This is a genomic window from Planctomyces sp. SH-PL14 (assembly GCF_001610835.1).
Lineage (GTDB): Bacteria > Planctomycetota > Planctomycetia > Planctomycetales > Planctomycetaceae > Planctomyces_A.
On record NZ_CP011270.1, the window covers coordinates 5,904,241 to 6,019,583 of the forward strand.

Consider the following 115,343-nt stretch of genomic DNA (forward strand, 5'->3'; position numbering starts at 1 on the left):
TGTCGGTTCGCGGAGGTTCCGGAGGAGCAGGAAGCCGGAGACGGCCACCATCGCCAGGCACGCCAGCGTGAGCCAGCGGACGGCGAGCGTCCGCTGGATCCGGCCGTCGACCACGGGGGGAAACGGGGACTTGTTCATGAACATCCGCGAGACGGGACAGGGAGAGTTCGGCCTGCCCAATCTATCGCAAACGGAAAAACGGCCGAGCCGGCTCACTCCGTCGTGGCCTGAGCCTTTCTGCGGGCCGGCACGCCATCGTCGCGGTGCCGGACACCCACGCTCCAACGGACGGGTGGTCTCGCCGGCGGCTTAACAGATCGTGAACAATTTCCAGGATCCGCGACCCGTTTCGCCTCTACGCGACATTAAAGACCTGTGGCTCACGTCCGCGCTCCCGGACACCCGAGGCAGCGATCCTTCAAAGGTCTTTGATGAAACCCATCGTCTTCGCCGGTCTGGTCTTCAGCGGACTGGCCCTGGAAGTCGCCTATCGCAACTCCCGCGATGCCCAGGCTCAGACGCCCGATGAGCGGCCGCCCGGCGCCGGTTCGGCCAGCGGCTTTGACCGGCTCCCCCAGGGCGATCGGCGCGGCGGGGGCCGCGGTCGGCAGGCGGATGGCCCCGGCGGTCCCGAAGGTCCCGGTGGACCGGGCGGATTCGGCGGCCCCGGAATGGGGCCTGGCGGACCGGGCGGTCCCGGAGGCTTCGGCGGCGGGACGCGCGAGCTGGTCTCTCAGTTCGATCAGGACGGAAACGGGTGGCTGAACAAGGACGAGCGTCAGGCGGCGCGAAAAACAGCACAGCAGGGGGGCCGCGGCGGACGGGGGGGACCCCGGTTTGGCGGTCGGCCCGACCCGGGCGAGTTCCTCGCCGGTCCGGCTCTTGAGGCGCTCGACACGGACGGGAACGGCAGTGTCGCGGCGGATGAACTCTCTGCCGGAATCGGCAAGCTCTTCCAGCGGGCGGCCGGCGACAGCCGACAGATCACGCCGGCGGAACTCGGGCAGGCTCTCGATGCGATCGTGCCCCGGCCGGACTTCGGCCCGGGCGGGGGCGGGCCGGGAGGTGGAGGTCCGGGAGGATTCGGGCGTCCGCCGGGACCGGATGGTGCGGAAGGACCGCGCGGGCCGGCCGGGGCACCCGGGGAACCGGAGCGACGGGGACGGGGTGACGAGCCGATGGGGGGACGCGGTCCGGGGCGCGGCTTCGGTCCGGGGTTCGCCCTCGCCGGGGCGATCGCGCGGGAGGCGGACCGCAATCAGGACGAGTCTCTGACGCTCGATGAGCTCCAGAAGGCGGGACGGGACCTGTTTCAGAAGGGGGACGCGGATCATGACGGGGAGTGCACCGCCGTGGAGCTGAAGACGGCGATCGGCTCGCTGATGGCCTCCGCTCCCTTCGGCGGTCCCGGCGGCGGCCCTGGGGGTGGACCCGGCGGCCCGGGAGGACGGTCGCGGGAGGCGGGGCGGCCCGGGCCGAAGGTGGAGTCTTCGCAGGTCCGCAATTACGGCGACGAGCCCCTGTTTGCTTCCGACGTGCTGCGGACGCTGTTCCTGACCTTCGAGAACGACGACTGGGAGAAGGAGCTCGAAGACTTTCACGGGACCGACGTCGATGTCCCGGCGACGCTGAAGGTCGATGGCCAGAGCTACTCCAACGTCGGCGTCCACTTCCGCGGGATGTCCTCCTACGGCGGTGTCCCGACGGGATCGAAGCGGTCGCTGAACGTGGCGATCGATCTGGCGGACGGCAAGCAGCGGCTGATGGGGCAGAAGACCCTGAACCTGTTGAACGCCCACGAGGACAGCTCGTTCCTGAGCTCCATTCTCTACTCGCACATCGCCCGCAAGCACATCCCGGCTCCGAAGGCGAACCTCGTCAAGGTGGTCATCAACGGCGAGAGCTGGGGGCTGTACGTGAACGTGCAGCAGTTCAACAAGGACTTCGTGACGGAGAACTTCGGCGGCGACGGCGGCGGGGCGCGGTGGAAGGTGAGCGGCAGCCCCGGCGGCGGAGGGGGGCTCGAGTACCTCGGGGATCACGTCGACGACTACCGGCGGCGGTACGAGATCAAGTCGTCGGACAGCAACAAGTCGTGGAAGAAGCTCATCGAGTTCTGCCGCGTCCTGAACGAGACTCCGGCCGACCAGCTCGAAGCGGCGATCACGCCGCTCCTTGATGTCGAGGGGGCGCTCTGGTTTCTGGCGCTCGACGTGGCGCTCGTCAACAACGACGGCTACTGGGTCCGGGCGAGCGACTACAGCCTGTATCTCGATGGAGCGGGGAAGCTGCACCTCATTCCGCACGACATGAACGAGGCCTTCCATCCCGCGATGATGATGGGGATGGGGGGCCCGGGTGGGCCGGGAATGGGCGGCCCGGGCGGCTTCGGAGGCCCCGGTGGGCCGGGTGGACCGGGTCCTGGCGGTCCCGGATTTGGCGGCCGTGGTTTCGGTCCGGGAGGGGGAGGGGGAGGCCGCGGCGGTAACAACGCCGGCGGAAACGAAGAGGGCCGCGGACGGCGGCCGATGGGTGAAGGGGACGAGCCGCGCGGACCGCGGGGGAATGCCCAGGGAGGCCGCGGGCTCGAACTCGATCCGCTCGTCGCTCTCGACGATCCCCGCAAGCCGATGCGGAGCAAGCTCCTCGCCGTGCCGAAGTTCCGCGAGCGGTACCTCGAGATGGTGCGGACGATCGCCCGGGAGGACATGAACTGGGAGGTGATCGGTCCTGTCGTCGCGCAGTACCGGGCGCTGATGTCCGCCGACGTTCAGGCCGATACCCGGAAGCTCAGTTCCTTCGAGGCGTTCGAGGCGGCGGTCGCGTCCCGCCCCTCCGGCGGTGCGGCGCCGACCGAAGGTCGCGGCCGGGAGATCAGCCTGCAGTCGTTCTTCGAAGGCCGCCGGGCGTTCCTGCTCCGCTGAGTGCGGGCCGTCCGTTGAAGGATCGCCTCGCCCGTCGTTTGTCCTGTCTCCGTTCTCCCCCGTCCGCGGCTGCGGACACCGTATGATGAGCGCCGTCCGACTCCGGCTCGGCGGCGCCTGCCGAGGAGTCCTGCCTTGCCCGAGTGGCTTTATCCCATGGTGGAAGCTCCGCATCTTCCGATGAGTGCCCTCCTAGCGCGGCTGATCTTTGCCATCGTCGGCGGGACGCTGGTGGCGGGGATCTATCAGCGGACCCGTCGTGCCAGCAGCATCGCGCCGACCTTTCCCGCGACGCTCGTCCTGCTGTCGGTGCTGATCGCCGTGGTGACGCAGGTGATCGGAGACAATGTGGCGCGGGCCTTCAGTCTGGTGGGGGCGCTTTCGATCGTCCGTTTCCGGACGGTGGTTCAGGACACGAAGGACACGGCCTTCGTGATCTTTGCGGTGGTGGTGGGGATGTCGATCGGGGCGAACCAGCCGGTGGTTGCGGCCGGGGGGATCGTGGCGGTGGGGCTGACGGCGTGGCTGTTCCGGGACCGCCCGGCGCAGGCGTTGTCGATTGACCGTCAGATCGTGCTGGAGGTGAAGCTGGGGTGGGTCGATGATGTCGAGGTGGTGGTCCGGAGTGCTGTTGCGGCGCACATCCTCGATATTGAGCCGCTGGCGTTGTCGACGTTGAAGAACGGGGCGGGGTTGGAGGCGCGGTTCCGGATGCGGTTGTTGCCTTCGGTGCGGCTGACGGAGCTGGTAGCGGATCTGAACCGGATCAACGGTGTGCAGAGCGTGGAGTTGCGGACGGAATGAACCGGGTCCAGGGGCACCCTGGTCAGCGAGTGCCGAGGGGAGAATCCCCTTTGCCCGCCGGAGGCTTTGGCCCGTCGAGAGATGTCTGAAGAGCCCGTGTCCCAGCGCGGACACCGTGCCGTATGCCCCCTCACAACACGCTGGGAGTCCAGCGCGAGCGAGGGGTTCTCAACGCCGGTTCCACAAAGGGTGTGTCCGTCGTTTACCACGGTTCCTCATGGAAGCGCCTCCGGCGGCAAGGGGTGCCCCCTTGACCCCGGCTGCCGTAGCACGTTGGGTTTGAGCAAGCACAGCCGTGCCGGCGAGGACGGTGGTTGAACGGTCGGTTCCGCCTACACTACAGCCTGACCTGAATATCAACCGTTGCCCCCGCGCTCCGCATCGGACGTCCGCTTCAACCACCAGCGTGCCATGCAGCCCCAACCCGCCTCGCGGCGTTCCTTCCTCAAAACCTCCCTCGCCCTCGCGGCGTCCGCCTCCGCCCTCTCGCACGGCGAACAACTCCTTGCCGCCGACGGCGACGCCCCCCTCATCGCCTACATCGGCACCTTCAGCTCCCCTTTGAGCGACGTCCTCCCGACACAGGTGGACCTCCCCCCCGGCAACGGCCGCGGCATCCACATCTTCCGCGTCGATCGCCAGACCGGAGCGATGACTCCCGCCGGCGTCCATGAACTGGGGACGAGCCCGAGCTGCCTGGCACTCAACAAGGCCGGAACGCGGCTCTATTCCGCGAATGAGACCGACCGAGTTGGCGAGACGAAGGAAGGGACCGTCAGCGCCTTCTCGATCGACCGCAAGACCGGCCAGCTCACGCTGCTCAACACCGTCCGCTCCGGCGGCGCGGGACCGACCTACGTCAGCCTCCATCCGAGCGGCCGGTTCCTGCTTGTGGCGAACTACTTCGGCGGATCGGTCGCGGTCCTGCCGGTCCAGACCGACGGCCGGCTCGGCGAGCCGACCGACGTCCAGAACGACGCCGGGCCGATCGGCCCGGCCCGCGCCAAGAACGCCCCTCCGGGAAGTTTTGCGTTCAGCGGACATGACCGGACGCACGCCCACATGATCCAGGCCGATCCGTCGGGGAAGTTCGTCCTGCACGTCGATCTCGGGCTCGACCGGATCTATGTCTGGAAGTTCGACGACCAGAACGGAAAACTCGTCGCCAATGACCCCGCCTGGGTGGAGCTGCCACCCGGGGACGGGCCGCGGCACTTCCACTTCCATCCCAACGGACGGTGGTTCTATTCGATCCAGGAAGAGGGCTCGACGATCGTCCTCTTCGACTACGACGCGAAGGCGGGGCGGCTCACCGCGCGGCAGACGGTCTCGACGCTTCCGACGGGGTTCGGGGGGAGTAACTTCTGCTCGGAGCTCCTGGTTTCCGAGGATGGGAAGTTCGTCTACGCCGGGAACCGGCTGCACGACAGCATCGGGATCTTTGCGATCGGAGCGGACGGGACGCTGACGCACGTGGCGGACGAATGGACGCGGGGGAACTATCCGCGGAGCTTCACCTTCGATCCGACGGGGCGGTTCCTGTATTGCGGGAACCAGCGGGGGGATAACGTGGCGGTCTTCGCCGTCGATCGCGCGACCGGCCTGCTGAAGTTCACCGGGCAGTACGTGCCGGTGGGGAACCCGTCGCACATCGTGTTCTTGGAGGGGGACTCGCGATAGAGGGGAGTGATCGCGCCTCCGGCCGGCAGGAGGCTGGCCCCTGCACCCCCGCCAGGGCCAGCCCTGGACCCGACAGGAGAGACTGTCCGCCGCGTCGTTCGAGTCACTCTCGACACATCCTCGACGAGAACTGTCATTCGCGAACGGGCAATCCGGAGAAGTTCGGGCCATGAGATCGGTCTTTGCCTTCCTGCGGGACGTGACGGAGGAGCAGGTCGCCGAGGAACTGGAGCGGCTCTATCCGTGGCCCGACCGGCCAGTCGGGCGGAAGAAGGATTCCTGGGGCCTTCTGGAAGAGGAGCAGTGCTATCTGTGGATCTACTTCGCTGACAACTTTGACCGCGAGTTTGACCCGGAGGAATGGGCTCAACTCGTTCATCAGCTTGGAGCGGAACCCACCGTCGTCGTCATGGCGGACGTGACCAGCCGTCATCCCGGCCATCGGCAAGTCCTGGGGTTCCTGACAAGCCTCCTCCAGGCATTCACCGGGGCGGCCATGGACGACTACACGCTTCACCTGTGGTCGCTGGAGGAGCTGCAAAGCGGCCATTACGTCGAAGGTCACCCGTTCTTCGACTCTCGAGGGTGGTCGGCTGAGATAGACAGCCGATTGGACGACCCGCGTTGAGAACGCCCCGTCTGTTTACGTTCTCCAGGGATTTTATTTGATCGCCTGCTAATGATCGAAGACCATGTAAAACTTCGGTCGTCTGTCCGTTCACTTCCTGACGACGACTGCCGCCGCTTCCTCAGTGCTCGGAGAAGGCCATGCTCAGAGCCGTGATTCTTGGTGCCGTCCTCGGGCCTCTGGCCTCCGAGGCACTGGTCTCCGCTGGTCCCCCCAAGGCAACGAATGCCACCCGGGCGACCGTTTCCGCAAATCCCGGAACGATCGCCGGGGAGACCGTCACCATCGCGCTCGAAAAAGAGCTGGCGGGCGATAACGCCGCGCGCCTGTCTCTGTTGCGCGAACGCCTGTCTGGATCGCCGGACGATGCGGCGGCCCACTGGCACCTGGGTGAGGTCCAGGTCGGAGAAGAATGGGTTCCCTACGAGCGGGTTGCCGATCACGGCAACCGCTGGCGGGAGCTGTACCGGTATCGGGAGGAGCGGTCCAGAAAGGGAGCGACCGTCGACGATCAGCTCTTCCTGGCGGACGGCGCCCGTGCTCACCACCTGTTCGATGAAGAACGGGCGCACCTCTCCCAGGTCGTCGCGCTCAACGCATTTCATCAGGAGGCGAACGAGCGGCTCGGAAACGTTCTGGTCAATTCCCAATGGATCTCGCGCGAATCCGTTGAGCGCTCAATGAGCGCGCAGTCGCGATGGAATCGAACGCTGGCGACGTACGGCCCGGAGGCGGCGCGACGCGTCCAGGCGTGGCGAAAGCTGTCGGAGAAGAAGTTTGCGCAGATCGCCGATCCCTTTGCGGACTGGGGCGACCCCGAGCGGCTGTTCGCGCTGGAGCAGGCGGTCGGTGACTCGGGGGACGTGGTTCACCGGGCGTACCTGAAATGGCTCGGCACGCTCGACTGCTACGAAGCCACGATCGCCATTGCCCGCCAGGCTATTTTTTCGGAGGAGGCCGAGGTCCGCCTGGAGGCGATGCACGCGCTGAAGAGCCGCTCTCCGGAGGACTACCTGCAGCAGCTCGTCGGCAGCATCCGGAAGTATCAGGCCGCGGAGACCAAGGGGCCGTCGTCTTCCCAGGGCGGGCACACCGCCGCGTTTCAATGGGAAGACATGGATACGGTCTGGAGCGCGCATTTGACACTGCGTCAGCCCGTACAGGTCATCGATTTCCTGCCCGCCCGCAGACGAGGTCGGAGAGGCGTCACAAGGGTGGTGATGCCCCAGAACAACTACCTTGAGTCCAGGCTGGCGCTGGCGGTGGACTTCTGTCGTCTGGAGGCGGAGCATCTGGCGGCGACGGCCGAGTTCCGGAACAGCCGCGTCTTCCGCACGCTCTCTGTCGCCTTCGACCGAACGATTGACGAGCCGCAGGAGGCCTGGGACCTGTGGCGGGAGGTTGCCGACACCGGTCTGATGCGGCAGCGGCTCTCGTGGAACTATGAGGAGGGATGGTATGTGGACCAGCGGCAGCGGATTCGACGCGGCCCCGCGACGCCCGTGGTTTATTCGAGGGTCACGATCGGCGCTGGATCGTGCCTCGTGGCGGGCACGCCGATCGTCACGGAAACCGGGCCGCAGGCCGTGGAGTCGATCATGCCGGGAGACCGGGTTCTGACTCAGGATCCCGAGACCGGGGAGCTGGTCTTTCAACCCGTGCTGGCCCGGACGCAGCGGGAGAAGGCGAAGCTGTTCCGTCTCAAGACGGCGGACAATGAGATCACCTGTTCCCAGGGGCATCCGTTCTGGGTCAACGGACTGGGCTGGGTCCAGGCCCGAGCCCTCGAGGTCGGGATGCCGCTCCACACCGTCCTGGGCTCGACGGAGGTGACGTCGATCGAGTCCGCGGGCGAGGGGACTGTTCACAACCTGGTCGTGGCGGACGCGCACACCTACTTCATCGGGAAGACGAACGCTTACCTGAGCCATGACGTGACGCGCCGTCAGCCGACCAATGCGCTGATCCCCGGGCTTCAGCCGACCTGGCAGTCGCCAGACTCGGAGGAGGAGCGTCCGATCACGGCGCGTTGAACGCGACGCGGAGCCGCATCACGCCTTGGGCCACATCGCTCCAAAGAGGCTGGCGACGATGACGGCGTAGAGGACCGACTCGACGATGTGTCCGACGATCCGGCAGCGGAACCAGATGGCGTGCTGGACGAGGGCGGCCAGGAACGTCATGAGCGAGGCGGTCGAGACGAATCGGAAGACCGTCAGGAAGTCGGCGCCCGCGGGGATCGCCAGCCGCGCGAGGTAGGCGAGGCCGATGCAGACCACAAAGAAGTAGAGGAGCGTGAGGGCGAGGTTCCGGCCCATCGTCATGCCGGGGAAGAGCGTCAGGACCCCCATGGGTCCCCGCTGCATCTTGGTCATGTATTCCTCGCTCTGCTTCGTCCCGGGGTCCATGCCGGGGACCATGTAGTTGCCGGGCTGGGCTCCGACTTGCCTTAGGGCGTCGAGGACCGGGTCTTCGTCCGGGAGCTTCTTCCAGTCCTGTGCGTGGAGGCCGAGGACCATCCAGGAGAGGAAGCTGGTGAAGAACAGGGCGACGGTCGCGAGGACGATCGGGAGAAACAGCGGCTGGATCAGCATGGTGGTGTCCTCTGGAAGCCCGGACGAGAAGGTGGCGGAGGGCGTGACGACCGCGATGCCCGTCAGGCTAGTTCGAGGGGGAACCCGCGGGAAGCGTCCGTTGGCGGGTGAGTGGTCTCGTCAGCTTTAGCCACTGCTTCGTACACTGGCGTGCGGTGAGGAATCGATCTTTCGAATCGCTTGGAGGCCAGCGAAACATGCGCGTCACCCTGCTGCTGATCGTCAGCTTTGCCGTCGCCGGGTGTCAGAGAGGCGGGACGCCGCCGAAGGGGGAGGCGGCCGCCCCGCCGAAGCGGCCGGACAATGAGGTCCGTACGGTCTTCCGTTCAGACGATGCGACCTACGTCGTCGCACCGGACCGGACGGGCGGACTGGAGATCACCCCGCACGACTGGATCGGCGGGCAACTCGTGGCGCGTCCCCGTGCGGAGGTGATTCCGTTTCCGCGGAAGGAGACACTGGGAAAGATCGGGGCGATCCGCTGCGATGAACAGTTCGGCTCGATCGTCTGTGTCGCGGTGTATGGCAAGGGGCCGTCGAATCCCGATGCGCCGCGGTGGTTGTGGCACTGGTTCAACGGAGAGCGGTGGCGGACGGGAAAGATCGACGCCCCCGCCCAGAGCTTTTGCTCGGCGGTGTTCTCTCACGGGCGGGACAATATGCGGGCCGTGTTTGAGGTCTTTCGGGAAGACGGGAAAGAGCAGCGGCACGGAGCGCTGATCTACGACAACCCCTGCATGAGCAGCGCCAGCGATGAAGGGGACGGGGGCTGGTTTCACCCCGCGGCGGACCTGCTCGACCCCAAGGCGCTGAAGTCGTCGCCTCTGGCGATGCCGGAGGCTCCTCGGGGGACGTGAGTCAGCGAGCGGCGCGGCTTTTTGAGGGACGGCGATCGTGCTCCGATCGGAGTCAACGCAATCGAGGCTCGTTCCCCTTCCAACTACGCGGGGCCGGCTCCGGCGTCGGTGATGGTCGGGATCATGATCGACGAGCCGTCCGGGTATCGGAGGTGGATCGAGTCGTAGGTGCCGCCGGTGTACGGGGCCTTCGTGTACTGGGCCGGGATCGGCGTCAGCAGCAGGGCCCAGATGCCGGGGAGTGTTTTGATCTTCACGTCGAGGATCAGGATCCTGGGATTGATCCCCTGCGGAGCGGCGGGGGTCACGATCGCTACGACTCCCAGTCCCCCCTCGCCGTAGACCCCTTCGACGACGAGCTTCGTCTCCGTCCCCTCGGTCACCGCCCAGGCCCGCCAGCGGTCTTTCGGAGGCTCGGGGCGCTCCGGACGGAGGGCGGGGTCCTGGGCGGCGACTGTTCCCGCGAGAGCGGCCAGGCTGGCGGTGGCGGCCAGTTTCAACGAATCGCGGCGCGTGACGTCGGTCATGGCTTGGGTCCTGCGGGCCAGGGGACAGGGTTCTCCTGAGGCGAACGGAGAGACCCGAAGTGTCGCAAGCCGGCGGCGGACGGATCAAGTCCCTCGGGAGGCATTGAGACCACCGGTGCCGACGGCCATCCAGCCAGACCTGTCGTACTCTGTCAGTCGACTCGCACTCGGGTGGCCTCTTTGGCCATCCGGCTGCCGAGCCAGGCGCCCGCCAGTCCTCCGATCAGGAAGTACCCTTCCTGCTGATGCTGAAACAGCCGGAGCTCAAAGTAGATCCGGGTCGCCTCTTCCCAGCTGACGAGCTCTTGAAACTGCTTCTCGACCAGCGTCCGCGTTCCCCAGATGTTGCCGGCCAGCACCGCCGCGACGGTGGCGGCGGCGGTCAGCATTCTCAGCAGGAAGGACGTTCCTCCGGCAAAACTGACCACCGCAACGGAAAACATGATCGCCGCGAAGAACGGCCCGACCAGCAGCAGCTTGGCCGGTATGGCGATCTGCTGCATCCCTCCCCAGAGGAGCGTATAGAGGCTCGCTCCGACCAGAAGGGCGGGAACGGCGTAAGTCCATTGCACGGGAGCGGTGTCCTGCAGTTCGCCGACCGCCGCTTCATCCCGAACCCGCGCCAGGCAGTTCTCACAGGCCGGAACGTAGTGGTTATCGATCATCATCAGCGTGTTCGGCACGGCCGTGCCGCACACTCCGCAGTGCGGGATCGTCGGCTCGGCCCCGAACGCGCGGAAGTCCTGAATGAGGTTCGTCGGGAGATCGAAGAACTGCTTCTCCGTGAGGCGTTCCAGCCGCTGCGGCGTCAGCTCCATCTCCACCTGATTGGGATGGTTTCCGGTCTCGCCCCGGACACCGCGGATCCAGGTGGTCGGCACTCCCGAATTTTTCACGTGGGTGAAGCCTGAAAAGTCTTCCAGGATCTGCGAGTTGATCACCGCCGCGGGGGCGATGGCGTTGAGTTGGATGCACTGCTGGAAGAGGGCGACGTCGAAGCAGACCCCTTCGTAGATTCCCACGTATCGTCGCGTCCGTTCCGTGTAACGGAGTCCGCACCGTGAGACGAGATCCTCAAACGCCGCCTTGGCTTCTGCTGCAGTCATGTTTTCTGGCCCTGGTCTTGAACGCGGGTCCGCCCTTAGCCGATTGCCCGAAGTCGCCCGCCCCTCGTCGCCCGCACACGCTAGTCCCGCTCCCGTGTGAAGTCAAATTTCGCATCCCGGGGCGGCGCGCGGGGGGCGGGGCGCGCTACGGTCGCGCACGAACGGCACTCATGATCGTCCGCGACCGCGGCTCGCTGATCGCCCGTGCGACGGCGGTTTGCAGACGTTCCAGGTCGGCGGGCGTTGGCACCTCGCCGGTGAGGTACGCACCACCGCCCGAGTACTCCTCGAGCCGGACGTCTGCAAAGGCCGGGTCCTCGGTCAGGAGCGGCGCGATCTCCTGCCGCTCTTCCCGGTATCGTCTTTGATAAGCCTGGCGCTCGCCGGCCAGGAACCCTGCGAGGAGCGCGGCGGCGGTGCAGACCGCGAGGATCGCGATCGCAGCGAAGGTCCGCAGTCCGCGGCGAAGGATTGCTCCTTCGGGAACGTCGCCGGTCCCGGCCGATCTCCTCGCTCCCGCGTCCCGCCAGCAGAGCAGTCCAACCAGGCCGAGACCAACGGCCGCGCCACCGATCGCTCCCTGGGTCAGGCCGAGGCCGACTCCCACGGAGACCGGATCGAAGCCCGGTTCCCGGCCGCTTGGCAATACGGTCCGGTAGTACTCGGGAGCGAAGACGCCGAGCAGTCCACCGATCGCGAGCCCGATCGCCGCCAGTAGCAACGTACAGGCGACAATCGTCGTGACGGCCCCTCGCGCGGTCATCGGTCTCTCTCCCGTTGCGGACTTTGATCTCCGCCCATGTTGGCACCTTCGCCCCGGCTCCTCGGGCAGCATGGCCCGACGGCACTGTGCCGGTCAACGATCCGAACGCCGCGGGGATCGAATGAGGGACCGGATGCACTCTGACTTCCTGCGATGTCCGTTTCGGCTTGGCTCGTTCGCAGAGGGATGACACCGCGTCACGCGAGCGTCCGTTGCTTCGAGCTGAGCGGCAGATGATATTGGCTCCTGTTTGACAGGCCCCTCCCCCGCCCCCCGCCCCCTGTCACCCGCGGACAAGCCTTTTCAGCGTCAGTCGTCATGCGCGATCGTTGGCAGGATCTTCGAGTTGGCGACCGCGTCCGGCTTTTGCGTGTTCCTGAGTCCGACCTCCGCCAGCGCGAGCATGAGCTCCGTGTCGGTACGGAGATGCCGGGTTGGACGGCCGATACGCTGGAGCGGATTCTCGCCATCGATCCGGTCGTGACCATCGATCGCATCGACGAATACGGAGCCCCCTGGTTCAGCTACGAGTTGATCGGGGCGGATGGCGAACCGGAGCACCACTACCTGGCCATCACGGAAGATGAGTCGTGGGAACTGGTGGAGGATCCGGGCGTCCCTTAGTGGAGGGATCGAATGGATGAACCAGGATCGCCCGCCACGTCGCCACCCTCCGCTGCGGCCCGTGCGGCTATCAGGTCCTCGATCAGCTCCGATCGCCGCTGCTCACCCTCTTCCGGCGTCATGGCACGCAGGATCGACGATGGATGCCACGAGACGAGCGTTCGCTCGCAGTGACGGGTGGAGAGAACGACGCCCCGCTGGCGGCCGAGGCGCGTGTCGCGGCCGACGATCACCTGGGCGGCGGTCGCTCCCAGGCAGACAACGACCGTCGGCCGGATCGCCGCCAGTTCCGCTTCCAGCCACGGAAAGCAGGCCGCCATCGCCCGGGCCGGCGGCTTCTTGTGCAGGCGGCGGGTCCCCGTCTCCTCCCAGTGAAAGTGCTTGACGGCGTTCGTGAGATACACCTCCTGCCGCGCGATCCCCGCTTCCCGCAGGGCCTCATTGAGGACTTCCCCAGCGGGGCCGACGAACGGCTCGCCGGTGAGGTCCTCCTGGTCGCCGGGCTGCTCGCCGATGAGAACGATCCGGGCGTCACCCGGGCCGCGGCCGAAGACCGTCTGTGTCGCGCGGGCGTGGAGGTCGCACCCCTGGCAGCAGGCGGCCGCCGCGGCCAGCGAGGCCAAGTCGCGGGCGGCCGGGAGAAAGGCTGCCGCGGACTCGACGGGGCGAGTCGTCTGGCGGGCCATCGTCTCCAGCCGCCGCGGGGCGTCGGCAAGGAGGTCGGGAATGATCCGGGTCTCGGGGAGCGTCTCCCAGTGCCGGACCGGCATCTCCCGTTTCATCGCCCGCAGCTTGATCCGGGCCGGGTTGAAGATCGAGCCGTAGTACGTCTTCCACAGCTCTTCGAGAGCGTCCCCCTGCGGCGCGGCGCTGGCCGGGACCCCTTCGCCGAAGTGGAGCGACTCTCCGTCCCACAGGACCGAGGCGTCGGGCGTGAGGATCGACCACGCCATTTCAGGGAACCGTCGGGAGAAGAACGGCGCGACGAGCGGGAGGATCAGGTGGTCGGGGCGGTGCCAGGCGACGTACTGCTCCATCGCCCCTTCGGCGATCCGGCGGAACCGGACGAACGCCTTGGCCTTGTGGGCGTCCCGCGAGACCGCCTTTTCCATCCGCGTCAGGCGGATGACGTCGTCGTCCGTGATCACCTCCAGCAGCTCCGGCTCGTCGTGCGTGAGACGCCAGAGGGTCCGGTACAGCAGGTCCCAGCGGCCGGCGTCGCGGTGGCAGCCTACGGTCCGGGCGAGTTCGAGGAAGGCCCGTGGGACGGTGGTTGCGGCGGCCGGGGCGACGGTGCTTCGCGGCGTGTCATCGAAGGTGAGTCCGAGCGTCGGTCGCTCGGCGCTGTGCGCGCGGAACATCACCGCCTCCGGACCTTGGCCGAGAGCGAGCAGGTCGCGGGCGGCCTGGCGCCAGTCGTCGAAGGTGGTGACAGTGATCGTGTGCATCGGGAGTTACCGTCACTGCTGAGCCACAGATTGAGGCGTGGTCTGTCTCTAGCGGGGGATTCCGTGGACGCAAACTGCGTCCTTGCCGGCACGACTCGGCTCGCTCAAACCCAACGTGCGACGGCAGCCTGGGGTCAAGGGGGCCACGCCCCCTTGCCGCCGGAGGCATTTTCGTCGCGGAACCGTGGTACACAACGGACGTCTCCTTTGTGGTACCCGCGTTGAGGACTCCCTCACATCACACCGCTGGCTTTGCAATCCCCGCGGGTTGGTGAGGGGGCATACGGCACGTCGTCCGCGCTTGGACACTCGCTCCTTCAGAGAGATCGAGACGAGACGGGCCTCCGGCGGGCAAAGGGGCGTTGCCCCTCTGCACTCCCCACCAGGGGTACCCCCTGGACCCGGTGATTGGATCGGTGATGTTGGGGTGCGCGTCTGCACCCCTCGCTGGGCTCTCCATGTCCTTGTGGTTCGCGCAATGCTCAGCCTTCGGGCTCGTGTTTCCACTCAAATCTCTGTTGTCAGGGTCGTCGCGAATCCGGAGGTCGCCGGCGCGCGGTCTTCGCCAAAGAGGAGCAGCTGCCGCGGGGCAGGGGGGCGGAGGGTTCGGTCCAGGAGCTCGGTCTCGAGGACCCGCGCATCTGGATGGTGGTCCGGGGTCTCAACGAAGTGCTTCACCCGCGACCACGGGATGCGGAGCTTCCGCAGGTCCTCCGCGCGAAGCATGCGGTGCTTCCGCGCCAGGAGCACGCGGTCGACCGTCCGGACGCCGAGACCCGGAATCCGGAGGAGGAGTTCCCGCGGGGCGGTGTTGACGTTCATCGGGAACTGCTCGCGGTGCGCGAGGGCCCAGGCGAGCTTGGGGTCGATGTCGAGAGCGAGGTTGGGGCGGTCGGGGCTCACGAGTTCGGGCAGCTCGAATCCGTAGAACCGCAGGAGCCAGTCCGCCTGGTAGAGGCGATGCTCGCGGACGAGCGGAGGGGAGGCGGCGGGGAGACGCGTGTCGGCGTGCTGGATGGGGCTGAAGGCGGAGTAGTAGACGCGGCGGAGCTTGTGGGTTTCGTAAAGGTGCGTGGCGGTTTCGAGGATCGCGGCGTCGGGGGCGGGGGTCGCGCCGACGATCATCTGCGTGCTCTGGCCGGCGGGGGCGAAGGGGGTTGTCTTGAAGCCGGCGGCGCGGTTCTCCCGCTGGTCGTCGATCCGGACCTTGATATCGGTCATGGCGGTTTCGATGTCGTCCCGCCGCTTCTCCGGTGCGAGCTGGACGAGGTCGGGTTCGGTCGGGAGTTCGACGTTGACGCTGATCCGGTCGGCCCAGCGGCCTGCTTCCGCGATCAGGCGCTCGTCGGCGCGGGGAATCGTTTTGAGGTGGATGTAGCCGCCGTAGCGGTGGTCGACCCGCAGGGTGCGGGCGACGGCGACGATCTGCTCCATGGTGTAGTCCGGGTTCTGGATGATCCCGGAGCTGAGGAAGAGACCTTCGATGTAGTTGCGGCGGTAGAACTCGAGGGTGAGGCGGACGACTTCCTCGACGGTAAAGCGGGCCCGGGGGACGTCGCTGGTGACGCGGCTGACGCAGTACTTGCAGTCGTAGATGCAGTAGTTGGTGAGGAGGATTTTGAGGAGGGAGACGCAGCGGCCGTCGGGTGTGTAGCTGTGGCAGATCCCCATGCCTTCGGTGGAGCCGATGGCGGTTCCGGGTCGTTTGGTGGTGGGACCGCTGCTGGCGCAGGAGGCGTCGTACTTGGCGGCGTCGGCCAGGATGGCGAGTTTCTCCTGTGTGTTCATGGACGATCCTCGTCTGGGCTTCGATGGTGTATTGTAGCGGTTACTGAACAAACGACCACATGGCTGTTTTATGCGACCACATCGCTTGAGCAGGAATCAGGCCAATCGCCGCTCATCGAGAGCCGGGTCCAGGGCGGATGCCCTGGTGGCGTGCAGGGGCCACCCCCTGCCCGCCGGAGGCTTTGGCCGTCGAGAGATGTCTGAAAGAGCGTGTGTCCAAACGCGGAAAACGTGCCGGATGCCCCCCCACCAACCCGCTGTGAGCACGAACCGAGCCCGCAGTTGACTCGCCGCGCTCCCGTAGGCAGACTCGCGAAAACGACTCTTCGCTTCTCTGTGAGTTGGGCCTATGGACACGCGGGTCAGCGATGTGCTTCGACGAATCGAGGCGATCCTTATCGAAACGATTCCGGCGGCGATCCAGGCGGCCCGGCTCAGTGAGCCGGTCTACTGCCTGCGGATCTGGTACAACGGCACCGACAGCGATTCCGACGCCATTCCCTGGCTGATGCCGGTCAAAGAGGTCACGCGGCAGGCGATCCTCAAGAAGGCGAAAGGACGGTTTCCAGAAGGAATCTGGCTGGCGGACGAACTGACGAACGTGGGGCAGGCGTTCAATGTCGACATCAAGAATGCCGAACTGACAGAGCAGTACGGTCTCTGGTACGAGCATCTCGCCGAGCAGGACGATGAGGAGGATCTCCAGCTGTTCCGCGAGATGGTGCAGCGGGTCTCCGCGGCGCTGAACCGTCTCGACTGGTCAGCGCTCGCTCCGGTCACGGACGATTTTGTCGTCTTTCCGGCGGACGGTTCGCACACCTTCGGCGACGACCTGGAGGATCTTCGCGCGAGTGTTCCTGCCGATCGGCTGCAGTTGCTCAAGTCGCGCAAGCTCTGGAAGTGACGACAGGGTGCCGGGGGGCTCCGACGACTCCCGGCCCGGGCACTGCAATCATGGCGGATTGGTGAGGGGGCATACGGCACGTCGTCCGCGCTTGGACACGGGATCCTTCAGACGTCTCTCGACGGACGGGCCTCCGGCGGGCAAAGGGGCGTTGCCCCTCTGCACTCCCCACCAGGGGTTCCCCCTGGACCCCGGTTCTTAGGCCGTGGGACCGTCGGGGCCTTCCACCGCGACCTCGAACACGTGCGCTGTCCACGGCGGAACATCCAGATAAAGACCGTGATCCCGCAGGTCCGCACCCGCACGCCAGTACACATCGCTCCCGAGCCGGTCGCTCAAGCGGATCGTGTGCGCCGCCAGCTCCCCCCACGGCCAGCGGACATACCCCTGCGCCGGACCCGCCGAATTGTTCACCGCCACCAGCAGCCGCGCATTCCCCTTCGTCCACGACATCGTGATGAACGACGCCGCACTCCCGTTCCCCTCCCACGCCGGATAACACTCCAGCAGCATCCAGTCCCCGTTCCGGACCACATCGCTCGCCACAATCGGCCGCAGCCGCTCGTAATACGCCGCCAGCCCCCCGTTCACCGGCTCCTCCGGACCGCGGACCAGGTGCGGCGAGACCCGCACCTTCCGACCTTCGAACTGCCCCTCCTGAAAGAACCGCATCCCGGGACTGAGATACGTGATCGCCGCCGCCGCAGGATGGACGTTGTCCGCAAAAGCGGTCGCCCCCCGGGCCTCGTCGTGGTTCTCGATGAACCGGGCCAGCCGGTCCTGAAAGGCAAGCGCCCCCCGCAGATGACCCCGCACGCTCGCTGCCGGCTCGTGGCGCAGCCGGTCATAGAGCCGCTTGTCGTACGTCCAGTCGAACCCCTGCTGCTGCAGCTCCCACTCCAGGTCCCAGTACACTTCCGCCAGGAACCGGAACCCCGGATGCGACGCCTTGGCCGCCTCGATCGTCCCCGGCCAGAACGGCTCCATCGCGATCCCCCAGGTCTTCTGGAAGACATCGGGAAGAACCAGCATCGCCATGTCGCAGCGGACGCCGTCGCAGCGCTGGGCAATCGACAGGAGCTCCTCCCGCATCGCCTCCCGCAGACCGGGGTCGCCGTAGTTGAGCTGGAGCGCGTCGGGCCAGCCGGGGAAGAAGGGATCGCGGCCGAACGCAAGATACTCCGGGCCGTCGGGGAGCGCCGCGCGGAAGTAGTTGTGCGGCTCCCGCGCCGCCTGCTCCGCCGTCCCGGCGACGTAGAACTCCGGATGCTCGTCGAGAAAGCGGTGGTCGAGCCCGGTGTGGTTCGGGACGAAGTCGAGCATCAGCCGCAGGCCCCGCGCCGCCATCCGGCTCCGCAGCCGGGCCAGGGCCGCGTCACCGCCGAGAGCCGGGCTCGCCGCGTACTCGCGGATCGCGAAGCCCGAGCCGCCGATGTCTTCATCGGAGAGGTCGGAGAGCGTCGCCTCAAAATCCTTCCGCCAGTCGGGGTTCGTCCGCGAGACCTGCCGTGAGCGGGGGCTGGTGGACCAGACGCTGAGCCACCAGATCCAGTCGAAGCCCATCCCCCGGATCCGGTCGAGCTCCGCGTCCGGGATGTCGTCGAGCGTCGCCGGGCGGCCGAGGCGGCGGCTCAGGTCGGTGAGGTAGACCCGCGTGTTGATCTGGTAGAGGGCCGGATACCGCGCCGCCGGCGGGAGCGGCGTGTTCCGCGTCGCCGCGGGGGCCGGCGCGGAGACGGTCTTGGCAGCCGCCGGTTTGGAGGCGGTCGCGGCGGCAGACGTGGTCGCGGCGCCGGAGGTCGTGGCAGCCGAGGCCGGAGCGGAGGACAGGGGTGTGTTCATAGCGAGCGTCCTGGGGTCTGAGGAAAGTCTCGCGGAATTCCGTCGCTCCGGCGATGGTGGCGCGGCCGGAAAAGCTCCGGGCCGCTCACCGGTCAACGGAGGACGGTCGTCGGTGTCGCCATGGACGGTGCGGGCGGGGGGGAGGCCGTCTCCGGGGGAGGGGAGGCGGCCGCCGGCGGGGATACCTCCGGCGGGGAGGAGGCGTTTCGCGAGAAGATCTGGCGGCCTTCCTTCAGGAAGTCCTCCGCCGAGATCGTCGCGAAGATCCGCATCAGTCGGCTGACGATCGCGGTCCAGCCGGTCTGATGGCTCGCCCCCAGCCCCGCGCCGTTGTCGCCGTGGAAGTACTCATAAAACAGGATGCAGTCCTTCCAGTGCGGGTCGTTCTGGAAGGTCTCGGTCCCGCCGAAGACCGGCCGGCGCCCGTGGGCGTCGCGGACGAAAATCCGCTCCAGCCGGCCCGTGATCTCCCTCGCGACTTCGAACAGGTTCATCATCCGTCCGGAGCCGGTCGGGAACTCGACCTGGAAGCTGTCGCCGTAGTACTGGTAGTACAGCAGCAGCCCCCGGACGATGAGGGCGTTCATCGGCATCCAGATCGGGCCCCGCCAGTTCGAGTTGCCGCCGAACATTCCCGAGTCCGACTCCGCCGGCAGGTAGTTGACGCGGTACTCCGCGCCGCCGACCGGCAGGACGTAGGGGTGCTGGTCGTGATACCGCGAGAGGGAGCGGATCCCGAACTCGCCGAGGAACTCCCCCTCGTCAAGCAGGTGGGCCAGGACCCTGCGCAGGCGGGCCTCGTTGAGGATTGAGGTCATCTTGCGGCCGGCGACCCCGGTGGTCCTGAGGTCATGGATCTCCGCCACGAGTTCCGGCCGGTTGCGGAGGAAGGCGTCGAACCGCTCCGCCGCTTCGGCGGAGACGTCCCGCAGGCTGCCGTCGTAGACGCAGACCGCGCACAGCGGCAGCAGGCCGACGATCGAGCGGACCTTGAGCCGGTGCGATGTGCCGTCCGGAAGCCGCAGGACGTCGTAGAAGAAGCCGTCCTCCTCGTCCCACATGCCGTGCCCTTCGTCCGTCCCTTCCAGCATGGCCGAGGAGATCCACAGGAAGTGCTGGAGGAACTTGAGGGCCATCTCGCTGTAGACGGGGTCGTGCCGCGAGAGCTCCCCGGCGATGTCGAGCATGTTCTGGCAGAAGAGGGCCATCCAGGCGGTCCCGTCCGCCTGCTCCAGGCAGCCTCCGGTCGGGAGCGGGGCGCTGCGGTCGAAGACCCCGATGTTGTCGAGCCCCAGGAAGCCTCCTTCGAAGACGTTGCGGCCGGTGCGGTCCTTGCGGTTGACCCACCAGGTGAAGTTGAGGAGCAGCTTCTGGAAGGCGTGCTCCAGCCAGCGGACGTCCCCCTGGCCGCGGTGTCCCTGCTCCAGCCGGTAGGTGAACATGGTGGCCCAGGCGTGGACCGGCGGGTTGACATCCCCGAAGTTCCACTCATAGGCCGGGATCTGGCCGTTCGGATGGAGGTACCGCTCGAGGAGCATGAGGTTGAGCTGCTCTTTGGCGAAGTCGGTGTCGACGAGGCTCAGCGTGACGACATGGAAGGCGAGGTCCCACGCGGCATACCAGGGGTACTCCCACTTGTCCGGCATCGAGATGACGTCGGCGTTGTACATGTGGTGCCAGCCGTCGTTCCGGGAGCCGGGATGGGCCGCGCAGCCCTCCCCCGTCCCCCGCTCGTCGAGCCAGCGGTTGACGTCATAGATGTAGACCTGCTTCCCCCACAGCATCCCCGCCAGCGACTGCCGCATCACGAGGGCCTGATCGTCCGAGAGGTTCGCCGGGATGACGGTGCCGTAGAACTCGTCCGCTTCGCTCCGCCGCGCGTCGACGAGACCGTCGAATTCCGGACCGAACGCGACCGGGAGGGAAGCTCCCTCGGGACGCGGGCGGAGCCGGACGCGGATCACCTCTTCGCCGCCGGCCGCGACGGTGCGGCGGTAGAGGGCGGCGCACTTGGTCCCCCGCCGCTCCGGATTGACCGCTTCGGCCCGGCCGTGAATGAGGGCTTCGTGGAAGGCGTCCTTCACGTACGGCGAGGGGTTGTCCGTGCCGAAGATCCGCCGGCAGTTCGTTTCGTTTTCGGTGAACAGGAGGTCGTCGGTCCGCTCGCATTCGAAGACGAAGCGGCCGAGCTTGGGGGAGGCGACCGCCACCGAGGCGGCCTGCGGTGGCCCGCTGCCGTCGGAGGCCGAGGCGCTGGCCGGGGTTTCAAACTCGAGGGTGGGGCGGGTGACGGCGTCCCCCCAGGACCAGGTGTTGCGGAACCAGAGGGTCGGGAGGACGTGGATGTCGGCCGCTTCGGGGCCTCGGTTCCTGACCGTGATCTTGACCAGAACATCTTCCGGGGCCGACTTGGCGAACTCCACGTCGACGTCGAAGTAGCGGTTGTCGCGGAAGATGCCGGTGTCGAGGAGTTCGAACTCCTGGTCGTGGCGGCCGCGGGCGCGGTTGGTGTCGACGAGTTGGGAGTAGGGGTAGGCCTGATGCGGGTACTTGTAGCGGTACCGCATGTAGCTGTGGGTGGGGGTGCTGTCGAGGTAGAAGTAATACTCCTTGACGTCTTCCCCGTGGTTCCCTTCGCTGTTGGTGAGGCCGAAGAGCCGTTCCTTGAGGATCGGGTCGCGGCCATTCCAGAAAGTGACGGCGAAGCAGAGGGATTGCCGGTCGTCGGAGAAACCGGCGATGCCGTCTTCGCCCCAGCGATAAGCCCGCGACCGGGACTGGTCATGCGAAAAGTAGTCCCAGGCGTTGCCGGAGTTGCTGTAGTCTTCGCGGACGGTTCCCCACTGCCGCTCGCTCAGGTAGGGACCCCACTTTTTCCAGGGGGCCTGGCCGGTCCGTGCCGCCTCGAGTCGCGACTGCTCTGCGTTCATGATGACGCCCGAAATCGGCGCAGCGGTGCGCCGCCCTGAAACGTGGAAAGCACCAGCCAGATGGGTCACTGCACAGCAGGTTTCATTATCAACCTGCTGTTTCCGAACCGCAATTGGATAATTCGCGGGAAGAGAGCCGGTCGGAGGGGGGGGGAGGCGGGAGGTGGGGTTGTGCGGTGGGGGCGGGCTGGGAAAGATCATGTCGCGAGCGATGGACGAGGCTCTCCGTCGGCGGACGGATGTCCGAGATGTCACCCAGCGTCGATCGCCCAGCGGGTCCAGGGGAGACCCTTGCGGGGGCGAATCGAAGTTCGAGCCCCGGCTGGTTCTCGATGGTCGGCGGGTGTAGGCTCATTCGACACCTCTTCACTAGCCTCGCGCCCGGCTATGAGCTCTTCACATCCCGCTCGGCGGAAGAAACGGCCTTCGTCCTCCTCAACGTCCAAGGCCACCCGCCGGAAGAAGACTTCGGGAGTTCCCTGGGGTTCCATCGGCGGAGTCGTGCTGGGCGTGGCCGCGCTGGCGCTGCTCGTGCAGCAGGTCTGGGCGCGGGTCATCGGGCCGAAGCAGGCGGAGGCCGCGCTGCGGATCGTCCGGCAGGAGTTCGAGGCGGCGGCCCCCGATCCCGCTCCGCCCGACTGGAAGTGGTCGCTCTACCACAATCGGGGCGGGCTCAATGTCCTGCTGCCGGCGAACACGCGGCTGCAGCCGATCGCACAGGACGTCAATACGCCGGACGCGAGCTTCATCACCCCCGACTACATCATCACGACCTGGAAGGGGACGCATGAGGGGCACAAGGTCCTGCTGACCGAGGTCCAGAAGGGCTTCGGCCGCAGCGGCGGGCTGCCGATCATCGAGAACGTCGACGCCAGCGGGAGCGGGGAGAAGGGGTATCAGCTCGTGTCGAACCGGTTCGTCGAGGGCTGGCCGGTGCGGTGCCGCGAGGTGGTCTTCAAGAAGGATGGCAAAGATGGCAAGCGGCGGATGTTCGAGCTGGAACGGATGGTGACCGACGTGGCGGTCACGGGGGACGCGGCATCGCCGGTGTTTCAGCGGGTGTTCGATTCGATCCGGTTCGAGCCGCCCGCAGAGCCCGGCCCGTCGGCGACGGTCGGCGCGGAGCCGCTGGACCTCTTCCCCGTGCTGGACGTGAAGGCGCGGGGATGGTCCGGCCGGTGGCTGAAGAAGGAGCACCAGATCCTGACCGCTCCCGAGTGGGGGGACGCGATGCTGCAGCTGCCGTTTCAGCCCCCGGAGTCCTACGAGCTGACGATCGAGGTGGAGCGGGTGGGTAGCGGGACCGGGATGTTCGGGATCGGGGTCGTGGTGGAGGGCTCGCAGACGCTGGTGGCGCTCGATGGGAACCGGGGGCGGATCTCGACGATCAATGCAAAGGACCCCGACGCTCCGGACGAGGCCGCGCTAGGCCGGGGCTATCGGGGGCAGGTGCTGGGAGCAGGGCGTCACCTGGTCCGCGTGGAGGTCAAGCCGGGTGCGATCCGCGCCGATGTCGACGGCGCGACGGTCCTGACGTGGAGTGGGAAGCGGGGTGAGCTGGGGGTGCCGACCCTGTGGAGCAAACCACAGCCGCTCGGGTTTCTGGCGACGAACGGGTCGGAGTTCGTGGTGTCGCGGCTGGAAGTGCGGAGGTTGTAGGACGCGGTCCGGAAGCCGAGGGCTTGTCTGCCGGTGAGGCCAGGGCCGTTGGCCCTGGCTGGAGGAACGGATGGCCCTGTGGGCCGGCATGCGCGACGGCGATCGCGTCCGATTAGTAGGCCATTGGACCGGGTAGACCGCTCCCACCGAGCCGCGGACGAGCATTGCATCCCCGCCAGGGATGCGTTGACATGTCGCTTTGAAGAGGACGTGTTCCATTCCATCGGGGGGCCGGGCCATTTCTGCCAAATCGCTGCACACCGTGTCCGCCGTGATCGAGCTGGGGGCGGGGCTGGGGCTGCTCTGTTTTCCGGCGCTGAGCGTGATGCTGCTGGCGGGGGAACCGCTCGCAGGGGCGGCGGCCGTGATGGTGACGCGGATCGGCGGGGCGGGGCTCACGACGCTGGGGATCGCGTGCTGGATGGCTCGCGGCGATGCGGGGAGTCCCGCGGCGCGGGGGCTGGTGGCGGCGATGCTGTTCTACAACGTCGCCGCGGCGGGACTCCTGGCGTATGGCGGGCTGGCGTACGGCGGGATGGGAGCCGGGCTGCGGGGATGGGGGCTGTGGCCGGGGGCGATGCTCCATGCCGTGATGACCGTATGGTGCATCGCGAGCTTTCGGCGGCAGAGTTCCAGCCCGTTGGGTGGTTGAGCCACCGGGGCATCCGCTATCACTGCGTCACTTCTTCTGGCCTGTTGTCCGCCTGCACGACACGGAACCTCGCGATGAGTCTTTCACGTCTGACGCGGAGAGAGTCTTTGCATCTCCTGGCGGCCGCTTCGGGGCTCTCGCTGGGGGCGGTCCCGCGGCCGGTTGTCGCCGCGACTCCGCTCGAGGAGGCGTTCGACAAGCTCGTGCGGGCCGAAGGCTTCACGGACGATGCGCCCGGACTGGCCGTGATGGCCCGCCGGGGGGATGCCGCGCCGTTCTTTCGCTGCGTCGGACTGGCGCGGATCAAGGACCGTCGGCCGGTGACGCCGCAGACGATGTTCGAGCTGGCGTCGGTCTCCAAGACCATGACCGCCTCGGCGATCCTGCTGCTGCACGACCGCAAGACGCTGTCGGTCACGGACGACGTTCGTAAGCACCTGCCGGAACTCCCTCCGACGGAGAAGAACGCGCCGATCCGCATCCGCGACCTGCTCCAGCACACCTCGGGACTGGCGTCCTACATGGATCTCGCCGATGTCCCCGCGCGGAACAAGGATTACTGGATCAACGACGACTATGTGGGGGAGTTCGCGCGGCAGAAGGTCCCGGCCCTCTTCGCCGCGGGGGCCCGGCACGAGTACAACAACACGAACTACCTGCTGCTGGCGGTCATCGTGGCCCGGGCGACCAGGAAGCGGTTCGGCGAGTTCCTCCGCGAGGCGATCTTCGACCCCGCGGGGATGAAGACCGCCTTCGTCTCCGAGGGGCCGGGGAGCGTCCCCGCGCGGGCCGGTCGCGTCGACGCCATCGGGTACTCGAAGGAGGAGGGGGCCTGGGAAGAGCAGTGGGCTCTGCCGCCGGATCGGACCGAGACGTTACTCACCTGCGGCGACGGCGCGATCTGGTGCAGTGCCGAAGACATGGCGGCCTGGGACGCGTTCCTGCATTCCGGCCGGTTGCTCAAGCCCGCGACGGTCCAGATGGCCCTCACCCCGGCCAAGACCCGCGACGGCAAGTTCCATTCGTACGGCCTGGGCTGGGGGCTGTACTTCGAGGGGAGCCGCAAGGCGACTGGCTACGGGCACAGCGGCGGCTGGGGTGGGTTCGGGACCTACTACTGGCACGACCTGCTGACGAAGCGGACGATCGTGATGCTCGGCAACGGGCGGCCGCTCGACATGGACAAGTTCTGGGAGTCGCTGACGGATCTCTTCAACAAGCACGGCGACGCGTAGCCGGACCGTAGCCAGGGCCGGGGGGGCGATCCCATCCGAGGGCCGCGCTCATGGCGGTCCGGGTTGTCCTCAGAAAATAAAAAAACCCGGCAACAACGAATCCACCGGGGGGCTGGGGACTCAAGCTGTTAGCCGGGGGCGATGGGCGGGTTGTAACGGTCCCTGTCCGGTGATCCTAGACCAGTTGTCATCCCGCCTCGTCGTACCCGCAGGTTCTGCCGGTTTGCGTTTCCGGCCACCTTTCCCGCATGCCCCGTCAGGCCGATGTCGCCCATGAGAACCAGTCGCCGATCCAGTCCAGGGAGTTGGGGGAGAACCGTTCCTGGAACTCCAGCGGGACGCGGGTGCCATCGGGGCGAATCGCTTCGGCGGTGATGGTGACATCCACCGGGGCGTGGCGGGGGAGGGCGTCCAGGATGTGCACGAAGACTTCCTGGCCGTCGTGTCCCTCTTCGAACCGCTCGACCGTCTGGCGCGGTGTGATGGTGCGTTCCGGTTGCGTCTCATACCGGATCCGGACCTCCCGGACCTCGAGCGCCTCGAACTGCCGCTGCGCGTCTTCGACCCGCAGCGTGAGATCTTAGGGGGGCCGCTGGTACTCCAGGTGTAGGAGAAACGGCACGTCGACAGGCTCGCTCTGCAGGAATCGGGACGGACCGGTTGAGATCGTCCCCTTGAGGCCCTCGTCCGTCGACGCCGCTTGGGCTCCGCCTGCGAGCGATCTCGTCGAGATGGCCGCGCATCCGCCTGAGATCATGCTCGCCATCGCTGCCAGAACAACCGCGAATCGAGGCATGACCCTGGTGCCGGAGACTGTGTTGCGGATGGGATGCCCGATCCCATACCAGATCGACCGCCGTTGCCGAAGGGGATGGACTGTTTGTGCGACCAACCCCTTCGGTGCCGGCCAATGCTGCCGAAGAAAGGCCCAAGGACCCGGAGGCACTTCCATGAGGAACCGTGGTACGCAACGGACGTCCCCTTTGTGATGCCGGCGCTGGGGAATCCACGCTCGGTGCGGATTCCCCGCGGGTTGGTGTGGGGGCATACGGCACCGTGTCCGCGCTTGGATACGGTCTCCTTCAGACATCCCTCGACGAGAGGGCCTCCGGCGGGCAAGGGGGCGTTGCCCCCTTGCATCCCCCACCAGGGGTACCCCCTGGACCCCGGTAATTTGGGCGAGCGGGCGGCCTTTGGGAGGCTCGCCTTTCTCCGGGTGCGGCACCGGGAATTCTCTGGCTGTTCGAACGACCGGCGAACGACATCCTTCCTTCAGGCATCCGCCAGGCACATGCCCCCGCCAGCCCCGGCGGTCAATGTGCCACCGATTCAGTACGATCGCCTCCGCACCCACTTCATCGCCCGAGAGACGTGCAGGACTCCCCGCACGATCCATTCCGGAACCCTTCCATGCCGACCCCCGGCGACCACCTCCGCCCCCTCAACGGGGGACTGACCGCACTGCTTCGCGGTCAGCGGGAAGCGCTCGAAACGGCGATGAACGGCCAGCCCCTCCCGGCGTCGCTCGGCATCCTGGTCCGCACCACCGTCGAGCAGCTCGGGCCGGAGACCCGCGCGGCGTTCTACCTCGCGAACGAAGACGGGACCGCGCTCCATCACGCCGTCGGGATGCCGGACGATTACGCCGCGGTCGTGGACGGGTTCAGGATCGGTCCCGAGTCGCTGGCCTGCGGGCTCGCGACCGCGACCGGCGAACCGGTCCTCACCACCGACGTCATGACCGACCCCCGCTGGGAACCGTGGCGCGAGGTCGCCCAGCGGTTCGACTATCGCGGCTGCTGGAGCTTTCCGATCCGCACGACGACGGGAAACGTCGTCGGCACCCTGGCGATCTACTCCCGCCAGCCGCGTGAGGCGACCGAGCAGGACCGGGAGCTGGCCTCCCTCATCACCCACACCGCCTCCGTCATCCTCTCCCGGCACAAGGAAGCCGAAGCCCGCCGGCAGGCCGAACACGCCCTCCGCCAGAGCGAGGAAAAGTATCGCAGCCTGTTCGACTCGCTCGATGAAGGGTTCTGCCTGATCGAGGTTCTGTTGGACGCAGCGGGAAGGGCCTCCGACTACCGCTTTCTCGAAACGAACCCGGCGTTCGCACGGCACACCGGTCTGAAGGACGCCGTCGGAAGGACCATCCGGGAGCTCGTGCCCGATCACGACGCCCATTGGTTCGAGATCTACGGAGAGATTGCGCGGACGGGCGAGCCGCGGCGGTTCGAGATGCCCGCCGAGGCTCTCGGGCGGTTCTACGACGTGTATGCGTTTCGCGTGGGGCCGCCGCACGAGCGGCGCGTCGCGGTCCTGTTCAACGACATCAACGACCGGAGGCGGGCCGACATCGCTCTCCGGGAAAGCGAGGAGAAGTACCGGTTGCTGTTCGAATCGATCAACGAGGGGTTCGCGATCCTCGAGACGATTCGGGACGATCGGGGGCGGCTCGTCGATCTGGTCTATCGCGAAGTCAACCCGGTCTTTGCCCGCCTGACCGGCTTTCAGGTCCAGCCCGGGCAGCGGGTCCTCGAGGTCCTGCCGGACATCGAGGACCACTGGCTCGCCTACTACGACCGCGTGTCGTCGACCGGCGTGCCGGAGGTGGTCGAGGACTACAACCGCGATTCCGACCGCTGGTATCGGACGAACGCCAATCGCGTCGGCGGCGCGGGGAGCCCGCTCATCTCCGTCGTGTTCGAGGACATCTCCGTGCGGAAGCGGGCGGAAGCGGTCCTGCGGGGGACCCAGGAGCGGCAGGCCTTTCTCCTGCGGCTCAGCGACGCGATCCGACCGTTGAACGACGCCGTGGAGATGCAGAGGGAGGCGATGCGGCTCCTGGCCGAGCACTTGAAGGTCGCGGTTGCTTCATACTTTGAGCTGGACTCCGACGAGGACGGATTCGTCCAGGCGGCCGGGTACGAAGACGGCAGCATCCGGCTCCCCGACCGGATGCGGATGTCCGACTACGGTGCCGATATCGTGGCGAACTACCGCGCGGGGCGGACCATCGTGGTGGTGGACACGGAAGCCGACCCGCGGTTCGAGTCGCAGCGGGAGGCCTACCGGACGATCGGCGTGCGGGCGTGGGTTGGTGTGCCGCTGGTCAAGGAGGGGCGGCTCCTTGTCGTCCTGGGAGTGCTGGAGCGAACGCCCCGGGACTGGAGCGGCGCGGAGGTGCAGCTGTTCGAAGAAGTCGCCGAACGGACCTGGGCCGCGGCCGAGCGGGCCCGGACAGAGACGGCGCTGCGGGAGAGCGAGTCGCGGCTGCGGCTGGCCCTCGCCGCCGCCCGGATGGGGATCTGGTCGTGGGAGGTCTCCGGCGATGATCACGTCCGGGACGCCAATCTGAATCGTCTGCTCGGACTGGAGCCGGTGCAGACGACCCGGCCTCTCTCGGAGTTCCTGAGTCACATCCATCCCGAGGACCGGACGCGGGTGGCGGATGCGTTCCAGAACTCCGTGCGGCAGGGGGGGAGTCTCGATGTCGAGTTCCGCGTCGTCTGGCCGGACGGGACGGTCCGCTGGCTGCGGGATCAGGGGGACGTCTTCGGCACCGCCGGGGAGCAGGCGACCCACATGGCGGGGGCCTGCGTGGATGTCACCGAGCGGCGGGAGGCGGTGGATCGTCTTCGCGAACTCAATACGACGCTGGAGTCGCGCGTCGAAGAGCGGACGGAGTCGCTCCGGGCCCTGGCGGTCGAACTGGCCCGGACGGAGCATCGGGAGCGGCGGCGGCTTTCGCACGTCCTGCACGACCATGTGCAGCAACTCCTGGTGGCGGCCAACCTTCACGTGGGGCTGGCGGCGATGGACGCGCGGTCGCCGGATGCGAAGCAGTCGTTCGACCGGGCGCTGGCGGTGATCCAGGAGGCGATTCAGGCGAGCCGAAGCCTGGCGGTCGAGCTCATTCCTCCGCTGCTCGACGACGGAGGGCTGGCGGCGGGGCTGGAGTGGCTGGCGAAGCGGTCGCGCGACAACCTGGGTCTGAAGGTCCAGTTCACCTCGGACGGCACGACGGACGTCGAGGACGCGGACCTGCGGGCGCTGCTGTTCCAGGCGACACAGGAGCTGCTCCTCAACGTGGTGAAGCACGCGAAGGCGACCGAGGCGAGCATCCGGCTCACGCGTCCCGCGGCGGACCAGGTCCGGATCGAGGTGGCGGACCGGGGAGCCGGGTTCCGCAGCCGTCCGACCGAGATCCATCGCGGTTCGCCGGAGTCGTTCGGCCTGTTCAGCATCCGGGAGCGGGTCCGGCATCTCGGGGGCGGGGTGGAGATTGAGACCGCTCCGGAACGCGGTTCGCGGATTCGCGTGACCGTTCCCGTCAAGTTGCCGGAGCCGCCGCCGCCGGTGACGCCCGCAGCGAGGGGGCCGCATGGGCCGGAGACGCCGGAGGAGAATGTGATCCGCATCCTGGTGGTCGACGATCACAAGATCCTTCGCGAGGGGCTCATCTTTGTGTTGAACCGGGAGCCCGGTTTCAAAGTGATCGGAGAGGCGGCGGATGGGCCGCGGGCGATCGAGCTGGCGGGGGAACTCGCTCCCGACGTGGTGCTGATGGATGTCAGTCTGCCGGGGATGACGGGGGTGGCGGCGACGCAGCGGGTGATGGCGGCGTCGCCGGAGGTGCGGGTGATCGGGCTGTCGGCGCACGACGATCCGTCGGTACGGCAGGCGATGCGGGAGGCAGGGGCGGTGGAGTATTTCACGAAGGGTGGCCCGTCAGCGCAGTTGATCGCGTCGATCCGGTCGGTCGTGAGTCAGAGCTGAGCTCCGGATTCAAAGCGAGCGAAAGAGCCCCGCGTCCAGGGCGGGAAGCGCTGGCCGCCGGAGGCGTTTCCCTGTCGAACAGTGCCGGCGAAAGAGGGCGTCCGAGTCGAAGGAGGTCACCCGAGGCGGTGATCCGCAGACGTCACGCGTCCGTTCACTTGGAGTCGTCCACAAACCCGGTGGACGGTGTGGTCGTGGAGCTCTTCGCGTTCTTCTTCGACGCCGATTGTCGAAAGCGCACGAAGTAAAGCGTGGCCTTGGATCGCCTCTCCTCGGGTGGCTTTTTAGAGAATCGGACTCTTCATCCAGTCAACAGTTGAAGGTCATTGACTGTTCACATGGAGAAGAGGTAATGTCACGCCAACCGCCTCAGCGGGCATCTCCGGGCGGCATTTCTTCAGATCCTTTCGCATCGTTCGTTCCAACTTCCAGCCAGAATTTCGGGCGAGGCCGTCATGAACTTGCAACCCAGGCGGCTGCGCCGTTCGTCGTATCTGTTGTTTGTATCTGTGATCGTTCTCGGGGCCTGCAGTCGGGCACCCGAGCCCCCCCTGACGCCGCCGGGCAAATCGGTCGAAGACGCGGCAAACTCCATGTCCACCGCTGAAAAGAAACCGGGCTCCGCCGCGAAGAAGTGATCTCGCGCTCAGCCCGCCAGGCTTTTGTCACGTTTCGGTTCGCTTTTCTTTGGTTCGCTGGCCCGTCGCATGTTGCGGCCCGCCCGGATCGAAAAGGGTCTCTGCGCGCGGAGCTGAATTATGAAAGTGCCATCGAGTCGGTCGAAGGGATTCACGCTGATTGAACTGCTGGTTGTCATCGCGATCATTGCCGTCCTGGTTGCCATTCTGCTGCCCGCCGTGCAGCAGGCCCGCGAAGCGGCCCGGGCTAGTCAGTGTAAGAACAATCTCAAGCAGCTCGGAGTGGCGCTGCACAACTACCACGAGTCTCATGGAGTCTTTCCCCCGGGGCAGATCCGGGGATGGAACGGCACGCACGAGAAAGGGAACGGGTTCAGCTGGGGAGCGATGATCCTGCCGCATATGGATCAGGCGGCTCTCTACAACAAGCTCGAACCGACGGTTCCCATTTTTGAAGGGACGAACAAGACGACGATTCTGGCCAGCCCGGGGATTGCCGGCGTGATCTGCCCCAGCGACGTCAACCGCACGAAGGTCCGGAACATCCACGCCACGGCGGACGTGAACTACATGGGCTCCTTCCCCGGGACGAGTTACTTCGGAAACTCGGGAGCGTTCAACAACTGGAGCGACAGCACGAGCATGAACCTGTCGGGAGGCTTCTTCACGATCGATCCCGCGCCGGTCTCCAACCTGTCCAAGTTCCCGGACGGATCTTCGAACGTGGTGGCCGTGGTCGAAAAATCGGCCCGTGTCTGGAGCGGCGGAGCGTGGCTCGGAGCGCAGAGCGCCACGCAGGGGACCCCCGCGCCGGGAACCGATCAGGCCTGCTGTCAGGACTGGTGGCTGAATTTCGCCATGTACGCGCCGGTCAACGACCTTCGCCGGTTCAGTGCGCCGACCCACACCAATATCCGGGTCTCGAGCGACCATGCCGGGGGCGTCAACACCCTCATGGCGGATGGCGCCGTCCGCTTCATCAGCGAGCAGATCGAGCACATCCTGGACACCACCAACGGCGACGCGAACTACCCGCCGGCGCAGGGGGCCGGGTGCATCTGGCGCGACATGGGATGCAACGACAACACGGCTGGCGGCGGGGCGTACCTGAACAAGACGCTCCTGGCGACCCGCATGGGGCTCTGGCAGCGGATCAACCACAAGTCGGACGGCTTGCCGGTCGGAGATTTCTGATCGAGCGTTCGACCGCCTGATTGGCTCGATGCGTCGTCCGGTCTCGACCGGACGGAGAGCAACCGAAGTTTCCGCCCCCTGTCCGCAATCGCGGACAGGGGGCGTTGTTGTTCTGGGCCTCACCCCTTCGGGGGGGCGTTTCTCGCTTCGTCATCCCGGGGTGCCGCTTTCGCTTTCGCGGTGGGCCTGCTCAGGTGGATGGCGGAGCAGGGGGCTGGGGCGGGCGGAGGTGGCCTCCCGTGCGGCCCGTCAGCGATGCCGTCACCGCCGTCAGTTCGTGCGGATCGACCGGCTTCGTCAGGTGCACCTGAAAGCCGGCCAGCAGCGCCCGTCGGCGGTCCTCCAGCCGCGCGAACGCCGTCAGCGCGATCGCCGGGAGCGACTGGTACGTCACGCCGCGGCGGCGGATGTCCCGGATCAGATCGAGACCGTCGCGACCCGGCATTCCGAGGTCGCTGATCAGGATGTGCGGGCGGAACGGCTCGATCGCCTCGAGCGCGGCGTTGACGCTCGCCACCTCCCGCACCTCGGCGCCCCGGCCCGTGAGCACCCGCTTCACCATCGCCCGCGAGTCGTCATCGTCCTCGACCAGGAGGACCCGGATCCCCGACAGGTCGACCCGCCAGCCCGCTCCGACCGTCGGCGCCTCCGGAGCGGCGGGACTGTCGGCTGCCGCCGGTTCTCCGGCGGCGGACTCCTCGTGCGGCTGCGACAGGCGGACCGAGCTGACCGGGACCCGGACGATGAACGTCGCCCCCTTGCCGTCCCCTTCGCTCTCCGCCTCGATCGTCCCGCCGTGCATCTCGACGATCTGACGGGCGATCGCCAGTCCCAGCCCCAGTCCGCCGTGTTCGCGGGTGCTGGTCCCGTCCCCCTGCCGGAACCGCTCGAAGACCAGCGGCAGGAGCGTCTTCTCGATCCCGCGTCCGTTGTCCGCGACCCGGATCTCGACGTGCGAATTGACCCGCCGGACCGAGACCTGCACGCGTCCGCCGCGGGGGGTGAACTTGACCGCGTTGTTGACGAGGTTCCACAGCACCTGCTGCAGCCGCGAGGGGTCGCCGAGGATCGGGCCGGCGGCGGCCGAGAGGGTCTGGATCAGCCGGATCTCCTTGGCGTCCGCGGCGGGGCGGACCGCCGACAGCGCCGCTTCCACGAACGCCGCGGGATCGATCGCCTCGACGTCGAGGCGGATCTTTCCGCTCGTGATCCGCGAGATGTCGAGGAGGTCGGCGATCATCTGCGACTGCGCGTGCGAGTTCCGCTCGATCGCCTCCAGCCCTTCGTTCAGCTCCGCCGGAGTGGAGCTTCCCATCCGCAGGAGCTGCGACCAGCCGACGATCGCGTTCAGCGGCGTCCGCAGCTCGTGCGAGAGAGTCGCCAGGAAGTCGTCCTTGAGGCGGTTGGCCCGTTCGGCCTCGCCCCGCGCGGCCCGCTCGCTCGCCAGCAGCTCCTCGCGCTCCTGCTCGTGCCGGAGGCGGTCGGTGACGTCGTTGACGATCGCCAGCCGCAGGCCGGGTTCGTGATACTGCGACAGGCTGCACTCGAGGTAGACCGGCGTGCCGTCGGACCGCCGCAGCGGGAGCGTCCCCCGCCAGGCGAGGTTCTCGCTCAGCTCGTGCCGGATCGCGGCGATCTCCCCCTGCCGCTCCTCGGCGACGAAGTCGGTCACGACCCGGCCGATGAGCGCCTCCCGATCCACGAGCAGCAGACCGCAGAGGGCCGGGTTGGCGTCGCGGCAGACGAGCCTGTCGTCGAGGATCGCCACGCCGTTGAGGGCGTTCTCGAAGATCGCCCGGAACCGCTCGTCGCTCGCCCGCCGCTCCGACTCCGCCCGGCGGGCGCGGAGGAAGGCGTTGACCGTGGCGACGAGGACCGGGGGCTCGATCGGATGGGTCAGGTAGCCGTCCGCTCCCGACTCCAGGCCGGTCACCTTGTGGCTGGTCGTGACGAACGTGGCCGAGAGATGCACGATCGGCAGATGGGCCGTCGTGGGGTTCTCTCGGAGCATGCGGCAGACGGTGAAGCCGTCGATGTCCGGCAGGTTGACGTCGAGGACGACGAGGTCGACCCCTTCGAGCGCCCGGCGGTAGGCGTCCTGTCCGGTCTCCGCCTCTGTCACGGCGAAGCCCGCCCCCCGCAGGATGCGGGTGGTGGAATAGAGGGTGGCCGGGTTGTCGTCCACCACCAGGATCCGCGGTGTGTCACTCCCCATGAGCGCCTCCTTCGCCGGCCGGCGCGCCGCCGCCGTCGGGACCGTCGGCCGATGCCCCGTCCCCGTCCCCGTCCCCTTCGCCCCCGCCTCCCTTGAAGCGGATCGGGATCGTCAGCGAGAAGGTGGACCCGACCCCCGGCTGGCTCGTCATGGCGACCTGCCCGCCGAGGAGCTCGGCCATCTTCCGGCTCAGCGAGAGTCCCAGGCCCGTCCCGCGCCACTTCCGCTGGAGGGGGGAGTCGATCTGGACGAAGTCGTTGAACACCGCGCCATGATACTCCGGCGCGATCCCGATGCCCGTGTCCGCCACGGAGAACGTGACGCGATCGGGTCCCTCGCTGCGGGCGGTGACCCGGACCTCGCCGCGGGGGGTGAACTTGAGGGCGTTGGAGATGAAGTTCCTCAGGATCTGCGAGACCTTGGTGTCGTCCGTGTAGAGCCGCGGGATTCCGACCGGCTCTTCCAGGATCAGGGAGACCGCCTCGGAGGTCAGGAGCGGCTTGAACATCCCGCGGATGGCGTGGAACAGGTCCACCATCTCGAACCAGGCGGGGGAGATGCTGATCCGCCCCGCCTCGATCTTGGCGAGGTCGAGGAGGTCATTGACCATCTCGCTCAGTTCGACGGCGGAGGTCTGGATGAAGCTGACCTGCTTCCGCTGCTCGGCGGTGAGGTGGCCGTCCATCTCGTCGAGAAGGATCCGGACGATGCTGCGGATGGAGCCGAGCGGCGTGCGGAACTCGTGGCTCATGTAGGAGAGGAACCGGCTCTTGAGCTCGGAAGCCTCCTGGAGCTGGGCCGCCTTGTCGTCCAGCTCCGAGTAGAGGGCGACGACCCCCTGGTTGGTCTCGGTCAGTTCCTCGTCGAGCTGCTGGATCCGCTGGTCGCGGTCGGCGAGCTGCAGCCGCAGTCCCTGGATCTCCCGCTCCAGCCGCACGAGCCGCTCGGCGGCGGTGTCGGCGATGGTCGGCATGTCGGGGATGGTGGTCTCCGTGAACGAAACGGTGTCGGTGGCGGCGACCGTCTCGGCGCTGGCCCCGGTGTCCGGGCTGGCCGCGGCGACGGGAGACGACCCGGCGACCGCGGGTCCGGAGCCGGTCGCGGACGCGGAGCGGTCCGTTGCCGCCGCGGTGTCGGCCGGAGAGGAGAGATCGCGTCGATCGCGGTCCGGATCAGCCGGCGGCATCGCTCCTCCCTTCTGCTCCGCGGCGAATGACCGCCACAGTCAGGTCGTCGCGGCCGCGGTCGAAGTCCCGCGCCAGGACGCCAGCGATGACCCCCGGATGCCGCTGCGCCAGGCCGGGGTAGGCGTCGAGCGACCAGCGGCTCTGCAGGCCGTCCGAATGCAGGATCAGCAGGGCGTTGTGGGGGTACTCGTAGTCGAAGGTCTGGACCTTGCGGACCTGGACGCCGACCGTGCCGTTGTGGGAGAAGAGTCCGCGGCTCGTGCCGTCGGCCGCGCTGCGGAGGCTGCCGGCGATGTTCCCGACGGCGGCGAAGTTCAGGCTCCCCCGCCGGGCGTCCGCCTGGGCGTAGGCGACCGCCCCGCCGCGGCTCCCCCGCATGGTCTCATGGGCATCGGTCAGGAGCCCGCTCACCGCCCCGAACGGGTCGCGGTCGAAGACGTCTCCCGCCAGCTCGGCGGCGGCGTTCGCCTCGGGACCGTGTCCCAGGCCGTCGGCGACCATCACGGCGAGCAGCCCCTCCCGTTCCTCGATCCGCCACGTGTCTCCCGAGACGGTTTCCCGGGGCATGGGGCGGTTCACGACTCCCCAGCTGAAGCCGGGCTGGTCCCGCGCGGCGGCGGCAGCGGAGCGGTCGACCGGCCGGTCGATCCGGGCGTAGATCACGGTCCCGCCGGGGACGGACGAATGGAGGTCGAAGACGGTCGAGAGCCGCCGCATCGCGCCGAAGCCGTTGCCGGGGGTCCCGCCGGTCGAGTAGCCGTCGGTCAGGCAGGCCCCCAGGTTCTCCATCCCCGGTCCGCGGTCGTCGCTGAGGAGGATCAGGGAGGTCCGGGCGGCGGTCGATTCGGTCTGGATCAGGAGCCGGCCCTCGACGGCATAGCGGACGAGATTGGTGGCGAGCTCGGCCGCCACGATCGCCGCGTTTCCCGCCTCGACGGCGCCGAAGCCCGCGAGTTCCGCCAGCCGGTTCGCTTCCCGGCGGGCTTCCCCGACCTGACTCCGCTCGGTGACGGCGATGACTGATTGATGTCCGCGCATACTGTTGAGTTCCGGCTCAGGCGCCCCTGCCTGGTGCCGGCCGCCGGTCGGCGGGATTTCCGCCGGGTGGGGTTATTTCCACCGAGTGATGGTGACGCGGGTTCCTTTTCCCGGTTCGCTTTCAATATCGAACTCGTTCACGAGGCGCCTGGAACCGGTAAGTCCCATCCCCATTCCCGATCCGCTGGTCCAGCCGTCGGTCAGCGCCAGCTTCATGTCCGGAATTCCCGGTCCCTCGTCGCTGAACGTGAGCCGCAGGCCGGCCCGGTCTCCGTCCCTTAGCACTTCCCACACCATTCGCCCGCCGCCGCCGTAAATGACGGTATTCCGCGCCAGCTCGCTGGCCGCCGTGACCATTTTGGTCTGGTCGACGAGGCTGAACCGCAGCTCCTGCGTCAGCTTCCGGACCGCCTGCCGTGCCATGACGATCTCGGGCTCGGTCTGGACCGGCTGTTCACCACTGCTCAGAACCGGCATGTCCAGACCCCTTTCCCGTCGAGGGGCCGCGGTTTCCGGGGGCCGGTTCGTCGTCGTCCGGCTCGGCGTCGGCGTCGGGGGCATCCTCCGCATAGAGGGAGCGGAGGTAATTCATCCCCCGCTCGACGTCGAGCGCCATCTTGACCCCCGGCAGCGAGAGCCCGAGCTCGACGAGCGTGATCGCCACGGCGGGCTGCATCCCGACCACGACCGTCTGGGCGTCCAGGATGCGGGACATGCCGGAGATGTTGGCGATCATCCGGCCGATGAACGAGTCGACCATCTCCAGCGCGGAGATGTCGATCAGGACCCCTTTGGCGCCCGTCTTCTCGATCTTGGACGTGAGGTCATCCTGCAGCCGCAGGGCCATCTGGTCCTGCATGTCGACTTGAATGGTGACGAGCAGAAACTCGCCCATTCGGAGAATCGGGATCCGGTCCATGAGCAGCGGCCTTGAGGGGAATCAGCTTTTGCGGGAGACGACGAGGTTCAGCCGCTTCAGCGCCAGCCCCAGCGCGTCGGCGAGGTTCGCCTTGGTGGTGACTCCCTGCAGGTCGACTCCCAGGTGGACGATGGTCTGGGCGATCTGCGGCCGCACGCCGGAGATGATGCAGTCCGCCCCCATCAGCCGGATCGCCGTGACGGTCTTCAGCAGATGCTGGGCCACGAGCGTGTCGACGGTCGGAACGCCGGTGATGTCGATGATCGCGATCTCCGATCCGGTCTCGACGATCCGCTGCAGCAGCGACTCCATGACGATCTGCGTCCGCTCGCTGTCGAGCGTTCCGATCATCGGGAGGGCCAGGATCCCGTTCCAGAGCTTGACCACCGGCGTCGAAAGCTCCAGGAGCTCCTGCTGCTGCCGGCGGATGACGTCTTCCCGCGTCTTCTGGAAGGCGCGGATCGTCAGCATCCCCATCTTGTCCAGCAGTTCCGTGGCCCGCCACGTCTCGTCGGCCAGGGCTTCGGCGTCTTTGCCGAACTCCGTCTTCAGGCGGGCGAAGAGGGGTTGCTTGAACGAGAAGACGAACCGCGCGGTTTCATCCGCGGAGAAGCCCTGAAGGACGCGGCTGCGGGAGACTTCCGAGAGAAAGTCTTCGATCGCCCTCCATTCGGGGCGGCTCGTGCTGGCGATATCGCCGGTCTGGGCCGCCTGCTGGAGGTGGGAGACGAACTCGGTCGTCTGGGTCTTGAGCTCGGCCTCGTTGATGCGGTTATCGCGGCCGGAGCCCCCTTCGCGGAGAAGCCGCATCCATTCGGAGACGAGGTCTCCTTCATGCTTCTTGAGTACGTCCGCGATGCGGGTGGAGGCCTTGGCCATGAATGGTCGTTCTGTGGGCGACGGGAACGGCGAAACGGGATCGACGATCATAGGAGCGGCCCGTATCAATTCGCCACACTGTGTCGGGCAAAAAGAATGGACTCTGGACAAGGGGAACGGCCCGGCCGAGCAGAACGCTTCCGGCGCGGCGTTCTGAAGGCTCCATGCGCCCGACCGTGTCGGCTGCGAGCGAACGGCTTCATGACCGGCACGGGCGGCCCAGCCAGCAGACTGGCCCAAAGAGGATCCTGCCCGGACAATGTTCCCTGGAACCGGGGCGGCGAACTCCCGTCGCACGGATCAGAGTCACCCGGGCGCTGGTCACACGGTCCCGCGTCTCAGCCGATGTCGCTTCCATGTCGTTTGGATACGAACCCGTCTGGCTTGTGGCCGAACTCAGAAGAGCCGCCGTCCAGAAGCAGCTGCGGCTGTGGGGGAGCTGGCCTTTCGTCCCTATCGATTTCCGCCGGCGCAGGAACTTGTCGATCTGGCGCTGGCGGAAGTGGCGCGGTGGGCTGCGATTCCCTCCGATGAGGTGGATCGCAACCGGACGTGGGCGCTCGGCGGGATGCGGGCCCTGTTCGACACCGCGTTGTGCGAGAAGCCGGCGCTCGGACCACGGATCGCGGAGAGCCTGGCCCCTTTCTGCGCGGCGCAGAACTTGGACGTCTCGGCGCACATGATCCGGTTCTTTGAGGAGCACGCCGCGCTGGGGGGGGGCCGCCGTACCATTCTTGAGGCAGGTCGCCCTCGGCGAAGTGCGTCGGCCTCCCGCGTCGGAGTTGGGCCTCCGGGGACTGGCGTTCAAGGTTCTCGTCGATGTGGCCCCCGAAGCGGCCCGCGACCTTGACGAGGCCCGAGCCACCGCGGTGGCGGAGTATCTCCAGATCGCGCTCGCGAGGCTTCAGCAGCGTGGGCCGCACAGCTACGAGGACCTGTGCATGATCGCGAACCGACTGATGTGGACGTAGTTCGCGGGGGCATGCAGGAAGCTCGCCCGGCAGGCCCGGGGGGCCGATCAGCAGCCGTGCAGGTCCATGGAGAGAATGGCAAAGCCGCACAGGATCGTCCCGATGAGGGGGAGGCCGAACGCGAGCAGGACGTGCTTGAACACGGGATACGCCGGGTCCTTTTGCCGGCTTACAGGGATCAGCAGGCAGGCGGCTACGCCCAGGGCCAGGTTAAAGATGGGGCCGATGAACAAGGCCAAACCGAGCGCTCCCCAGCTGCGATCGTTGGACGCGAGAAAGGCGATGAGGCCGTTGAGCGCCAGGACGATGGGGGGAAAGCGGCTGGCGAAGACCTCGTAGGGGGAGCGGGGCGGATCAGGCTGCGGTTCGTCCGAGGAGAGTTGATCCGAGTGCTGCGACTCCATGAGTTCACTCCCGCCGGCCCGGTGGATCCCTGTGGGGCAATTTCTCTTGTCAGAAGTCTCCGAGTCAAGGACAGAGAAAAGAGCCCCGGGTCCAGGGCTGGAAGCCCTGGCCGCCGGAGGCGCTCGCGTGAGGAACCGTTGTAGGCCACGGACGTCCCCTTTGTGGGGCCAGCATTGAGGACTCCTTCAACCGATGCCGCTGGGTTTGCAATCCCCGCGGGTTGGTGAGGGGGCATACGGCACGGCGTCCGCGTTTGGAGACGAGATCCTTCAGACATCTCTCCACAAGAGGGCCTCCGGCGGGCAAGGGGGCCAGAAAAACAACACAGGCCCCCTTGCATCCCCTGACCAGGGTGCCCCTGGACCCGGCTCTTTCTCGCCGCGCGAGACAGCGATGATCTTGATTGGGCAGGTCCCACAGCTGTCCCGTCCAGCGGGACGCTCGCTCGACAGGAGTTCGCGGAGCGGGGAAGATGGCCCCCCACAAGCGGCAATTTTGACACGTTCCCCCCTCCCCCCCGTGGCCGGGGTCAGTGGCATGAGCGGGCAGCACCCTATCGATCCTGATGACGAGACGGCTCCCCGCGAGGCTCCGTCGGTGGGAACACGGTCCGCATCGGGAGCGGCATCCGCGGACTCGCTATCGCCGCCGCCCTCTCTGGCTCCCGCGATGTCCGACCCATCGAGCCCCCCGCCCAGCCAGGGGGAGCCCCTCCAGCCGACCGTGGACGGCAACGCCGCCTGGGAGGGGCGGACCACCACCGTCGGGCCTCCCCGCGAGCGGGACCGGAGCTTCGAAGGGACCGACCTGCTGCGGCGGATCGTCGACCCCGGACAGCGCCCCGGGTCGATCGGACGGATCGACCACTACGAGGTTCTCTCCGAAATCGGACACGGAGCGATGGGGATCGTCGTCCGCAGCTTCGACACCGCCCTCGAGCGGATCGTCGCCATGAAGCTCATGGCCCCCTCGCTCCTTCCCAGCGAGACCGCCAAGCAGCGGTTCTTCCGCGAGGCCAAGGTGGCGGCCGGCATCAGCCACCCGAACGTCGTCACCATCCATGCCGTCGGCCAGTTCAAGAACGTCCCGTACCTCGTGATGGAGTATGTCGACGGCAAGCCTCTGAGCGACCGGATCCGCGAGGGAACGATCCCGGTCGTCGACGTGATCCGGATCTCCCGGCAGATTGCAGAGGGGCTCGCCGCCGCGCATCGGCACGGTCTCATCCATCGCGACATCAAGCCGGCCAACATCCTCCTCGAGGACAGCATCGAGCGGGTCCGGATCGCGGACTTCGGCCTGGCCCGCGTCGCCCTGGAGAGCTCGGACCTTACGTCGCAGGGGGACATCGTCGGGACCCCCTCCTACATGTCTCCCGAGCAGGTGGAAGGGGAGCCCCTCGATCCCCGGACCGACCTCTTCAGCGCCGGCTGCGTCATGTACGCCATGCTGACGGGGGCGTCGCCGTTCCAGGCGGCCAACGCCCTCGCGGCGACGCGGCGGATCGCAACGGCCGAGCCCCGGCCCCTCGCCGATTGCCGTCCCGAGACTCCCCGGCCGCTGAGGGAACTCGTGCACGCCCTCCTCCGGAAGCGGCGGGAGGACCGGATTCCCTCGGCCGCCGATCTGGCCACGGCCCTCCGCCGGCTCCAGGTCGACTGGGAATCGAACCTGAACCTGCCGACCGTCTCCGTCAGCCGGCCCCCTCGCCCTTGGGGCCGCTGGGCGGCGCTCGGCCTGGTCCCGGTCCTGCTCCTGGCGGCGCTCTACGGAGCCCGGACGAAACTGTGGCCCCCAGCCCCGAGCGAGGGGACGGCCGTTTCCCGTCCGGCAGGAACCTCCCCTCCATGGGTCAACTCTCCCTCCGGCGCGGACCTTCCGGTTCCCGCGGCGGTCGATCCGCCGCAGGCGGGCGCAGGTGGGGCGGTGCGCGGTGTCGTCGGCGGGGGCGAGAAGCGAGCGCGGCTGTGGGTCAGCTCGGACGGGAAGGCGCCGTTCGTCCGGATTGCCGATGCCCTGGCGGCCGCGAAGCCGGGGGAGACGATCGAGGTCGACGGGGGGACCTACCGCGAGGCGATCGCGCTTGGGGACCCGATCCGGCACGCGGGGATCCGCATCCGCGGGCCGGGGGCGGGCGCCGCGGCCGTGCTGAGCTCGGAGACAGGGGAAGCCGTGATCCGCGTGGACGGCGTTCCGGATGTCGAGATCGCCGGGCTGACGATCAACGCCCAGGCCGGTCAGCGGGCGGTTCTCGTCGCCGGCTCCTGCCCGGGGCTGACGGTGTCGCGATGCCGGCTGCAGGCGATCCACGAGAACGCCTATGCCGGGAGCCTGCTGCACCTGATCCCCGGGACGACCGGGACCGAGGACCGGCCGATCCGCGTCGACGAGGTCACCTTCCGGTTCGCGGCGGTCGGTCTCGTCTGCGGGGATGCCAACGGACCGGGGCCGGTCCGCTTTGTCCGGGTGACGCGGTGCCGGTTCACCGGACCCCGGAAGGGGGTAGGGCTGCCGGTGATCCTGCTGGGAGAGGTCGAGAACGTCTTTGTGGCGGGGAACCGGATGGATTGGGGGCAGTCGCCGCTGAGCCTGTCGTTCGCCACGCCGCGTCGCGCCAACGAGGTCCGCTTCGAGTTCAATTCGATCGCCGGGTTCGAGGTCCCGCTGAGCGTCAACGACAGCCCCCCGAACCAGGGGATCCGCTATGACCGGAACCTGCTGGTCGACGTCGACGGCGTCCCGCAGGAGCGGATGCGGATCGAGGAGATCGCGATGTGGTTCGCGGGGAATGTCTGGGAGCACCCGGCCGACGAGCAGAAGGAGAAGATCGGGCTCCTGGCGGAGCGGGTGGACCTGGTCCCGTTGCAGAGCCGGGACGGGGGGGCTCCGGCGTTCCTGGTTCCCGGTTCGGACGAGTTAAAGGCGGGACACAGCCGCTTCGCGCCGTGAGCCGCGGTCGGCCGATGTCACGGCGAGCGGAGTCACGGCCCGCGGAACCGGACCGCGCCCGGCGCTGAATCCGCTGCCGACCCCCGGTTTCGGTTGACAGCGAACGAGCTTCGTTGCCAAATGCCGGAAGGTTTTCCCGTCGGGCCGGGCAGAGGGACATGTCGTTGGAATACCCGTATGAGGCCGCGCGCCGGCCGATCCGTTCCATCATCGACACCGGTCTTGCGGAGGGGGGCGATCCGTACCGCGCGGCCGCGGAACAGGCGGGAGGCACCAGCCCGCTGTCGGCGACCTCTCGCTCGCTCCACGACGCCGCGCAGGAGCCGTATTGCGGGCCCGATGCCCGCAGCTTTTCCGCGGAGCCGTATGCCGGGTCCGATGCTCGCAGCTTCGCCGCAGAGCCGTATGCCGGGCTCAATGTTCGCAGCTTCGCCGCGGAACCGTATGCCGGGCTCGGCACGGCGCGGGGCGCCGCTTCGGCCGCTCGCGATTCCGCGGAACCGACTCCGGGGCAGGGGACTCGGGGGGGCCGGCCGATCCGGGTCGCGTTCGTCTGCTCCTTCCTCTACGGGGCGGGGATCGAGAACTGGATGGTAGGGCTGCGGCAGTATTCCGATCCCGCCGCCGTGCAGTTCGTCCGGTGCGTCGTGACGACGTCGCTCGTCGATGAGCGGATCGTCCGGCGGCTGGGGATTCCGGTGACCGTGGGGCAGGCGGAGGCGGTCCGGGCCGCGGCGGTCGACGCCGACGTTCTGATCGTCTCGGGACCCGCTCAGGTCGGCGATTGGCTAGCGGACCGGCCTCGCTGCAGGGTCGTCTTCGTAGCGCACGGCGACGGGCACTGGACCCGCGATATCCTGAACTGCTGCCGCGGGGTGGTCGACGAGGTGGTGGCGGTCAGCCGCCGGGTGCAGGAGGCGGTCGGCTCGGGGTTCCGGACGACGGTCATCCACAACGGGATCGATCCGGCGCACCTCGTTGTCACCGAGGATCCCGCTCTTGTCCGGAGGCGGCTGGGGTTTGGTCCCGACGACTTCGTGCTCGGCTATGTCGGGCGGTTCTCGCCGGAGAAGAACGTCGGGGCGCTCGTCGACGCCGTCGAGCGGCTTCCGGAGGGCTTCAAGCTGTTGCTTGTCGGGTTCGGGCCGGAGCGGGCGGAGCTGATGGACCGGGCGAACCGGCGGATCCCCGGGCGGTATACGTTCACCGAGGCGCACCAGGACCTCGGGGCGCTTTATCACGCGATGGACGCCTTCGGCCTGCCCTCCCTCTCGGAGGGGTACGGCTTGGTCCTGATGGAGGCGATGTTCTGCGGACGGCCGGTCATCAGCGGCCCGGTCGGGTTCGCTCCGGAGGCGCTGCAGGACCGGGTGAACGGGATGGTGGTCGATGGAACGCCGGAGGGCTTTGCCGGCGCGGCCCGGCTTCTGCGGGACCATCCGGAGTGGCGGAAGGGGGTCGGGCAGGAGGCGCGGGCCTTTGCACTGCGGTACGGGCTGGCGGCCCGGATGGCGGAGAAGTACCGGCGGTTCCTGTCCACCGTGGTCCGCTGAGTCGGGGGGGCGGGGCGGGGCGGGTGCGACACGGCGCGGGCCAGCGAGGGAGACTGTGATGCCGATCGGAAGCTTTGAAGCGGTCCCCACGATTGTCAGCCGGCTGCTAGAGCGGCGTCCGCAGCGCGTCCTCGACGCGGGGCTGGGTTTCGGCTTCTGGGGCTCGGCGGTCCGGACCTGGCTCGACCTGGGGGTGCGTCCGTGGAAGACGTACCTGGTCGGCGTTGAAGGGTGGAGCGGGTATCGGAACCCGGCTTGGGACCTTTACGACCTGATCTTCGAGCAGCCGCTCGAGACCTTTCTGGGCGAGCATGCCGCGACGTACGACTTTGTGATCGCGGGGGACATCCTGGAGCACTTCACCAGGGAGGCGGGCTGCGGGCTGCTGGCGGGACTGCGGCGGCGGGTTGCTCCGGGGGGGACGCTTATGATCTCGACGCCGGGGATCTTCTTTGAGCAGGGGGCGGTGTATGGGAACGCTTACGAGGTCCACCGTTCGTTCTGGAGTCCGGACGAGCTGCGCAGCGAGGGGTATGACGTGACGTTTACGGATTGTCGGACGGCGCGGGGAATGCCGACGACTGTGGCGGAGTGGCGGAATGAGGTGCGCGGGTGAGTCGTCGGAGGGTGGGCTTGGCGAGGGAGACGCGCGGCGTGCTGGCCGGCACGGCTATGCCACCTCAAACCCATTGTGCGACGGCAGCCGGGGTCAAGGGGGTCACCCCTTGCCGCCGGAGGCGCTTCGATGAGGAACCGTGGGACACAACGGACGTCCGCTTTGTGGGACCGGCGGCGAGGACTCCTCCACATCACACAGCTTGCTTTGCAATCCCTGCGGGCTGGTGAGGGGGCATCCGGCACGGTGTCCGCGCTTGGATACGCCCTCCTTCAGACATCTCTCGACGAGAGGGCCTCCGGCGGGCAAAGGGGCGTTGCCCCTCTGCACTCCCCACCAGGGGGACCCCCTGGACCCCGGTGAGGGTGGCGATGCTGGCAATCGCCGCTCTCGTCGGCACAATGGGCCTACGCACAATCCTTGTGGAATGGGGGGCTCGACCATGTCCGCTGCGGGACCGAAAGGCAACGTCCGGCTGGCCATCCTGGGCGCACTGCTACTGTCACTCCTGAGCGGCTACCTGCTTCAGCTCCGGCTGGCCGCCGCAGCCCGCCAGCAGGAACAGGCGGAACGCCAGGTCCGCCTGCTCAAAACCGAACAGCAGGAGGTCCGAGGCGGCCACGTCCCGGACTCCCTCCTCGACCGGCTCTCACAAACCCGACGGGACGCGTTTCCCGACGCGGAAGACCAGGCCCGGGAGCTCCGCGGCGAACGCCTTGCCGCGGACGCCAAAGACGAGGACCGTCTCGTCCTCGAGCCGGCTGTCACCGACGCCGTCGTCTCCGCCGAGTATCTCCAGTTCCGGTTCCGCGAACGCGACGCCTACCGCCGCCTTACAAAAGATGTCGGACCGGCGCGCGAAGCCGGGGAGGCGTTCCTGACCGCCTACATCTCGCAATACGGAGCGCGGAACAACAATCGCATCAACAACGACGAGCTCCGCCTCCTCGGAGAGAAGGCGATCGAGGCGGGGAGCCGCGACCCGCTCGTCCGGACCCATCTCGCCAACGTCCAGGCCCTCTCGACCGGTGAGACCGAGGGCCCGCGGTCGATGCTGGAAGAGGCGGTCCGCGAACTCCCCTTGACCGGATATCCGCGGATCGTGAAGTCGTACGCGCTCGTGTACCTCCTCGATTTCGACGCGCGGGAGGACTGGGCGACGCAGGAGAAGCGGCTCGAAGCGGCCGTCACGGGACTCGTCGAGTGGCTGGCGGAGGAAAAGAGCCATCCCAAGTGGACCCGGAGCGCCTACGAGCGGACCTACCGCCTCTGGCGGGCGTGGACGACGAGGTACCGCGACCGACTCCTCGCGGCGCTGCTGGAGTCCGAGACCGCCGATCCGTACGTGACCCACACCCTGGCCGGGGAGTACTACGTCGACCGCGCCTGGACGAGCCGCGGCGGCGGGTGGGCCGTCGAAGTCCTGCCGGAGCAGTGGGAGGGGTTCGCGAAATACCTCGAGATCGCGACTGGTCATCTGCAGCTCGCCTGGAGCCTGCGGCCCGACCTCCCCTACGCCCCTGAGAGGATGATCCCCATCGCGATGGCGGGGCACGGGACGGGGAACAGCGAACGGTTCTGGTTCCGGCGGACCCTGGAGGGACAGTGCGATCTCTACAAGGCCTACAACAGCTATCTGTACTCCCTCACAAGTCGCTGGGGAGGGAGTACGAACCGGATTCTGGCCGTCGGCCGGATGTGCCTGGAAACGGACCGCTTCGACACCTTGATTCCGTATCAGGCGCTCGAGGCAGTGGAGAAGGTTCGGGACCTGGAGCTCGACAAGGGGGAAACGCTGACCAGCGTCCCCTCCGCCGCCGAGCTCCTTAAGGACTTTCTGGTGCGGCGACGCGCCTACATCGATCGGAACCGGCTCGGGGACCTCTACGAGGCGAACGGGGCCTACCGCAGCCGCATGATCCAGCTCCTGGAGGCCTGCGGCCTCGTCGTGGAGACGGGCCCGATCTACCGCGATGCCGGAGCAGACCTGAACTGGACCGAGCTCCGCAAGGGGGGGCGTCCCGGCCGCTACTTCGCCGCGCGGCGCGTGGCGGAGAGCGATGGGAACTCGTCCCTCATCGCCGCGCTCGACGAGCGGCTCCGGCGGCCGATCGGTCCCGAGGCCCGCGGGACAGGGCTCGACCAGATCGAGGCGGAATGGAAACTCCTGCGGGGCCAGGCCGCTCCGGCGGTCGGTCCGCATGACTTCTTCCGTCACACCGAGGTGATGATCGGGCAGCTCCGGACGTTCCTGAAGGGGGAGTGGGTGGGGCTCGATCCGCAGGGGGACCTGTGGGGCTGGGAGCCGTATGCGGACCGCTGGGACGTGGAGAACGGCGTCGGCGTCACGCTGCACCGCCGCCACGGCGGCGAGCGGCAGCCCTGTCTGCGGCCGCTCATCAACCCGCAGCCCCCGCTCGAGGTCGAAGTGCTCGTGGAAGTCCTCGATCCCGCTCCGTATCCGGAAGAGATCGGGATCGGCTGGACGCGGGAGAACCGCACGGACCTGATGGACCGGGAGCGGGAGTTTCCGCTCGCCGCGATCGAAGTCGAGGAGCAGGTCGAGGGGAACCCGCCAAACCGATTCCGGCTGGCTACGGCCCGCGTCGCCTTTGCCACCAGAGCCTTCTCCCGCGTCCCCCTGAGAGGAGCGGGGCCGCATCGGCTGAAGGTCAAGCTCTGGCCCGGCAATGTGGAGTACCAGGCGGATGATGCCTGGTTCTCGCACGACCTCCCGCAGCCGGTCGCTCCGGACGGGTTCCTGGCGTTCGGCGCGACCTGGCCTCCCGCGGAGGGGCACGACGGACGGCTGGGGTCGTTCCGGCTGAGCGGGGTCCGCTACCGCCGGCTGACGGTCGGACCGCCCCCCGTCTACAACGCTCCGCGGGAGGAGCGGATCCGGTACTGGGCCGAGCGGCGGGAGCGCGATCCCGACGATCTGGTCGCCCGGGTGAGCTCCGTTCGGCTGCGGCTGGAGCTCCACGAATACGCGGAGGCGCTGGCCGACGCCGAGGCCCTCCTGCGCGAGCGGCCTGCGGTGAATCAGGTCCGGGTCCTGAAAGGGATGGCCCTCCGGTATCTGGCGCGCTATCCCGAGGCGGTGAGGGAGCTCCAGGCGGCGCTCGAGGAATGGCAGGACACCCCCGACGCCTGTTGGGTCCTGGCGGAGATCTTCGCCGGGGCGCCCGATCCGGCGGTGCGGAGTGCCGAGAAGAGCCGAGCGCTGGCCGAGTCCTCGCTCAACATGTATCGGACTCTCCGCCCGTATCAGATGGTCGCGGCGCTGGCCGCGGCCCACGCGGAGAGCGGAGAATTTCCGAAGGCGGTGGAGCTCCAGGAGGAGGCTCTCCGGACGACCGACGCGACCGAACGGGAGATCTACGAGGAGCGGCTGGAACGCTATCGCCAGGGGAAGCCGTTTCGGCTTCCGACGGAGCCGGAGTCGAAGCGGAAGGGGACCGATTGACGCGGCGCGTTCCCGGTTCCGGCAGCGATAGGGTGAAACACCGGCCGGAGATCCCGTTTGGTCTTCTGGAAAGCGGCCATTCCTCCTATGACTCCATGGCGTGCTGGCCGGCACGACTTCCGCGACCTTCCTTCCATGGCCCCCCGCCCGGTCCCGCGGGGCGCTGGTGAGGCAAATTGCATCGGGTGTCATGCGGTGGTAGGCTGTGGTGACGGTGCGTTGTGCAGTTGCGGCAGCCGTCTTTCCGCTGGCAAGGTTCGATGCGGGACGAGGTTTTCTGAATGGTGTCGAGATGCCGCCGGTAGACATGAATCCAACCTGGCTCCACGAGCTGCGAAGCGGGGACGCCTCGGCGATTCAAAAGTTGTGGGAGACCTTTTCTGAGCGTCTGGTGAAGCTGGCTGAAAAGAACGTCCGCTCCATCTCCCGACCCACCACGGACCAGGACGACGTTACGAGCAGCGTCTTCAAGAGCATCTGGAGAGGGGCCAAGGCCGGGCGGTTCCGCGACGTTAAGTCCTCCGAAGAAGTGTGGTGGATCCTGGCCGCCATGGCCCGCCGCAAGTGCATCGACCACGCCCGCCGCGAACAGGCCCTCAAGCGGGGCGGCACCGCCCCCGTGTTTTCCCTGAACGACATCGGGCCGAACTGGATCGAAACGATCGTCTCCCGCGAGCCGGACCAGAAGCTCGTGATCTCCATGGAGGACGAATACACGCACCTGATGCGGCTCATCGACGACGACATCGTCTGCCGGGTCGTGACCCTTCGAATCGAGGGACTGACCGTCAAGGAGATCGCGGCCGAGATGGACTTGTCCGTTCCGACCGTGGAGCGGAAGATCCGCTACGCCCGCGAGGTCTGGAAGGACAGCCTCTCCCATGCTCCCGAAGAATGATCCGGCCAACGAGCCCTCTCCCGTGTCCCCCTTTTCGCCGGAGCTAAAGGCGAAGCTGGACCGCGTGGAGGGGCCCTGCGACGAGTTCGAGAAGCTCTGGAAGACGGGCCGGCGCCCGCAACTGGAGGAGTTCCTCGCCCGTCAGGCCAGCCCCGACCGCGACCTCTTCTCCGGGCTGGTCGAGCTGGATATCGACTACCGCCGTCGCGCCGGGGAATCGGTCTCCTTCGAACAGTACCGCGAGCGGTTTCCCGCGTTCGAGGCGGTCCTCGCGGAACAGGACTGGCAGGGGGATCCGGCCCTCTCGATCCTCGGCGAACGCTACGAGCTCCGCGGCGAGATCGGCAAGGGGAGCTTCGGCGAGGTCTGGAGGGCGTACGACACGACGCTCCAGCGGCTCGTCGCCCTCAAGTGCCTCCACGACGACTTTTCCGAGAAGGCGTTCCGGATCCTGCGGCGCGAAGCCCGGGCGGTGGCCGGACTCGACCATCCGAGCGTCGTCAAGGTCCTCGACTGCGGCCGCGGTCCCAAGGGGGCCGTGATCGTCTTTGAATACGTGGAAGGGATCTCGCTGCAGGACTGGGTCGTCCGGACCGCTCCACCGCGGCAGACCGCTCCCGCCGCGGCCGCCTCGACGACCGCCGGCGCTTCCGCCACGGCGACTGTTCTCGCCTCGCTCACTGCCGTTCCTCCGGCTCCCGCCTCCAACCCGGCGGCCTCCGCGAAGATGGCCCCCTCCGCGCCCGCTCCGGGGCCCGAGGGAGGCCCGGCCCTCCCCCCGGCGATCGCGGCCCGCCTGGTGCTCCAGATTCTGGAGGGGGTTCAGCACATTCACGACCGGGGCGTGGTCCACCGCGACCTCAAGCCCGGAAACATCCTCGTCACGCCGGACGGGATGCCGAAGATCATCGACTTCGGGCTGTCGAAGCACGAGAACGTCCTTTCGACCCTCACCGACGACGGGAAGCTCCTGGGGACCGTCCCCTACATGAGTCCCGAGCAGTGCCAGGGAAAGCCCCTCGGCCCCGCGACCGACATCTACGCGATGGGGGTCATCCTGTTCGAACTCCTGACCGGCGAGCGGCCGTTCGAGGGGGGGAAGCGGGATGAGCTGATCCAGAAGATCGTCGCCGGCCCCCCGGCGAAATTCCGGCCGACGGACGTGCCGCAGGACCTGCGGGCGATCTGCCTGAAGGCGATCGAGCGGAACCCGGCCCGCCGCTACGCCTCCGCGGCGGCGATGGCGGAGCACCTGCGGCGCTACCTCGATTCCAAGCCGCTCCCGTTCCTGATGCGGCACCGGGAGCTCGTCCGCTCCGCTCAGGGGTTCGCCCGGATCGGGGGGATCGGGCTGGCGGTGGCCGCCTCCCTGTTTGCCGCCGGCGTGGTTCTGTTTCCCCCGAAGCCCGATCCGCGGCCGATGGTCGTCGTGGAGACCGTCCCCCCCGGGGCGAAGCTCTCCCTGTTCCCCATGGATCGCAAGGCGGGCCGGATCTTCACGGACCGGGCCGTGCGGCCCGCGGGGCCGACCCCCGCGGCGTTTCGTCTGGAGCCGGGCGACTACCTGATTGTGGCGGCGCTGGAGGACGGCACCGGCCGGTTCCACGAGGTCTACCGGCACGTCCCCGGCCCGGACGAGCCGGCCGTGACGGGGTTCCGGCACCTGAAGTGGTTCGTTGAGGGGCCCGGTCGCATCCGGCTGCCGACGATCGAGATCCCGGAGGCCTCGGTCACGGCGGACATGGCTCGTGTGGACGGCACGACGGATGGAGAGGCGGGACAGGGATTCGTCTGCGGCCGGTCGGGGACCAAGGCCGCCCCGCGGACCCGCGTGCAGATTCCGGACTTTCTGGTCGACTCCGCGGAAGTGACGCTGGCGCAGTATCAGGAGACGCTGCGCGTGTCTCCCTCCAACGAGCCCAGCCTGAAGCAGCAGGATCCGGGCTCGCCGGTGTGCGTCTCCTTCGAGGAGGCGGTGGCCCGGGCCGAGGATCTGGGAAAGCGGCTCCTGGAGGAGGCGGAGTTCGAGTTCGTTGCGACGGGCCGCGGGGAGCGTCAGTTCCCCTGGGAGGATCCCGCCGATGGACGCGAAGTGCGGCCTTATCAGGACCGGCTGGTGCTGGGAGGAAAGGCCGTATCGGGGCTCTGCTCCGGACACGCCGAGTGGACCGACATGTCCCGCCTCGACCCGCGGGAGAAGGCCGGTGCGGACCTGATCCTGCCGGGAAGCTTTCCGTTCCTGCGACCGGTCCGCGGCGGCGGTAAGCTGGCCCTGGAGGATCCCACCGACTTCAGTCTTCGCGACCGCGATCCCGAGTATCGGACGTTGGTCAGCAAGTTTGAGGTGCGGAAGGGGCTCGGCTTCCGCTGCGGCCGCAGCGCGGCCCCGCGGCTGCATCCGGAGGACTTCGTCCGCGTCGTGCCGGAGAGTCCGGCCGACGAGCGTCTTGTTCAGTCCGGAAACGCGGCGCCCTGACGCCCGACGTCATGCGGCCAGCGCGGCACCGGGATCGGCGATGCGCCGCCAATTCCTGACGAGCCTCGGGCCGGCAACCATCGGTGAAGGTCCGGGCCTCTCCTCTGTGCGGAGGCGGAGTGGACCCCGAGTCGCCGCTCTTTGCTGCCTCGATCCGTGTCCCTCCGTGGCGATGTCGTCCGTTCGGAGGGACGCCACGATCCTGACGAACGAAAGTCCGGGGCGGCCGCGCAGGACGGGCCACTCCGGACTCTCGAGTTTCTTCAGAATCGAAGAGAGGACCGTTACCGCAACTGGACGATGTAGGTCGTCCCTTCGTGCTCGACGTGGACCGCCGCGTTCTGGATCCGGCCCTTGACCTTCGCCGGCTTGGCGTCGGTCGGGGCTTCCAGGGCCTCGAAGCCGAACATCATGAACTTCGACTCGCTGAGGCCCCCGAGGGCCTTCGGGTTGCAGTGGTACAGGTAGCAGTAGGCGAACTTGTCCGGCGTGGAGGCCTGGCCGTCGTGGTCGAACCGGACCGCCGTGCGGGAAACCTGCTCGGAGAAGCGGCGGGCCGGGCCGGCCGGCATCACGAATTCGTCGGTCTGCGGCAGCCACTTGCGGGACAGGACGAGTCCCCCCGCGGTGCGGGTCGGATCCGCAGCCTTCAGGGCCGTGACTTCCTTTTCCCACTGGCAGCCGGCCGATCCGCATTCGAGCGGCCACTCGTACTCTCCGATGAGGTAGGCCGCGATCGGCTCCGACGGGCAGTCGTCGTGGTACTCGGCGTAGTAAATGGTTTCCGCGTCCCAGTAGCCGATCGGCCAGAGAGCGCAGGTGTTGGGGGCGCCGGCAAAGGCGTCGGCGGCCAGCGTCAGGCCGAGGGCGAGGGTGCAGAAACGGGAAAGGAGTGTGCGCATGGAAAAAATCCTTGTGCCAATGGAAAAACGAGCCCCCTTGGAGCCATTCCAGGAGGGGTGGGGAGAAACGAGTGCCGCACGCGCCGTGAAGCGGTTGACGTTCAACCGCGCGGGACGGAACGGCCGCCGGCCGCCGAGGGGGGCGCCAGCGAAAGCAAATTCAGCATCGATGAACCGGGACCGGTTCCCGCCGACGGACGATTCCAGCGGCCGTCGGGGAGTGCCGAAGAGCGGTGTCGGGAGACGGATCCCCCATCACGGCCAACGGCCAACCTGAGCATCTCTCCGCCTGTTTTCGGCGGAGCGCCGTCGTCGGTCAACCGGCCGACGGACATTCAGAACAATCCGAACGAAGCGCTCGTGGAACGAGCCGACAACGCACGGGGGAGGGGTTCGTGGCAAAGCCGCATCGCCCGGCGCCGGACCGCCGCGTTCCCAGCGGCGGTTCGGGTGTCGGCCGTCCTCTCCCCCCGAGGACGGTTCCGCAGTGTTGGTGCTGCGCGGATCGGCAGCGGCGCCTGAATCTTCAGGCCAGACTTCACCAGGCCGAGAGACGCATTCCGTCGTCCCGCATTCCCAGCTGAAAGAGAATTTCCATGTCCACGGACTCGGAGAGGACGTGAACCGACCCATCGGCCATCACCATCTGGACGGCTCCGGTGTGGGCCGACGAGAGAGGGTTGTTGGCGCCGTGGTTCTCATGGACCCCGGGCTGGTCGCAACGTGAGTTCGGGGCATACCGGAAGGTGGTGATGTTCCAGCAGGCGGGGATCGACGCGGCCGTGGTCACGCCGCTGAAGTTGGGGGGGACGCCGACGCCGCTGGTGCCGGTCATCCAGCTGTTGGGGTTCGATCCATCGGTCCGGCAGGCGGCGCCGTTGGCGCGGAAGGTGTAGTTGGACGCTTCGGCGACGAGGGCGGTGTTCGACATTCCGTCCGTGATCTCCGACCAGCGGATGGCGGCGTTCGGGACGAGGAGGCCGTCGGCCGACAGGTGCCCCACCAGCCCGTCGATCGCGCAGCAGCCCGAGATTCGGCGGGCGGGAAATCCCCAGTCGCTCGAGGATCCCGAGACCCCCACGTAGGACGAGGCCTGATGCGCGATGGAAAAGGTGACGTTCATCCGGGGGAGGGGGCTGGAAGGACATCTCAGGATGTCCAGGAAAATTCCGTTGAGTCCCGCGCCGTTGGTGGATCCCATCGGGGGGGGGAGGATCGGGAGGCCGTTGTTCGGCGACGACATGTCAAAACGCAGGAAGACGGAGTCCTCTTCGATGTACGGCAGGAGCCCGACGTACCAGGAAGGGCCGATGCCCCGCTGCGAACGCGCGCCGACGGGGAGGGTCCCGTGGCTCGCCTCGTAGTTGTGGAGGGCAATGCCGATCTGGCGGAGGTTGTTCCCGCACGAGGCACGTCTCGCCACTTCGCGAGCCTGCTGTACGGACGGAAGCATCAAGGAGGCCAGGAGCGCAATGATGGCCAACGAGACCAGCAGTTCAATCAGCGTGAATCCGCGGCGACGATCGACGATGGCTGACCTGAGACGCACGCGGTACCTGACCGATGTTGAGCAACGAACCCTTCAACCCGGCAGACGGAGTGTCGCAGATCCAGGTGAAGGCAAACATCGACCAGGTTTTCCCTTGTGAATCCAACCTGAAATTCCGTGGAAACCGCTTGGCCTGAGAGGCGTTGCGATTCCCTTCTGCTTTGAAAACCGCAGGCCGCCCAGGCTGCCCATCAGGTTTTCACAGAAGACCGGCTTTCAAGAATTTTCGATTCCCGTGATGGGCTCCGGAGTCGGTTTACGGTCAATGGATTGAAACACCCAGTGAACTCGCCCCGGCGATGGTTGAGCTAGGCAGTCTTAGCCCGCCTGTCACTGTTCCTATTGCCGGGGCGACGACATGTAAAAGGAAATCCTGGGGCGGAGAACTACGGTGCATCCCAAGTCCCCGCCCCAGGATGCCTCGGCCCGGGAGCAGCCCAGTCTCATAAAGAGTCGGGCCCATCCCTGAATCGCGACCCCAACACGGTATTCGGTTTACAAGACTTAATGCAAGGGAACTGCCGATTTCCGGCCGGTTCCGGCGCGGATGTCGTGCTTTTTGACGTTGTTCTGCGGGAGCGGGCCAGGCGGATTCTGCAGGTGGGTTCCATACAGCAGCAGAATCCACTCCCGCGCCCCCTCCTCCGGTCGGTAGGGCCGTATGAGGGTGGGGCGGGTGGCTGACGGGCCGCTCACCGGTGGAAATGAACACGGGGCCCGCTCGGAGTGGTCATTTGCGCGGTGGGCCTGCTTCCGCGAAAACCCAGGAATGCGGGGCTGCCGCAACGGGCTCCCCGCGTTCGCGGAACCCTGGGAGGAAAGGGCGTCGGCGGCGGTGAATTCGCGCTCGCGGCGGCGAAGGAATGGCCAGGTCCTTTGCGAGTTTCTTCCCCGGGGAATCCCGGTGTTTTCCTTGGTTGACAGCCCCTGCCGGAGCGGGGAAAGTCCATGTCCCCCCTTCACTCGTGCATAAGGAGACGACGCGCACTCTGACTGTAGAAAGCGGGACCATTGGACGAACCATCCGAAGCAATTCGGCTGTTCATTCAGGCTTATGTGGATTCGATCGACTTCCTCCGCGTTCTTCTCGTGATGGCGAGGAGCCCGGAGAGGGACTGGACGGAAGCCGAAGTCGCATCCGCCACGGCACTCGCGCTGGACATCTGCCGGCTCCAGCTCGAAAAGGTCTCCGCGCGCGGACTCGCGTCTCGCACTGATTCGCCCGAAGGGAAATACCGTTACGGACCGCGCGCCGACGAGTTGCGGCGGCTGGTTCAGGAACTGATTGCGCTCGACGACCACTACCCCGTGACGCTGATCAAGCTCGTTTACGGACGCCCCACGACTCCCTCCCAGGCCGCCCAGGCCTTCTCGGACGCATTCCGCCTGAGGAGACCCTAACGTGGTGCTGGCGATCTTCATTCTGTCGCTTCTCACCTCCCTGCTCTGCGGCGCGCTCCTGCTCCGCGGCTACCGCTCGAGCGGACACCGCCTGCTCCTCTGGGCGGGCCTATGCTTTGTGGCGCTGGGACTCGAGAACGTCGTCCTGATCCTCGACATGTACGTGATTGCCGCCTGGGACCTGAGCCTGGTCCGGCTGGCCGTTCCCCTGGTGGGGCTTGCCGCCCTGTTGTACGGGCTTCTGTGGGAAGCCTCGTAACCCTTTGATCCGCGAGGTCGCGATGGACATGTACCTGTCCGGCATGATCACGGGACTCAACTGCGTGGTCGCCCTGATCTTCATGAAGTTCTGGGTCCAGACCCGGGACCGCCTGTTCCTGTGGTTCTCGATCGCCTTCGTGGCCCTCGGCCTCAGCCGGCTGCGGGCCACGATCGACCGCGACCACGAATGGTTCCTGTACGCCCACATGCTCCGCTTCGCCGCCTTCCTGACGATCCTGGCGGCGATCGTCGACAAGAACCTCAAGAGCCGGCAGTCCCCGTAAGGGCCGCCCCGGATCCGTTCCTCATCGACTCGTTCCCCGCCCCCCAACTTCCCCCTTCCCGCGAACCCGAGTCTCCCATGAGCGACAAGCCTTCCCGCGGCGTTTCCCGGAAACCGGCGACTCTCGGCGCGGATGACGCGACCCAGGCGGTCCTGGCCGATGAGCCGGGGCGGACCGCGGTCGCCGGTCTGGGCGTTTCGGAGGAGTCCGACACGCCTTCGTCCGGCGACAGCCAGGCGGCGCTGCGGCAGATCCTGACCGCGATGTCCGCCTTCCGCGACGGGGACTTTTCCGTGCGGCTGCCGGTCGACTGGGGCGGTCTCGAAGGGCGGATCGCGGACGCCTTCAACCAGGCGGTCGCGCAGGAAGACCGGATCACGCTGGAGATCAAGCAGCTCAGCGTCACCGTCGGAAAAGAGGGGCGGCTGAAGCAGCGGCTGGCGATGTCGGGGGCGGTCGGCGGGTGGGCGGTCCGGTCGGAGTCGATCAACACCCTGATCGACGACCTTGTCCGTCCGACGACCGAAGTCGCCCGCACGATCGGCGCCGTCGCCAAGGGGGACCTGAGCCAGTCGATGGAGCTCGAAGTCGACGGCGATCCGCTGCAGGGGGAGTTCCTCCGCTCGGCGCGGCTCGTCAACACGATGATCGACCAGCTCTCGGTCTTCACCTCGGAAGTGACCCGCGTCGCCCGCGAGGTCGGGACCGAGGGGAAGCTGGGGGGCCAGGCGCAGGTCAAGGGGGTGTCGGGGGTCTGGAAAGAACTGACCGAGTCGGTGAACCAGATGGCGGGGAACCTGACCGCCCAGGTGCGAAACATCGCCGACGTCACGATCGCGGTGGCGAACGGCGACTTGTCGAAGAAGATCACCGTCGACGTCCGCGGGGAAATCCTCCAGCTCAAGGAAGCCATCAACACGATGGTGGACCAGCTCCGCTCGTTCGCCTCGGAAGTGACCCGCGTCGCCCGCGAGGTCGGGACCGACGGCCGCCTCGGCGGTCAGGCGGTGGTCCCCGGGGTCGCCGGGACGTGGAAGGATCTCACCGACTCCGTGAACGCCATGGCGGGGAATCTGACGGCCCAGGTCCGGAACATCGCGGCGGTGACGACCGCCGTGGCCCGCGGCGACCTGTCGCGGAAGATCACCGTCGACGTGAAGGGGGAGATTCTCGAATTGAAGGAGACCATCAACACGATGGTCGACCAGCTCAACGGCTTCGCGGCGGAAGTGACCCGCGTGGCCCGCGAGGTCGGGACCGAGGGGAAACTCGGCGGTCAGGCGCGGGCTCCCGGTGTGGCGGGAACGTGGAAGGACCTCACCGACTCCGTGAACTCGATGGCCTCGAACCTGACCGGCCAGGTGCGAAACATCGCCGACGTCACGACCGCCGTGGCGCGGGGAGACCTCTCCCGCAAGATCACCGTCGACGTGAAGGGGGAGATCCTGGAGCTGAAAAACACCATCAACACGATGGTCGACCAGCTCAACAGCTTTGCCTCGGAAGTGACCCGCGTGGCCCGCGAAGTCGGGTCGGAAGGGAAGCTCGGCGGTCAGGCGGTGGTCCCCGGGGTCGGCGGGACGTGGAAGGACCTGACGGACAACGTGAACTCGATGGCCTCGAACCTGACGGGCCAGGTGCGGAACATCGCCGACGTCGCGACCGCCATCGCCAAGGGGGACCTGTCGTCCAAGATCACCGTGGCGGCCCAGGGGGAGATCCTCGAGTTGAAGGACACGATCAACACGATGGTCGACCAGCTCAACGGGTTTGCGGCGGAAGTGACCCGCGTGGCCCGCGAAGTGGGGACCGAAGGGAAGCTGGGCGGGCAGGCGGAAGTCCCCGGGGTGGCGGGGACGTGGAAGGACCTGACCGACAACGTGAACTCGATGGCGAACAACCTGACCGGTCAGGTGCGGAATATCGCCGACGTCACGACCGCCGTGGCCCGCGGCGACTTGTCGCGGAAGATCACCGTCGACGTGAAGGGGGAAATTCTGGAGCTGAAGAACACCGTCAACACGATGGTGGACCAGCTGAACGGCTTCGCGTCGGAAGTCTCCCGCGTGGCCCGCGAAGTCGGGACCGAAGGGAAGCTCGGGGGGCAGGCGGCGGTCCCCGGGGTGGCAGGGACGTGGAAGGACCTGACGGACAACGTGAACTCGATGGCGTCGAACCTGACCGGTCAGGTGCGGAACATTGCCGACGTCGCGACCGCCGTGGCGAACGGAGACCTTTCGAAGAAGATCACCGTCGACGTGAAGGGGGAAATCCTCGAGCTGAAGCTGACGATCAACACGATGGTGGACCAGCTCAACGCCTTCGCCTCGGAAGTCTCCCGCGTGGCCCGCGAAGTCGGGACCGAAGGGAAGCTCGGGGGCCAGGCCCAGGTCCGCGGCGTGGCGGGGACGTGGAAGGACCTGACGGACAACGTGAACTCGATGGCGTCGAACCTGACGGGCCAGGTGCGGAACATCGCCGACGTCGCGACCGCCATCGCCAAGGGGGACCTGTCGAAGAAGATCACCGTCGACGTGAAGGGGGAAATTCTGGAGCTGAAGAACACCGTCAACACGATGGTGGACCAGCTCAACGCCTTTGCCTCGGAAGTCTCCCGCGTGGCCCGTGAAGTCGGGACCGAAGGCAAGCTCGGCGGTCAGGCGGCGGTCGAAGGGGTCGCCGGGACGTGGAAGGACCTGACGGACAATGTGAACTCGATGGCCTCGAACCTGACCGGTCAGGTCCGGAACATCGCCGACGTCACGACCGCCGTGGCCCGCGGCGACTTGTCCCGCAAGATCACCGTCGACGTCCGCGGGGAAATTCTGGAGCTGAAGAACACCATCAACACGATGGTGGACCAGCTCAACGCCTTCGCGTCCGAAGTGTCGCGCGTCGCCCGTGAAGTCGGGACCGAGGGGAAGCTCGGGGGCCAGGCGCAGGTGCCGGGTGTCGCCGGAACGTGGAAGGACCTGACGGACAACGTGAACTCGATGGCGTCGAACCTGACGAGCCAGGTCCGGAACATCGCGGAAGTGACGATCGCCGTGGCGAACGGGGACCTCTCGAAGAAGATCACCGTCGACGTCCGCGGCGAAATCCTGGCCCTCAAAGAGACCATCAACACGATGGTCGACCAGCTCCGCTCGTTCGCCTCGGAAGTGACCCGCGTCGCCCGCGAGGTGGGGACCGACGGCAAGCTCGGCGGTCAGGCCCAGGTGCCCGGTGTGGCGGGGACGTGGAAGGACCTGACCGACTCCGTGAACTCGATGGCCTCCAACCTGACCGACCAGGTGCGGAACATCGCCGACGTGACGACCGCCGTCGCCCGGGGGGACCTCTCCCGGAAGATCACCGTCGACGTGAAGGGGGAAATCCTCCAGCTCAAAGAGACCGTCAACACGATGGTGGACCAGCTCTCCGCCTTCGCCTCGGAAGTGACCCGCGTGGCCCGCGAAGTCGGAACCGAAGGGAAGCTCGGGGGCCAGGCGCAGGTGCTCGGGGTCGCCGGGACGTGGAAGGACCTGACGGACAACGTGAACTCGATGGCGTCGAACCTGACGGGGCAGGTTCGAAACATCGCCGACGTCACGATTGCCGTGGCGAACGGAGACCTGTCGAAGAAGATCACCGTCGACGTTCGCGGGGAAATCCTCCAGTTGAAGGAGACCATCAACACGATGGTCGAGCAGCTCCGCTCGTTCGCGTCGGAAGTGACCCGCGTCGCCCGCGAGGTGGGGACCGAGGGACGGCTCGGGGTGCAGGCGGTCGTCCCCGGCGTCGGGGGGACGTGGAAGGACCTGACCGACTCCGTCAACACGATGGGCTCGAACCTGACGGCCCAGGTGCGGAACATCGCGGAAGTGACGACCGCCGTGGCCCGCGGGGACCTCTCGCGGAAGATCACCGTCGACGTGAAGGGGGAAATCCTGGAGCTCAAGAACACCATCAACACGATGGTGGACCAGCTCAACGCCTTCGCGTCGGAAGTGACCCGCGTGGCCCGCGAGGTGGGGACGGAAGGGAAGCTCGGCGGTCAGGCGCAGGTGTCGGGAGTCGCCGGGACCTGGAAGGACCTGACGGACAACGTGAACTTCATGGCCTCGAACCTGACCGACCAGGTCCGCGGGATCGTGAAGGTCGTGACCGCCGTGGCGGACGGGAACCTGCGGCAGAAGCTGACCGTGCAGGCCAAGGGAGAAGTGGCGGCCCTCGGTGAGACGATCAATAACATGACCGACACGCTCGCCACGTTCTCCGAGCAGGTCATCAGCGTGGCCCGCGAGGTGGGGGTCGAAGGGCGGCTCGGCGGGCAGGCGAACGTCCCCGGCGTGTCGGGAACGTGGCGCGACCTGACGGACAACGTGAACCTCCTGGCGGGGAACCTGACGACGCAGGTCCGGGCCATCGCCGAGGTGGCGACCGCGGTCACCAAGGGGGACCTGACCCGCTCGATCCAGGTGGCGACCCGCGGGGAAGTGGCCGAGCTCAAAGACAACATCAACACGATGATCGCCAACCTCCGCGAGACGACCGAGCGGAACAAGGAGCAGGACTGGCTGAAGACGAACGTGGCCCGCTTCACCAGCATGCTCCAGGGGCAGCGGGACCTCGTGACCGTCGGCAAGATGTTGCTCGCGGAACTGGTCCCGCTCGTGAACGCCCAGCAGGGGGCGATCTACCAGATGGCGGACTCCGACTTCGACGTCCCGACGCTGAAGCTCCTGGCGGCCTATGCCCGGACCATGCACCAGAAGGACCGGATCGGGATCGGGGAAGGGCTGGTCGGCCAGTGCGCCTCCGGCAAGCAGCGGATCCACCTCACCGACGTGCCGCGGGACTACATCCTGGTCCAGTCGAGCCTCGGAGAGACGCCGCCGTCGAGCATCGTCGTGTTGCCGCTCCTCTTCGAAGGGCACGTCAAGGCGGTGATTGAGCTCGCCTCGATCCATCCCTTCACCGCGACGAACCTGACCTTCCTGGAGCAGCTCACGCAGAGCATCGGGGTCGTGCTCAACACCATTGAGGCGACGATGCGGACCGAAGGGCTCCTGACGCAGTCGCAGCAGCTCACGGTCGAGCTCCAGTCGCGGCAGAGCGAGCTCCAGCAGACGAACGAGGAGCTGGGGACCAAGGCCAAGCTGCTCGCCGAGCAGAACGAGGAAGTGGAACGGAAGAACCGCGAAGTGGAGCAGGCCCGCCGGGCCCTCGAAGAGCAGGCCGCGGAGCTGGCCCTCACCTCCAAGTACAAGTCCGAGTTCCTGGCGAACATGTCGCACGAGCTCCGGACGCCGCTGAACTCGATCCTGATCCTCAGCCAGCAGCTCGCCGACAACGCCCCCGGCAACCTCTCGCCGCGGCAGATCGAGTTCGCCCGCAACGTGAACTCGTCGGGGACGGACCTGCTGCACCTCATCAACGACATCCTCGACCTGTCGAAGATCGAGTCCGGGACCGTCACCGTCGAGTCCGAGGAGATCTCGTTCAGCGCCCTGCGGGACACGATCGAGCGGAACTTCCGGCACGTCGCCGAGAACAAGAACCTCCCGTTCGAGGTCCGGTTCTCTCCCAACCTTCCGCCGTTCCTCTCGAGCGACCCCAAGCGGCTGCAGCAGATCCTCAAGAACCTGCTCTCGAACGCGGTGAAGTTCACGACGCACGGGCACGTGCACGTCCGGGCGGAGCTGGCCCGGACCGGCTTCTCGCCGGACCATCCGATTCTTTCCAAGGCGGACCAGGTGATCGCGTTCGCGGTCGAGGACACCGGCATCGGGGTCCCGCTCGAGAAGCAGCGGCTGATCTTCGAGGCGTTCCAGCAGGCGGACGCCGGGACCGCCCGCAAGTACGGGGGGACCGGGCTGGGGCTGGCGATCAGCCGCGAGCTGGCCAGCCTGCTGGGGGGCGAGATCCGGCTGACGAGCGTCGCGGGGCAGGGGAGCACCTTCACGCTCTATCTGCCGGTGCGATACGCCGGCCCGACCGGGGCCGGAGCTGCCGCGCCCGACCGGAGCAGCCCCGTGGCGCTCCCGCAGTCGGTCGTTCCGGTCCACGCGGTCGCCGCCGAGGAGCCGATCCTCGACGACCGGGACGAGATCACCGAAGGGGACTCGGCGCTCCTGATCATCGAGGACGACCCGCATTACGCCCGGATCCTGCTGGGGCTGGCTCGCGACAGCGGGTTCAAGGGGATCGTGGCCCTGCGGGGGGCGGTCGGGCTGACGCTGGCCCGCCGCTACCGGCCGACCGCGATCTCGCTCGACATCTTCCTCCCCGACATGCTGGGCTGGACGGTCCTCAATACCCTCAAGTCCGATCCGTCGCTGCGGCACATCCCGGTGCAGATCATCACCATGGAGGAAGAGCGGCAGCACGGGCTGGCGCACGGGGCGTTCTCGTACGTCGTCAAGTCCCCCACGACCGACAGCCTGGAAGCGGCCTTCGACCGGCTCAAGGTCTTCACCTCGCCGCGGGCCAAGCGGCTCCTGATCGTGGAGGACAACCAGATCGAGCGGGACTCCATCGTGGCCCTCCTGGAGCACGACGACATCGAGCTCTCGGCGGTCTCGACCGGCCGCGAGGCCTACAAGGCGCTCCTCGACCGGCCGTTCGACTGCATGGTCCTCGACCTGCGGCTGCCGGACATGACCGGCTTCGATCTCCTGGAGAAGGTCCACGCCGACCGGCACCTGCAGGAGATCCCCGTGGTGGTCTTCACCGGCAAGGAGCTGACGGATGCGGAGCAGACCCGCCTGCGGACGATGGCCAAGAGCATCATCCTGAAAGACGTGCAGTCCCCCGAGCGCCTCCTGGACGAGACCGCCCTCTTCCTGCACCGCGTGATCTCCGACCTGCCGATCGAGAAGCAGCGGATGCTGGAGCGGCTGCACCGCTCGAACGAGGCGCTCCGTCGCCGGAAGGTGCTGGTCGTCGACGACGACGCCCGGAACATTTTTGCCCTGACGACGGTGCTCGAAGGGCAGGAGATGGAGGTCCTCACGGCCACGAACGGACGTCAGGCGATCGAGCTGATTCAGAAGACGCCGGACCTGAGCATCGTGCTCATGGACATTATGATGCCGGAGATGGACGGGTACGAGACGATGCAGCGGATCCGGGACGACGCGCGGTTCCGGACTCTCCCGATCCTGGCGCTGACGGCCAAGGCCATGAAGGGGGACCGGGAGAAGTGTCTCGACGCCGGGGCGTCGGACTACATCGCCAAGCCGGTCAACACGGACCAGCTCCTCTCGCTGATGCGGGTGTGGCTGTTCCGGTAAGGGGGAGAGGCGAGCGGGGGGCGTGAGCCCCCTGATGGAAACAGAGCGTCAGCCCCCTGATAGGAACGGAGCGTGAGCCCCTGATGGCAACGATTCCCTTCATGAAGAGAGGCGACCGGCGCAGAGAACCTCCAGCGTCGGTCGTCCGTGAGAGAACAACATCCTGCCAGGAACAACAAGAGACGGAAGAAAACACCATGGTCACCGTCTCTCCGTCGTCCCGGACGGGAATTTGCAGCAAAGCAGGACTGCCTTTCCACCATTGAAAGGGTGGGCGATTTTCGGTCGTCCCTGACGGGACATCACGTGCGAGGATTGTGGTTGTGATGACGACATCGGGATCCGCCGATCTCCGCGACGACCGGACCGACCTCCTGGGGCCCGGCGGCGGGAGCGATCCGCCGGTGCGGATCCTGCTCGTCGACGACGACCCCAAGAACCTCATCGTCCTGGAGTCGATCCTCGAAGATCCCCGCTACCGTCTCGTCAAGGCGGACTCCGCCGATGCCGCCCTCCTGGCCCTCGTCCAGGGGGACTTTGCGCTGATCATTCTCGACATCCAGATGCCGGGGATGAACGGGCTCGAGCTGGCCCAGATGATCAAGCAGCGGAAGAAGACGGCGACGATCCCGATCATCTTCCTCACCGCCTACTTCAGCGACGACCAGCACGTCCTGGAAGGGTACGGCACCGGGGCCATCGACTACCTCCACAAGCCGGTCAACGCGGCGATCCTCCGCTCCAAGGTGGCGGCCTTCGCGGACCTGCACCGCAAGACGCTCGACCTGGCGCAGGCCAACACGCAGCTCCAGGCGGAGATCGACGCCCGCCGCCTGGTCCAGGACGAGCTTTCGGCCCTCAACGAGCGGCTCGAGTCGCGGGTCGCCGAGCGGACCGCGGAACTGGAGACGGCCCTCCGCTCGCTGCGGGAGAGTGACGACCGGCTCCGCCTGGCGCAGGACGCCGGGGAGGTGGGGATCTGGGCTCTCGACCTCGCCGAGTGGACCGTCACCTGGACCGACGTGGCCCGCTCGATCTTCCATCCCGGGCGGTACGGCGACACGGTCCGCTTCGACGAATGGATGGCCTGCGTCCACGAGGACGACCGGCACCGGATCGCCGAGGGGCTGGGGCGGCCTTCGACGACCGCGGGGGATGGTCTCGCCTACCGTCAGGAGTATCGGGTCCGCCATCCCGACGGGGTGGTGCTGTGGGTCGAGGCGGTCGGGGCGTTCGAAGTGGGGCCGGTCGGTCGGCCGATCCGCGTGCAGGGATGCGTCCGGGACATCTCGGAACGCAAGCAGATGGAGCTGGAGCTGAAGGAGCAGGACCGCCGCAAGGACGAGTTCCTGGCCATGCTGGGGCATGAGCTCCGGAACCCGCTCGCGCCGATCCGCAATTCCCTCTCGCTGATGCAGTTCCTGGCGGAGGAGAATGAGGAGATCCGGACCTGTCACGACGTCGTCGACCGGCAGGTGTCGCAGCTGACGCGGATCGTCGACGACCTGCTCGACGTCTCGCGCGTCTCCCGCGGGAAGATCCGGCTGGAGCGGACGACGGTCGACCTGGCGGAAGTGATCCGGTATGCGCTCGAGACCTGCCGGCAGCAGATGGACGCCCGCCGGCATGCCGTCGAGCTCTCGTGGCCGGCCGGGCCGCTGCACGTCGCCGGGGACATGGCGCGTCTCTCGCAGGCGGTGTTCAATCTCCTCAACAACGCGGCCAAGTACACGGAGCCGGGGGGGGAGATCGCCGTGGCGCTCGGGCTCGACCCGGACGATTCCGGGACGGCGCTCGTCTCGATCCGCGACAACGGCCGCGGGTTCGACTCGAACATCGCGGCGGACCTGTTCAGCCTGTTCTATCAGGCGGACCGCACGATCGACCGGGCCGACGGGGGGTTGGGGATCGGCCTGGCGCTCGTCAAGTCGATCGTGGAGATGCACGGCGGGACGGTGTGGGCGGTGAGCGCGGGGCGGGGCCAGGGGAGCGAGTTCACGGTCCGGCTGCCGCGGCTGCGGGAGACGCTGCCCGGGGGAGAGCCGGCGGAGTCCGCGTCCGCGGCTTCCCGCGAGAATCCGGAATCGACGTCGCCGTCGGCGGTGGGTCCGGAGCGCGGGCGTCAGATCCTGGTGGTCGATGACAACCACGATGCGGCGACGACGCTGGCCCGTCTGCTGCGGCAGATGGGGCATCGCGTGCGGACGGCGCATGATGGCGAGGCGGCGCTCGCTTCGGTGCGTGAGGAGGCGGCAGAGATTGTGCTCCTCGATATCGGGCTTCCGCGGCGCGACGGGTATGACGTCTGTCGCGAGATCCGTCGGACTCCGGGGCCGCAGCCGCGGATTGTGGCGCTGACGGGTTATGGGCGTGAGGAGGACCGGGCGCGGACGAAGGAGGCGGGGTTTGACGGGCACCTGACTAAGCCGGTGCGGATGGTGGATCTGGAGCGGTTGCTGACGTCGGTGGATGGTTGAGGGCCGGAAGAGTTCGCCACAGAGGGACATCGATCCAGGCCGGAAGATGGGCTTGGACAGGCTGTTGCCGGCGCTCGGCCGTTTCCTCAGAGAAGGGCTTTTGAAACACAGAGGCACAGAGAACACGGAGAGGGGCGGGAGGAGATGTTGAGATGTTTGTGAAACGTTTCTGGAAGCGAAGGTGGCCACAGAAAGAGGAGGTGGGCCACGGATGAACACAGATCAGGGCCGGAGCGCGAAGCCCACAGCCCCCTGTCTCCCAGGAGAAGATGGGAACACGGATTGTCGCTACGGATCGCGGATCCAGAGCCAGCCGTTCTCCGTGTTCTCTGTGCCTCTGTGTTTCAAAAATTCGAAGGCTTTTCCCGACCGCGCACGGCTCAGTCTTTGACTCAGCAATGATCGCTCAACCGGAGACGCGATCCGGCTGGGTCACTCGTCTCCGATGTGGCTCCGTTCCATTGGAATCTGTGTTCATCGGTGTTGATCTGTGGCTGACTCCTCCTCGACCCGGAAGAGCGGTGAACACCGCGGGCCGTGCGAAGGGAGCGTGACGGCGCGGGCGTAACCTCAGCAGGGGGGCGGCGGGTATTGCTGGAGCGGGGACCGCCCCTCTTGATTCACGTTCCGCCGCGGCGCGCCGGATTTGCGCGAATTTTCCCTGATCCGCCAAAGCCCCCGGAACGCTTTCCTCCTGAACAACGTCCTGCCTGTCGCCGGCAAAGCCTCACCCCACGCCGGAACGGCCTCGCGTTGAATCACCGCCCGCCTCGGCCCCCGCGGCGCACGATTTCCCCGAAAACACCAGAAATAAGACCCTTTCGGATTGAACTATAGACAAGTTGTCTATAACTTGTCGGGAGACGGTGGGACGCCGTACTCCGCAGCCTCGAACGACGAGGCCGGTGGGTCTGACACAGCTTGGTCCTGGGCGGCTCTGCTCGAGCCCGCCCCCGCCCCCGCCCCCGCCCCCGCCCCCGCCCCCGCCCTGTTTGAGAGGGTCACATGAAAGTGCTTTCCCTGCCTCTGGCTGAACTGTCGATCGTCGCCATGCTCCTCGTGGGAGTCCCCGCCCTCGAAGGGATGGTGTCGATTGCCGCCTCCGTCCTCGTCGGCGGGGAGTCGCTGCAGGTCGCCGTCCGGCTGGCCAAGACGGACGGATCTCTCGCCGTGGGAGCCCGTCACGACGGCGAACTGGGACGACCCGTCTGGAGCGAGAAGTTCGCCGACCAGCTCGCCTACTTCGCGCCGCTGACGCAGCAGATGACGGCCGCTCCGCACGCCGGCGCCGCCGGGCCAGCCCTCACGCCGGTACCCGTCACCCGCGACCCCGGCATCCCCGCGACGCACCTTCCACCCGCCTACCTGCTCGATGCCCGAACAGCGGTCAACCCGCTCTCGACGCAGACCAGTGCCGCTCTTCAGCACGCCCTCTGAAAGGCGCGACGGCCACCCGGCCCGGACATTCGTCCGGGCTACGTCGGGATGCGGCGGCAAGGCCAGGCGACTCAAGAGAACTCCTTGATGGGCTTCCTCAAACTCACGGGCCAGTGTCGCTGCTCCAGACAGGCCCTGCTGGCTGATAGCTGACAACTCTCTACGGAAACTCCGCCGGCGTATTCCCCGCGGTGTACGGATTGTTGGAACCGGGCCGGCGTAGGGCTGCTTCCAGACGATCTCGTCATCGAGCTTCATCGTCAGCGTGCTCGGCTGCGACAGGCGGCCGACGCCGTAGCTCCAGCTCGTCCCGTCGGTCTCCACAAGCAGTACGAGACCGGGATTCCGGCCGTTGACGAACAGGAAGATCGCCCCGTCCGCCTTGTCGTGCGATGTCGGCTGATAGCGGTCGATCTCCCGCGGGAGCCGCCGGAGCTGCACCAGCACCCGGTCCGTCTCTTCAATGTCCTGCGTGGCGGTGAACCGCCGCGAGAGTTCTTTGATCTGCGACATCCGCAGCGCCGCCGTCCCCGCGGGGGCCGGACCGGCGGGGATCGGCTTCATCTCGACCGCCGGGCCGGTCGGGTTCCAGATGAACTTCGTCGAGGCCGCCGCGAACGGCTCGCGGTTGATCGAGAGGGCGTCATACACGACCCGCGGGCCGCTCCCCAGATAGTTGGGATGCAGCTCCGTTGTGATGATCGCCCGCGGACGGCCCGTGGCACCGAGCCGCCACACCGTCCCGTCGATGTAGCCCCGGGTCTCGTCGTCGTAGCGGAAGAGCGGGTCCGCCTGGAGCCGCTCGGGAAAATCCTGCTCCGCCGCCTTGAACCGGAAGTTCCCGGCGTGCTCGGCCATCACCGCCATCCGGGCGGTCTTGATCTCCTCGGGGGAAAGCTCCGGCGCCTTGTCTTTGGCTCCGGCTCCCTGGATTTCCACGAGCTTCGGCCCTCCGGGAACAGTCGACCTTCCCGGCTCCTGGGCCAGGGCCGTCCCTCCCAGCAGAGACAGGAGCGTCGCCACCCGCGGCAGACTCCGAAACGCCATCCTCAACCTCCCGCACTTTAGGCCCAATTCGAAATTTCGGCTTGAAGTATAGACGCTGTGTCTGTAATGTGTCGAGGAGATTCGTCCCGGATTCGCGTTGCGTTCGTCGTCGGTCCCCCTCGCCCTGCTTCGTCACTGTTCCGGAGCTCAGAACATCCATGTCACCTCGAGCGGTCAGCCTGCCCGACGCGGAACTGTCAGTCCTGCGATGCCTGTGGGAGCACATCTCCGCCTCCGCGCGACAATTGACGTTGTGGCTTTATCCGGAAGGGACCCCTGCGCAGGTGGCGACCGTCCAGAAGCTGCTGAGCCGCCTGGAGGAGAAGGATTGCGTCCGCCGGAACCGCGACACCTGGCCGCACCTGTTCGAAGCGGTCGTCGGCCGCGAGGACGTGATCTCCGACCAGTTGCAACAGACCGCCGAGCGGCTGTGCGACGGCGACCTGCACCCGCTCCTGACGCACCTCGTCAAGGCGGGTAAACTCAGTGCCGAAGACCGCCAGTCGCTGCGGGACCTCCTCGACGACCTGGACGAGCCGCGGAATAAGAAGGGCAAGAAGTAAGCCGCCAAACGGCGATGAATCGGAATCGAGAGCAATGACATCGTGAATGCGGGACGCTCCGGCGTCCCAGTTCTCCGCCCGCGGCGGCGAACCTTGACCCTGGTGAGCGTCTCAAAGAGTCAGGTGTCACATGATTCGAATCGTCGAATGGGCCATCGCGAATTCGCTGACCGTGGCGGTCCTGGCCCCGATCGTCTTCCTGATCGGGCACGTCTGCCGCCAGCCGGCGGTTCGCCATGGGCTGTGGGTCCTGCTTCTCATCAAGCTCGTCACGCCGCCGCTGTTCCCGGTCGAGATCTCTCTTCCGGACCTCCTCCCAAGCCGCGCCGCCGCGACCTCCGCTTCCGCTGTTCCGAGCCCGCAGGTCGTCGGGAGCGTGAGCGAAACGGTCGCTCTGCCGTCGCCGTCGGCCTCGCTCCCGATCGCTGCGGTGGCCGTCGAGACCGCGACCGTTCCGCAGTCCGTCCTCTCCGCCTTTGAACCGGTCGGTGCGGGATCCACGGCGGTCATCGCTGAGGCGGCCCCGATCGCGCCGGTGCTGTCGGCGAATCCGACCGTCCCTGTTTCCCCCTCCGTCGTCGGGCCGTTGGTCGCCCGGACGCTCGTCTTCGTCTGGCTCATCGGGGCGGCGATCCTGCTGTCGGTCCAGCTGTACCGTCTTGCGTCATTCGCGCGGCGGCTGCGGCGCTCGAGCTATCCTTCGGCCGGCCTCGATGACGACATGCAGGAAGTCCTCGACGGACTCGGCTGCACGCGGGCGCCCCGGGTCCTGATGGTCAACGGCGTCGTCTCCCCCATGCTGTGGGGCGTCGGCCGCTGGGCCACGATCCTCTTCCCGGCCGAGCTCTATCAGCAGCTCCGCCGCGACGCCCGCCAGACGCTGCTCCTGCACGAACTGGCCCACTACCACCGCGGCGACAGCTGGGTCCGGCTCCTCGAATTCGTCAACGTGATCCTCTTCTGGTGGCATCCCGTGGCGTGGTGGTCGCTGCGGGAAATCGAGTCCGCCGAAGAAGAGTGCTGCGACCAGTGGGTCATGGGCCGCACGCCGTCGTCCGCCCGGTGCTACGCCGGGGCGCTCCTCGACACGATCGACTTCCTCTGCGAGCGGAACCCGCTCGCCCCGCCGGTCTCGAGCGGCCTCGGCAATCCCCGCGAGCTGCGGGGACGGCTGGTCAAGATCATGCAGGGGAGCGGCCGCCAGACCATCAACGCCGCCGGCCGCGTGGGGCTGGCCCTCGTGCTCCTGGGACTGCCGTTCCAGCCGCAGGCGCTCGCGTCGCTCGGCGGCTCGTTCCGCGAAACCCTGCTCAGCGGCCTCGAACGCATCGAGAGCCTCGCCCCGACCGACCCGGAAACCGAAATCCCGACGGTTGTGGCGACACGGTCCGCCGTGACCGAGCCGGCCATCCCCGCGCCGCAGGTCCGCCCGACGGCGCCGCGGTCCCGCTCCTCCGTCCGCGAATGGGCGACCGCCGTTTCGGACGGCGGCCGGTACGAGATCCGCGCCCGGACCGGGAAGCGGGTCGACCTGATCGACAACGAGACCGGGCGGGCGACGCCGCTGACCGACTGGAACGTGGCGGCCACCGCCTTCGTTCCGGGGCGCGGCGAGTTCGTGACCGGCGGCTTCGACCGGCAGCTCCGCCTGTGGGACGCGGCCTCGGGAACGATCCGCGCCACGTTCGCCGAGTTCGCCGAGGCGGTCGTCTCCGTCGCGGTCTCCCGCGACGGCGGACTGGTCGCCGCCGGCGCCCGCAGCGGCGACGTCGCGGTCTACCGGACCGGCGATCTCGTCGAGCCGCTGACGTGGAAACTCGACGCCCCGATCAACAGCGTCCGCTTCTCCCCGGCGGGTGACCGGCTCCTCGTGAGCGTCGGCGGCTGGCGCTCGGAGCGGAGCGGGGCGCTCGTCGTGATCGATGTCCGGGGCGGCACGATCCTCCGGACCATTCCTCTCGCCCGCCCGATCGGCGTGGCGGAGTTCACCGCGGATGCGAACACCGTCGTCACCGGCGGCTGGGACGGACGGATCGACTTCGTCCGGCTCCCGCAGGGGAACGTGATCGCCAGCGTGATGCGCTCCAAGGACGCCGTCTCGGCCGGGGCCTTCTCACAGGATGTCGAGTCGTTCCCCGGCGTCGACCTCGAAACGGCGCGGGCGGAAGTCGCCCGGCAGGAACTCGAACGGCTGGGGCTGGCGATTGGAACGGGATCGCCGCTGCCGTTCCCGAGTCCCGCCGACGCGGTGGCCCGGACTCCCCAGACCCTCTTCCCGTCTCTGTTCGCCGTGGCTCCGAAGAGCGCGGCTTTGAGGACCATGGCTCCGACGAGTCCGGTTCCGACCACGACGTCGTCGGCGCCCGGCGCTCCGGCCTTGCTCTCGGCTCCCGCTCCCCGCTGAGCGGGCTGCGGAGGGCGGTTCGCTGTCGTCTTCGATCGTTCTGTGTCTCGCTTTCTGTGTCTTTCTTCTTTGTCCGCGGTCTCCCCGGGAGGCGTTCGTGGTCCGCGCCTGGCTTGCCATCGTGATTCTCGCCGCCGTGAACGGCGTCGTCCGGGGCGACGAGGGGTCGCTCTCGGACCGGCAGCGGATCGTGACCGACCTGGCGAAGCGGACCGTCGAGCTCACGCAGTTCCGCGTCGCAAAGGGAAACGCGCCGCTCGTCCATCACGGGCCGCTCCTGCGGTGGTCGAACCCGACCGCCGGCGAGGTTCACGGCGAGATCCATCTCTGGACGGAAGACGGCCGCCCGGCGTGCATCGGCTCCGTCTACCGCTGGTTCAGTCCGCAGTGGGGGGCAACGCTCGAAGTCTCGTCGCTCGTCGACCGGCAGGTCGTTGCGCGGCAGCGGGACCGCGAGTTCTGGAAGCCCCCGGCGGCCGCGATCCGCTGGGAGCCGCTCGCCGGGAGCGAGGCCCCGGCCGACACCCCCGCCGGGCGGCTGATCCAGATGCGGCGGATCCTCCGCGACTTCGCGGCGACACTCCGCGACACCCGCCGGACCGAAGAACCGGTCGAGCGCCGCCTGCGGCTCATGCCCCAGCCTCTCTTCCGCTATCCCGCTCCGTCGGCGACGGCGTCCTATCTCGACGGTGCGATGTTCTCCTTTGTCGAGGGGACCGACCCCGAGGTGCTGATCCTCCTGGAGTGCGACGCGGCCAAGACCGGGGCCGCTCCGGCGAAAGAGACTGAGCCGGCGTGGCGGTGGGGGGCGGTGCGGATGAACATGGACAGCCAGACGGTCTCGCTCTCCGGCCGGGCCGCCTGGTCCGCGGACGGGCTGGAGCTCTCGCGGGTCCTCTCGGCCCCGGCCGAGCCCTACGCCTACTTCATGCTGGAAGAGCAAACGGGAGAGGTGAAGCGATGACTGCGCTCCGGAGCGTCCTCTCCTCGGTCGTCTTGATTGGGACCATCCTGTCCGTGGCCGTGCTGCCGGTGGCGGCGCCGCTCCTGGCTGCCGAGCCCGAAGCGGCGCCGTCGACCACGGTCGAGGAGCGCCGGCGACAGCGGCTCCGCGAAGAGCTGTCGGCCTCGGTCGACTGGAACAGGTTCCTCCTGACGGAGGCTCCCGACGCGAAGGTCGAGCCGGTCCGGGTCCACCGCTGGACGAACGACGAGCGGGACCCGCAGGGGGAGGGGATCGCGGTCCTGTGGATCGGCCGCGGGCGGCCCGTGGTGGCGGCCTCGATCTATCCCTGGAACGGGCGGCTCATCCACGAGATGGAATCGCTCTCCCGGGAAACGTTCTCCTGCCAGCGGGAGGACGCGCTGATCTGGCAGCCGCGGACCGGCATCGAGTACCACCGCGTCCCCGACGCCGAGGCTCCCGCGGAGTCTCCGGTCGCCCGGCTCCGCCAGATGAAAGGGATCGCCGACCGGTTCGCGATCACGATGCTCGGCTGGAACGACGACGACTCCGACCGCGAGCAGCTCCGGCGGCTGCCGAAAGAGCTCTTCCGCTACCGTCCCGAAGCGGGCGGGCCCCTGGATGGCGCCGTCTTCGCCTTCGTGAAGGGGACCGATCCGGAGACGCTCCTCGTCGTGGAGGCGGTTGCCGGCGAGAACGGCGGACCGTCCCAGTGGCACTACGCGCTCGCCCGGCAGACGTCCGGGGGGCTCGAGGCGCGGCTGGGAGAGCAGGTGGTCTGGACCGCGCCGAAGCATGTCTATCGGGGCGACCCGACGAAGACCTTCTTTACGGCCGAGGGGCCGCTGGCGCCGAGTGCCATCGAGACAGGCCCCGTGGAATCCGGCCCCTTGCGCTCTCCGAACGGGCTGAAGTGATCGAGACCCTGAACACCGTGTCGGTGAGGACAGAGCTGTGAAGATCGACGAACAGCGGACCAATCGTCCCCGTGGAATCCTGCGGCCGCTTTCCGCGGCGCTGGGGCTGGGAGCGGCCCTCGCGTGCGGCGGACCTGCGCGAGGGGAGGAGACGCTCGTTCCGGCCGGGACGTCGCTGACGGCGGCCGACACCGCGGGCGGCGATCGCCCAGGGACCCGGCGGGCGCTCATCGTCTGCGGGCATCCCGGCGACGCGGAGCATTTTCAAACTTTCTCCGAGACCGCGGCCCGGCTGCGGGAGGGGCTCGTCAAGACGGCGGGAGTCGCGTCCGGGGAAGTGAAGCTCTATTTCGGCGTCGATCCCGAGCGGGACGATAAGGCCCTGATCCCCGAGGGGACGATCGGCCCGGCGACGCGGGAGGCCCTGACGGCGGCGGTCGAGACGCTGCGGGCCGAGCTCCGGCCGGAGGACACGCTGTGGGTCGTCTTCGCGGGGCACGCGCACTTCGACGGCCGGCGGTCGTGGATCAACCTGCCGGGGCCGGACTTTCACCAGGACGAAATCGGCAAACTCTTCCGGGGCCTCGCGTGCCGGGAGCAGGTGTTCGTGATCGCCACGGCGGCAAGCGGCTTCTACGTGAAGCCGCTGTCAGCCCCCGGGCGGGTTGTGATCTCGGCGACCGAGGCGGACCTCGAGGTGAACGAGACCCTCTTCGCCGCGGCCCTCGCGGAGGAACTGATCCGCCTGGGCGAACCCGCGGTCCCGAAAGCGGCCAGCGCCGCGCCGCCGGCCGCCGAAGCCGCGGCGACTCCCGCCACGCCGCCAGCGCCCGCAGCCGAGGCCGGGCAGGAGACCGTGGCGCCCCCTCCGTCGCCCGATGCCGACGGCGATGGCGTCCTGACGCTCTTTGACCTCTACATCGCGACGACCCGCGGCGTTGCGCAAAAGTACATCGCCGAGAGCCTGCTCATCACGGAGCACGCGCTGATCGACGATAACGGAGACGGCCGGGCCACGGAAGTCCAGCGGGACTATCTCACCGAGGCCGAAGGGGGCCGCAAGCGGGCGTCGTTCGTGCCGAGCCATCCTGCGGGCCAGGATGGCTCGGCCGCGGCCCAGATCCGCCTCGCCGTGCCGTAAGGGGATCGAGTTTTAGCCACAGATGAACACAGATCAACACAGATAAAGGCAGGGAGGCGTCGTTCGGTTTCGCCTGACACGGAAAACGAATCCTATCTGTGTTCATCCGTGTTGATCTGTGGCTTATCCCTCTTCTTCTCAGAAGGCAGGTGCGGCCTCAGTCGACGTGGAACGTGACGTAGGTCTTGTCGCGGCTGGCGGGGTCTCCGCGCTGCGTCGACATCTGCGTCGGGTCGCGCTCGGCCCGCCAGACTTCTTCTTTGGCATACCGGGCGACGATGCCGTCGTAGTGAAAGCGGGCGAAGGCGTACTCCCACTGCCAGCCCCCGAGATTCCCCTCGGCCGGCCGGGCTTCGAGGAGGAGCAGCGCTTCGGGATCGGTGCCGAGGGCGAAGGAGAAGATCGCCCCGTCGAGGAGCGTCTCGGAGACGCGGTGGCCGTCGTCCTCCCCGCGCGGCGTCGCGTCCTCTCGCGGGGGCTTCGCTTCATAGCGGTAGAGCGGCTGCGGGAGGAGCCGCAGCTCGGTCGCCTCGTCCTTCTCACCGTGGAGCGAGGCGGAGAACTGGCGGGCCATGTCCTTGAGCTGGATCGTCCGCAGCCGGGCGCTCTTGGCGGGCCGCGGGGCCTCGGGAACCGGGCGGAACTTGACTCCCGCCTCGGGGCTCCGCCAGGCGATCTGGCCTGCGAACCGGGCCGTCAGCGGGACGGTCGCCAGGGACTGGAACTCGTGCTTGGTCCGGACTGCTTGCAGCTTGTAGGTGAAGACGCTCCCGATCACCTGCGGCCGGCCCTCCTGGAGCCAGAGGAAGACCGCGCCGTCCTCGCTCGTGCGGGCGGGGTTGCTCCAGTGGAGGAGGGGCTTTTCGAGCATCGCGAGCCGCGGGGCGTTCTTGCCGTCGAGCCGGATGTCATAGGCCGCGACTCCCTGGCGGAAGCCTTCAATGACGTCCGCCGCTTCGCCTGCGGGAGGGGACGCTGGAGGGGCAGGGGCCTGGGCGATGCACAGGGCGGCGGCGAGCAGGAGAGCGGCGTTCATGACGATCGTCCGAACTTGTGACGAAGAGGCGGCGTGACGGGGGGAGGCGTTTCAGGTTTCAGCCACAGATAAACACAGATGGACACAGATCAGAGGGAAGGGCGGAGCGTTCCGTACCTTATCGCCTTATCCGTGTTGATCTGTGTTCATCTGTGGCCCCCTCCTCCTGGTCCGAGTTGCGACGCGTTCAGGGGGCGGCCGGCGCCGGAGCGGCGTCGGCGCGGGAGAGGAAGAGCCAGTAGGGGTCTTCCGGGCGGCCGACGACGTTGGGGGTCCGGGGGGCGGACCAGACTTCTTCGTCGCCGAGGGACAGGTGGAGTTCGGCGCTCCCCATGCGGGCGGCCGCGAGTTTCCATGTGGCGCTGGCCGGTTCGGGGCCGGTCGCTTCGATGAGGACGAGGATCTCGGGGTTCGTGCCGTGGGCGAAGACGAAGACGGTGCCGTCGAGGATGCCGGCGGCGGGGTCGGCGTAGCGGTGGACGGGCTGGATGAGGAGGCGGAGTTCGTAGCGGGAGTTGTCGGGGTCCCAGAATTCGTGGGCTTTAAGGCGGCCGGCGATTTCTTTCATCTGTCGGAGGCGGACGCGTTCGGAGTCGCCGATGGGAGGGCCCGTGATGGGGGCCGGTTTGAATGCGGCCGCTTTGGGGGTCCAGCGGGGGCTCAGGGGGGCTCTCATCTCGACGAGGTCGGTGGAGGTGAGGGAGACGGCGTGGATCCAGAAGCCGCGGTTCTCGTCGCTCTGGTAGAGCTCGAGGAAACACTTTGGGCGGCCGGCGCGGCCCCAGGCCCAGAGGGTGCCGTTGTCGTTCTGTCGGACGGGGTCGCCGTAGGTGATGAGGGGTTTTTCGATGCGGTCGAGGGGTTTGCCGGTGGCGAGGGTCGCTTCGCACTGGGTGATGTGCTGGGTAGCGACGCGGATTTTGGCTTCCGCTTCGGAGGTGGGGGAGGTGGAAGTGGGGTCATCGGCCAGGGCAGAGAAGTGCGGAATGGAGAGGGCGAGGCCGATGGCGGCGATGTGGAGGAGTGAATTCGTCATTGGTCACGTTGTTGGTGATGAGCGTGAAGTGGATGGGCTTGATTCACCGGGTCCAGGGGCACCCTGGTGGGGAGTGCAGAGGGGCAACGCCCCTTTGCCCGCCGGAGGCCGTCTCGTCGAGAACTGTCTGAAGGAGTGAGTGTCCAAGCGCGGACACCGTGTCGGATGCCCCCACACCAACCCGCGGCGGTTGCAAAGCGAGCGGCGAGTCCTCGACGCCGGCTCCACAAAGGGGGCGTCCGTTGCTGACCACGGTTCCTCGTGGAAGTGCCTCCGGCGGCAAGGGGGTGAGACCCCCTTGACCCCAGCGGCCGTGGCACGATGGGTTTGAGCGAGCACAGCCGTGCCGGCAAGGACGTGGTTTGAGCATTGATGACGATCGAAGCTGACTCACCGCGTCATCTCCACGCGCCACTCACGCCAGCCCGACCCGCCGACGCCACAACCACTCCGCCGTCAACAAACCGACCAGCCAGCACCACAACCACCACGAACTCCAGATCGGACTCCGGCTCACCACCGGAGCACCCACCTTGATCGGGATCTCCCCCAGCACCTTCGCCAGATCGTCTGCCCCCGACAGGACTTTTCCTCCCGACAGCGTCGCGATCCGCTTTAAGAGGTCATGGTTCGGGAACGGATTCTGAAGCTCAAACGGATCATGCAGAATCTGGACGTCGAGCGACGTACTGTCGACCTGCGTCTGGTCCTCATACGCGGTCAGCTCCAGCCGCAGCGACTGACTCGCCGCTCCCGACAGCAGCGTGTCGGCGATCGCGAGCTTCAGGCCATAAGCCGGCTTGTCCCCCTCGGCCACCAGCGGGATCTCCAGCTCCTCACCCCAGGCGATATAGGGCCCCTCCTCGCCGCTCGTGCGCGGAATCCCCTCCGGCCACTTCAGCGGCGAGTAGTCGCCGGGGATCTCCTTGAGCGAGCTGTTGGGCTCGATCATCGCCACGATCCGGTAGTCCTTCGTCTGCCGGGCCAGCTCGTTGAACGCGGACGACGTGATCTCGACCGCGTCCCCGGGGTGATAAAACCGCTTGTCCGCCCCCGCGATCAGCCGCCGTCGGCCGATCGATGAGTTCTCCGTGAGCCAGTAAACGAGGTTCCGCCAGAACCGGGCATAGTTCCCCTGGTCTCCGCCGCCGACTCCCCCCTCCTGCTTCCAGTTCGTGTTGAACTCGGCTGCCCACGGCGGCGTGATCGCGTTGCGGAGAGCGATCGTCCGCCCCCGCCCGTAACGACCGACGACCAGCGCCGCCGTCACTCCGCGAGCCGCGGCCCCGCCGGCAGGATTCGCCTGCCGCTCGGTCGACTCCGGCCCCGTTTCGACGAGGCGGCGGAAGAAGTCCTGAACGCTCGCCGCGTCCCCCTGCGGGACGGCGCCGGCCGGGGGCGTCGACGACCCGGTGACGGTGCCATCGGCCAGCGTCAGCGTGAGGTTCGGCTTCACCGCCGCGAACTGGTTCGCTCCCAGGAGCGGCGGGATCGCCGCCAGGGCCTCCCGCGTGCGTCGCTCTTCGGTGTAGAGCGACCAGATCGGATGGGCCTCGGTCCCCGGAAGCGGCTTCCAGGCGATCTGCTCCGAGGAGTTCCAGTCGGGACCCGGCAGCATCTCGACCGGCAGCATCTCGGCGATCTTGGTCTCGTGCCAGCCCCCCGACGAAAAGCTCCGCGGGCCCCCCGCCATCAACAGCCCGCCGCCCCGCTGGCCGATCCACTCCTCGATCCAGTCGACCTGCTGCTGCGTCAGGAGCCGCTCGGGGATGTCGCTGAGGAAGATGGCGTCGAAGGCCGCGAGCTCGGCCTTGGTTTCGGGGAAGCCGCGGCTGCGGTCGAAGCCGGTCTCGCCGATCCGCACGAGGTCCCCCCCGCCGCCGGCGCTCGCCACCACGACGCACTCGATGTCGTCGTCCCCCGTAAGGGCCTTGGCGACGTCCGAGTGCGCCCCGCGGATCACCTGCCGCGTCCCGACCACCGTGGCCGAGAGCGGCTGAGACGACCCTTCGAGGTACAGGATCCGGATCTTGGTCCGGTCGATCGCGATCTCGCTCGTGAGGCTGTTGTTGGCGTCGGAGATCTCCTCGTCGGCGGTCGGGATCCCGACCTGGACCTTGTGCGACTCGATCGTGCTGCGAAAGGAGACGGTCGCCGCCTGGAAGCCGCTGCGGAGCGTCACCGGGACGCTCGCCAGCTTGCGGGCCGGCTTGCCGCCGCCCGCCGGGACCGTCAGCTCGACCTCGGTCCGGTAGCCGTCGAAGCCGAAGCTGCGGATGAAGACCTGGACCTCGACCTCCGAGAACTTGCGGACCCGCGGCGGGACGACGGCGGCGACGATCGAGATGTCCCCCCGCTTCCCGAGCCCCCCCGTCGGCATGACGTGGACCGGGACCTGCAGCCGCCCGAACTGCGAGACGATCTGGTCGACGCCTCCTTCCTCGTCGCGGGTCCGGCCGTCGGAGAAGACGACGATCCCCGCCGGCGGCTTGTGGCCGAAGCGGCTGGAGATCTGCCGCAGCGCCGTGATGAGCTGCGTGTCGGAATCGGTCGGGGCGAGCGGCGCGATGGTCTTCGCGGCGGGGGCGGCCGGCCCGACGTTCCGCGTTACGTCGGCGGCGTAGGCGGGAGCGGTCAGCGAGAGGGCGCCCGACGCCCGTTCGGCCTGCTGAGTGCCGGGGCCTGCGCCGGCGCCAATCTGCCCGGCTCCAATCTGGTCCAGACCGCCGCTCGCGAGGAGCCGCTGGCCGAAGCGGAAGAGCTTCACATCAACGGGGCTGCCGCTCGCCTGGGCGGCGGCGTCCCGCATCGCTTCGAGGGCGTCTTCCCAGCGGGTCGTCGGCTCGCCGAGGGTCATGCTCTGCGAACTGTCGACGAGGTAGAAGAGCTCCGGCCGCTCGGCGATCCCCGGCGTCTGGGTGACCCGCACCGGGTTCAGGAGAATCAGGACCAGCGTGGCGACGAGCAGCCCGCGGAGGACGAAGAACCCGGTCCGCCGCGAGATCCCCGCCGGCGGGCCGAGCGCGCGGCGGAACAGGGCCCACAGCAGGACCGCGGCGAGCGCGATCCCCGCCAGGAGCGGGAGGGTGACGGGCGATTCGAACGCGAGACGCGACACGTCGGAACTCCAGTGGCCCGTCTCCGCCGGTCGAGCGGAGCGGGCCGGTCGGCTTTGTCAGTCGGCTTCTTCAGGATTTGGGGGCGGGCGCGGGGGCGTCGGCCGGCAGGGGCCGGGGGAGGGCCCCGGTGCTTTCCGCCGGCTCCGCTGCGGGCTGGGCGGCGCGGAGGTCTTTCAGCTCCGCGGCGGTCTTATGTCCGGCGTAGAACGTGGTGTAGGGACGGGTGATGGCCCCCGCTTCCTCCGTGTGGGTGTCGACCCGCCACACCTCGGCGTCTCCCAGGCGGATCCAGGCGGGACGGTTCGTGATCCGGGCGGGGGCGTACTGCCACTGCCAGTTCCCGTCAGCCCCCTTGCGAGCCTCAACGAGGACGAGAACCTCGGCATCGGTCCCGGTCGTGAGGACGTAGGTGAAGACCGCCCCGTCGAGCCATTCCGATGACGGGTTCTCGGCAGGCCGCTGGTAGCGGAACATCGGCTGGGGGAGGAGCCGCAGCTCCCACTCCGCTCCGTCGAACTGCGTCCGAACGTCGAACGCGCGGGCCAGGGACCGCATCTGGGTCAGCCGGGCCTTCTCGGTCCCGGCGGGGAGCGGCGCATCGGGGATCGGGCGGTACTCGAGGCCCGTGGTCCGCGGGATCCAGTCCTGGCCGTCGGGCAGCTTCTGGGGAGCGAGCGGCGCCGTCGAGAGGGCGTGGAACTCGTGGAAGAACATCCGGTCGCCGCCGGGCTGCGGTCCCGACAGGATGCAGCCGACGACCTCCGGCCGTCCGCCGCGCTGCCAGATAAAGAGGTCCCCCGACCAGTCGTTGGGGCTCGCCCAGTGGAGGACCGGCTTGGCCTCCCGCTCGAGCTTCACCTTGTGCTCCGCGTCGGCGAAGAACTGGTACGTGTCGGCCCCCTGGCGATAGAGGGTCTGGAGGAACCGCGACTGCGCCTCGGCATCGTCCTCGGCCCGCGCGGCCGGGCTGGCGGCGACCATCGCGCCGACCGCCATCCAGAGGGCGGCGGCCAGTCGTGTTCTTCGTTGTCCGGTCATGGTTCCCCTCGCGTTGTGGTTAAACACCAAGGCACCAAGGAGGCACCAAGAGCACAAAGGTCAGATCCTGCGGAGTCACGCCTTTGTGGCCTTGGTGAACTCTTTGTGTCTTGGTGTTTAACTCCCCCTACTTCGGCTCCGGCCGCTTCTGCTTGGCAAGGACTTCGTAGTACCGCTCGACAAGCTCGGAATACTGCGGCGGAGTCACTTCGTCCTTGCTGCTCAGGAGGTCGCCGAGCAGGAGTTCCTGGATATGGGCCTGGACCTCCTGGACGACGTTCCGGACCGCCATGCCATACCCCACCGGGACGTCGATCCGCTCCCGGTTCCGGTCGATGATCCAGCCTTCGCCCTTCACCTTGAAGTGCTCCGCGTCCTCGGACCAGCCCGCCTCCTTCATCATCTCTTCGAGCTTCTCCCGCAGCCCCTCGGCGATCTTCATGTCCTCCATCTTCTGGAGGAGCTTGCCGGCGTCGACGTGCCATTCGACGACGTCCCGCTCATTCTGCAGCTCGTTGAGCTTCTCCTGCAGGCTCTGGAGCTTCCGCTCGATGTCCATCAGCTCTTCCAGCCGCGGAGCCGCGACCTCCCGGAAGGCGGTACTCAGCCGGTTGGCCGCCGCTTCCCAGCGGTCGGCGCTGTCGGCCGCCGTCACTTGGGCGTCGCCGTACTGCCCCTCGCGGAGCTGCTGCGGCAGTCCTTCCATCCGGCCGATCGTCTCGTCGAGCTTGTTCTCCTTGAGGATCGCCTCGACCTTGGCGATCACGTCCTTGTCGGCCGGGTCGGTCGACTTGAGGATCGACTGCAGGATGTCGACGACCGTCTTGCCCGCCTGGGCATTCCGTTCCGCTTCCTTGGCCAAGCCTTCGGCCCGGGCTTCCTGATCCGCTTCCGGATCGGCGCCGCCCCCCTGGCCCTCGCGGTCCTTCATCGGCGGCATCTTCCCGCCGCCCCCCGCCATCGGGTTCTCCATCGGGTCCTTCGCGGGATCGCTTCCCGAGCCCGGCATCGGCTTCTGATCGTCGGGCTTCGGCTCGCCTGCTCCGCCTCCCTGGGGATCGTCCATCTCCTGCGGCTCGCTGCCGCTCCCCATCGGCATCGGGGCCTTCGCCCCGCCGCCGGGGTTCTCCTTCTTTTCGGACTTGTCGTTCTTCATCTCTCCCTGCTGGCCGTTGGGGCCGGGGGTCTGGGCGGCGAGCTCCTTCTGGGCTTCGGCCACCTCCGCGGCGAGTTCGCGGGCGGCGTTGAGCCGTTCCGCCGCTTCCGCCTTGGCGAGCGCATCGACCTGCTTGGCGAGTTCGTCGAGCACGTTCCGGGCCTGGCCCGACTGCTCGAGCGCCCCGGCCGAGTCTCCGCGGTCGAGCGAGCTGTTCGCCCCTTCGAGCGACTTGTTGGCCTCGGTCATCCGCCCCTTGGCAAGGTCCGTGATGTTCTTGAGCTTGCCGAGCGCCTTGTCGATGTCCTGCCCTTCGAGGACGTTGTCGAGCTGCCGGTCGCGGAGCTCTTCCCGCGACATCCGCCGCGGTGGGGCGTCCCCCTCCTTGCCCCCCATGGCGTCCTTGTTGCCGGCCCCCTTCGGCGGGTTGGCCTCGCCCTTGTCTCCTTCGCTCTTGTCCCCTTCGCTCTTGTCCCCTTCGCTCTTGTCGGAGGGCTTCTCCATCGGCGCTCCGTCCTTGTCCCCCTCGGCCATCGGCTGGGGAGTCTTCGGATCGGTTCCGTCTTTCGGCATGGGCGTGGGCATCGGCGAATCGGCAGCGTCCTTCGGCTCGCCGCCCCCTTCGCCCGTACCCCCTTCCTGCATTCCGCCTGTCAGCTCGGCCTCGATCTCCTCCTGCGCGGAGGCGAGCTGCTTGATCCGGCGGACCACTTCCTCTGCCTCCTCCTTGTCGGACTTCGGGCGGCGGAGCTTCTGGGCCAGGCGGCGGTCGGCCGCCGCGAACCCGCGGAACTTGCTCGGGTTCTTCTGGATCTCCTCCCGCAGCTTGTTGCGGCCTTCGATCAGCTCCTTGAGCGCGTCCCGCTCCTGCAGGACCGCGGTGTCGTACTTGCCGGCGGCCAGCGAGTCGACCGCCGCCAGCATGTGGGCCTCCGCCTGCAGCAGGAGCTGGATCTCGTCGATGAGGTCGTCGTTCATGAACACGGAGAGGCTGTCGGCCAGCTGCCGCGTCGCCGTGGCGATCTCGGCCTCGGACTTCACCAGGCTGTCGATCGCTCCCAGGTCGATCTTCTCCTTCCGCTCCGCCCGCATGGCGACGGTCATCGAACGGTTCAGGTTGAACCGCTGCCGCTTGATGAGCTCTCCGAGCGAGGCGATTTTGGGAGGGGGAGGCCCGTCCCCGTCCCCATCGGGGTCGTCCCGGACGGCGTAGCGGATCCGGAACGGACGGATGTCGACGAACCGCAGGTCGGTCACCGAACGGTGCGGCGTCCCCGGGTAGTTGTCCTCCGCGAAGGCGTAGTAGGCGACGCTGTCGGTCATCTTGAGCTCGAAGAACTCGAGCGGCAGGACCTTCTCGAGGGCCGCCTGGGTGTCGGGCGTCAGCTTGCCGAGCTTCTGGAGCTCCTCGGCCGCCGTGGCGAAGTCCTCGCTGAGGAGCGGGTACTCCTCTTCGTTGTTGACCTCGAAGATGATCCCCGCCCGCGAGAGGCCGAAGTCGTCCCGGACCCGGATCCGCATCAGGACCTCGGCCAGCGTGTGGACTTCGAGCTCGTCCCCCGGCTCCTCGAAATAGACTTCCGGCGGCTGGTCCGGCCGGACCCGCACGCGGTAAGAGTTCTCCGGCAGCCGCTGCCCTTCGCTCGTCTCGGCGATGATCGAATACTTCATGTCCCCCGTCAGCGGGAGGAGGGCCGTGAGCTCTGTCCCCGCGATTTCCAGCGGGACGGTCCGGGTTGAAGGAGGGGCGGCTTCGTCGTCGCGGCGGGCGAGGTCCCGGATGACAAGCGACGCCGTCCGCGGCGGCTGGTCGAGCGTGATCGCGAACCGGGCCGAGCTTCCTTCGACGACGGTCAGGTTCGGGTCTTCGGTCGTCTTCGGCGGGTGGTTCGTGTAGGCCGGCGGCGTGACTTCGATCTTCACCTCCTTGAGCGCCAGCGGGTAGCGGACGTCGATCCGGTAGATCGGGCTCTCGAGGTCTCCGGCCGCCGCGCGGTACTCCATCGGCTTCTTGACCGAGTCGATCCGGGCAGTGAACGTGAGGAACCGGTCGCCCCGCTCCGTCGCCTGGCTGGCGCTGAAGTCCCGCTGCGACCAGACCCCCTGCGGGTCTCCGGCGGGGCGGGTCAGGAGTTTCACGTCGCGGTCGGTGCGGCCCGAGAGGGTCCATTCGATCTCGACCGGCTTCCCCTGGTCGACCTTGATGTTCCCCGGCGCGACCCGGAGCTGGCTGTACGGCGTTTCTGAAAGCAGCGAGCGGGCGGCCGCGACCCGGACTTCCCAGTTGAGGCTCATCGTCCCCAGAAGCAGCACGACCGAAGCCGCCAGCCCCCCGGCGATGAGCCACATCCGCCGCGCCGGGACGATCGAGTCGAGATGCAGACCGCGGGACCGCGAATGGGTCTCGTCTTCGAGCGCCGAGACGAGCCCGCTCCGCACGCCGGCCGCCTGGATCTGGTCGGTCGAGGCTTCGCCGTACTGGACCGTCGTCCGGATCGACTGCCCGAGCTGCGGGAAGGACCGCTCGATCTCCGCCGCCGTCCGGGGCCGGGTCCCGCCGCGGCGGAACTGCCGCCACAGCTGCCAGGCGAAGACGCCGGCCAGCCCGATCCCGATCCCGATCCCGGCGATGCGGGCCCCCCGCGAGAGCTCGAGCCAGAAGTCGGCTGCGATCAGGGCGATCCAGACCGCGAGGACCGCCAGCCCCCACACCGTAAGCGACTGCCCGAACTGAACCCGCCGCAGCCGCGCCCACAGGGCGTCGAACCGGCGGAGAAAAGGGGACTCGTGGATGGTGGACATGGCGGTGAAGGGCCAGGGACCAGGGGGACGAGGACTACGACGGGGAAGTATCAAGTGGCAAGTATCAAGTATCAGTTGGAGGGCGAGTCTGGCTGGGGGCGACGCTTTCTCCGGCTTGCGGCTCGGCAGGAGCCTCGCCCTCCCAATCTGCCTCTAACTGACACTTGCTACTTGTTACCTGATACTTCCCTAACTCACCGTTCGATTCGCCACGAACGACTCCAGTAACATCAGCCCCACCAGGACCACGGCGGCCCAGTGCCACTGTTCGTCCTGGCGGAGGTCGGTGGCGGCGAGGGCGGCGGCGGCGGCGTTGGCCGGGCGGACGAGGGGCTCCCCCGGCTTCTCCGCCAGGGTGAGCTGGAACCGTTCCGCGAACTCTTCATTCGTGCACCGGTCGGTCTCCGACTCCCGCGGGCTCGGATTGATGACCTGGTTGTGATTGGGGCGGCGGGCGACTTCCGGCCGGGCGTCGACCGAGGCGGCGGCGTCGATCAGGGTCGGGCGGACCGGGCCCCCGTCGTTGAGGCCGAGCGGCTCGCCGACGATCTGGTGGACGAGCGGCAGGTAGAGTCGCGAGCTGGGCCACTCCCCCCAGCCCCGGTCGCAGGTCGAGGTGAACCAGACCGCCGTCCCCTGGCCGAACCGCTGCTCCAGGATCGCCGGGTCCCCGCCGCGGAACTGGGCCAGGACACGGACATCGGAGGTCGCCGCGGGAGCCGGGGCGTCCTTGCTTTCGGAGGAGCCGCTCGGCTTCGAGGCCGCGGCCGGGACGACGATCTTCGTGTAGCCGCGGAAGGCGAGCCGGCGGAGGTCGCCGTGCTGCGGGTCCGCGAAGGGGCGGATCAGGGGATGCTTGTCCTCCCACTGGTCGATCCGGAACGGCAGGTCGCTGGCGTGGACCGGGCCGGCGATCTGTCCCGGCACGAGCCCCGCCGCCCGCAGCGTCTCGTACCCCCGCGACTGGATCTTGTCCCCGCCGAAGACCACGAGGCCCCCGCCGGTCCGGACGAACTCCGCCAGGCGGCTCGCGTCGTCCGCCGCGATCTCGGCGACGTTCGCCAGGACGACGACCCGCGCGTCCGTCAGCGAGGGGAGCTCGTCCCCCGGCTGGAGCGGGACCACGACCGGGTCGAAGGGGGATTCGGAATACTCTTCGCCGTCGGGCGCGAGGCGGAGCGACGTGGCGAGGAAGTAGGTCTCGCTGAGAAACGGAGAGGTCGAGGGGGCGCCGTCGGCAATGACGACGCGGCTCGGCCGGACGGCGAGGACCGCGACCTGCCGGGAGTTGTCGAAGCGGAGATCGTCGTCGGTCTCGATCGAGACGGTCCCGGTCCAGAGGCCCGCGTCGAGGGCCGGGATCTCGAACTTGGCGCTGCCAGTCGAGCCCGGCTCCAGCTTGACCCGCTCCCGCAGGCTGAGCTTGCCGGCCGGGCTTTCGAGCTTCAGCAGCACCTGCTGCTCGGCGACCGGGAAGGGGGTGCTGTTGAGGACGGTCGAGAGGATCGTCGTCGGCTCGCCGGGGCGGACGACGCCGCGGATCGGGCGGGCCTCGGTCACGGCCAGGTTGCTGACGACCGCCCGGCCGAGGTCGTGGATGTGGACCTGGACCGTCTCTGGCAGCGGATCGACCTCGGCCCAGTCGAGCCCCGACCGCTGGAGGTCGGTGAAGAGGTGCAGCTCCTGCTCCGTCGCCGCGACCCGCACCGCGAGGTCGCGGGCCCAGTTGATCGCCGCGCCGTAGTTGGTGGCGTGGTACAGGGGACCGGGCGCGGGGACGTCCGCCAGGAGCTTCGACGCGGTGTCGCGGTTGCCCCCCACGGTCGGCTTCCCGGCGGTCTCGTTCCGACCCGCCGCTTCCGTCCCCCCCTCGTCAGTCGAGACCCCGTCGAGCGGGCGGAGGGCGTCGTCGAAGAAGGCGACTTCAATGCGGGTCCGCTCCGCCTGCTGGGAGACGATGTGGCGGGCCTCGGCGATCGCCTGCTCGACGAGCCGCCCCTGGTCCCCCTTGAGGTCCATGCTGGCGGAGCGGTCGATCAGGATCATGACGAGCCGCCGGTCGCCGCCGGGGGCCGCCTCGACGAAGTAGGGCCGGGCGAAGAGGAACGCCAGCAGGAACACCGTGGCGATCCGCAGGGCGAGCAGCAGCCACCGCATGATCCGCTGCCGCTGCGCGTTCCGCTCCAGGACCTGCCGCAGGAACCGCAGCGTTCCCAGGTTCACCCGCCGCGCCTGCGAGCGAAACATGAGGTGGACGATGACCGGAAGGGCCACCGCCGCCGTCGCGAGCAGGAATGCGGACTGGACGAAGTGCATTGGGGGGAGGACGTGGGTAGTGGGTGGTTGGTCGCGGGTCGCGAGTGGGTTACGGGACTCACGCTAGCCCGAAGCGCAAGCGAGGGACGGAGGGGGAAATCCCTCGCTTGCGCTTCGGGCTGTTGTAGGGTTGTTCTCTCTCATCCTTTGTGACACCTCACAGCACTCTCGACCGCCGGACGAGGTAGTCGAGGAGGGCCTGGTCGAGGGGGTCGTCGGTCGTCAGTTCGACGCGGTCGATGGCGCGGTTGCGGCATTCGACTTCGATCCGCTGCCGCCACTCGGCGACCGCGTCCCGGTAGGCATCGCGGATTCCTTCGACTCTCGTGCTCAGTTCCGCGCCGGTCTCCAGGTCGTGGAACCGGATGTTGCCGTCGAGCGGCAGGTCCCGCTCCCACGGGTCCCACAGGTGGAACAGGACCACCTCGTGGTTGCGGAACCGGAGGTGTTCGAGCCCCTTCACGATGGCGTCGATGTCGTCGAACAGGTCGCTGATGATCACCACCATCCCGCGGTGCCGGCAGAGCTCCGCCGACTGCTGGAGGGCCCGGGCCGCCTCGGACTGCGGACGGGCCTCGGTGGTGGCGATGAGGCGGAGGATCTCGTCGAGCTGGTGCGGCTTGGCCCGCGGCGCGAGGTGGCCCAGGACCCCGTCGGCGAAGAGCGTCACCCCGACCGCGTCCCGCTGCTTGAGGGCCAGATGCGCGAGGGCCGCGGCCAGCGACGCTCCGTAGTGGAGCTTCGTCCGGCCGGTGTTGGCGCACTCCATCGACCCGCTCACGTCGAGCAGGATGTAGAGGTTCATGTTCGTCTCCGCGTCGAACTCTTTGACGTAGAGCCGCCGCTGGCGAGAGAACAGCTTCCAGTTGATGTACCGCGGATCGTCCCCCGGGACGTACTCCCGGTGCGAGGCGAACTCGACGCTGAACCCCACGAAAGGACTGCGGTGCAGCCCGGTCAGAAAGCCTTCGACGATCGACCGCGCACGGAGCTCCAGGCTCTCCATGCGGGAGAAGAAGGCGGGGTCGGTGAGGGAGCGGGGATCGATCATGGATCGGGAAATGCGTTCAACACCAAGACACAAAGCCGCACGAAGAGGAGCAGGCTCAGTATCGCTTCGGGACCTTTATGCCTCTTTGTGTCTTCGTGTTTCAGTCTTCTTTACCCTTCGGTCGGGACCGCGTTGAGGAGATTCCCCACCAGCACGTCGGCATCGACGCCGTCCGCGCGGGCGTGGAAGTTGAGGACGAGGCGGTGCCGGAGGACCGCCGGGGCGACCGCCTTGAGGTCCGCGAAGTCGACGTGGTACCGCCCCGCCAGGATCGCCCGGGCCTTCGCGCCGAGGACGAGGTACTGCGACGCCCGGGGGCTGGCGCCGTAGTGGATGTACTTGTGGAGGCCCGCGTAGGCCTTCGGTCCCGATTGTCCCGGGGCGGCGGGGCGGGTGGCGGCGACGAGGCGGGCCGCGTACTCGATCACGCTGTCGGCGATCGGCACTCCGCGGACGATCGCCTGGAGCTGGAGCAGTTCGTCGGCCTTGAGGACCGATTCGGCACTCGCGGTGAGCGTGCTCGTCGTCCCCTTGATGATCTGGACCTCTTCGCTCACCGTCGGGTACTTGACCCGCAGGTTGAACATGAACCGGTCGAGCTGCGCCTCGGGGAGCGGATAGGTCCCCTCCATCTCGATCGGGTTCTGCGTGGCGACGACGAAGAACGGCGGCTTCAGGGTGTAGGTCTGTCGGCCGACGGAGATCTCCCCCTCCTGCATCGCCTGGAGGAGCGCCGCCTGGGTCTTGGGCGGGGTCCGGTTGATTTCGTCGGCCAGCAAAAAGTTGGTGAAGACGGGGCCCGGCTGAAACTCGACGAAGTGCTTCCCCGCCTGGTCTTCCTTGAGGACGTCCGCCCCGGTGATGTCCGAGGGCATGAGGTCCGGCGTGAACTGGACCCGCCGGAACTCGAGCTCCAGGCAGCGGGCCAGCGTGCGGGCCATGAGAGTCTTCCCGAGCCCCGGCACCCCGTGCAGGAGGACGTGGCCGCGGCACAGGAGGCAGACGAGGAGCGACTCGATGATGTCGTCCTGGCCGACGATGACGCGGGCCATCTCGGTCTTCACCGCCCGCTGCGCTTCGCGGAGGCGGGCGATGACGGCGGTGTCGTTCGGTGTGTTCATGGATCCGGGTTTCAAGGATGTAAAAGTTCTGTTTCGGGCGAGCGGGGGACGTCAGTCCCCTGATGGCGGTGTCCTGAGAACGGCGCGGAGCTGCGCGCCAGGCGTCAGTCGGGCGGCCCCTTCTGCGCGTCGGCGACCTCGCCGGACTTCCGGTGGTACTCCTCGTCGGCCCGCTGGGCTTCATTCGGGTCGATGAGCTGGTCTTCGTCGGTGTCGATCTGGTCGAAGTCCTGCCGCGAAGCCTGGAACTCCTGCCACGAGAGGTCGCCGTCGTTGTTGCGGTCCATCGCCTGGAACCAGGCCGGGCCCACCGGCGGGCGCCGCTGGAAGGCGGGGAGCTGCGAGGCGGCGGCGGTCTGGTCCGCCCCGCCGAACAGGAGATAGGTCCCGCGGACGAGCTCCAGGTGGTAATGCCGGATCGGCTCGTTCGGGGTGATGACGCCGCTCGAGTCCCGGTCGAGCTGCCCGAGCGACTTGTGCATCGCCCGCCGCTCCCGCTCCGAGATCCGGCCGTCCCCGTTCCGGTCGAGGTACAGGAAGTAGCCCGCCCCGGTGTCGTACAGGTTGACCCGGCAGGTCGTGGCGGCCGGCTCGCCCCGGGCGGCGACGAACCGCTTCATCTCGTCCCCGAAGACCTTCTGGTCGTTGTCGACGTCCATCAGTTCGAAGAGGCCGTTCTCGAGGCGGATGCTGTCCTTGACCTCGGCCCGGTCGAGGTAGCCGTTGGCGTCGATGTCGAGCCGGTTGAAGACCCGCATGGCGGACTCCATCGTCCGGGCGATCGGGTCGATGTGCCGGTGCGAGAGGCTGATGACCGCATCCCGGAACTGGACCTTGGCGAAGTCCGGCCGGTCGTCGCCGTCGAGCCGCTGGACCCCCGCCGTCAGGATCCGGATGCCGGGCTGCTTCCCCGGTCCGGGGTCGAGGTCGACGGCGATCTCGAGGTCGACTTCGCTCTCCGTGATCCGCGCCAGCTCGCCCGCGTCGAGGAGCCGGTCCCCGTTGCCGTCGAGCGTGGCGACGCGGGGCTCGCTCCAGCCGATCTCCGCCGCCGAGAGCGACTTGCTCCCGTCCCGGTCGTACAGCTGCAGGAGCCGGCGGGCCACGAACGGGTCCGCGAGGTCGCGGAGCTGCTGCGAGGCGGTCGCCGCCGGCTTGGGGGTCGCGTTCAGGGCGGCGAGCGGGTCGTTGACCGGGGGGGCGGGCGGGAGGAACTCGTCGAACGTGACGCACTCGTCCCTGTCGCCGTCCTTGGCCAGGATCCGGTCCGCCGCCGAGGAGATCTCGTCCGCGTCGATCGACTCGTTGCCGTCGGCGTCGAGGAACGCGAAGACCTGTTTGTCCGGCTCGGCGGCGGAGGTGTCCTGGCGATAGACAACCGTTTCGCCGCCGAACCGTTCGATCGTCCGCTCGATGTCCCCCTGGGCCAGCGTCCGTTCACCCGCCCCGATCGACTGCAGAAACCCCTTGGCGGACTCCCGCTGCTTCGTCCGCAGGAGCGGCGACTGGCTCGCCTCGTCGCGGCTCAGCTTGCCGTCACCGTTCGTGTCGAGCGTCTTCAGCAGCTCCTGGGCGTACTCGCGTCGGCGGGCGGCGAGCGTCTTGCCGCCGAGGCTGATGTGAACGCGGAGATGGAGCGGTCCCCCTTCGAGCAGCAGGATCGAGTCCCGGCTCTCTCCGGCCTGTCCCGCGCCGGGAGCGTCCGCCGCGACGGCCGCCATCGGAACGGCGGCCGCGGCGGCGCGGGAGCTCACGGCCGGGTTGGGATCGGCTCCGAGCAGCGAGGCGGCGATGAGGAAGAGTTCAGTCATTCCCGGCAGGGGAGAAGGGGGAAAGGATTCAGGAGTTAGGATTCAGCGTTCAGGACTCGCGGCCGAGGGACAGGGGGTTTGGCCGGACCGGTGGCGCGGTCGCGGGTGTCGCCGCGCCGGTTGCAGGCTTCTCGCGGCTTTGGGCCGGCGGATCGAGGACCATGACTCCGTCGCGGGCTTCGAGGTACGGGTCGTCGGGAGACTTCGGGTTCTGCCAGAAGTTCGCCGCGGTGAAGATCTGCTTCCCGTCGAGCCGGACTTCGAGCTGGCGGGACGTCATCCGCGCGACGGTGTACCGCCAGGACTTCTCGCCGTCCGCTCCCTTGCGGGCTTCGATCAGGAGCAGGATCTCCGGGTCGTTCGCTTCGACGAAGGCGAACATCCCCGCGTCGAGCAGCCCGGCCGCCTCGTCCTGATAGCGGTCGATCGGCTGGGGCATCAGCCGCAGCGCGTTGGGCTTGCCGTCCCGCAGGAAGTTCTCGGCCTCGAACCGGCGGGCGATGTTCCGCATCGTCGTCAGCCGGGCGACCGGTCGGTCCTCGGGGACTCCCGTCTCTGGCACCGCCTGGTCGAGGAGGCCGCTGCGCTTCGGTGTCCAGCGGGCCTGTCCCCGCCGCTCGCAGCGGAGGGGCGTCCCGACGAGCGACGTCATCTCGAAGAAGACCGCGTCGGGGTCTTCCGGGCCGCGGATCGAGAACGAGCAGGCGGCGATCGGACGGATGCCGTCCCGCCAGACAAAGAGCGTTCCGTCCTTCACGAGTCCGCCGCTGGGGTTCGTGTACCGCAGGAGCGGCGCGAGCTGGTTCTTGAGCGGCTTCGGGGGAGACGCGGTACCGGCCTCGTCCCGCGAGAGGGACCATTCGGCGAACTTGTCCACCACGTACTGGTAGCGTGCCTCGCGGTCGGGATCCTGCGGATCGTCAGCGCGGACGGTCGGCGCCGCCAGGCCGAAGAGCAGGAGGAGGGACCAGGCTTTCATGAGGTCTGCCACGAGTACGGCCCGGAGGCCGCGGATACGGGAACTATTTGGCGAACAGGAACGATTCCGGGCCGATCGCCGCGCCGTCTGGACGGCGGCGGCCGGACGACAGGCCGGGACAAAACTCAGACTTTGACGATCTCCTTCACCGGCTCGGCTCCCTTTTCGACAATCGAAATCGGCCGGCCGATGGTGGAGATGTTCTCCTTCGTGTGGTCGATTCCGACGGCGGCACAGACGGTCGCCAGGAACTCGGGCGGGGTGACCGGGCGATCCTTGACCCCCTCGCCCCCCGGTCCCGACTGGCCGACCACCTGTCCCCCCTTGATCCCGCCGCCGCACAGGACGGTGCTCCAGGCGTCGGGCCAGTGGTCCCGCCCCTGGTTCGGGTTGATCTTCGGCGTCCGGCCGAACTCCCCCATCCAGACGACGAGCGTGTCGTCGAGCATCCCCCGTTCGCGGAGGTCGGAGAGGAGGGTCGACCACGCGGGGTCGAGGACGCCGCACAGCGTCTTGACCTGGTTGAAGTTGTCGCCGTGGGTGTCCCAGCCGAAGGCGTTCACGCCCGCTCCGGTCAAGCCGACCTCGACGAACGAGACCCCCCGCTCGATCAGGCGGCGGGCCAGCAGGCACCCCTGGCCGAAGCGGTTGCGGCCGTACGAGTCCCGCAGCTTGGCCGGCTCCTCTTCGAGCTTGAAGGCATGCTTGGCCTGCGACTCGATCATCTTGCGGGCCTTCTCGGCATTGGCCCGGTGGGCGGCGGTCGAGGTCCCGCTGGCCCGCTTCTGGAAGTCGTTCTGGAGGAAGCTCAGGATCTCGAACCGCTGCTTCATCGCTTCCGGGGTCGCCTTGGCCGGAGGAGCGAGGTTCTCGATCGAGAGGTTGGCCCGCGCTTCCGGGTCATCGCTCGAGCCGGTCACGGTCAGGGGAGCGTAGTTCGGCCCGAGGAAGCCGGCCCCACCCGAGTCCCCGAAGCGGAACGGCGAGACGCTGACGTAGCCGGGGAGCATGTCCTCCTCGCGGCTGAGTTCCTTGGCCACGATCGACCCGATGCTCGGATAGTCGAGGGCTCCCGCCATCGGCCGGTAGCCGGTCGTCATCAGGGCGGTCGCGAGGCCGTGGTCCCCCTCCTTGGAGGTCATGCTGCGGATGATGGCGAGGTCCTTCGCCTCCTTGGCCAGGAGCGGCAGGTGCTCGCTGAACCGCACGCCCGGAGCGGCGGTCGCGATCTCCTTGAACGGGCCCCCGTTGGCGTGGCCGGGCTTGAGGTCGAAGGTGTCGGTCTGGCTCGGTCCGCCGGGCATCCACAGCAGGATGCAGGCCTTACGGTGCGGCCGCGCCTCCCCTTGGGCATCGGCGGCGCGGGCCAGGCGCGGCAGCCAGCCGGAGAACGAGACCCCGAGGGCGCTCGCCACCGACATGCGGATCAGGTCGCGGCGGGAAAAGTCGTGGAACATGGGGATCTCCGGGCGAGATCGGGAACAGGGACAGGGACGGGGACGGAGGACCGAAACAGGACTCAGGTCACGGACGGGGGTGATACTCGATACAGGCGAACGGCTCGTTGAGGTCATACGGCGGCTGCCGCCAGCCGATCGACCAGACCTCCTGGTCGCGGTCTTTGGCGGTCAGGGCGTAGCCGGTCATCGGCGCAAGGGCGTGGTGCCACTCGAGCGCTCCCCCCTTGTCGCTCCGCCGGGCTTCGAGGAGCAGTAGCCCCTCGGGGTCGGTCCCGTGGGCGTAGGCAAAGATCGCTCCGTCCACGACGTCACCCTCGTCGCTGCCGTAGCGATAGAGCGGGGTCGTCATGAGCCGCAGCTCCCAGCGGCTCTTCCCTTCGAAGTCGTCCTGGAACTGGAACCGCTTGGCGATCTGCCGCATCTGCGTCAGCCGGGCGGTCTTGGTCTCAGCCGGCGCGGGGGCGTCGGCCAGCGGCTTGTAGGTGATCCCGCCGCGGCGGGGGTTCCAGGTGGTCGCCGTCCCCTGCTTCACGCTCAGCGGACTGGTCGTGAGCGACTGGAACTCGTGGAGCCAGAGGTCCTTCGTGTTGCCGAGGATGAAGACCTGCACGATCGCGACCGGCTGGGACCGGGCGTCCTTCCACAGGAAGATCGTCCCGTCCGGGACGTTGCTGACCGGGTTGTTCCAGCGGAGGAGCGGCTCGGCGATGAGGTCCGCGGGCTTCTCCCCTTCGGCGGGGGTCACGACGTACTCCCCGACCGACCGCTTCATGAAGTCGAGCCGCTTCCCCGCCGCTTCCGCCGTTTCCTCCGCTTCGACCCGGGCCGCGGCAATGACGCCGAGCGCCAGCGCAAAGGGGGCGACGCGCCACAGGCTGCGGTGCGGAGGGTCGAGGCGGCTGGCACGGACGTCGATCATCGGTCGGGCCTCGAAAGAGAGGTGTGGGGTCAGGGACGGGGCCAGGGTCACCGGCGGGGGCCGGGAAATTCGGATCGAGCGGTATGGGGCGCCCGCGAAGGGTCGACCAGGGAACGGGGAATCGGACGAAGGGGATCACCGACTCAGGACAAACTCGGGACTGTTGAGGAGTCCCCAGAAGATCTCGGCGAACGCCTCCTTCTGCTTCTGCCGGTCCCCCTGTTCCTTGACGTACTTGAGGAGGAACGCCTGCTCTTCCTCGGTCGGGACGCGGGTGAAGGCGGCGAGGTACAGGGCCTCGAGCTTCTGGTCGTTGCTCAGGAACGGGGCCTCGACGACCGCCCGCAGGGTGCGGCTCTCGTCCAGGTCGGTCGCCTTGGCGGTGATCTGGCCGTTCATGAGGAGCAGTGTCTGGGGGATCCCGCCTCGAAAGTCTTCGGGGGTATTGCCGATCGCCTCGTTGAGCCGGCCGATGAGTTCGTTCATCTGGCCGTTGTGCCGCGGGCCGCCGTCCACCTTCGAGACCGGCAGCGCGAGGGCCTGCTCCAGGGAGTCGTAGACCTGCTCGGGGAGGAGCGTCTTGACCGGGCGGACGCCGGCGGTCTCGTCCTCGCCGTCGGCGCAGAGCCGCTGATAGGTCCGGCTCTGGCAGATCCCGGCCATCAGCCAGCGGAGATCGAAGTCGTGCCGCTCGAACTGTTCCGCCAGCTCGTCGAGGATCTTTCGCTCTTCCGGCGTGGCGGTGTCGAGGTCGTCGACCGCCGCCGTCAGTCCCCGTCCGCAGAGGTACTGCCAGACGCGGTTGACGGCGGTCGAGGCGAAGTTGGGATTGTTCGGCGAGGTCATCCACTCGGCGAAGACCTGCCGCGGGGTCTTGTCTTCGGGGAACTGCGGGACGTCGCCCCACAGGAAGCGGGCGTCGTAGTCGGTCGAGTTCGCCTCGTTGCGGATCTTGGTGACGGATTCATCGAGCCACTCGCCGTTCGGCCCCCGCTTGCTGCCGGCGAAGAAGGCGGCGACTCCCCAGAAGTCGTTCTGCTTCCACTCGGCGAAGGGGTGATCGTGGCACTGGGCGCAGCCGATCCGCACGCCCAGGAACGTCCGGGCGAAGGAGTTGGCCAGGTTCTCCGGCGTCGCTCCGACCGCCTCGTAGAGGACGATCGGGCCTTCCGGCATCGCCCGCACGATCAGGCCGTCGGCGGGCTGCGGCCGGGTGACCGGCTTGGCGGTCACGAGCGAGCGGGCGAGTTCGTCGTAGTGGACGTTCTGGGCGAGCTGGACCTTGAGCCAGGGGTCGAGCCGCGTGGCCATCGCGGCGCCGGGGCCGTTGCCGGGGACCAGGAGCCGCCGCCAGACGCGGGCGAGGTGTTCGGCGCAGCGGTCGGTCTGGCGGTTCTGCTGGCCCGCCGTTCCGAGCGTGGAGTCAACGAGGAGGTCCCGTTTGTATTCCGACGGGTCGGCCATGAAGTCCCGCGTCGTGGAGACGCTGGGGATGGAACCGGTCAGGTCGAGCGAAACCCGGCGGAGGAAAGTGGGGTCGTCGACGACGTCGAACTTCGTCCGCTGACCTTCGGCACTGGTTTCGAAGCGGAGGTCGATCCAGTCCGCGAGGTCGCGGGAGGACATCCGGGCGGCCGCGGGATTGGCGACGAGGGCCGGCGCGGCGGGGACAACAGGGGAGGGGGCCGCGTCCTGGGCGAAGGCGGAGGAGAGGCAGTTCTCGAAGAATCCCGTTCCAGCGAAGGCCGCCCAGGCGAGGCCGAGATGCAGCGCGGAGGCAAACGGGGAGCGGGGAGCCACGATATCCTCCGGCGACGACAGGACTGTGGACGATGGGGGGCCGAGCAGGTTTTTGAGAGCGTATAGACTCGATGTCTATAATGCAACGGAAAAGAGTCCGGTGCTGGGAAAAATGTCTTCGCCCACCCGCCGGCAAAGCGTTATTCGCTCAAACCCAACGTGCTACGGCCGCTGGGGTCAAGGGGGCCTCGCCCCCTTGCCGCCGGAGGCGCTTTAATGAGGAACCGTGGTAAGCAACGGACGCCCCCTTTGTGGAACCGGCGTTGAGGACTCACCGCTCGGTTTCGAATCCCCGCGTGTTGGTGAGGGGGCATACGACACGTTGTCCGCGCTTGGACCGGTGCTCCTTCAGACTGTCCCCTACGAGACGGGCCTCCGGCGGGCAAAGGGCATTCTGCCCCCTGCACCCCCTGACCAGGGTGCCCCTGGACCCGATGAGGGCCAATGATCCTGAGTTACGCCGCTCTACCTTCCGCCTTCAGCCTGAATCCCTTCCGCCTCCCTCACGGCCCCTCTGCACTCCCCACCAGGGTGCCCCTGGACCCGGTGAGGGCTTAACTCTGACGGAAGATCAGCGAGACGTTCTGGCCGCCGAAGCCCGAGTTGTTCGACATCACGGTTTGAATCCGACCCTCCCGCGCACCACCCGGCACATAATCCAGATCACACTCCGGATCCGGAAACTCATAATTCGCCGTCGGCGGCATCACCTGCTCCTTGAGCGCAAACATCGAAAACATCGCCTCCAACGCCCCACACGCCGCCACCAGATGACCCGTCGACCCCTTCGTACTCGACATCGGCAGACCCCTCGCCGCCTCCCCAAACACTGACCGCACCGCCCGCGTCTCCGTCCGGTCATTCGCACTCGTACTCGTCCCATGCGCATTGAGATACGACAGATCCCCCGCATTCAACCCCGCATCCCCCAACGCCTGACGCATCGCCCTCGCAATCCCATTCCCATCCGCCGGGATATCCGTAATCCGATACGCATCCGAAGCCACCCCATACCCAATGATCTCCCCATACACCTCCGCCCCCCGCCGCCGGGCATGCTCGTACTCCTCCAGCACCAGCATCGCCGCCCCCTCGCCGAGAACGAACCCATCCCGCTCCCGGTCAAACGGCCGCGAAGCATGCGTCGGGTCCTCATTCCGCGTCGACAACGTCGTCAACAGACAGAACCCCGTCAGCCCGAACGGATGAATCATGCTGTGCGACCCACCCACAATCATCACGTCCGCCTGCCCCTCCCGGATCAACCCCGTCCCCTCGCCAATCGCCTGAGCCGACGCCGCACACGCCGTCAGCGAGTTCAAATTCGGCCCCTCCGCCCCGAACAACCCCGCGATCCGCGCGGCTAACACGTTCGGCTCCTGGTTCCGCTCAAAGTCGGCATCCATATGCCGCAGCCCCAGCTCCGTGAACCGGGACGTATCGCCGCGGTCCAGCTCGTCGATCGACTCCGACAGCAGCCGCATGAACAGCGGAAAATCCTGCGACCCTTCCCCCGATCCAAGATACACCCCCAGCCGCGCCGGATCCCCCGGAAACCCATCGGCCAGTCCCGCATCCTGCATGGCCTGGACCGCCGCCGCGACGCCGAACTGAATGTGCGGCCCCGCCTTCTCGAAGGTCTTCACCCGATCGGCATCGAGCCAGCGGCCCAGGTCAAAGTCCTTCACCTCCGCGGCGATCTTCGTCGGAAAGCCCTCCGCATCGAATCGGCGGATGACGTCGACCCCCGACCGCCCGGCACAGGCCGTCGCCCACGCGTCGCGCGGACTGTGACCGACGGGAGAGATGCATCCGAGACCTGTGACAACGACGCGTCGGTTCATGGGAAGTTCCTTTGAGTTCTCAGTTGTCAGTCGTCAGCCAGACCCAGGTTCTGTTCGCACCCTCACACCTCACACTAGCCCGAAGCGCCAGCGAGGGAATTCCCCGCACCGTCCCTCGCTGGCGCTTCGGGCTAGTGTCGTCAGCTCGCGCTCAGCCCCAGTTCCCGCCGCATGACGAAGACCATGATCAGCGCGTAGGCCGCCAGTCCCGCCGACATGACGTGGAACACGCTGTCGAGCGATCCCCCCGCGAGCCGCACTGCGACCGCGCCGCCGACGCTCGAGATCAGGAGCCGCGTCGACGTCGCCAGGAGCGGCGGGACCATTCTTCCCCGACCCTGCGAGGCGAAGTACAGCGCGAGGCCGAGTCCGAGGCAGGGGAACGCCGGCCCGACCCGCCGCAGGTAAGACTCGCCGATCGCCTGAACCGAGGCATCCGTCGTAAAGAGCCCCATCCAGAGCTGCGGCGCAATCGCGACCGTCAGGCCGACGACGGCGCACACCGCCATCCCCAGGAGCGCGCCCGCGCGGGTGAACTGCCGGACCCGGTCCGCGCGGCCGGCACCGTCATTGGCGGCGACGAGCGGAACGAGAGCGGAGCCGATCCCGAACACGACCGGGATCAGGAGGTACTCCAGCCGCCCCGCCGCGCCGTAGCCGGCAGTCGCCGCTTCGCCGAAGGGCGCGACGAAACCGGTCAGGACCAGGACCGTGGCGTTCGTCAGGATCGTCCCGCAGCCGCTCGGGATCGCGATCCGCAGGATCTCCACCGTGTGCCGCCAGCGGGGGATCAGCATCGACCACGCCGGCCGCACGACCGAGCCCGGCCGCCACAGCGGCCGCAGCAGGGCCAGCATGGCGGCGACGTTGTAGGCCACAATCGCCGCCGCCGCTCCGGCGATCCCGAGCCCCGGAAACAGACCGGCTCCGAAGATCAGCAGCGGCGAGACCGCGAGCGTCACGACACCCCCGACCGCTCCCACGAGCGCCGGATAAGCGGCATTGCCGGTCCCGCGGAGCACGCTCGCCGCCGCGCCGAAGATCCAGAACGGCGTCGCGCTCAGGAACAGGAGGTCCGAATACCGGACCGCCGCCGCGAGCGAAGGGCCGGACGCGCCGAGTGCCCGGTAGATCGCTCCGCCGCCGAGCTGCATCGCGAGCGTGTAGGCCACCCCGATCAGGGCCGCGAGGCCGAGCGCCGTCCCGGTCAGTCCGCGGGCCTCCTCAACCTTGCCGGACCCGAGCGCCCGGGCGACCCGCGACGCGACTCCGCCGCCGTACGCGCCGGCGGAGAGCGTCGTCATCAGCATGACGAGCGGAAAACTGAGCGAGACTCCCGCCAGCGCCGAAGGACCGAGCCGGCCGATGAACGCCGTTTCGCCCGCCGAGACGATTCCCTGGAGCGACATCAGCGCGATCGTCGGGGCGGCCAGACGGAGGAGCGTCGGCAGGACCGGCCCGTCGAGCATCGCCTCCGCCGCCCGCGGCTTCGCCGGCTCGGGCCGGTCTGCTGTGGCGGCGGCGACAAACCGCTCGATGGCGGTCTCGGAAGAAACGGAAGACACCGGAGACCTCACGGGAGCAGGGCGGTGGGCCGAAGGGATTCGGCGGGATGTCGACCGCGGTCGCCGCGACTTCTCGTCACCGCGGCGCTGCGACTCGTCGTCGCCGTGCTATAATGACGGTCGACATCAATACGGCGGAATCATGATGGTCGTCATGTAACGTGTCAAGAGGGGGCCGCGGCGTCGCGGCTTGGTCCGGCGGTTCCGGACGGTGGCCGGGACCCGGAAGAGCAGGGGAGCGAGCGATGAAAGTGACCCGCGAGCAGGCGGCGAAAAACCGCGAACAGATCCTCGACACCGCCGCCCGACTCTTCCGCGAGCGGGGCCTGGACGGCATCGGCGTCGCGGACCTGATGCGGGAAGCGGGCTTCACGCACGGCGGCTTCTACGGCCACTTCGAGTCCAAAGAGGACCTGATGGCCCAGGCCTGCCAGCGGGCCTTCGAAGGGAAAGAGGAGTGGTGGAACGCGGTCCTGGAAGGCGAGAAGAAAGGCGGCCCGCTCGCCGGGCTGGCGAAGATGTATCTCACCGAAGCTCACCGCGACGCGCCGGGACAGGGCTGCCCCCTCCCCTGCCTGGCGGTCGACGTCTCGCGCCAGTCGCCGGAGGTCCGCCGCTCCTTCACCGAGGGGATTCGCCGCGCCTTCGAACGCCTGGCCTCCAAGCTGACAGGCCGTCCGCCGAAGGAGCAGCGACGAGAAGCCATCCGCGGCTGGGCGTCGGTCGTTGGAGCGATGGTCCTGGCGCGGGCGGTGGACGACCCGGCGCTGTCGGCGGAGATCCTCCGCGCGGTTCGGGAATCGTTCCAGGAGAAGTAGATGACGTGCTTCGTCATCGGCTGCGGAGGTTAAACACCAAGACACAAAGATCTCACCAAGAGCACCAAGACGTCCGCCTGCGAGATGAGCTCTTAGTGATCTTGGTGCCTCCTTGGTGCCTTGGTGTTTAACAACCCGCCCCCAAATCTCACCGGGGCCAGCTAGCGGGAGCCGGACGGCTTACGCGCCGCCTTCGAGCTGCGGGCGGTCGCGGCCGACTGGGCCGCCGCCTTCGTTCGGGCGTGCCGCTCCATCTTCTCCCGAAAATCCTGGCTCGCGCTCGGGGCGCAGACCAGCCGGAAGTCCGGGTCACTCAGGTCGCGCCCCGTGTTGCGGTCAATCAACGCCGGATCCGCAATCGTGTCGTTCCGCATATCCTTGATGACGACACTCGCCCCCTCGGGGGAAAAGTGCTTGCTCCCCCACGCCAGGAGCGCGAACAGCACCGGCTGAAAGTCCCGCCCCTTGTCGGTCAGGACGTACTCGTCCCGTGGCGGATGCTCGCTGTACCGCCGCTTCTCCAGCAGCCCGTCGTCGACAAGACCCTTCAGTCGCCGCGTCAGAATCGTCGGCGCGATCTCGAGACTCTTCTGGAACGCGTCGAACCGCGTCACCCCTTCCAGGGCGTCGCGCAGAATCAGGATGCTCCACCAGTCGCCGATCTGGTCGACGCACCGGGCGATCGGACACTCGCAATGGCCAACGCGTTTTCTCTGCATTGACAAATCTTAGCGTGTTACTATTATGATGGTAGTGACAATCGTTGGCCGGTCGCGCAAACTACGTCGATTGGCCTGCCAAACCGTCTGACCCGTGAATGTCGGAGAGGCGGCTGGACTCCCTTCGTCCGGGCCAGCATTTTCCATCGTCAGTGTTCCGCGTCCCTCGGAGGGATTCCGCCCGGTGGCGGATTTCTCACCGAACCTGTTCGTCCGTTCCGGCGTCCCGCACGCGCGGACGGCCGACCCCCTCGCTCGTTCAGGAAGAACCGGAGAGAGGAAGGCCCGGTTCGCTGTTGTGTCGACCGTCCCGCTCGACACCTTTGATTCTACACCTCGTCGGGGTAGTGACCACACATGCAGTCATTTCGTCATGCCGTCGCGTCGGCGCTCCGGAGCGGCGCTGTCGCAGCGGGACTCCTCCTGGCGGCAGGCTGCTCGCAGCCCGCGCCACCCCCGGCTCCCCCACCGGTGGAGGTCGTCTCGGCCTCCCCGGTCAAGCTCTCGATCGTCGAATGGGACGAGTACGTCGGCCGGCTCGACCCGATTGACTTCGTGGAAGTCCGGGCCCGCGTCAGCGGCTACCTCGACTCGACGAACTTCGAGGAAGGGCAGATCGTCAAGCAGGGAGAGCTGCTCTGCGTGATCGACCCCCGTCCGTTCCAGGCGGAAGTCCGCCGGGCCCAGGCCGAAGTGAACCGGGCCCAGTCGCTCGTCCGGCAGGCCAAGGCGACCGTCGGCCAGGTCGAGGCGGAGATCCAGGAAGCGCAGGCCAAGCTCGATCTCGCCAACAAGCAGCACGAGCGGTCCCGCCGGCTCGCCCAGCAGAACGCCCTCTCGCAGGACCAGTTTGACGTCACCGAGTCCGAAGTCAGCAAGACCGAGGCGAACCTCCGGGCGGTCCAGGCGCGGCTCACCCTCTCGAACACGCAGGTCGCTTCCGCCGACTCCGACGTCGCCGCCGCTCAGGCCGCCCTCGCCGTCGCGGACCTGAACCTCGAGTACACGCAGGTCAAAGCCCCGATCACCGGCCGCGTCAGCTCGCGGCATGTCACCGAGGGGAACCTGATCAGCGGCGGGCAGGCCCAGTCCACGCTGATCACGACGATCGTCTCGCTCGATCCGATCCACTGCCACTTCGACGCCGACGAGAGCTCCTACCTCAAGTACGAGCAGCTGGCCAAGGAAGGAAAACTCGGCAGCTCGCGGCAGGTGAAGCATCCGGTCTACATCGGCCTCGGCAACGAGCCGAACGCCTTCCCCCATCCGGGGCACATGGACTTCGTCGACAACCGCCTCGACCCCGAGACCGGGACGATGCGGTGCCGGGCGATCCTCGCCAATCCGGATCTCTCGCTGACGCCGGGACTCTTCACCCGCGTCCGGCTCCCCGGAAGCGGCCGTCACGAATCGATCCTGATCCCGGACTTCACGGTCAGCACGGACCAGTCGGAGAAGTACGTGTTCGTCGTCGAGGCGGACGGAAAGATCCGCCGCCAGGTGATCGAGCTCGGTCCGATCGTCCAGGGGCTGCGGGTGATCCGCAAGGGGCTCGACGGCTCGGAGAAGATCGTTCTCCGCGGCCAGCAGCGGGTCCGCCCCGGCGTCACGGTCGTCTCCAAGGATGAGGCGATCGAGCCGGTCCAGGACGGCCTGCCGACCGACAGCGACCCGGTCCCGAAGGAGAAGTGGCTCTCACGGCCCGAGCGGGAAGCCCGCCCGCCGTTCTCCGCCACCGGCGCACCGCCGATCGCGGAAGTGATCGAGACCCGCAACTGATTTTCACCGGTCCGCCCGGAGTCATCTCCCGGCGGACCTTTTTCGTCGCCGAAGCCCAGTGTTTCCCGGCGGCCACCTGGATTCCCGCGCAACCGGCCGTTCCCCGACCGTCTTTCGGTCCGGGGTTCCGCCTGCGTCTCTCCTGAGATCTGACTTCCGATGAAGTTCGCTCACTTCTTCATTGACCGCCCGATCTTCGCGACGGTGGTCTCGATCGTCACCGTGATCCTCGGCGGAATCGCCTACCGGGCGCTCCCCGTCTCGCAGTATCCCGACATTGTCCCGCCGACGATCGTCGTCCGCGCGGTCTACCCCGGCGCCTCGCCCGAGGTCATCGCCGACACCGTCGCGACGCCGATCGAGCAGGAAGTCAACGGCGTCGAAGACATGCTCTACATGTCGTCGCAGTCGACGACCGACGGCGTGATGCAGCTCACCGTGACCTTCAAGCTGGGGACCGACCTCGACAAGGCGCAGGTCCTCGTCCAGAACCGGGTCGCCACGGCTCTCCCGCGGCTCCCGGAAGACGTCCGCCGCCAGGGGGTGACGACGCTCAAGGCGTCGGCCGACTTCCTGATGTTCATTCAGCTCATCTCTCCCAAGGGAGAGTACGACCAGCTCTACATCTCGAACTACGGGCTGATCCAGGTGAAGGACGCGCTCGCCCGCGTGGACGGGGTCGGCAGCGTGATGATGTTCGGCCTTCGCGAGTACAGCATGCGGGTCTGGCTCGACCCGGACCGCATGGCCCACCTCTCGCTGACGACCGCCGAAGTTGCCGCCGCCCTCCGCGCCCAGAACGTGCAGGTCGCCTCGGGGATCATCGGCCAGCCTCCGCTGGAGAAGTCCGGCGACTTCCAGCTCATCATCAGCACCCTCGGCCGCCTCCTGGATCCGGAGCAGTTCGCAAACCTGATCGTCCGCACCGGCCAGGACGGACGCGTCATCCGGGTGAAGGACGTCGCCAAGGTCGAACTCGGCGGCCGCGACTTCTCGATGACCGGCTACCTCGACGGCATGGACTCGATCGGGATCGGGATGACGCAGCGCCCCGGCTCGAACTCGCTCGCCACGGCCGAGGCGGTCGAGACGATGATGGAGGACCTCTCGAAGAACTTCCCCGCGGGGATCGAGCACAAGATCGTCTACAACCCGACGGTCTTCGTCCGGAAGTCGATCGAGTCGGTCATCCACACGCTGTTCGAGGCGGCGGTCCTCGTGGTCATCGTCGTCCTCGTCTTCCTCCAGAACTGGCGGGCGACGCTGATTCCGCTCGTGGCGATCCCGGTGTCGCTGATCGGAACCTTCATCGCCATGGCGGCGTTCGGGTTCTCGCTCAACATGCTCTCGCTGTTCGGCCTCGTGCTGGCGATCGGGATCGTGGTCGACGACGCGATCGTCGTGGTGGAGAACGTGGAGCGGCACATCGCGGCGGGGCTCTCCCCGCGCGAGGCGTCCTACAAAGCGATGGACGAGGTGACCGCGGCGGTCATCGCCATCGCGGTCGGTCTCTCGGCGGTGTTCGTGCCGACGGCGTTCATCAGCGGGATCAGCGGTCAGTTCTACAGACAGTTCGCTCTCACCATCGCGGTCTCGACGCTGCTGTCCGCCTTCAACTCGCTGACCCTCAGCCCCGCGCTGTGCGCCCTGCTGCTGCGGCCGCACGACGCTCCGAAGGACTGGTTCACCCGCGTGTGGGACTTCCTGTTCGGCTGGTTCTTCAAGGCATTCAACCGGACCTTCGAGTGGACGACCGGCGTCTACGCCCGCTTTGTCGGCTGGAACCTCCGCAAGGCGTTCATCCCGCTCTTCCTCTACGCGGCGCTCGTGGGGATGACCGGCTGGGGCTTCAACAAGGTCCCGACCGGCTTCATTCCGGCCCAGGACCAGCAGTATCTGATCACGGTCATTCAGCTTCCCGACGGAGCCTCGCTGGCCCGGACCGACGCGATCGTCAAGCAGGCGAACGAGATCATCATGAGCCATCCGGGGATCGGCCACGCGGTGGCGTTCACCGGCTTCTCGGGGGCGACGAACTCGAACGCTCCGAACGCGGCGGCGATCTTCGTCCTGCCGACGGAAGGGAAGAACGGCGAGGCGGAAGGCCCGCCGATCGTGGACCAGATCCCCGCTCTCCAGGCGAAGCTTGGAGCGATTCCGGACGCGATGATCTTCGTCATCGGGCCCCCGCCGGTGCAGGGGCTGGGGACGACCGGCGGATACAAGTTCCTCGTTCAGGACCGCGGGGGTTACGGCACCAAGGCGCTGCAGGAGGCGACCGACAAGCTGCTGAACGCGGCCTACGCCGAGATGGCTCCCAAGAAGGACGACAAGGGGAACCCGCTGCCGGGGTCGCCTTTGACGGGGCTCTTCACGACCTACCGGGCGACGACGCCGCAGCTCTTTGCGGACGTCGACCGGGTGAAGGCGAACATGCTCAAGGTGTCGCTGACCGACATCTTCGACACGCTGCAGGCGAACCTGGGGTCGTCGTACATCAACGACTTCAACCTGTACGGCCGCACGTTCCAGGTGCTGGTGCAGTCCAAGGAAGATTTCCGCGATCAGGCGGAGGACATCCGGCGGCTCAAGACCCGCAACGCGAGCGGCAAGATGGTGCCGCTGGGGTCGGTGGTGAACGTCGAGTGGCGGAGCGGTCCGGACCGGGTCGTGCGGTACAACATGTATCCTTCGGCGGAAGTGCTGGGGGATACCGCGCCGGGGTTCAGCTCGGGGCAGTCGATGGCGGCGATTGAGCGGCTGGCCAAGGAGAACCTGCCGCCGGGGATGGCGATTGCGTGGACGGATCTGGCGTATCAGCAGCAGCTGGCCGGGAACACCGCGATCTACATTTTCCCGCTGTGCGTGCTGTTCGTGTTCCTCGTTCACTCGGCGGAATATGAGAGCTGGTCGCTGCCGCTGGCGATCATCATGATCGCGCCGGTCTGTCTGCCGTTCGCCCTTCTGGGAGTGTGGGTCCGCGGGATGGACAACAACCTGATCACGCAGATCAGCTTCGTGGTTCTCATCGGTCTAGCGGCGAAGAACGCGGTGTTGATCGTCGAGTTTGCGAAGCAGCTGGAGGAGGAGGGGCGGACGCCGTTTGACGCGGCGGTGGAGGCGTGCCGGTTGCGGCTGCGGCCGATCATCATGACGTCGTTCGCGTTCATCCTGGGTGTGTTGCCGCTGGCTCGGGCGACGGGACCGGGTTTCGAGCTGCGGCGGGTGTTGGGGACGGCGGTGTTTGCGGGGATGTCGGGGGTGACGCTCTTCGGGTTGTTCCTGACGCCGACGTTTTATCTGGTGTTGCGGAAGCTCTCGATGCGGTTCTGGGGTGGATCGTTGGGACATGGCCATCATGGTGGTCATGGAGGGCATGGGCATGGCGGTCATCCATCGCCGACGAGTCCCGCGCCGCATGGTCATGAGGCCAAACCGCCGGTCGAGGAACGTGAGCTCCAGTCGGTCTGATCCGGCCCTCCGATCTGTGTGAATCGGTGGCTCCTTCCCGTCTCGGTTTTTAGCCACAGATAAACACGGATGAACACAGATCAGACACCCGCCTCCAGGCCGAGCGCGAGCCGAGTCGGCGTCTCTGGATTAGCGGTCATTAGAGAGAATCAGTGTTCCGACTCCTCTCCTCGAAAAGAGTTCTGGAACGCTAATTTTCGCTAATGAGTTCGCACGAGCCGCTCTTCGTTTTATCTGTGTGAATCTGTGTTCATCCGTGGCTCATTCCCTCTCCGGTTTTCGGAGCGAGATGGCTACAGAAGCGAGTACAGCTGCCGGCCGTTCGTCAAGAAGATCGCCTCGACCTCCGCGTCCGACAGCCCCGTCGACATCGCCGCGACCTTGAGCGTCCGCAGCGACTCATGCCCCACGAGCGCCAGCTCGATCCGCCCATACGGCACATCCAGCTGCGTATTGGCCGCCGAGATCCAGAGAAAGCTGTCCCCCAGCGAGATACACCGCCCCCGCAGGTGCGACACCGGAAAGTCCGACCCGTACAGCACGCGCGACGGCCCAAACACCCGCAGGATCGCCTCGATCGCCCCGCTGTCCGTCACCGCCGACGTATCGAACCACACGTTCCCCAGTCCCCGCAGCGACTCGATCCCCTCGATCGTGTGATGAACATTGAACCCCCGCGCGGCGTGGGCCAGGATCAGCCGCATGTTCGGATACCGCTCGCAATACCGCCGGATCGTCTCCTGGTTCGCCCGGTCGGCGAGGGCCCGTGAGCGGACCATATGCAGCGTGATCGAAAGCCCCTCGTCGTGAGCGACCGCGACCTGCGGCTCGGGAAGATACTCCTCTATCAGGGAGTCGAACGTCGGCCGCCGCGATGAGTAGACGTGGTAGCACTTGAGGCCGACGAAGCCGCACCGCCGGACGGTCTCGCGAAGGAACTCCGGATCTTGCTGCGGCGTGATGAGCATCTGCCCCCGCGAACCGGGCCGCCGCTTCAGTTCCTCGAAGAGGAACTCGTTCTCGGCATCGACGTCGACTTGAGCATGGGGATAGGGGAAGAAGAGCCCCTCAGTCTTCCGGCCCGGCGTGATCTTCTCCATCTCCCGGTCGAAGGCTTCGCCGCCGGCCACCGGAGGCCCCGAAGCGACGAGCCCCGGTCGCGCTTCTGGAGGAAAGTGATCGGCCCGATACCAGTGGGCATGGGCATCAAAGAGTACGGGCGGAACGAAACTGTTGAGCTCACGCTGGAACAGCTCGCGGTCGAAGTCGGTGAGAGTCCAGTCGGTCATGAGACAAGGATCCAGGAGCTAGGATTCAGGATCTGGGATCTGGACATTCGTGGGTCACGCACCCGGGAGGGCGAGGCTCCCGCCGAGCCGCGAACGTCTGAAACGCATGCCAAGGCTTCCCCGAAACCCGGCGCCTGCCCCGACTACTTCACCAACCTCCGGAACGCGTCCTGCTGCGGATCGCATTCCAGCCGGCTCGGAAGCGTCCCGGAGTCGAGGGCGTCGCGGATCAGGGAAAACGTCTCGCGGGCGGCGGCGGCGGTCTGGTCGAGTTCCGCGTCTCCCTGGGCGGCATTCAGGTAGAACGAGGCGTAGCCGTGGCAGCCGCGCTTCGCCATTTCCTGGATGTAGAGCGTCGCCGCCTGGGCGCGGAGGGGCGCGTCGGCGATATCGAAATGGAGGTGCGGGTGGAGGCCGATCCCGCCGCACGACACGGGGCAGCCGGTCTCGCGGGCGATCGTATTGAGCCGCTCCTTGAGGCGGGCTCCGAAGGCTTCGAGCTGCGGGGAGACGTCGCGGCGGCGGGCTTCCCGCATCGTCGTGAGGGCCGCCGTGAGGCCGATCGTGTCGCTCCAGTAGGTGCTGGAGATGAACATCCGCGCGGCGGGCTCCATGACCTCGCGGCGGCCGGCGACGACCCCCATTGGGTAGCCGTTCGAGATCGACTTGGCGAAGACCGCCATGTCGGGTGTCACGCCGAGCCGCCCCTGCGCGCCGCCGGGGCCGTAGCGGAGACCGGCCGAGACTTCATCGAAGATCAGGACCGCGCCGTGCTCCCGCGCGAGGGCCGCGACCCCGGCGAGATAGCCGGGAGCGGGCCACTCCGAGCGGAGCGGCTCCATGATGACCGCCGCGACGGTCCCCTTGTTTGCATCGAGGAGTTCGCCGAGCGCCGCAAGGTCCCCGTGGGGGAATGGGATCGCGGTTCCGGCGAGGGCCTTCGGAACGCCGATCGGCTCGATGCCGGGGAAGAGATGGCTGTTCAGGCCGGCGCCCGCGTCCAGGTTCGCCGCCAGATACCAGTCGTGCCAGCCGTGGTAGCCGCAGAACAGGACCTTGTCCCGCCCCGTCGCGCCGCGGGCGATTCGGACCGCGATCGCGCACGCCTCGCCGCCGCACTTGGCGTAGCGGACCATCTCGGCGCACGGGATCGCGCGGCAGAGCTCCTCGGCCAGCTCGACTTCGAGCTCGTGGTTGACCGAGTACATCGTCCCCCGGCCGATCTGCTCCTTGACCGCCTCGTCGACGACCGGATCGGCGTAGCCCAGGAGGATCGCCCCGATGCCGCTGATCCAGTCGATGTACTCGAACCCGTCGACATCGCGAAACCGCGCCCCCTTGGCCTCGGCGGCATAGATCGGCGAGACGCCGTAAGCGACGCGGTTCGGCCGGCGGCTCACGAGCTGCGTCCCGCCGGGGATCAGCTCGAGCGCCCGCCGGTACAGCTCCATCGACCGCGGAATGCGCGTTGCCCGGACATCGTGAGAGATCACGATCAACTCCCCATCTGTTCTGATCTGTGTTTATCTGTGTTCATCTGTGGCTAAACAGAATGAAATTGAGCCACGGATGAACACAGATGCACACAGATAGGAGAGGCGCGAAGGGCGCCTAATGTTCAATGCCGAGCAGCGTGAGGCTGTCGCGGTGGATCATCGCCTCGATGTCTTTCATGTTGAGCCGCGGCAGGGCGGTCCCTTCGAGCATGTCGTTCATGCTCCGCAGCCCCTTGATCGTGGCGTCGACCGTCGTGAACGGGTAATCGGTCCCGAACAGGAGCTTCCCCCAGACACCGTACTCCTGGACCAGCATCAGGCTGTTGTAGAACTGCCACGGCCGGTAGTGCAGGGCGCTGATGTCCGTGTAGACATTCGGGTGCTTGCGGGCCGTGACGATGCACTCCCCTTCGTACGGGTGGCCGAGATGGGCCATGATGATTTTCGCTTCGGGGAACCGCGTCGCCACGACGTCGATGTGCCGCGGGAGCGTGCATTCGAGCGGAGCCTGGGCGATGAAGGTCGTTCCGGTATGGAGCAGGACCGGCAGGCGGTGCTCGGTGGCGTACTTCCACAGCGGATCGAGCCGCTCGTCGTCGGGACGGAAGCCGGCGTACATCGGCAGGAGCTTGATCCCCTTCATGCCGAGCCCCAGGTGCCCTTCTCGCAGCTCCCGTTCCCAGCCGGGCTGCGTCGGGTCGACCGAGAGGAACCCGACGAGCCGCGCCGGATCGGCCGCCACGTAGTCGGCGACGTACTGGTCGTCGATCCATACGCCGCTGAGCTTCGCCTTCCCGCCGAAGACGACCGCTTTGTCTCCCGCCGTCGCGGTTTTGCGGTAGTCCTCGTAGTGGACCGTCAGGTCGACCTCCATCCCGGCGCGGGCCCGCTTGGCCTGGGCGCGGAAGTCGGGGCTGAAGTGCTGGGGGTCGAGCCAGGCGTGACTGTGGATGTCGACGATCATGGGCGGGCGGAGGGGTTAAGGCGTAAGGCTTAAGGCGGAAGGTAGAGGGCGGGTCGTCAGTTGGATTGGACCGCTGCCATCAGGGCTTCGAATCGGCGGTCGACTTCGCGGCGCGTTTCGTCGTCAAGGTGGAAGCCGACCGGGCCGCGGACGCGGGTGCTGGTGAAGACCCCCTGTTTGACGAGGAGGTGCTTTTCGACCGCCAGGAACCCGTCGAGGCCGCACTGGAGCGAGACGATGTCGGTCAGGAGCGAGCCGATGCGGGTGACGCGGGCCTCGTTCCCCGCTTCGAGGGCTTTCCAGAGGGCGATGATGGCGGTGATCAGGTCCGCCCCGGGCATCGTGCCGACGATTCCCCGGCGGTAACTATCGACGAGGGCGATGCCGCCCGAGCCTTCGAAGACCTTCGCTTCGCCCTTCGTCGCGTCGCGGAGGGCGGAGAGCCGCGGGCCGATGGGGGTCGCCTCGGGTTTGAAGAGAATTCGCTCGCTGCCGTATTCGCCGAGAAGATCAGCCAGCATCCCGATCGGGAGCGGACGGCCAACGTAGCCGCTGGCATCTTGGACGATGAGCGGAATGCTGGTCGCCTTCAGCAGAGCTCGGAAGTAAACGAGGAGGTCCGCGGGATCGCAGGCGGTGGCGACCGGCGGGATCGCCATCATGGCGGTCGCGCCCGAGCGTTCGGCGTGTTCGGCGTGGCGGATCGCGACGCGGGTGCTCTCCGCTCCGACGCTGATGACGACCTGCCCCCGCTCGCGGCCAAAGCCGCACGCCTGCCGGGCCAGCTCGTCCCGCTCCTCGCTGCTGAGCCGGAGCGTCTCGGAGACCATCGCCATCACGATCCCGTCCGCCCCCTGGTCATACAGCCAGGCGATCTCGCGACTGAGGGTCTCGAAGTCGATCGACTCGTCGTCGTGAAGCGGGGTCTGAAAGACCGGGAGAATTCCTCCCGGAGCAGTCCGTGGCATAACTCTCATCCTCTTAATTGTCTCGTCGGAATTTGCTGACGGCTGAACGCGCCCAGCTTCACGTCAACTGCCCCCGCGTATCCACAACCGACCGCACCGGCGGCCGGTCGCCGCCGATTGTCCAGAACGCCTCCTGCAGGTTGACGCAGGGGCAGATGTGGTTGGGGATCACGGTCAGCCGCTCGCCGAGCCGCGGCGGGCGGGGGCAGCGGGAGACGTCGATCTGGCCGTGCTCTTCGCTGAGGGCGGTGATCTTGGCTTCCGGGTAGTCGACGACGTAGCCCTGGCCGGAGTCGAGGGCCGGGATGCAGCGGTCGGCGGCGAGGGTCTTTGCGCCGGCGTCGATCACGACCTGCCCGGGGACGGCGGTGCTGACGACCGTGCAGACGACGCGGGCCGCGCAGTCGTCCCAGTCGCAGTAGCCCCCTTCGACGGTGTTGCGGTCGTTGAAGATCGACGTCCCCGGCCGGATCTCGGTGAGACCGGGGCAGTGGTGCGAGCGGTACGCGGTCGGGGTCGAGCCGCCGGAGACGATCGGGGCAGCGAGGCCGCTCCCCTCCCAGAGGTCGAGCGTCTCGGTCAGCAGCGCGCCGACCGCGGCGAGCCGCTCCGGCTGCGACTCAATGGTCCCCCAGATGTGGCCGGGGTAGCAGAAGAGACCGTCGAACCGGACCCCGAGCGTGCGGTCGACATGCTGCGCGAGAGCGAGAGTCTCCCGCGGCGTCGCGACCCCGGTCCGGTGCAGGCCGACATCGAGGTCGACGAGGATCCCGAGCGTGGTCCCTTCGGTTCGGGCTGCGGCCGCCAGGGCGTCGATCCCGTCCGTCGAGTCGACCGCCACGCGGACGGTCGCGTTTCGGGCAAGGCGGGCGAGCCGCGGGGCGCGGTGCGGGTCGAAGGCGGGATAGGCGACAAGGATGTCGCGGTGGACCTCGGCCATCCGCTCCGCCTCGCCGACCTTGGCCGCCGTCAGACCGACCGCCCCCGCCTCGACCTGAAGCGTGGCGAGAGCTTTCGACTTGTGCGTCTTGGTATGCGGCCGGACGCCCAGGTTGTGCCCGGCGGCATAGGCGGCGAGCTGCGCGACGTTCCGCCGGGCGCGGCCGAGATCGACCACAAGGCACGGAGTCGCCAGCTCGAGCGTCCGCTCGATCCAGTCGGAGGTCGTCGGGAGATCGGGGGCAACATTCATGGAGGTGCGGGTCTCTATCGTGAGCCGTTCAACGGCATCCCCGGGAGGGCGACGCTCCCGCGGAGCCGCGAACGTCGGACCAGTGTCGATTCGGATGATGCCTCTCCGGCCCGAATGGGCCAACCGTTCATCCAGCCAGGGCCACCGGCCCTGGCTGGTCCGGTGGGCATCCTGCCGGCCCAACGGGCCAATCGTTCGTTCCCGATCGAACGGGGAACCGAACGGCCGGCCCTTCAGGCCTATCGTCTCTCATTCTGCGATGGGTTCCAGGGCCGATAGCCCTGGCTGGGGGAACGACTGGCCCTTTGGGCCGGCATGCTCGGGAACGGAGGGAAGGCGTCCATGGTCACCAACTCGTCCACCCGCCGTCGATGACGAGGTTCTGGCCGGTGAGGTAACTGCTGGCGTCGCTCGCGAGGAACACGACCGCCCCCTTGAGCTCCTCCGGCGTCCCCATCCGCCCCATCGGCGATTTGTCCCTCAGCCGCGTGACGAGTTCCGCCGGGGCCTTTTCCGAGGGGAACGGGCCGGGGCTGAGGCAGTTGACCCGGACGTGGTCCTTCGCCCAGTAGACCGCGAGGTGGCGGGTCATGTGGACGATTCCCCCCTTGAGGGCGTGGTAAGCGACGGGACTCGCCCCGCAGATCCCTTCGTAGGTCTCCGGGTAGGAGGCGACGAGGCCGTACATCGACCCGAGGAGGACGATGCTGGCGGGACGGCCGCGGGCGACGGCGTGGTCTCGCAGGTGACGCGACAGGGCAAAATAGCCGGTGGCGTTGGCGAGGTGCCTCGTGAACGCCTCAGGGGTGACTTTGGTCCAGTCGAGGCCGAGGGGATCGTGGGCGTTGTTGACGAGGATGTCGATCCGGCCGTGGCAGGCGCGGGCCGCCTCGAAGCCGGCATCGATCGACGCGGGGTCCATGTGGTCGAGCGCGATCCCGTGATGCCGCTGCTCGCCTCGGACCGGAAGCGTCTCGGCGAAGGCTTGCGCCTTGTCGGCCTCGCGACTCGTCAGGACGACGTGGGCCCCCGCCTCGGCGAGGGCCCGGCACATCGCGCCGCCCAGGTGGCCGCAGCCGCCGGTGAGGAGCACGACGCGGCCCGTGAGGTCGAAGAGCTGCGGGATCGTCCGTTCCGGCGTCATCGCTTCCTCCACTCGACCGGAGGGAGCGACAGAGCAATCAGCGACTGGGCCGCCCGGATCCGGACGTCGAGGCCGGGATCGTCGAGCAACTGGACCAGCCGCGGCCGGTGCTCGAAAGCCCGGGCGTGGCCGACATGCTCCGCGGTCGAGGCCCGGATCCCGGGCTCGGTCGACTCCAGGCCGAGCGTCTGGTCTTTCCTGGCCTGGGCGTCCCCGAGGCAGGCGAGAGCGTTGACGACGTTCGCCCGGGCCAGCGGATCGGTCTCCCGCTCGAGCTGGCGGCGGAGCATCGGAACGTCGTCCGCCGTCCCCAGCCGTGCGAGGGCGAAGCAGACCGTGTTGCGGACGAGCTTGTCGTCCGAAGCGAACTTCGTCCGGAGCGACTCCAGAGCGTTGCGGCTCCCGAGCCGCGCCAGGGCGGCAGCGGACATGAGCTTGAGCGGGACGATCTCGTCCTGCGAAAACGCCTCCGCCAGCCCCGGTCCCTCGGCTGGAACGCCGAGCTTGTACAGGCTCTCGGCGGCGTGGATCCGGCCGTTCGACTTCGTGTCGACCAGGATCGCCTGGAGGACCGGCAGCGGAGTGGCATCGCCGGCCCGGACGATCTCGCGGACGAGACCGCAGCGGCGCTGGTCGTTCGTCTCGTGCGGCAGCTTGTCTTTCAGCGCCGCCACGACCTCGCTCCCGCGGCCCGCCAGCGTCAGCGCCTCGGCGGCGTGCATCGACGGCCAGAACTCGTCCGAGGCGAGCCCCGTCCGGAGGATCGCGAGGCACCGCGCCCGCTCGTCCGCCGTGACCTCGACGGTCTTCGGGGCGGGAGCCTCGGCGCGAACAGGCGTGCAGACGGCTGGTGCCAGCATCAGGGTCAGTCCCAGGAAGGTTCCGGTGAGCTGTGCTGAGAAGAAGGCGGGGCGTCTCATTTGGCCACCCCCATCTCGCGGTGCTGCGCGGAGGCGGACTGGAGATACCGCTGGAACGCGGCCTCGTCCCGCTGGCAACTCTCCCCCTGGAAGACCATCGCGAAGCTGCGGCGATGGCGGGTCGACGAGCGGTTCGCGTCGGCGCGGTGGATCGTGTCGCCGTGATGGATCAGAAGGTCGCCCGGACGGGCGAAGATCGCCGCTTCGGCCGCATGGTCGTCGGGGCCGTAGTCGGAAATCCCCTGCGAGAAGCCGAGGGTCTTCGTGCGGCTGTGCGGCCGGATGCCGCGAAGGTGCGAGCCGGGAATGTACCGCAGGCAGCCGTTCTCGGCGTCGACGTCGTCGAGCGCGAGCCACATCGTCAAGACCCGCGGCGGGGCGAAGCAGAAGTAGAAGTTGTCCTGGTGGGCGGGGGTCGGGTGTTCGGTTCCCGGCGGCTTGTTGAACCACTCGGCCCCCTGGGCGAAGGCCGATTCCCCAAGGAGATTCTCCGCCGTCGACTTCCAGAGCGGGTCGGTCTTCAGCTCCGCGAAGAACGGGTCCTGCTGCATCCGGTTGAGCTGCTTGAGCGTCTCCGGGCGGGCCCGATCCTCGTAGAAGGCATCCCCCTCCGGCAGCCGCGGGACGATCTCGGCGATGTAGCGGCCGATGTTCTCCTGCAGCCGGGCGAGGCGGTCGCCGGTGAGGAAGCCGCGGAGGACCACAAAGCCTTTGTCGTCGTATTCCGCCTTCGCGTCCTGTGGACTCATGCTGGGGATCCTGATGAGGGAATGGTTTGCCAGGCACCGGTCCGGGCGCTTTCGAGGATCGCCCGGTTCACATGGAGAGTCTGCTGCGCTTCATCGAGCGAACACCGCGCCGGGGCTCGGCCGTCGAGGTAGTCGAGGAACTGGTTTGCCTGGGTAATGAACAGCGTGTCCCGCTCCAGCGGCGGGAGTGACTCGTCCCGCCAGTCGGTCCCGGGCTCGACCTGCCACCGCCAGCGGTGGTTGTGGTACTCGAACCGGACGGTTCCCTTCTCGCAGGCGATCGTGATCGTCGACTCGTTGGGGGCCTGATGCTGGTTCAGCGTGAAGCTGCCGAGAATGTTCCCGTGGCGGGTCAGGACGTGGACCGTGTCCTCGACCGTGACTCCCGGCAGGGCGAGGTGCGCGGCGTCGGCCACGAGCCGCGTCACCGGGCCGACGAGCCACTCGACCGCGTTGACCATGTGGGTCAGGGCGTCCTGGACCGCGCCGCCGCCGGTCTCGTGCTTTGTGTAATAGGTCTCGCGATAGGCCGGCCGGTAGAACGGAAAATTCTGCCCCGAGACCGTGACGACCTGCAGCGGCTGGCCGAAGCGTCCCGAATGGAGCGCCTCCCGCATTGCCGAGAGGACCGGGTGGGCGCGGTAGACATAGGCGACCGCGACCCGCGCCGGCCGTTCGCGGACGACGGAACTGAGCTCCGCGACTCCCTCCGTCGTCACGGCCAGCGGTTTTTCGATCAGGACTTGGCAGCCCGCCTCGACCGCCTGCCGCGCCATCCGGATATGGAGGTTCGCCGGCGTGGCGATCACCGCCGCCGCGGGACGGGCCGCGAGGGCCTCGTCCCAGTTCGTGTACGCCCGCGTGATCCCGTACCGCTCGGCGACCGCCCGGCACTTCTCCCGGTCGAGCTCGCACAGCGCGACCTCGACCCGGCCGGTGCCGAGGAAACAGCGGGCATGCCGCTCGCCGATCGAGCCGGCACCGGCAATCAGGACGGTCGGTCGCGGGG

The 115,343-nt window shown here is 67.7% G+C and carries 77 protein-coding genes and 2 pseudogenes (2 of these 79 only partly in view); 34 read left to right on the forward strand and 45 right to left on the reverse strand.

Annotated elements, in window-relative coordinates; all coding sequences use genetic code 11:
- On the reverse strand, positions 1-138 hold the 5' end (the start) of the coding sequence (locus VT03_RS22715; RefSeq protein WP_197489054.1) for a TAXI family TRAP transporter solute-binding subunit. It extends 1,173 nt beyond the left edge of the window; 138 of the gene's 1,311 nt are visible here — the first part of the coding sequence; it begins with the start codon at positions 136-138; its stop codon lies beyond the left edge, outside the window.
- A gap of 293 nt (positions 139-431) precedes the next feature.
- Between VT03_RS22715 and VT03_RS22720 the strand changes: the two genes are divergently transcribed.
- The 5 genes from VT03_RS22720 to VT03_RS22740 all read left to right on the forward strand — a co-directional run bounded on the left by VT03_RS22720 (position 432) and on the right by VT03_RS22740 (position 8,069).
- The gene (locus VT03_RS22720; RefSeq protein WP_075095121.1) at positions 432-2,924 is read left to right on the forward strand and encodes a CotH kinase family protein; all 2,493 of its coding nucleotides are present in this window, start codon (positions 432-434) and stop codon (positions 2,922-2,924) included.
- A 135-nt stretch (positions 2,925-3,059) separates the two neighbouring features.
- A complete protein-coding gene (locus tag VT03_RS22725) occupies positions 3,060-3,728 on the forward strand; it encodes a DUF4956 domain-containing protein (protein WP_156514697.1) in 669 nt (222 codons plus the stop codon).
- 411 nt (positions 3,729-4,139) lie between these two features.
- The gene (locus VT03_RS22730; RefSeq protein WP_075097242.1) at positions 4,140-5,408 is read left to right on the forward strand and encodes a lactonase family protein; all 1,269 of its coding nucleotides are present in this window, start codon (positions 4,140-4,142) and stop codon (positions 5,406-5,408) included.
- 169 nt (positions 5,409-5,577) lie between these two features.
- Positions 5,578-6,036: a hypothetical protein gene (locus tag VT03_RS22735; protein ID WP_075095123.1), complete on the forward strand. Its 459-nt coding sequence runs from the start codon at positions 5,578-5,580 to the stop codon at positions 6,034-6,036.
- A gap of 140 nt (positions 6,037-6,176) precedes the next feature.
- Positions 6,177-8,069, forward strand: coding sequence for a polymorphic toxin-type HINT domain-containing protein (locus VT03_RS22740; protein WP_075095124.1), 1,893 nt, complete (start codon positions 6,177-6,179; stop codon positions 8,067-8,069).
- Positions 8,070-8,087: 18 nt separating this feature from the next.
- On the opposite strand, the gene VT03_RS22745 is transcribed toward VT03_RS22740, so the two are convergent.
- Positions 8,088-8,630, reverse strand: coding sequence for a hypothetical protein (locus VT03_RS22745; RefSeq protein WP_075095125.1), 543 nt, complete (start codon positions 8,628-8,630; stop codon positions 8,088-8,090).
- Positions 8,631-8,827: 197 nt separating this feature from the next.
- On the opposite strand from VT03_RS22745, the gene VT03_RS22750 reads away from it, so the two are divergent.
- Positions 8,828-9,487, forward strand: coding sequence for a hypothetical protein (locus tag VT03_RS22750; RefSeq protein WP_075095126.1), 660 nt, complete (start codon positions 8,828-8,830; stop codon positions 9,485-9,487).
- An 83-nt stretch (positions 9,488-9,570) separates the two neighbouring features.
- Here VT03_RS22750 and VT03_RS22755 read toward each other — a convergent pair whose 3' ends face one another.
- From VT03_RS22755 to VT03_RS22765, 3 genes are all read right to left on the reverse strand, one after another.
- A complete protein-coding gene (locus VT03_RS22755) occupies positions 9,571-10,014 on the reverse strand; it encodes a hypothetical protein (protein ID WP_075095127.1) in 444 nt (147 codons plus the stop codon).
- Positions 10,015-10,166: 152 nt separating this feature from the next.
- Complete coding sequence (locus VT03_RS22760) at positions 10,167-11,120, reverse strand: hypothetical protein (RefSeq protein ID WP_156514698.1); 954 nt, start codon at positions 11,118-11,120, stop codon at positions 10,167-10,169.
- Between the two features lie 145 nt (positions 11,121-11,265).
- A complete protein-coding gene (locus VT03_RS22765) occupies positions 11,266-11,883 on the reverse strand; it encodes a hypothetical protein (RefSeq protein ID WP_075095129.1) in 618 nt (205 codons plus the stop codon).
- A 318-nt stretch (positions 11,884-12,201) separates the two neighbouring features.
- On the opposite strand from VT03_RS22765, the gene VT03_RS33740 reads away from it, so the two are divergent.
- Positions 12,202-12,507, forward strand: coding sequence for a hypothetical protein (locus tag VT03_RS33740; RefSeq protein ID WP_156514699.1), 306 nt, complete (start codon positions 12,202-12,204; stop codon positions 12,505-12,507).
- Here the strand turns inward: VT03_RS33740 and VT03_RS22775 are convergent.
- On the reverse strand, positions 12,504-13,955 hold the full coding sequence (locus VT03_RS22775) for a UdgX family uracil-DNA binding protein (protein ID WP_075095131.1): 1,452 nt from the start codon (positions 13,953-13,955) through the stop codon (positions 12,504-12,506). The genes VT03_RS33740 and VT03_RS22775 overlap by 4 nt on opposite strands.
- Before the next feature lie 507 nt (positions 13,956-14,462).
- Complete coding sequence (locus VT03_RS22780) at positions 14,463-15,743, reverse strand: putative DNA modification/repair radical SAM protein (RefSeq protein WP_075095132.1); 1,281 nt, start codon at positions 15,741-15,743, stop codon at positions 14,463-14,465.
- A 349-nt stretch (positions 15,744-16,092) separates the two neighbouring features.
- Here VT03_RS22780 and VT03_RS22785 point away from each other — a divergent pair, with 349 nt between their 5' ends.
- The gene (locus VT03_RS22785) at positions 16,093-16,647 is read left to right on the forward strand and encodes a hypothetical protein (RefSeq protein WP_075095133.1); all 555 of its coding nucleotides are present in this window, start codon (positions 16,093-16,095) and stop codon (positions 16,645-16,647) included.
- A gap of 198 nt (positions 16,648-16,845) precedes the next feature.
- Here the strand turns inward: VT03_RS22785 and VT03_RS22790 are convergent, their stop codons facing one another.
- Together VT03_RS22790 and VT03_RS22795 are read right to left on the reverse strand one after the other, a co-directional pair.
- Positions 16,846-18,489, reverse strand: coding sequence for an alpha-amylase family glycosyl hydrolase (locus VT03_RS22790; protein WP_082846446.1), 1,644 nt, complete (start codon positions 18,487-18,489; stop codon positions 16,846-16,848).
- Between the two features lie 92 nt (positions 18,490-18,581).
- Positions 18,582-21,419, reverse strand: coding sequence for an MGH1-like glycoside hydrolase domain-containing protein (locus VT03_RS22795; protein WP_075095134.1), 2,838 nt, complete (start codon positions 21,417-21,419; stop codon positions 18,582-18,584).
- A 510-nt stretch (positions 21,420-21,929) separates the two neighbouring features.
- On the opposite strand from VT03_RS22795, the gene VT03_RS22800 reads away from it, so the two are divergent.
- The 3 genes from VT03_RS22800 to VT03_RS22810 all read left to right on the forward strand — a co-directional run bounded on the left by VT03_RS22800 (position 21,930) and on the right by VT03_RS22810 (position 24,965).
- A complete protein-coding gene (locus tag VT03_RS22800) occupies positions 21,930-23,078 on the forward strand; it encodes a hypothetical protein (protein ID WP_156514700.1) in 1,149 nt (382 codons plus the stop codon).
- 262 nt (positions 23,079-23,340) lie between these two features.
- Complete coding sequence (locus VT03_RS33745; protein WP_156514701.1) at positions 23,341-23,730, forward strand: hypothetical protein; 390 nt, start codon at positions 23,341-23,343, stop codon at positions 23,728-23,730.
- 74 nt (positions 23,731-23,804) lie between these two features.
- A complete protein-coding gene (locus VT03_RS22810) occupies positions 23,805-24,965 on the forward strand; it encodes a serine hydrolase domain-containing protein (RefSeq protein WP_197489055.1) in 1,161 nt (386 codons plus the stop codon).
- A 256-nt stretch (positions 24,966-25,221) separates the two neighbouring features.
- On the opposite strand, the gene VT03_RS33750 is transcribed toward VT03_RS22810, so the two are convergent.
- Positions 25,222-25,389, reverse strand: a complete 168-nt coding sequence (locus tag VT03_RS33750; RefSeq protein WP_156514702.1) for a hypothetical protein — start codon at positions 25,387-25,389, stop codon at positions 25,222-25,224.
- 986 nt (positions 25,390-26,375) lie between these two features.
- Between VT03_RS33750 and VT03_RS22820 the strand changes: the two genes are divergently transcribed.
- Together VT03_RS22820 and VT03_RS22825 are read left to right on the forward strand one after the other, a co-directional pair.
- Positions 26,376-29,744, forward strand: a complete 3,369-nt coding sequence (locus tag VT03_RS22820; RefSeq protein ID WP_075095138.1) for a GAF domain-containing protein — start codon at positions 26,376-26,378, stop codon at positions 29,742-29,744.
- A 758-nt stretch (positions 29,745-30,502) separates the two neighbouring features.
- Positions 30,503-31,576, forward strand: coding sequence for a DUF1559 domain-containing protein (locus VT03_RS22825; RefSeq protein WP_075095139.1), 1,074 nt, complete (start codon positions 30,503-30,505; stop codon positions 31,574-31,576).
- A 190-nt stretch (positions 31,577-31,766) separates the two neighbouring features.
- Here VT03_RS22825 and VT03_RS22830 read toward each other — a convergent pair whose 3' ends face one another.
- From VT03_RS22830 to VT03_RS22855, 6 genes and pseudogenes are all read right to left on the reverse strand, one after another.
- Positions 31,767-33,791 carry a response regulator gene (locus VT03_RS22830; protein ID WP_075095140.1) on the reverse strand — a complete coding sequence of 675 codons (2,025 nt, stop codon included), beginning with the start codon at positions 33,789-33,791 and terminating at the stop codon, positions 31,767-31,769.
- Between the two features lie 100 nt (positions 33,792-33,891).
- Positions 33,892-34,764: pseudogene (locus VT03_RS22835) on the reverse strand (sensor histidine kinase); the annotation flags it as partial.
- 199 nt (positions 34,765-34,963) lie between these two features.
- Entirely contained in the window at positions 34,964-36,016 is a 1,053-nt protein-coding gene (locus VT03_RS22840; RefSeq protein WP_075095142.1) for a SpoIIE family protein phosphatase, read from the reverse strand.
- Between the two features lie 72 nt (positions 36,017-36,088).
- The gene (locus VT03_RS22845) at positions 36,089-36,493 is read right to left on the reverse strand and encodes an anti-sigma regulatory factor (protein ID WP_075095143.1); all 405 of its coding nucleotides are present in this window, start codon (positions 36,491-36,493) and stop codon (positions 36,089-36,091) included.
- Entirely contained in the window at positions 36,471-36,935 is a 465-nt protein-coding gene (locus VT03_RS22850) for an STAS domain-containing protein (RefSeq protein WP_082846448.1), read from the reverse strand. The genes VT03_RS22845 and VT03_RS22850 overlap by 23 nt, the downstream gene beginning before the upstream one ends.
- Before the next feature lie 21 nt (positions 36,936-36,956).
- Positions 36,957-37,814, reverse strand: a complete 858-nt coding sequence (locus VT03_RS22855; RefSeq protein WP_075097245.1) for an STAS domain-containing protein — start codon at positions 37,812-37,814, stop codon at positions 36,957-36,959.
- A gap of 734 nt (positions 37,815-38,548) precedes the next feature.
- Here VT03_RS22855 and VT03_RS22860 point away from each other — a divergent pair.
- Complete coding sequence (locus VT03_RS22860) at positions 38,549-38,785, forward strand: hypothetical protein (protein WP_156514703.1); 237 nt, start codon at positions 38,549-38,551, stop codon at positions 38,783-38,785.
- Positions 38,786-38,832: 47 nt separating this feature from the next.
- Here the strand turns inward: VT03_RS22860 and VT03_RS22865 are convergent, their stop codons facing one another.
- A complete protein-coding gene (locus VT03_RS22865) occupies positions 38,833-39,189 on the reverse strand; it encodes a hypothetical protein (protein ID WP_075095145.1) in 357 nt (118 codons plus the stop codon).
- Positions 39,190-39,859: 670 nt separating this feature from the next.
- Between VT03_RS22865 and VT03_RS22870 the strand changes: the two genes are divergently transcribed.
- The 6 genes from VT03_RS22870 (at position 39,860) to VT03_RS22895 (ending at position 51,148) form a co-directional block, all read left to right on the forward strand.
- The gene (locus VT03_RS22870; RefSeq protein WP_075095146.1) at positions 39,860-42,139 is read left to right on the forward strand and encodes a serine/threonine-protein kinase; all 2,280 of its coding nucleotides are present in this window, start codon (positions 39,860-39,862) and stop codon (positions 42,137-42,139) included.
- A gap of 158 nt (positions 42,140-42,297) precedes the next feature.
- Positions 42,298-43,692, forward strand: a complete 1,395-nt coding sequence (locus VT03_RS22875) for a glycosyltransferase family 4 protein (RefSeq protein ID WP_075095147.1) — start codon at positions 42,298-42,300, stop codon at positions 43,690-43,692.
- A gap of 58 nt (positions 43,693-43,750) precedes the next feature.
- Positions 43,751-44,308: a methyltransferase domain-containing protein gene (locus tag VT03_RS22880; protein ID WP_075095148.1), complete on the forward strand. Its 558-nt coding sequence runs from the start codon at positions 43,751-43,753 to the stop codon at positions 44,306-44,308.
- A 442-nt stretch (positions 44,309-44,750) separates the two neighbouring features.
- Positions 44,751-47,774, forward strand: coding sequence for a hypothetical protein (locus VT03_RS22885; protein WP_075095149.1), 3,024 nt, complete (start codon positions 44,751-44,753; stop codon positions 47,772-47,774).
- 307 nt (positions 47,775-48,081) lie between these two features.
- Complete coding sequence (locus VT03_RS22890) at positions 48,082-48,672, forward strand: ECF-type sigma factor (RefSeq protein ID WP_075095150.1); 591 nt, start codon at positions 48,082-48,084, stop codon at positions 48,670-48,672.
- The gene (locus VT03_RS22895) at positions 48,656-51,148 is read left to right on the forward strand and encodes a serine/threonine-protein kinase (protein WP_075095151.1); all 2,493 of its coding nucleotides are present in this window, start codon (positions 48,656-48,658) and stop codon (positions 51,146-51,148) included. The genes VT03_RS22890 and VT03_RS22895 overlap by 17 nt, the downstream gene beginning before the upstream one ends.
- A gap of 284 nt (positions 51,149-51,432) precedes the next feature.
- On the opposite strand, the gene VT03_RS22900 is transcribed toward VT03_RS22895, so the two are convergent.
- On the reverse strand, positions 51,433-52,050 hold the full coding sequence (locus VT03_RS22900) for a hypothetical protein (RefSeq protein ID WP_075095152.1): 618 nt from the start codon (positions 52,048-52,050) through the stop codon (positions 51,433-51,435).
- A gap of 538 nt (positions 52,051-52,588) precedes the next feature.
- The gene (locus tag VT03_RS22910; protein WP_075095154.1) at positions 52,589-53,599 is read right to left on the reverse strand and encodes a DUF1559 domain-containing protein; all 1,011 of its coding nucleotides are present in this window, start codon (positions 53,597-53,599) and stop codon (positions 52,589-52,591) included.
- A gap of 1,011 nt (positions 53,600-54,610) precedes the next feature.
- Between VT03_RS22910 and VT03_RS22915 the strand changes: the two genes are divergently transcribed.
- The 6 genes and pseudogenes from VT03_RS22915 (at position 54,611) to VT03_RS22935 (ending at position 65,299) form a co-directional block, all read left to right on the forward strand.
- Entirely contained in the window at positions 54,611-55,000 is a 390-nt protein-coding gene (locus VT03_RS22915) for a hypothetical protein (protein WP_075095155.1), read from the forward strand.
- Between the two features lies 1 nt (position 55,001).
- Positions 55,002-55,259, forward strand: coding sequence for a DUF5985 family protein (locus tag VT03_RS22920; RefSeq protein ID WP_075095156.1), 258 nt, complete (start codon positions 55,002-55,004; stop codon positions 55,257-55,259).
- A 22-nt stretch (positions 55,260-55,281) separates the two neighbouring features.
- A complete protein-coding gene (locus VT03_RS22925) occupies positions 55,282-55,545 on the forward strand; it encodes a DUF5985 family protein (protein ID WP_156514704.1) in 264 nt (87 codons plus the stop codon).
- A gap of 263 nt (positions 55,546-55,808) precedes the next feature.
- Positions 55,809-56,423 (forward strand): annotated as a pseudogene (locus tag VT03_RS35280) (HAMP domain-containing protein); the annotation flags it as partial.
- A 174-nt stretch (positions 56,424-56,597) separates the two neighbouring features.
- Positions 56,598-62,822 carry a HAMP domain-containing protein gene (locus VT03_RS22930; RefSeq protein WP_410000425.1) on the forward strand — a complete coding sequence of 2,075 codons (6,225 nt, stop codon included), beginning with the start codon at positions 56,598-56,600 and terminating at the stop codon, positions 62,820-62,822.
- 326 nt (positions 62,823-63,148) lie between these two features.
- Positions 63,149-65,299: a response regulator gene (locus tag VT03_RS22935; protein ID WP_075095157.1), complete on the forward strand. Its 2,151-nt coding sequence runs from the start codon at positions 63,149-63,151 to the stop codon at positions 65,297-65,299.
- Between the two features lie 846 nt (positions 65,300-66,145).
- On the opposite strand, the gene VT03_RS22940 is transcribed toward VT03_RS22935, so the two are convergent.
- Positions 66,146-67,783: a hypothetical protein gene (locus VT03_RS22940; protein ID WP_075095158.1), complete on the reverse strand. Its 1,638-nt coding sequence runs from the start codon at positions 67,781-67,783 to the stop codon at positions 66,146-66,148.
- Between the two features lie 158 nt (positions 67,784-67,941).
- Between VT03_RS22940 and VT03_RS22945 the strand changes: the two genes are divergently transcribed.
- From VT03_RS22945 to VT03_RS22965, 5 genes are all read left to right on the forward strand, one after another.
- Positions 67,942-68,346, forward strand: a complete 405-nt coding sequence (locus VT03_RS22945) for a BlaI/MecI/CopY family transcriptional regulator (RefSeq protein WP_075095159.1) — start codon at positions 67,942-67,944, stop codon at positions 68,344-68,346.
- A gap of 130 nt (positions 68,347-68,476) precedes the next feature.
- Positions 68,477-70,750: a M56 family metallopeptidase gene (locus tag VT03_RS22950; protein ID WP_075095160.1), complete on the forward strand. Its 2,274-nt coding sequence runs from the start codon at positions 68,477-68,479 to the stop codon at positions 70,748-70,750.
- Between the two features lie 97 nt (positions 70,751-70,847).
- On the forward strand, positions 70,848-71,714 hold the full coding sequence (locus VT03_RS22955) for a hypothetical protein (RefSeq protein ID WP_075095161.1): 867 nt from the start codon (positions 70,848-70,850) through the stop codon (positions 71,712-71,714).
- The gene (locus VT03_RS22960) at positions 71,711-72,631 is read left to right on the forward strand and encodes a hypothetical protein (protein WP_075095162.1); all 921 of its coding nucleotides are present in this window, start codon (positions 71,711-71,713) and stop codon (positions 72,629-72,631) included. Before VT03_RS22955 ends, VT03_RS22960 begins: the two co-directional genes overlap by 4 nt.
- Positions 72,632-72,668: 37 nt before the next feature.
- Complete coding sequence (locus tag VT03_RS22965) at positions 72,669-73,772, forward strand: hypothetical protein (RefSeq protein WP_075095163.1); 1,104 nt, start codon at positions 72,669-72,671, stop codon at positions 73,770-73,772.
- Positions 73,773-73,929: 157 nt separating this feature from the next.
- Here VT03_RS22965 and VT03_RS22970 read toward each other — a convergent pair whose 3' ends face one another.
- The 15 genes from VT03_RS22970 to VT03_RS23040 all read right to left on the reverse strand — a co-directional run bounded on the left by VT03_RS22970 (position 73,930) and on the right by VT03_RS23040 (position 98,825).
- Complete coding sequence (locus VT03_RS22970; protein ID WP_075095164.1) at positions 73,930-74,808, reverse strand: hypothetical protein; 879 nt, start codon at positions 74,806-74,808, stop codon at positions 73,930-73,932.
- Positions 74,809-74,995: 187 nt separating this feature from the next.
- Entirely contained in the window at positions 74,996-75,844 is an 849-nt protein-coding gene (locus tag VT03_RS22975) for a hypothetical protein (RefSeq protein WP_075095165.1), read from the reverse strand.
- A gap of 415 nt (positions 75,845-76,259) precedes the next feature.
- On the reverse strand, positions 76,260-78,962 hold the full coding sequence (locus VT03_RS22980) for a glutamine amidotransferase (protein ID WP_075095166.1): 2,703 nt from the start codon (positions 78,960-78,962) through the stop codon (positions 76,260-76,262).
- A gap of 70 nt (positions 78,963-79,032) precedes the next feature.
- On the reverse strand, positions 79,033-80,001 hold the full coding sequence (locus VT03_RS22985; RefSeq protein ID WP_156514705.1) for a hypothetical protein: 969 nt from the start codon (positions 79,999-80,001) through the stop codon (positions 79,033-79,035).
- 127 nt (positions 80,002-80,128) lie between these two features.
- A complete protein-coding gene (locus VT03_RS22990) occupies positions 80,129-83,959 on the reverse strand; it encodes a DUF4175 family protein (RefSeq protein WP_075095168.1) in 3,831 nt (1,276 codons plus the stop codon).
- Between the two features lie 189 nt (positions 83,960-84,148).
- A complete protein-coding gene (locus tag VT03_RS22995) occupies positions 84,149-86,275 on the reverse strand; it encodes a BatA domain-containing protein (RefSeq protein WP_075095169.1) in 2,127 nt (708 codons plus the stop codon).
- Positions 86,276-86,432: 157 nt separating this feature from the next.
- Positions 86,433-87,326 (reverse strand): DUF58 domain-containing protein, encoded by an 894-nt coding sequence (locus VT03_RS23000; protein ID WP_075095170.1) that lies wholly within the window; start codon positions 87,324-87,326, stop codon positions 86,433-86,435.
- Between the two features lie 110 nt (positions 87,327-87,436).
- Positions 87,437-88,447 (reverse strand): AAA family ATPase, encoded by a 1,011-nt coding sequence (locus VT03_RS23005; RefSeq protein WP_075095171.1) that lies wholly within the window; start codon positions 88,445-88,447, stop codon positions 87,437-87,439.
- A gap of 104 nt (positions 88,448-88,551) precedes the next feature.
- The gene (locus VT03_RS23010) at positions 88,552-90,258 is read right to left on the reverse strand and encodes an EF-hand domain-containing protein (protein WP_075095172.1); all 1,707 of its coding nucleotides are present in this window, start codon (positions 90,256-90,258) and stop codon (positions 88,552-88,554) included.
- 49 nt (positions 90,259-90,307) lie between these two features.
- Positions 90,308-91,237, reverse strand: a complete 930-nt coding sequence (locus VT03_RS23015) for a hypothetical protein (protein ID WP_075095173.1) — start codon at positions 91,235-91,237, stop codon at positions 90,308-90,310.
- 125 nt (positions 91,238-91,362) lie between these two features.
- Positions 91,363-92,694, reverse strand: coding sequence for a DUF1501 domain-containing protein (locus VT03_RS23020; RefSeq protein ID WP_075095174.1), 1,332 nt, complete (start codon positions 92,692-92,694; stop codon positions 91,363-91,365).
- Positions 92,695-92,761: 67 nt separating this feature from the next.
- A complete protein-coding gene (locus VT03_RS23025; RefSeq protein ID WP_075095175.1) occupies positions 92,762-93,616 on the reverse strand; it encodes a hypothetical protein in 855 nt (284 codons plus the stop codon).
- A gap of 135 nt (positions 93,617-93,751) precedes the next feature.
- Complete coding sequence (locus tag VT03_RS23030) at positions 93,752-95,416, reverse strand: DUF1549 domain-containing protein (protein ID WP_075095176.1); 1,665 nt, start codon at positions 95,414-95,416, stop codon at positions 93,752-93,754.
- Positions 95,417-95,970: 554 nt separating this feature from the next.
- A complete protein-coding gene (locus VT03_RS23035) occupies positions 95,971-97,260 on the reverse strand; it encodes a beta-ketoacyl-[acyl-carrier-protein] synthase family protein (RefSeq protein ID WP_075095177.1) in 1,290 nt (429 codons plus the stop codon).
- A gap of 140 nt (positions 97,261-97,400) precedes the next feature.
- Positions 97,401-98,825: an MATE family efflux transporter gene (locus VT03_RS23040; RefSeq protein ID WP_082846453.1), complete on the reverse strand. Its 1,425-nt coding sequence runs from the start codon at positions 98,823-98,825 to the stop codon at positions 97,401-97,403.
- Positions 98,826-99,070: 245 nt separating this feature from the next.
- Here VT03_RS23040 and VT03_RS23045 point away from each other — a divergent pair, with 245 nt between their 5' ends.
- A complete protein-coding gene (locus VT03_RS23045; protein WP_075095179.1) occupies positions 99,071-99,643 on the forward strand; it encodes a TetR/AcrR family transcriptional regulator in 573 nt (190 codons plus the stop codon).
- Between the two features lie 161 nt (positions 99,644-99,804).
- Here the strand turns inward: VT03_RS23045 and VT03_RS23050 are convergent, their stop codons facing one another.
- Positions 99,805-100,362: a winged helix-turn-helix transcriptional regulator gene (locus VT03_RS23050; RefSeq protein ID WP_075095180.1), complete on the reverse strand. Its 558-nt coding sequence runs from the start codon at positions 100,360-100,362 to the stop codon at positions 99,805-99,807.
- A 357-nt stretch (positions 100,363-100,719) separates the two neighbouring features.
- On the opposite strand from VT03_RS23050, the gene VT03_RS23055 reads away from it, so the two are divergent.
- Complete coding sequence (locus VT03_RS23055; protein WP_082846454.1) at positions 100,720-102,141, forward strand: efflux RND transporter periplasmic adaptor subunit; 1,422 nt, start codon at positions 100,720-100,722, stop codon at positions 102,139-102,141.
- A gap of 159 nt (positions 102,142-102,300) precedes the next feature.
- A complete protein-coding gene (locus VT03_RS23060) occupies positions 102,301-105,612 on the forward strand; it encodes an efflux RND transporter permease subunit (protein ID WP_082846455.1) in 3,312 nt (1,103 codons plus the stop codon).
- Positions 105,613-105,905: 293 nt separating this feature from the next.
- On the opposite strand, the gene VT03_RS23065 is transcribed toward VT03_RS23060, so the two are convergent.
- From VT03_RS23065 to VT03_RS23105, 9 genes are all read right to left on the reverse strand, one after another.
- On the reverse strand, positions 105,906-106,901 hold the full coding sequence (locus VT03_RS23065) for an amidohydrolase family protein (protein ID WP_075095181.1): 996 nt from the start codon (positions 106,899-106,901) through the stop codon (positions 105,906-105,908).
- Positions 106,902-107,044: 143 nt separating this feature from the next.
- Positions 107,045-108,394, reverse strand: coding sequence for an aspartate aminotransferase family protein (locus VT03_RS23070; RefSeq protein WP_156514706.1), 1,350 nt, complete (start codon positions 108,392-108,394; stop codon positions 107,045-107,047).
- Between the two features lie 118 nt (positions 108,395-108,512).
- Positions 108,513-109,361 carry an amidohydrolase family protein gene (locus VT03_RS23075; RefSeq protein ID WP_075095182.1) on the reverse strand — a complete coding sequence of 283 codons (849 nt, stop codon included), beginning with the start codon at positions 109,359-109,361 and terminating at the stop codon, positions 108,513-108,515.
- Between the two features lie 56 nt (positions 109,362-109,417).
- Complete coding sequence (locus VT03_RS23080) at positions 109,418-110,329, reverse strand: dihydrodipicolinate synthase family protein (protein WP_075095183.1); 912 nt, start codon at positions 110,327-110,329, stop codon at positions 109,418-109,420.
- 58 nt (positions 110,330-110,387) lie between these two features.
- The gene (locus VT03_RS23085) at positions 110,388-111,521 is read right to left on the reverse strand and encodes an alanine racemase (RefSeq protein ID WP_075095184.1); all 1,134 of its coding nucleotides are present in this window, start codon (positions 111,519-111,521) and stop codon (positions 110,388-110,390) included.
- 346 nt (positions 111,522-111,867) lie between these two features.
- A complete protein-coding gene (locus VT03_RS23090) occupies positions 111,868-112,665 on the reverse strand; it encodes an SDR family oxidoreductase (protein WP_075095185.1) in 798 nt (265 codons plus the stop codon).
- The gene (locus tag VT03_RS23095) at positions 112,662-113,585 is read right to left on the reverse strand and encodes a HEAT repeat domain-containing protein (RefSeq protein ID WP_075095186.1); all 924 of its coding nucleotides are present in this window, start codon (positions 113,583-113,585) and stop codon (positions 112,662-112,664) included. The genes VT03_RS23090 and VT03_RS23095 overlap by 4 nt, the downstream gene beginning before the upstream one ends.
- A complete protein-coding gene (locus VT03_RS23100) occupies positions 113,582-114,334 on the reverse strand; it encodes a phytanoyl-CoA dioxygenase family protein (protein ID WP_075095187.1) in 753 nt (250 codons plus the stop codon). Before VT03_RS23100 ends, VT03_RS23095 begins: the two co-directional genes overlap by 4 nt.
- Positions 114,331-115,343: the 3' portion of a Gfo/Idh/MocA family protein gene (locus VT03_RS23105; protein ID WP_075095188.1), read on the reverse strand. Its footprint extends 16 nt past the window's final position; only the last 1,013 of its 1,029 coding nucleotides appear in the window; the start codon falls outside the window, past its right edge; its stop codon occupies positions 114,331-114,333. Before VT03_RS23105 ends, VT03_RS23100 begins: the two co-directional genes overlap by 4 nt.

Coding starts and splice junctions, on each gene's coding strand:
- VT03_RS22720 (WP_075095121.1), top strand. CDS start 432: ATGAAACCCATCGTCTTCGCCGGTCTGGTCTTCAGCGGACTGGCCCTG.
- VT03_RS22730 (WP_075097242.1), top strand. CDS start 4,140: ATGCAGCCCCAACCCGCCTCGCGGCGTTCCTTCCTCAAAACCTCCCTC.
- VT03_RS22735 (WP_075095123.1), top strand. CDS start 5,578: ATGAGATCGGTCTTTGCCTTCCTGCGGGACGTGACGGAGGAGCAGGTC.
- VT03_RS22740 (WP_075095124.1), top strand. CDS start 6,177: ATGCTCAGAGCCGTGATTCTTGGTGCCGTCCTCGGGCCTCTGGCCTCC.
- VT03_RS22745 (WP_075095125.1), bottom strand. CDS start 8,630: ATGCTGATCCAGCCGCTGTTTCTCCCGATCGTCCTCGCGACCGTCGCC.
- VT03_RS22750 (WP_075095126.1), top strand. CDS start 8,828: ATGCGCGTCACCCTGCTGCTGATCGTCAGCTTTGCCGTCGCCGGGTGT.
- VT03_RS22755 (WP_075095127.1), bottom strand. CDS start 10,014: ATGACCGACGTCACGCGCCGCGATTCGTTGAAACTGGCCGCCACCGCC.
- VT03_RS22760 (WP_156514698.1), bottom strand. CDS start 11,120: ATGACTGCAGCAGAAGCCAAGGCGGCGTTTGAGGATCTCGTCTCACGG.
- VT03_RS22765 (WP_075095129.1), bottom strand. CDS start 11,883: ATGACCGCGCGAGGGGCCGTCACGACGATTGTCGCCTGTACGTTGCTA.
- VT03_RS33740 (WP_156514699.1), top strand. CDS start 12,202: ATGCGCGATCGTTGGCAGGATCTTCGAGTTGGCGACCGCGTCCGGCTT.
- VT03_RS22775 (WP_075095131.1), bottom strand. CDS start 13,955: ATGCACACGATCACTGTCACCACCTTCGACGACTGGCGCCAGGCCGCC.
- VT03_RS22780 (WP_075095132.1), bottom strand. CDS start 15,743: ATGAACACACAGGAGAAACTCGCCATCCTGGCCGACGCCGCCAAGTAC.
- VT03_RS22785 (WP_075095133.1), top strand. CDS start 16,093: ATGGACACGCGGGTCAGCGATGTGCTTCGACGAATCGAGGCGATCCTT.
- VT03_RS22790 (WP_082846446.1), bottom strand. CDS start 18,489: ATGAACACACCCCTGTCCTCCGCTCCGGCCTCGGCTGCCACGACCTCC.
- VT03_RS22795 (WP_075095134.1), bottom strand. CDS start 21,419: ATGAACGCAGAGCAGTCGCGACTCGAGGCGGCACGGACCGGCCAGGCC.
- VT03_RS22810 (WP_197489055.1), top strand. CDS start 23,805: ATGAGTCTTTCACGTCTGACGCGGAGAGAGTCTTTGCATCTCCTGGCG.
- VT03_RS22820 (WP_075095138.1), top strand. CDS start 26,376: ATGCCGACCCCCGGCGACCACCTCCGCCCCCTCAACGGGGGACTGACC.
- VT03_RS22825 (WP_075095139.1), top strand. CDS start 30,503: ATGAAAGTGCCATCGAGTCGGTCGAAGGGATTCACGCTGATTGAACTG.
- VT03_RS22830 (WP_075095140.1), bottom strand. CDS start 33,791: ATGGGGAGTGACACACCGCGGATCCTGGTGGTGGACGACAACCCGGCC.
- VT03_RS22840 (WP_075095142.1), bottom strand. CDS start 36,016: ATGCGCGGACATCAATCAGTCATCGCCGTCACCGAGCGGAGTCAGGTC.
- VT03_RS22845 (WP_075095143.1), bottom strand. CDS start 36,493: ATGCCGGTTCTGAGCAGTGGTGAACAGCCGGTCCAGACCGAGCCCGAG.
- VT03_RS22850 (WP_082846448.1), bottom strand. CDS start 36,935: ATGGACCGGATCCCGATTCTCCGAATGGGCGAGTTTCTGCTCGTCACC.
- VT03_RS22855 (WP_075097245.1), bottom strand. CDS start 37,814: ATGGCCAAGGCCTCCACCCGCATCGCGGACGTACTCAAGAAGCATGAA.
- VT03_RS22865 (WP_075095145.1), bottom strand. CDS start 39,189: ATGGAGTCGCAGCACTCGGATCAACTCTCCTCGGACGAACCGCAGCCT.
- VT03_RS22870 (WP_075095146.1), top strand. CDS start 39,860: ATGTCCGACCCATCGAGCCCCCCGCCCAGCCAGGGGGAGCCCCTCCAG.
- VT03_RS22875 (WP_075095147.1), top strand. CDS start 42,298: ATGTCGTTGGAATACCCGTATGAGGCCGCGCGCCGGCCGATCCGTTCC.
- VT03_RS22880 (WP_075095148.1), top strand. CDS start 43,751: ATGCCGATCGGAAGCTTTGAAGCGGTCCCCACGATTGTCAGCCGGCTG.
- VT03_RS22885 (WP_075095149.1), top strand. CDS start 44,751: ATGTCCGCTGCGGGACCGAAAGGCAACGTCCGGCTGGCCATCCTGGGC.
- VT03_RS22890 (WP_075095150.1), top strand. CDS start 48,082: ATGAATCCAACCTGGCTCCACGAGCTGCGAAGCGGGGACGCCTCGGCG.
- VT03_RS22895 (WP_075095151.1), top strand. CDS start 48,656: ATGCTCCCGAAGAATGATCCGGCCAACGAGCCCTCTCCCGTGTCCCCC.
- VT03_RS22900 (WP_075095152.1), bottom strand. CDS start 52,050: ATGCGCACACTCCTTTCCCGTTTCTGCACCCTCGCCCTCGGCCTGACG.
- VT03_RS22925 (WP_156514704.1), top strand. CDS start 55,282: ATGGACATGTACCTGTCCGGCATGATCACGGGACTCAACTGCGTGGTC.
- VT03_RS22935 (WP_075095157.1), top strand. CDS start 63,149: ATGACGACATCGGGATCCGCCGATCTCCGCGACGACCGGACCGACCTC.
- VT03_RS22940 (WP_075095158.1), bottom strand. CDS start 67,783: ATGGCGTTTCGGAGTCTGCCGCGGGTGGCGACGCTCCTGTCTCTGCTG.
- VT03_RS22945 (WP_075095159.1), top strand. CDS start 67,942: ATGTCACCTCGAGCGGTCAGCCTGCCCGACGCGGAACTGTCAGTCCTG.
- VT03_RS22950 (WP_075095160.1), top strand. CDS start 68,477: ATGATTCGAATCGTCGAATGGGCCATCGCGAATTCGCTGACCGTGGCG.
- VT03_RS22960 (WP_075095162.1), top strand. CDS start 71,711: ATGACTGCGCTCCGGAGCGTCCTCTCCTCGGTCGTCTTGATTGGGACC.
- VT03_RS22970 (WP_075095164.1), bottom strand. CDS start 74,808: ATGAACGCCGCTCTCCTGCTCGCCGCCGCCCTGTGCATCGCCCAGGCC.
- VT03_RS22975 (WP_075095165.1), bottom strand. CDS start 75,844: ATGACGAATTCACTCCTCCACATCGCCGCCATCGGCCTCGCCCTCTCC.
- VT03_RS22985 (WP_156514705.1), bottom strand. CDS start 80,001: ATGACCGGACAACGAAGAACACGACTGGCCGCCGCCCTCTGGATGGCG.
- VT03_RS22990 (WP_075095168.1), bottom strand. CDS start 83,959: ATGTCCACCATCCACGAGTCCCCTTTTCTCCGCCGGTTCGACGCCCTG.
- VT03_RS22995 (WP_075095169.1), bottom strand. CDS start 86,275: ATGCACTTCGTCCAGTCCGCATTCCTGCTCGCGACGGCGGCGGTGGCC.
- VT03_RS23000 (WP_075095170.1), bottom strand. CDS start 87,326: ATGATCGATCCCCGCTCCCTCACCGACCCCGCCTTCTTCTCCCGCATG.
- VT03_RS23005 (WP_075095171.1), bottom strand. CDS start 88,447: ATGAACACACCGAACGACACCGCCGTCATCGCCCGCCTCCGCGAAGCG.
- VT03_RS23010 (WP_075095172.1), bottom strand. CDS start 90,258: ATGACTGAACTCTTCCTCATCGCCGCCTCGCTGCTCGGAGCCGATCCC.
- VT03_RS23015 (WP_075095173.1), bottom strand. CDS start 91,237: ATGAAAGCCTGGTCCCTCCTCCTGCTCTTCGGCCTGGCGGCGCCGACC.
- VT03_RS23020 (WP_075095174.1), bottom strand. CDS start 92,694: ATGTTCCACGACTTTTCCCGCCGCGACCTGATCCGCATGTCGGTGGCG.
- VT03_RS23025 (WP_075095175.1), bottom strand. CDS start 93,616: ATGATCGACGTCCGTGCCAGCCGCCTCGACCCTCCGCACCGCAGCCTG.
- VT03_RS23035 (WP_075095177.1), bottom strand. CDS start 97,260: ATGAACCGACGCGTCGTTGTCACAGGTCTCGGATGCATCTCTCCCGTC.
- VT03_RS23045 (WP_075095179.1), top strand. CDS start 99,071: ATGAAAGTGACCCGCGAGCAGGCGGCGAAAAACCGCGAACAGATCCTC.
- VT03_RS23050 (WP_075095180.1), bottom strand. CDS start 100,362: ATGCAGAGAAAACGCGTTGGCCATTGCGAGTGTCCGATCGCCCGGTGC.
- VT03_RS23055 (WP_082846454.1), top strand. CDS start 100,720: ATGCAGTCATTTCGTCATGCCGTCGCGTCGGCGCTCCGGAGCGGCGCT.
- VT03_RS23060 (WP_082846455.1), top strand. CDS start 102,301: ATGAAGTTCGCTCACTTCTTCATTGACCGCCCGATCTTCGCGACGGTG.
- VT03_RS23065 (WP_075095181.1), bottom strand. CDS start 106,901: ATGACCGACTGGACTCTCACCGACTTCGACCGCGAGCTGTTCCAGCGT.
- VT03_RS23075 (WP_075095182.1), bottom strand. CDS start 109,361: ATGATCGTCGACATCCACAGTCACGCCTGGCTCGACCCCCAGCACTTC.
- VT03_RS23080 (WP_075095183.1), bottom strand. CDS start 110,329: ATGCCACGGACTGCTCCGGGAGGAATTCTCCCGGTCTTTCAGACCCCG.
- VT03_RS23085 (WP_075095184.1), bottom strand. CDS start 111,521: ATGAATGTTGCCCCCGATCTCCCGACGACCTCCGACTGGATCGAGCGG.
- VT03_RS23090 (WP_075095185.1), bottom strand. CDS start 112,665: ATGACGCCGGAACGGACGATCCCGCAGCTCTTCGACCTCACGGGCCGC.
- VT03_RS23095 (WP_075095186.1), bottom strand. CDS start 113,585: ATGAGACGCCCCGCCTTCTTCTCAGCACAGCTCACCGGAACCTTCCTG.
- VT03_RS23100 (WP_075095187.1), bottom strand. CDS start 114,334: ATGAGTCCACAGGACGCGAAGGCGGAATACGACGACAAAGGCTTTGTG.